The following is a 113,022-nucleotide window of genomic DNA, read 5'->3' on the forward strand; positions in this document are numbered from 1 at the left end:
TCGAGCAGCCCGAGCACGTACGGGCCGTTCGCCGCGTCCAGCTTGCCCGCCTGCACCGGCACGGCGAGCGCGTGATGCGCGACCGACACCGGCCCGCTGCCGGCGAGCGTCGCCCGGTCGGCGCCGACGGCCGCCGCGCGTGCGTCGAGCAACGCCGCATCGCCGAGCACGGTGAAATGCGCGTCGGGCCAGCGCTGCGCGGCATCACACAGCGCCTGCACGGTCAGCTCCGGGCCGACCCCCGCGGGTTCGCCGGTCGTGATCGCGATCTGCAGCGCGGGCGTGGTCATCTGAAGCTCGCTCAGTTCGCCGGGCCGACGCCGCCGATCTTGTACTGCACGTACGACGAATCGCGCAGCTCGCGCAGCCAGTCGGCATACGCCTGCTCGGCCTTGCGCTGGCCAATCGCCTGACGCGCGATGTCCATCTGCTGCTGCACCGAGCCTTCCGCTTCGCGGCGGCTCAGCACCTGGATCAGGTGGTAACCGTATTCGGTACGGATCGGCTGGCTGATCTGGCCGTCCTGCAGGTTGTTCATCGCGCGCTCGAATTCCGGCACGGTCTCGCCCGGGCTGATCCAGCCGAGATCGCCACCTTGCGACGCCGAACCGTCCTGCGAGTAGGTGCGCGCGAACTTCGCGAAATCGCCGCCGGCCTCGACCTGGTTGCGGATGTCGGCCAGTTGCTGGCGCGCCTGGCCTTCCGACTTGCCTTCACCCACGCGCAGCAGGATGTGACGCACGTGCGTCTGGACGATCTTCGGTGCTGCGGCGCTCGCGCCCTGGCTCTGGCGACGATCGACGAGACGCACGATCTCGAAGCCGTCCGGCACGCGGATCAGCGTCGGGTTGACCTGGCCCGGGCGCAGCTTCGATGCGGCGTCGACCACCTCGGCCGGCAGCGCGCTCGGTGCCTTGAAGCCGAGGTCACCGCCCTTCTTCGCGTCGTTCGCTTCCGAATTGTTCTTCGCGAGTTTCTCGAAATCGGCACCCGACTTCGCCTGCTGCAGCAACGCGTCGGCCTTCTTCTGCGCGGCTTCGATGTCGGCCTGCGGCGCGTTGGTCGGTGCCTTGATGAAGATGTGCTGGAAGCGCAGGTCCTGCTGCTGCGACGCGCTCGGCCCGCGCTGGCTCGCGATGTAGTTCGCGACCTCGGCGTCCGACACGGTGATCTTGCCGTCGACTTCGCGCTCGCGAAGCTTCGACAGCATCAGTTCGGTGCGCGCGTCGCTCGTGAAGATGCTCCAGGGCACGCCTTGCGCCTCGAGACGCGAGCGGTACTGGTCGAGCGTCATGCCGTTCGCCTGCGCGAGACGCTGCAGCGTGGACTGCACGGTCGCGTCGTCGATGCGGATCCCGTCGTCCTTGGCCTTCTGCACCTGGATACGCTCGAGCACCATCTGGTTCAGCACTTGCGCGCGCAACTGGTCGTCCGGCGGCACGGGTGCGTTCTGCTGCTGCAGCCGGCGTGCGATCAGGCCGGCGCGCTGGTCGAGTTCGCGGCCCGTGATCACGTCGTTGTTGACGACCGCGACGACTTCGTCGGCGAGCTTCGCACCTTGCGAACCGAGCGCCTGTGCCGCGGCCGGCGCGGCGGCGAGCAGCGCGGAGGCCGCAGCGAGGCTGGACACGACTGCCGCGAAACGAAGGGTTTTCTTCATTGCCACTGGAACTCCATTGAAATCGTGCTGACCGGTGCAGACAAGCCGGCGTTACTCGTAGTTGCTGAAGCGGGACATCGGCGGCGGCGGCGGCGGCAGCGGCGTGTAGCCCGGCACCCCGGCACGGAACGCGGACACGAGGCCGTTGTCGACCGTCGACAGGCCCTTGAGCGTCAGCTGCATCATGAATCGCGTCGCCGAGTTCTGCTGTCCCGACGAATTGATGCCGTTCGCAGCCCGCTGCAGCCCGACCCCGAGCGCCCAGCAATCCGCGTCGTATTGTAAGCCGACCAGACCGTCGACCACGCGATCTCCGGCGAGGTCGTAATTGAAGCGGCCAATCGCATACAGGCGGCGCGTGAGCGGCCATTGCGCGGACACCAGGAACTGGTTGATCGGCTGGTTGTCGAGCGTCGTGTTCGAGCGCGTATAGCGGTAGCCGACGTTGATCACGCGGCGCTCGCCCGGGCTGTAGCCGAAACCGACGCTCGACTTCACGAGCTGGTTGTTGTTCTGGTTGTACTGGAACGCCGTCTCCGACATGAAGCCCGAGCCGAGCTTCAGCGCGGCGCCCACGATCAGGTCCGAGTGGCGCGCCAGCACGGCGCTCTGCCCGGAATTCAGCGTGACGCGCTGATCGGCGAAGTAGTACTGCTGCGCGATCACGAAACGCGCGCGCTCGTCGCCGGTACGCGGATCGATGAAGCGCGATGTCAGGCCGGCCGTGATCCGGTTCGCATCGGCGATCCGGTCGTTGCCGACGAACGTGTTCGGCTGGTAGATCTCCGCGAGGCCGAAGTCCGACTCCGCGGTGTCGAACAGCGGTGCGTTCGACTGGTCGCGATACGGCGTGTACACGTAGTACAGGCGCGGCTCGAGGGTCTGGATGAAGTCCTGGCCGAACAGGCGCACCGAACGGTCGAAGATCAGCCCCGAATCGAAGCTCACGGTCGGAATCGACTCGGTGAAGCGCTTCGGGTTGTTCGGCGTGCTCGACGACAGGTAGTTCAGGTCGTACGACGCAAAGTGGTACTGGACCTTCGGCACGGCGAAGTAGCCGGGGCCGTATACGCCGTACGAGATGTACGGGTTGAAGACGATCCGGTCACCCTGGGTCGCATCGGCCGTCGTGATGCGGAACCGCGAATAGTCGGCTTCCGCGCCGAAGTCGAAGCCGCCGACGTTGTACTTCGTGTACTTCACGTTCAACTGCGGCTCGCGGCTGTAAGGCGCGATCGACGGCGGCAGCGTCTGCCAGTGCTGGTAGCGCGCGAGCACCGACCACGGGCCGTTGTTGTACGTGAGACCGGCCTCCTGCTGGTACAACGTCTGCGTCCCGTTGATGAACTGGTTCATCGAACCCAGTTGTTCGGGATAGGTGTTGTCCGAGACCTTGTTGTAATAGACGTAGCCGCCGAAGCCGCCGCCGAAGTTCTGCTGGTGCTGCCAGTAGATCGCGTAGCGGTTGCGGTGCTCGAGCCGGTCACTCGGCAGGTAATTCGCCGTAAACGTGCCCGAGTACGTCGGCGACAGGTAGCGGAACGTCCCCTCCATCATCACGCCGCGCCGCGAGATGATGCGCGGCGTGAGCGTCAGGTCGCGGTTCGGCGCGATGTTGAAGTAGTACGGCAGCGTCAGCTCGAAGCCGTTGCTCGAGTTCACCGCGAACGTCGGCGGCAGCAGGCCGCTGCGCCGCTCACCCGACAGCGGGAACGTCATCCACGGGCTCGCGAAGATCGGCACGCCCTGGAAGAACAGCACGCCGTTGCGCGCGGTGCCTTCGTCGGCGCCCGTATCGAAGTCGAAGCGGCTGCCCTTGATGTACCACGCGGGGTTCGTCGAGCACTGGCACGCGGTGTAGGTGCCGTTGACGAACACCGAGCGCTCGTTGTCGACCATGTCGACACGTTCCGCGCTGCCCGAGCCGCCCGTCATGTTGAAGTGATACTTCGGCGCCGTCATGAAGCCCTGGTTCGCCTCGATCTTCAGGTGCGCCTCGGGGCCCACGAACGACGTGCCGGAATTGTTGATCCTGACCTGGCCGTATGCATCGGCCATGTCGGTATCCTGATCGTAGTGGATCGCGTCGGCCTTCACGACGGCGTCACCGCGTCGCAGCTCGGCCGAACCCTTCGCGGCGAGATCCTGCTCGGCCGTGCCGCTCGTGTGGTCGGCGATCACGAAGGCGGCCGGCTTCGCGCCGTCCTTCAGCGGACGATCCTCGAGCTGGGGCGCGAGACGCAGATCCCACGGCGAGTCGAGCGGCTGCGGCTGCGCGGCCGCGCCCGACAGCTGCGCGTACGACACGGCCGGCACGAGGCCGGGCACGGCCAGGAGCGCGAGCGCGAGCCGCCGTTTGCGCGGCGCCCCGTCACCGGGGAAAACATTCGGGAATAGCGGTTTGGGCGGCATCTATCGTTTGGCGAATCGCCCCTTGTCAACCGCGCCGTCGCGGCACATTCGCGCGCGGCGGGCCGCACCGTCGCACCGCGACTGCGGCTGAGCGCAAACCGGGGAGGCGATCGGGTGACGGCGCGACAGGCGGCGGGCCTGCACGGCGGAAAGCTGACGCGGGGCGCGTCAAAAAAGTCGTGGGGTATTATATGGCAAGACGTTCCCCCCTCCTCCGAGTTTCATGACGCCCCCATCCGCCGCATCCCAGCCCGACGCCCGCCTCGAAGCGCTCACCGCGTGGCTGCACCCGCTCGCCGAGCGCTATGCGCTCGATCTGTCGACCCTCGCGCCCGCATCGTCGGACGCCAGTTTCCGCCGCTATTTCCGTGTCGCATCGGCCACGAGCGCCGGCGGCACGCTGATCGCCGTCGACGCGCCGCCGCCCGAGAAGTGCCGTGAATTCGTCCAGGTCGCGCAGCTGCTCGCCGCGGCCGGCGACCACGTGCCGGACGTGCTGGCCCACGATTTCGACGCGGGCTTCATGCTCGTGACCGATCTCGGCCACACGTCGTACATCTCGGTGCTCGATCCGGCGGACCCGGCCGCCGCAAAGCCGCTGATGCGCGCGGCGCTCGACGCGCTGATCCGCTTCCAGCTCACGTCGAAGCCCGACGTGCTGCCGCCGTTCGACGAGGCATTCCTGCGCCGCGAGATGGAGCTGATGCCCGAATGGTTCGTCGGCCGCCACCTCGGCAAGCCCGTCACCGACGCGATGCGCGGCACGCTCGACCGCACCTTCGCGCTTCTGGTCGCCAGCGCGCACGCGCAGCCGCAGGGCTTCATGCTGCGCGATTTCATGCCGCGCAACCTGATGGTCTGTGAGCCGAACCCGGGCATCCTCGATTTCCAGGACGCCGTCTACGGGCCGCTGACGTACGACGTCGTGTCGCTGCTGCGCGACGCCTTCATCAGTTGGGACGAGGAGTTCGAGCTCGACTGCTTCGCGTACTACTGGGAAAAGGCAAAAAAGGCCGGCCTGCCGGTCGACCCCGATTTCGGCGAGTTCTACCGCCAGCTCGAATGGATGGGGCTGCAGCGCCATATCAAGGTGCTCGGCCTGTTCGCGCGCATCAATTACCGCGACGGCAAGCCGCACTACCTGAACGACCTGCCGCGCTTCATCTCGTATGCGCGCAAGGTCGCGCTGCGCTACCGCCCGCTCGTGCCGTTCGCGAAGCTGCTCGACGAACTCGAAGGCAGCGCGCCGGCCGACGTGGGCTACACGTTCTGATCGTTCCGACTCTCCTGACACCCGGCCGAACATGAGCAACACCCTGACCACGGCGATGATCTTCGCCGCCGGGCGCGGCGAACGGATGCGCCCGCTCACCGACACCCGCCCGAAGCCGCTGCTCGAAGCGGGCGGCAAGCCGCTGATCGTGTGGCAGATCGAGGCGCTTGCGCGCGCGGGCATCGAGACGATCGTGATCAACCACGCGTGGCTCGGCGAACAGATCGAGGCCGCGCTCGGCGACGGTTCGCGCTGGGACGTGCGGCTCGCGTATTCGGCCGAGGGCGAAGCGCTGGAAACCGCGGGCGGTATCGCGCAGGCGCTGCCGCTGCTCGAGCGAAACGGGCAGCCGGCCGTGTTCGCGGCCGTCAGCGGCGACGTGTACTGCGCGTACGACTACCGGACGCTCGCGCCGCGCGCCGCCCGGATGGCCACGCTCGAAGCACCTGCGATGCATCTCGTGATGGTGCCTAATCCGCCGTTCCACCCGGCCGGCGACTTCGCGCTCGACAGCGACGGCCGCCTTGCGCTCGACGGCGCCGCGCGCTTCACGTTCGGCAACATCGGCCTGTACGACACGCGGATGTTCAGCGATCTCGCGCCGGGAACGCGGCGCGCGCTGACACCGTACTATCGCGCCGCAATCGAAGCCGGCCACGCGAGCGGCGAACTGTATGAAGGAATCTGGGAGAACGTCGGCACGCCCGCGCAGCTGGGCGAGCTGGATGCGCGGCTGCGCGCCGCCGAATGACCGGCTGACGGGCCGTCGGGGTGATTGATCACCTGGCCGGTTAGCTGAATGGCCGGCTAGTTGGCTGGCCGGCGAACCGGCCGGGTTGGCTTGGCTGATCGCTTGACTGATCAACAGGTCCCACGCCTGCCGGACCATCATGCCGGCCCGGCTCCCGCCCATCCGGCACGCCCCTTCCCGCTGCACGCCCCTCGCGCGCAGCCCCGCCGCTCACGCGGCCTCGGCCTCTTCCCCGCCCGCCGCCGCGCGCTGCTGCTGCAGCGCCCACATCTGCGCATACAACCCGCCGGCGCGCACGAGTTCATCGTGCGTACCACGCTCGACGATCCGCCCGTGGTCCATCACGAGGATCTGCTGCGCATGCACGACCGTCGACAGCCGGTGCGCGATCACGAGCGTCGTGCGATGCCGCGCGATCTGGTCGAGCTCGTGCTGGATCGCTCGCTCCGAGCGCGAATCGAGCGCCGACGTCGCCTCGTCGAACAACAGCACCGGCGGATCCTTCAACAGCGTGCGCGCGATCGCGACGCGCTGCTTCTCGCCGCCCGACAGCTTCAGCCCGCGCTCGCCGACCGGCGTGTCATACCCCTTCGGCAAGCTTTCGATGAAATCGTGGATGTGCGCGGCGCGCGCGGCCGCGATCACCTCGTCGCGGGTCGCGGCCGGCCGGCCGTACGCGATGTTGTAGTAGATCGAGTCGTTGAACAGCACGGTGTCCTGCGGCACGATCCCGATCGACGCGCGCAGCGAGTCCTGCTTGACGTCGCGGATGTCCTGGCCGTCGATCCGGATCGCACCACCCGCCTGCCGGTCGAGGTCGTAGAAGCGGAACAGCAGCCGCGACAGCGTCGATTTCCCGGAGCCGCTGTGGCCGACCACCGCGGTCGTCGTGCCCGCGTCGATCGCGAACGACACGTCGTGCAGGATCGGCCGCTCCGGCTCGTACGCGAAATTCACGTGCTCGAAGCGCACCTGCGCGCCGGCGACCGCGAGCGGCCGCGCATCGGGCAGGTCGGCCACTTCCTTCGCGGCCGACAGCAGCCCGAACATCCGGTCCATGTCGGTGAGGCTCTGCTTCAGCTCGCGATAGACGACACCGAGAAAGTTCAGCGGAATGTACAGCTGCAGCATGAACGTGTTGATCAGCACCAGATCGCCGAGCGTCAGCTTGCCGGCGAGCACGCCCTGCGTTGCGCGCCACAGGATGAACACGAGCCCCGTGCCGATGATCGCCTGCTGGCCGAAGTTCAGCACCGACAGCGAATTCTGCGAACGGATCGCGGCCTTCCGGTAGCGCTTCAGGTTCTCGTCGTAGCGCTGCGCTTCCCATTCCTCGTTGCCGAAATACTTGACCGTCTCGTAGTTGATCAGCGAATCGATCGCCCGCGAGTTCGCGCGCGAATCGAGTTCGTTCATCGTGCGGCGAAAATGCGTGCGCCAGTTGGTGACCTTCACCGTGAACACGATGTACGTGACCAGCGCCGCGAACGTCACGTACGCGTAATAGGCCTCGTACTTGACCACGAAGAAGCCGAGCACGAGCCCGACCTCGACGAGCGTCGGCAGGATGCTGTACAGCGAATACGAAATCAGCTGCTGGATGCCGCGCGTGCCGCGCTCGATGTCACGCGACATGCCGCCCGTCTGGCGCTCCAGGTGAAACCGCAGCGACAGCCCGTGCAGGTGCCGGAACACCTGCAGCGCGAGCTGGCGCACCGCGCTCTCCGTAACCTTCGAGAACAGGATCTCGCGCAGCTCGGTGAACAGCGAAGTAGACAGCCGCACGAACGCATACGCGACGACCAGCAGCCCCACGCCGCCCGCGAGCACGATGCCGGCCGACTGCTCGGCGCGGCCGAGCGCGGTGATCTGCTGGACGTAGGACAGGTGGTCGACGATGCGCTTCATCACGACCGGTACACCGAGGTTCGCGACTTTCGCGCCGATCAGGCAGACGAGCGCGAGCGCGACGCGCCATTTGTAGGTGGTCAGGTACGGCAGCAACGACCGGATGGTCTGCCAGTCGTTGCGGGGCCCGGTCGAAGCCGGCGCGGGCTCGCCGGAAGCAGGAAATCGGCGCATGGGGGGAAGGATCGGCGGCGGTGCCGGACGCGTGTATCGGCGGCCGGCTCGCTCACTTTCTCGTACAATTTGCGAACGTTGTATTGTCGCAGAAGCCGCTTCGCGCCGCTGCCGGCGCCCTCGCCGGCCGGGCTGCGCGCGGCGGTGTATTTATTACAGGATGAAAGCCCCCGCCATGACCGATTCGACCCTCGAACTCCCGCAAAAGCAGCCCGCGCTGCGCGTCGTCCCGCAACCGCACGACGCGAACGTCCACGGCGACGTGTTCGGCGGCTGGATCATGTCGCAGGTCGACATCGCCGGCTCGATCCCCGCGAGCCAGCGCGCAAACGGCCGCGTCGCGACGGTCGCGGTCAACTCGTTCATATTCAAGCAGCCGGTGTTCGTCGGCGATCTGCTGAGCTTCTACGCGACCATCACGCGCACCGGCAACACGTCGATCACGGTCGACGTCGAGGTGTACGCGCAGCGCATGCGCCTGATGGGTGAAGTCGTGAAGGTCACCGAAGCGACGCTCACCTACGTCGCGACCGGCACCGACCGCAAGCCGCGGCAACTGCCGCCGCTCTGACGGGCGAGCGCCGCCCGACGGCGCCCTCCGCCTGCCTGCGGCCCGTCACGTCAGTGCGTGGCCGTCAGCCCGAACTCCCGCATCGCGGGCAGGAAATCGTGGTTCAGCTTCGGCTTTCGCGACAGCTTCACCAGCACGTAGCGCTGGAACGGCGCGAGCCGCTGCCACTGTGCGAGCTCGGGCGCCATCAGCCCGGCCAGTGCGCTCTGCTGCACGAGCGACTCCGGCACGATGTCGGTGGAGCGCCAGGTCGGCCGCTCGTCCGGCTGGAACCACGATGGTTCCAGATCCGCGTGCGTGCGCAGCATTTCGAACAGCGCGTGATCGAAGTTGGGCTCGATCGCGGTGTCGTCGTCGGCCGGAAAGCGCGCGAGCAGCTTGCGGTCCTCGAGCGGCAGCAACTGCCACTGCTCCAGCGAAATCCGCAGACCGAAACGGTCGAGATTGAAACGCACGATCATCGGGATGTACGTGAAGTTTTCCGACGAATCGTGTTCGAAGGCGAATAGCAGTGGAGCGTCGCTGAGTCCCATGATCGTTACCTGATGTGGCGGATACCGGCGCGGCCGGCTTGCCTGAGGTATTTTAGAACCTCTGCGCGCGGGCGGCGGACACGATTGCCGCCGCCCGCGCGCCGAATCAACGGGAGTGCTCGTGAATCCGACCGAATCCGGTGAAATGCGCGACGAACCGCGCGGCGCGATCGAACTGTCCGTGCGCCGCACGCGCAACGGCGCCGTCGAAACCGCACACGACTACGTGGGCCAGGAATGGCCCGTCGCGCTCGTCTTCAACGGCATCTCGCACGCGGTGATGATGTGTACGCCGTGCGACCTCGAAGCGTTCGCGGTCGGGTTCGCGATCTCGGAAGGGATCGTCGCGCGCGGCAGCGACATCAAGGACATCGAGGTGATCCTGCACGCCGACGCACCGCTGCCGCATGCGGAAGTCCACCTGGAGGTCGTCCAGCAGGCATTCGCCGCGCTGAAGGACCGGCGCCGCGCGCTCGCCGGGCGCACCGGCTGCGGCGTCTGCGGGATCGAAAGCATCGACCTGCTCGACCTCGCGCCCGAGCGCGTGCCCGATACAGGCTTTCTCGCGCGCCTCGCCCCCGACGCGCTGACGCGCGCGGCGCAGGCGCTGCCGGCCCACCAGGCGCTCACGCGGCTCACGGGCGGCCTGCATGCGGCCGCGTGGTGCGACGCAACAGGTGCGATCCGGATGGCGTTCGAGGACGTCGGCCGCCACAACGCGCTCGACAAGCTGATCGGCTCGCTCGTGCTGTCGCGCGCCGACGCGACCGACGGCTTCGTGTTCCTGTCGAGCCGCGCGAGCTACGAGCTCGTGCGCAAGGCCGCACGGGTCGGCATCCCGCTGGTGGCAACGATCTCCGCGCCGTCGTCGCTCGCGATCGAGATCGCGAAAGCGGCCGGCTTGCGGCTCGTCAGCTTCTGCCGCGAAACCGGCCACGTCGATTACGGCACCGCCTGATCGCGATCGCGGGCGCGCGCCGGCGGTCGATCGCCGGCGCGGCCTGCTCCGTCAGTCGAACTGACGGAAATCCGGCTTGCGCTTCTCGAAGAATGCCGTCATCGCCTCGCGCGCTTCCGGTGCGCGCAGCATCGCGGCGAAGTGGCCCGCTTCCTCGGCCATCCGCGCCTGCGTCGCCACGCCGCCCGTATCCTTCAACAGCGCCTTCGTCACACGCAGCGATGCCGCCGGCAGCGCCGCGAGCTTCGCCGCCTGCTTCGCCGCGAACGCGTCGAGCTCGGCCGCCGGCAGCACGCGGTTGACGATGCCGATCCGGTGCGCCTCCAGCGCGTCGAACGCCTCGCCGAGCAGCAGCTTCTCGGCTGCGACCTGATGGCCGGCCAGACGCGGCAGCAGCACGCTCGACGCGGCTTCCGGGCACAGCCCGAGCTGCGTGAACGGCAGCGAGAACGTCGCGGTATCGGCCGCGTACACGAGATCGCAATGCAGCAGCATCGTCACGCCGACGCCGATCGCCAGGCCCGGCACCGCGGCCACGATCGGCTTGCTCGCGCTGCTGATCCGCGCAAGAAACTGGAACACCGGCGCGGTGTCGTCCTTCGGCGGCGACTTCAGGAAATCCTCGAGATCGTTCCCCGAGGTGAAGTTGCCGTCGCCACCGCGCAGCAGGATCACGCGAATCGCCTTGTCTTCCTGGGCTTCGGCGAGTGCGTCGGCCATCGTCTGGTACATCGCCGCCGTCAGCGCGTTCTTCTTCGCCGGGCGCGCGATCGTGATCGTCATCACGCCATCGGCGCGTTCCACTTGAATTTCGGCCACAACCGTCTCCTTTGACTTTCCTCTATCGGAATGAAAAAACGGTGCGCGAGCTCGTGGCCCGCGCACCGTCGTCGCTCTTGTCGCGCTCCGCTTACAGGCGTTCGATGATGCCCGCGGCGCCCATGCCGGTGCCGACGCACATCGTGACCATCCCGTACTTCAGGTTGCGGCGGCGCAGGCCGTGCACGACGGTCGCCGCGCGGATCGCGCCGGTCGCGCCGAGCGGGTGGCCGAGTGCGATCGCGCCGCCCATCGGGTTGACCTTCGACGGGTCGAGGCCGAGATCGCGCATCACCGCCAGCGATTGCGCGGCGAACGCTTCGTTCAGCTCGATCCAGTCGAGATCGTCCTGCTTCAGGCCGGCGGCCTTCAGCGCGGCCGGAATCGCTTCCTTCGGACCGATGCCCATGATTTCCGGCGGCACGCCACGCACCGCGAAGCTCACGAAGCGCGCAAGCGGCGTCAGGTTGAATTCCTTGAGCACCTTCTCCGACACGACGAGCAGCGCGCCCGCGCCGTCCGACGTCTGCGAGCTGTTGCCGGCCGTGACCGAGCCCTTGTTCGCGAACACCGTGCGCAGCTTCGCGAGGCCCTCGATCGACGTATCCGCACGCGGACCTTCGTCGAGCGCGATCTCGCGCGTCTTCACGTCGACTTCACCCGTCGCGAGGTTCGGGAAACGCTCGGTGAGCGTGTACGCGGCGATCTCGTCGTTGAACTCGCCGGCCTGCTGCGCGGCAAGCGCCTTGCGGTGCGACTCGACCGAGAACGCGTCCTGGTCTTCGCGGCTCACCTTCCACTGCTCGGCGACGCGCTCGGCCGTCAGGCCCATCCCGTACGCGATGCCGAAGTCTTCATTGCGATCGAAGATGTGCGGCGACATCGACGGCTTGTTGCCCATCATCGGCACCATGCTCATCGATTCGCAGCCGCCCGCGAAGATCGCGTCCGATTCGCCGACGCGGATGCGGTCGGCCGCCATTGCCAGCGCCGTGATGCCCGACGCGCAGAAGCGGTTGACCGTCACGCCGCCGACCGTCTGCGGCAGGCCCGCGAGCAGCGCGCCCATCCGCGCGACGTTCAGGCCCTGCTCGGCTTCCGGAATCGCACAGCCGATGATCGCGTCTTCGATCAGCTTCGTGTCGAAGCCGGGCACCTGCGCAACCGCCGACTTGATCGCGTGGACCAGCAGCTCGTCCGGGCGCGTGTTCTTGAAGACACCGCGCGGGGCCTTGCCGATCGGCGTGCGGCTGGCGGCGACGATGTATGCGTCTTGCAATTGTTTGCTCATTTGAGACTCCTTGCCTTATCCGCTCGCTCAGTTACGCACCGGCTTGCCGGTCTGCAACATGCCCATGATCCGTTCCTGCGTCTTCTGCGTGCCGAGCAGCTCGACGAACGCACGGCGCTCCAGCGCGAGCAGCCACTGCTCGTCGACGAGGCTGCCGGCTTCGACGTCGCCGCCGCACACGGCTTCGGCGATACGGCTCGCGATCAGGTAGTCGTGGTCGCTGATGAAGCGGCCGTCACGCATGTTGACGAGCGATGCCTTGATCGTCGCGATCGCCGAACGGCCTGCGACCGGCACATCCTTCGCGCGCAGCGGTGCGCGGTAGCCGGTGGCGGCCAGCGCGCGCGCTTCCTTCTTCGCGGTGTCGAGCAGTTCGAACACGTTGAAGATGATCGTGTCGGACGGCTTCACGTAGCCCATCGCACGGGCATCGTGCGCGGACGCCGAGACCTTCGCCATCGCCGCGTTCTCGAACGACTTCGTGACGAACTTCAGGATGTCGGTGGTCGCGTTCGCGGCCGTGGCGGCATCCGCTGCGCGCAGCGCCGCTTCCTTCAGGCCGCCGCCCGCCGGCACGAGGCCGACGCCCACTTCGACGAGACCGATGTAGCTCTCGACGTGCACGACGCGCTTCGCGCTGTGCAGCATCAGCTCGCACCCGCCGCCGAGCGCGATGCCCGACACGGCTGCGACGACCGGCACGTTCGCGTACTTCACGCGCAGCATGCCTTCCTGGAACTTCTTCACGAACGGCTCGATACCCTTCGCGCCGCCCATCATGAACGCGGGCATCGCCTCTTCGAGGTTCGCGCCGGCCGAGAACGGGCCGCCCGGCGTGCCGAGCTTCAGCGACGTCGGCTGCCAGATCACCACGCCCTTGTAGTCCTTCTCCGCGAGTTCGATCGCCTGCACGAGGCCGTCGATCACGCTCGGTCCGATCGTGTTCATCTTCGACTTGAACGACACGATCACGACGTCGTCTTCACCCGCACGGTCGTCGACCCAGGCACGCACCGCGTCGGTTTCGAACAGCGTCTTGCCGTACGTCTTCGGATCGGCGCCGGCTTCGCCGAGCAGCGGCGCGCGGAATACCTGCTTGTCGTAGACCGCGAGGTCCGAACGCGGCACGAAGCGCTGCGCTGCCGGCGCCCACGAGCCTTCGGCCGTGTGCACGCCGCCCTTCTCGGCGACTGCGCCTTCGAGCACCCACGACGGCAGCGGCACGTTCGCGAGCGCCTTGCCGGCCGCGATGTCTTCCTGCACCCACTCGGCGACCTGCTTCCAGCCGGCAGCCTGCCAGCCTTCGAACGGGCCTTCGTTCCAGCCGAAGCCCCAGCGGATCGCGAGGTCGACGTCGCGCGCGTTGTCGGCGATCGATTCGAGATGCACGCCGATGTAGTGGAACACGTCGCGGAAGATCGACCACAGGAACTGCGCGTGCGGATGGTCCGTTTCACGCAGCAGCTTCAGGCGTTCTGCCGGCGGACGCTTCAGGATGCGGCCGACGGTTTCGTCCGCCTTCGCGCCCGAATCCACGTAGGTGCCCGTCTTCGCGTCGAGCACCTTGATCGCCTTGCCTTCCTTCTTGTAGAAACCGCCGCCCGTCTTCTGGCCGAGCGCACCCTGCTTCACCAGTTCGGCGAGCACGGCAGGCGTCTGGTAGACCGGGAAGAACGGATCGTCGGCGAGGTTGTCCTGCATCGTCTTGATCACGTGCGCCATCGTGTCGAGGCCGACCACGTCTGCGGTGCGGAACGTTGCCGACTTCGCGCGGCCGAGGCGGCTGCCCGTCAGGTCGTCGACTTCGTCGAAACGCAGGCCGAACTTCGCGGCCTCGGTGATCACGGCCAGGATCGAGAAGATGCCGACGCGGTTCGCGATGAAGTTCGGCGTGTCCTTCGCGCGCACGACGCCCTTGCCGACGATGCTCGTCAGGAAGGTTTCGAGCTGGTCGAGGATCTCCGGACGCGTATGCGCGGTCGGGATCAGTTCGACGAGGTGCATGTAGCGCGGCGGGTTGAAGAAGTGCACGCCGCAGAAGCGCGACTTCAGCTCATCCGAGAAACCTTCGGACAGCTTCGTGATCGACAGGCCCGACGTGTTGGTCGCGAAGATCGCGTTCGGCGCGATGTGCGGCGCGACCTTCTTGTACAGGTCGTGCTTCCAGTCCATCCGCTCGGCGATCGCTTCGATCACGACGTCGCACTCGGCGAGCTTCGCGATGTCGTCTTCGTAGTTCGCTGCTTCGAGGTACTTCGCGTCGTCCTTCACGCCGAACGGCGCGGGCGACAGCTTCTTCAGGTTCTCGATCGCCTTCAGCGCGATCGCGTTTTTCGGGCCTTCCTTGGCCGGCAGGTCGAACAGCAGCACCGGCACGCGCGCGTTGATGAGGTGCGCGGCGATCTGCGCGCCCATCACGCCGGCGCCCAGCACGGCGACCTTGCGAATCAGGAAATTGCTCACGGGATGTCTCCGGATAGTGTCGTGCAGCGCGGGAGGTGTGGGCTGCACGGCGAAGTGAGTACCAGGAACCGTTGCGTTCGGGCGGCGCGCATCGCGCCCCGCCCGGAATCGCGTCAGAACAGCGATTCGTCGACTTCCATCATCGTCTTCGAACCGGCGCGTGCGGCGCGGATCGTCGACGCCGTCTCGGGCAGCAGGCGCGCGAAGTAGAAGCGTGCCGTCGCGAGCTTCGACTTGTAGAACGGATCGCCCGACGCTTCCTTGTCGAGTGCGAGGCGCGCCATGCGCGCCCAGAAGTACGAGAACACCAGGTGGCCGACGGTACGCAGGTACGGCACGGCGGCAGCGCCGACTTCGTCCGGGTTCTGCATCGCCTTCATGCCGATTTCCATCGTCAGCTTCTGCACCTTGTCGCCGATGTCGGCGAGCGGGTTGATGAACTCGGCCATTTCCGGCTTCACGCCTTCGGCTTCCGCGAATTCCGTGACGAGCTTGCCGAACTTCTTCAGCTTCGCGCCCATGTCGCCGAGCACCTTGCGGCCCAGCAGGTCGAGCGACTGGATCGAGTTCGTGCCTTCGTAGATCATGTTGATCCTCGCGTCGCGCACGTACTGCTCCATGCCCCACTCGGAGATGAAGCCGTGGCCGCCGTAGATCTGCATCGCGTGGTTGGTCGACTCGAACGCGTTGTCGGTCAGGAACGCCTTGATGATCGGCGTGAGCAGCGCGACGAGATCGGCTGCTTCCTTGCGCACCGCTTCGTCACCGTGCGACAGTTCCTTGTCGATCTGCAGCGCGGACCAGTACGTGAACGCGCGCGCGCCTTCGGCGTAGGCCTTCTGCGTGAGCAGCATGCGGCGCACGTCCGGGTGCACGATGATCGGGTCGGCCGGCTTGTCCGGTGCCTTCGGGCCCGTCAGCGAGCGCATCTGCAGGCGCTCCTTCGCATACGTGAGCGAGTTCTGGTACGCGACTTCCGTGAGGCCGAGGCCCTGCATGCCGACGCCGAGGCGCGCGGCATTCATCATCACGAACATTGCGTTCAAGCCCTTGTTCGGCTCGCCGACCAGCCAGCCCTTCGCGCCGTCGAGGTTCATCACGCACGTCGAGTTGCCGTGGATGCCCATCTTGTGCTCGATCGAGCCGCACTTGATGCCGTTGCGCTCGCCCGGCTCGCCCGCTGCGTCGGGGATGAACTTCGGCACGATGAACAGCGAGATCCCCTTGGTGCCCTGCGGCGCGTCCGGCAGGCGCGCGAGCACGAGGTGGACGATGTTCTTCGACATGTCGTGCTCGCCGCTCGAGATGAAGATCTTCGTGCCGCTGATCGAGTACGAGCCGTCGCCGTTGGGTTCGGCCTTGGTGCGCAGGATGCCGAGGTCGGTGCCGCAGTGCGGCTCGGTCAGGCACATCGTGCCCGTCCATTCGCCCGACACGAGCTTCGGCAGGTAGCGCTGCTGCAGTTCCGGCGCGCCGTGCGCGTGCAGGCACTCGTAGGCGCCGTGCGACAGGCCCGGATACATCGTCCATGCCTGGTTCGCCGAGTTCAGCATTTCGTAGAGCGCGTTGTTCACGAACGCGGGCAGGCCCTGGCCGCCGTAGTCCGGATCGCAGCCGAGTGCCGGCCAGCCGGCCTCGACGTATTGCTGATAGGCTTCCTTGAAGCCGGTCGGGGTCTTCACGACGCCGTCGCCTTCATACGTGCAGCCTTCGCGGTCGCCGACCTGGTTCAGCGGGAACAGTACCTCGGAGCAGAACTTGCCCGCTTCCTCGAGGACCTGGTTGATCGTGTCGGCGTCGAGGTCCGCATGCTTGGGCATTTGCTTGACTTCGGCTTCGACGTTCAGAAGCTCGTGCAACACGAATTGCATGTCGCGCAGCGGCGCGGCGTACTGTCCCATGACTCTCTCCAAAGGTGGGCAAAACGGCTCGAGCTCCTGGCGGGCGGGTCACGCTCCGCTAACGGCTCTCGCTCTGATACGAAACAATCGTCTTTTCCAGCGCGGCCCACGTGAGGCGCACGGCGTCCGGCGAATGCAGGAAGCGTGCGTCGTGATGCAGGCCGAGCGTGAAGCTGTACAACTCGAAGAGCATCAGCTCCGGATCCGTATCCGCACGCAGATGGCCTTCTTCCTTCGCCTGCGAAATGGCACGCAGCATCGCGGCACGCCAGGCCGTCACGCTTGCGATCAACTGCTCGCGCACGGGGCTGTCAGGCCGGTCGTCGTACTCGACGGCACCGCTGATGTAGATGCATCCGGTCGTCACCTCCTGGATGCGCTTCTCCGTCCAGCGGGCCAGCATCGCCCGAAGGCGCGGCAAGCCTCGCGGCTCGCGCAGGCTCGGAAAGAACACCTCGTTTTCGAAACGATGGTGATACTCGCGGACGACCTCGACCTGCAGGTCTTCACGCGATCCGAAGTGCGCGAACACACCGCTCTTGCTCATCTGCATGCGCTCGGCCAGCAGGCCGATCGTCAGCCCCTCCAGCCCGTCCCGGCTGGCGAGGTCCAAAGCAGCTTCAAGTATCGCGGCACGCGTCTGTTCGCCTTTTCGCATAGCTATTTCTGTAACCGTTCGGGGGTTCGAATAAAATCGAACGGCCGTACTATTATTGAGTGCGGCCGCTCGCGAAACAAGGAAATTATTAGAAACCGGTGTCTAACCGAGCCGCTATTTTGCGCGATTCCGGCGGGACCGGAGCGGCTTTTCCGCACGAACGTGCGGACAGATTTTTGAAGCGAACGCTTAGTCTTCGTCAGTCGTAACCGCCGACCGTCAGCGCCTTCATCACGACGCGATACGCCGTATAGGCGAGCCAGTTCAGCATGCGCTCGATGCGCGGGCGCGCGGCGAACCGGGCGGGGTCGATTTCCCGGCCGTCGGCGAACGCGGCCGCGATCGCGTCGCGCAGTTCGTTCGTGACAGCATCGTAGCGCACCAGCACGACATTCGCCTCATTGTTCAACATCAGGCTCAGCGCGTCCAGGTTCGATGAGCCGACCGTCGCCCAGTTGTCGTCGATCACGGCCACCTTGCCGTGCAGCATCGTCCTGTCGTACTCGGCCACGCGCACGCCCGCGCGCAGCAGCGCGTGATAGAGGAACGGCACGGCCGTGTCGAGCGCCGCGAATTCCTTGCGGCCGATCAGGATCCGCACGTCGACGCCGCGTCGCGCGGCGCCCGTCAGCGCACGGCGCAGCTTGCGCCCCGGCATGAAATACGGATTGGCGAGCAGGATCCGCTGGCGCGCCTGGCCGATCGCCGCGAGATACGCCTTCTCGATCGCGCGGCGGTTCACGACGTTGTCGCGCGCGACGAACGCGACGCTCGGCTCCGTCACGACCCGCAGCGCGCCGGCCTTGACCCACCGGTGGCTGCGCATCCAGCGCCGGAACATGTCGGGGAACGCTTCGCCGCCGTGCAGCCCGGCCGCGTATTGCGCATACGGCTTGTGGCCGAACATGATGCGGTGCCACTGCAGTTCGAACGCGGCGCGCACGTCGGACACAGCAGGCCCGGCCATCTCGACCGCGAAATCCCAGCGCGGAAACGGCAGCGTCGTGCCGCCCTGCGCGTAGTCGTCGATGATGTTGATGCCGCCGCAGAACGCGACCGCGTGATCGATCACCGCGAGCTTGCGATGCGTGCGCGAGAAGCCGAAGCGGCCGAACAGGAAACGGTTGTAGATGCAGTGCTCGACGCCGGCCGCCACCCACGTGTCGAACAACGGCAGGCGTGCGGTGCCGATGCCGTCGGTGATCACGCGCACGCGCACGCCGCGCTGTGCCGCGCGGATCAGCGCGTCCGACACCGGCCGGCCGGCCGCGTCGTCGCAGAAGATGTAGGTTTCGAGCATCACCTGCTCGCGGGCGGCATCGATCCGCTCGATCAATGCCTGGAAGAATGCGCCGCCACCCTCGCACAGCCGCACGGTGTTGCCCGACGTGAAGGCGAGCCGCGACGCGGAACCGCGTTCCTGCAGGAACATCTGCCGCAATTGCGCGAAGCGCTTGCGGGCTTCCGCCGTCATGCGGACGAGCCGTGCGGCGCGCGCGACAGTGCCACGCGGGCGGGCAGTTGCAGGATCGCCTCGGCGTTCGACGGCGAGAAGCAACGTGCGGCCGCCTCGCGGAACGGCAGCCACGCATGGTCGACATGCTCGCGCGGCGACAGCGTCACGTCGACGCGATGCGGCACGCACAGGCCGAACCAGTGCTCGACGTTGCGCGTGACACCCGGTGCATAGCGGTGCAGGTATTGCGGATAGATCGTGTATTCGATCCGGTGGCGCCAGTCGACGAGCGCACTGGCGGGCACGTCCGGCGTGCCGGTCGCGATGCCGGTTTCCTCGGCCACTTCGCGCGCGGCGGTGACCGCGAGCGGCTCGTCGAGCGCGTCCTTCGAGCCGGTCACCGATTGCCAGAAATCGGGCTGGTCGGCACGCTTGATCACGAGCACATCGAGGTCGGGCGTGTAGATCACGACAAGAACGGATTCGGGGATTTTCGGCGGCTTCGTCATCTTTGTTTCATGCAGCACGGGGCCGCGCGCCGGGCAAGTGCTCCGAACGGGCGGCAAGTGCTGCGACTGTACCGCAAAAAATGAAAAAGGCGCATCGCTGCGCCTTTTTCATGTGCGGCGTGTGTGCGCGCGAACGCACACACGACCGGGTACGAAGTGCGTTACGCCTTCGGCTGTTCCGGCTGACGCAGACGGATGTGCAGTTCGCGCAGCTGACGCTCGTCGACCGGGCTCGGTGCTTGCGTGAGCAGATCCTGCGCACGCTGCGTCTTCGGGAACGCGATCACGTCGCGGATCGAATCGGCACCGGCCATCATCGTGACGATGCGGTCGAGGCCGAAGGCGATACCACCGTGCGGCGGCGCGCCGTACTGCAGTGCGTCCAGCAGGAAGCCGAACTTCAGCTGCGCTTCTTCCGCACCGATCTTCAGCGCGCGGAACACCTTGCTCTGCACTTCCTCGCGGTGAATACGCACCGAGCCGCCACCGATTTCCCAGCCGTTCAGCACCATGTCGTAGGCCTTCGCGAGGCAACGGCCCGGATCCGTCTCGAGGTACTCGAGGTGCTCGTCCTTCGGGCTCGTGAACGGGTGGTGCGCCGCGACGTAGCGCGCGTCTTCGTCGTCGTATTCGAACATCGGGAAGTCGACGACCCACAGCGGCTTCCAGCCGGCATGGACGAGGCCGTTCGCCTTGCCGAATTCCGAATGGCCGATCTTCAGGCGCAGTGCGCCGAGGCTGTCGTTGACGACCTTCGCGCGGTCGGCCGCGAAGAAGATGATGTCGCCGTCTTCCGCGCCGGTGCGCTCGAGGATCGCCGCGATCGATGCGTCGTGCAGGTTCTTGACGATCGGGCTCTGCAGGCCGTCACGGCCCTTCGCCTTCTCGTTGACCTTGATCCAGGCGAGACCCTTCGCGCCGTAGATGCGCACGAATTCGGTGTAGCCGTCGATATCGCCACGCGACAGCTCGCTGCCCTTCGGCACGCGCAGTGCCGCGACACGGCCGTCCTTCGCGTTGGCCGGCGTGCTGAACACCTTGAAGTCGACGTCCTTCATCGCGTCGGTCAGCTCGGTGAATTCGAGCTGCACGCGCAGGTCCGGCTTGTCCGAACCGAAACGCGCCATCGCTTCCGAGTACGGCATCACCGGGAAGGTCGCGTCGAGTTCGACGTCGATCGTCGTCTTGAAGATGTGACGGATCATGTCTTCGAACAGGTCACGGATTTCCTGCTCGCCGAGGAACGACGTTTCGCAGTCGATCTGCGTGAATTCCGGCTGACGGTCGGCACGGAGGTCTTCGTCGCGGAAGCACTTGGTGATCTGGTAGTAACGGTCGAAGTTCGCGACCATCAGCAGCTGCTTGAACAGCTGCGGCGACTGCGGCAGCGCGAAGAACTGGCCCGCGTTCGTACGCGACGGCACGAGGTAGTCGCGCGCGCCTTCCGGCGTGCTCTTCGTCAGCATCGGCGTTTCGATGTCGATGAAACCCTGCTCGTCGAGGTACTTGCGCGCTTCGATCGCGACGCGGTAGCGCAGGCGCAGGTTGTGCTGCATCTGCGGACGGCGCAGGTCGAGCACGCGGTGCGTGAGGCGCGTCGTTTCCGACAGGTTGTCGTCGTCGAGCTGGAACGGCGGCGTGACCGATGCGTTCAGCACGTTCAGTTCGTGGCACAGCACTTCGATCTTGCCGCTCTTCAGGCCGGCGTTGACCGTGCCTTCCGGACGGTTGCGCACGAGGCCCTTGATCTGCACGCAGAACTCGTTGCGCACGCCTTCGGCGGTCGCGAACATTTCCGCGCGATCCGGGTCGCACACCACCTGCACGAGGCCTTCACGATCGCGCAGGTCGATGAAGATCACACCGCCGTGATCGCGGCGGCGCTGCACCCAGCCGCACAGCGACACGGTTTGGCCCAGCAGGTGTTCGGTCACGAGACCGCAGTATTCAGTACGCATCGACATGATGTTTGCTTTCGTTCGGTTTGATCAACGGGCGCCGCAACGCGCGGCCCGGGCGATGATTCTTTACTTACAGCGGCGGCTCGACGGGGCGGCGTGCAGGCGCCGGAGCCGGCGCCGGGGGCGCCACCACGCCCATCGAGACGATGTACTTGAGCGCGGCATCGACCGACATGTCGAGTTCGATGACTTCGCTCTTCGGCAGCATCAGGAAGAAGCCCGACGTCGGGTTCGGCGTCGTCGGGATATAGACGCTCACGTATTCTTCCGTCAGATGATTGAGCACGTCGCCGCCCGGCGTGCCGGTCAGAAACGCGATCGTATACGAGCCGCGACGCGGGTATTCGATCAGCAGCGCCTTGCGGAACGCGTTGCCGCTGCTCGACAGCAGCGTGTCCGACACCTGCTTGACGCTCGTGTAGATCGGCCCGACGACAGGGATGTGACGCACCACGGCGTTCCACCACGTGACGAGCTTCTGGCCGATGAAGTTCCGCGTGGCCAGCCCGACGACGAAGATGAACGCGAGCGTCAGCACCGCGCCGATCCCCGGCAGGTGGAAGCCGAGCATCCGCTCGGGCTGCCACGATTCGGGCAGCAGGAGCAGCGTCTGGTCCATCGTGCCGATGATGAGGCCGAGCACCCACAGCGTGATCGCGAGCGGGACGAGAACCAGCAGGCCGGTCAGAAACACCGATTTCAGGGTCGTCTTTTTCATCATCTGCCGTCAATGAACCGCGCCGGCGGCGCGGGTTGGTCGCAGCCCGGCCGGGCTGCGACGGTCAACTGCTGGCGGCGGGCGCTGCAGCCGGGGCGGGCGCGGCGCTCGTCGTCGTGCTTTCGGAACTGCTCGCTGCAGCCGGCGTAGCCGCAGCGGGCGCGGCTTCCGTCGCTGCGGCCGGGGCTGCGTCGCCCGACGCCGTCGCCGGCGCGCTGGTGCCGCCCGAACCGCCACGGAAATCGGTGACATACCAACCCGAACCCTTCAACTGGAAGCCCGCGGCAGTGACCTGCTTGCGAAACGCATCCTTCCCGCATTCCGGGCACTGCGACAGCGGCGCGTCGCTCATCTTCTGGAGCACGTCCTTCGCGAAACCACACGCTTCGCATCGATAGGCGTAGATCGGCATGATATTTTTCCCGCGGAAACTGGAAACAGCTTGCAAAACCTTGAATTATAGCCGAAACCCTGCCGCGCTCCGGCAATGGCCGCGACACCCGCGCATCAGCGGCGGCGCCACGTGAGCCAGCGCTCGTGCCCTTCGAACACGGGCAGCGAATCGGTCACGGGCAAATCCTCGATCAATTCGAAGTGCGGCGTGAGCAGCGCATCGAGTTCGGCACGCTCGATTCCGAACGGCGGCCCCTTCGGTTTCGCCATCAGGAAGAAATAGCCGGCCAGCAATCCGTCCACCGGCAGCAGCTCGGCCATGCGCGCCGCATAGCCGGCACGCATGGCCGGCGGCAGCGCGCACAGGAACGCGCGCTCGTACACCCACTGCACGTCGAACGGCGGCCGGTACGTAAAGAAATCGGCCTGCTCGACGACGCCCGCATGCGCGCCGAGCTGCGCCTTCGCGGCAGCCACCGCCTGTGCGGCGAAGTCGATCGCACGCACGGGCCAGCCGGCTTCGGCCAGCCACCCGGCTTCCTGCGCACTGCCGCAGCCGGGAATCAGCACCGCGCACGGCTCGAGCCGGTGCGCGAACACGCTGAAACCATCGGGCACGCCACCGAATTCCCACGGCGTCACGCCACGCTCGAAACGCTCGTCCCAGAACGAAGCGTTACCGGGATCGCGCGTCGCGAAATCGGCGGCGGCCGGTGTGACGGGTTGCTTCGGATCGGACATCGCCCTGCTCCTTTCGGTCATGTGCCGTAGGCGAGCGCGAGCAGCACGCGCGCAACGAGCGCGCCGACGCCGACGGCAAGGCCGAAGATCAGCAGCGCCTGCAGCAGCCGGTTCGTCCGCTTCTGCTCGACGAGAACCTGACGCATCAGTTCCTCGCTCGCCGCGCGCGGCGCGTCATGGCGCGCCGCCATCGCGTGGTGGATCAGGCGCGGCAGTTGCGGCAGCGTCTTGCTCCACTGCGGCGCCTCGACCTTGAAGCGTTCGTACCAGCCGCGCAGGCCGATCTGCTCGGTCATCCAGCGTTCGAGGTACGGCTTCGCGGTCTTCCACAGGTCGAGCTCGGGGTCGAGCGAACGGCCGAGCCCCTCGACGTTCAGCATCGTCTTCTGCAGCAGCACGAGCTGCGGCTGGATCTCGACGTTGAAGCGGCGTGACGTCGAGAACAGGCGCATCAACACCTGGCCGAGCGAGATGTCCTTCAGCGCGCGGTCGAAATACGGCTCGCACACTGCGCGAATCGCGCTTTCGAGCTCCTCGACGCGCGTTTCCGGCGGCACCCAGCCCGATTCGAGGTGGAGCGTCGCGACGCGGTGATAGTCGCGCTTGAAGAACGCGAGGAAGTTCTGCGCGAGGTAGTTCTTGTCGAAATCGGACAGCGCGCCGACGATCCCGAAGTCGAGCGCGACGTAGCGGCCGAACGTGTTCGGATCGAGGCTCACCTGGATGTTGCCCGGGTGCATGTCCGCATGGAAGAAGCCGTCGCGGAACACCTGCGTGAAGAAGATCTCGACGCCTTCGCGTGCAAGCTTCTTGATGTCGACGCCGGCCGAACGCAGCGTCTCGACCTGGCTGATCGGCACGCCGGTCATGCGCTCCATCACGAGCACCTGCGACGTCGAGAAATCCCAGAACATCTCGGGCACGAGCAGCAGGTCGAGACCCGCGAAATTGCGGCGCAGCTGGCTGCCGTTGGCGGCCTCGCGCATCAGGTCGAGTTCGTCGTGCAGGTACTTGTCGAATTCGGCGACGACCTCGCGCGGCTTCAGGCGCCGGCCGTCGGCCCACATGCGCTCTGTCCAGATCGCGATATCGCGCATCAGCGCGAGGTCGGAATCGATCACGGACAGCATGTTCGGGCGCAGCACCTTGACGGCGACGGACTTGCCCGCGTGCTGGCCCTGCTTGAGCTTCGCGAAATGCACCTGCGCGATCGACGCGCTCGCAATCGGCTCGCGCTCGAATTCGTCGAACAGCTCGTCGACCGGCGCACCGAGCGACTTCTCGATGATCCCGATCGCGACCGCCGAATCAAACGGCGGCACCTGGTCCTGCAGTTTCGCGAGTTCGTTCGCGAAATCGACCGACAGCAGGTCGCGGCGCGTCGACAGCACCTGGCCGAACTTCACGAAGATCGGGCCGAGGCTTTCGAGCGCGTGACGCAGCCGCACGGCAGGCGGATCGGAATAGCGGCGGCCGATCGTCGTGATCCGCAACAGCAGCTTCACGCGCCGGTCGTCGATCCGGGACAGCATCACTTCGTCGAGACCAAAGCGGATGACGGTGTAGACAATCTTGATGAAACGGAAAATGCGCATGCCCTGCGGCCCCTCAGTGCGCGCCGCGCGGGCCGGAACCCGTGCGCGCGCCGATTTTTTGTTCGAGTCGCTCGACCCGCTTTTCGACCCGTGCGAGCGCATCGCGTGCGCGCGCCAGTTCGGCGTCGAAGCCGCCGAGCGACGCGCGCCGGACGACCTGCGGGTTCTCGTCGAGCCAATATTCGGCGACGGAATCGAGCACGTTGCGGCCGGTGCGTCGCGCGCGCGCACCGGCGTCGCGCACGACCGTCGCGATCCGGTATGCCGCCGCGTCGCCGACCAGCTTTGCGAGATCTTCTTCAGGTTCCCAGCGCAGGTGCTCGGCCAGCTTCGCGATCTGCGTCGCGAACTCTGCGTCGCCCTCGATCTTCACGTGCTTCATCACGGCCGCCTGGCCGCCCTGCAGGAATGCGGCGACGGTATCGCCGGCGAGCGCGATCGACACGTCGACCTGTTGCGCATCATGCGCTTCGACGGCTGACAGATAGCCGTCGGGCTGCACCAGCAGCGTGAGCGTAACGGGGGGCACGTCGATCCGGGCAGTCTTGCCCGCATACGGAATCAGGCGGTCGCGCGCCCACGATTCGCGGGCGAGCAGGTGATTGACGGCAGCAGCAAAAGGCTTGGCGGCAAAGGTCATCGGGCTGGGAAAGAAAAAACCCGCGCAGGCCGGGCGCCCACGCGGGTTTCTATTGTAACGTCGGATCGTCGGCAGACCGTGCCTGACCACACACCCGGGCGGCAAGCGGTCGCAGTGCGGCGGCCGTTGCCCGGGTGATCGGCGGCGTGGGCCGCCGGTCACGCTCAGTGCGTGTTGATCTGCTGGATGCCCGCGAGCAGCCAGCCCTGACTGCCCGACTTCGACAGGTTCCACACCTCGTCGAACGGCGCAGCCGACGCATTCGCCGATTCGCGGATCAGGCCGTGGAAGCGCACGCTCGCCGACTGCTCGATGCCGCGATCCTCGATCGCGACCAGTTCCGCGTCGAGCTGCACGACGTCGGTCTGGTTCGACTCGTTGCCGCGCGAATCGAGGTCGATCTTGATCTCGGCGAACATTTCGGGCGTCGTGAACTCGCGGATGTCGGCCAGGTTGCCCTGGTCCCACGCAGCCTGCAGGCGCACGAAATAAACCTTCGAGCTGCGCAGGAACGCTTCGGTGTCGAAGCCGGCCGGCACCTGCAGCGGTGCTGCCGCAGCAGCCGCTGCCGCGCCGGTGGCCGCGGCACCGCCGCCGAACACGCCTTGCGCTTCGTTCGCGTAGCTGCTGCCGCTACCCGCATAGTTGCTGCCCGTGCTGCCCTGCTGGAACGACGGGCTTTGCGAGTAGCCGCCCGACGACGACGCCGAGCCGCCGACCGAGTATGCCGGCTCCTGCGGACGACGGCGGTTCATGAACTTGCGGATCAGCCAGATGCCGACCGCCGCGAGCAGCGCGATCACGATGACGTTCGCCATCATGCTCGCGAATGCGCCGCCCATGCCGAAGTGCGACAGCAGCGCCGCGATGCCGAGACCGGCCGCAAGACCGGCGATCGGCCCCAGCCAGCGCGAGCGGTTGGGCTGCGCAGCCGGCGCGGGCGCAGCCGGATTCGCACGCTGCGCCTGCGACGGCGCGGCCTGCTGCATCGGCTGCTGCGCGGGCGGCGTGGCCTGGCGCTGCGTGACGGTGGAATTCTGGCGGCCGATGCTGCGCCCGCCGCCCATGCGCTTGGCTTCGGCGTCGAGCGATGCGAACGTGCCGGCCGTGAGCAGGCCGACCATCAGCAGCGTGCCGACCCGTCGAGCCCACGGCTTCGACGGCTTGCTACGGTTGAACAACGAACGCGATTGAAACATCAGTTTCTCCGGATGTAAGACAAATGTATGGAAAGAGCCCCTTAGTACTTGGCTCCCATGTGTAAAGCTACCACGCCACCTGACAAATTGTAATATTTGACGGCATCGAGGCCCGCTTGTTCCATCATCGTCTTCAGCGTGTCCTGATCGGGGTGCATCCGGATAGATTCAGCAAGATACCGGTAACTTTCAGCATCTTTCGCGAACTTGTCGCCAAGCCACGGTAATACTTTGAAAGAATACAGATCGTACGCTTTTTTCAGCGGATCCCAGACTTTCGAGAATTCCAGCACCATCACGCGGCCGCCGGGCTTCGTCACGCGGCGCATCTCGGCCAGCGCGGCATCCTTGTGCGTCATGTTGCGCAGTCCGAACGCGACCGTGACCACATCGAAGTAGTTGTCCGGAAAGGGAGTTTTCTCCGCGTCGCACAGCAGCGACGGCGTCACGATGCCCTTGTCGAGCAGTCGGTCGCGGCCGACGCGCAGCATCGATTCGTTGATGTCCGTGTGCCAGACCTCGCCCGTCGGCCCGGCCGCCTTCGCGAACGACTTGGTCAGGTCGCCGGTGCCGGCCGCGATGTCGAGCACCTTGAAGCCGGGGCGCACGTTCGCCTGCGCGATCGTGAACGCCTTCCACGCGCGGTGCATGCCCGCCGACATCAGGTCGTTCATCAGATCGTAGTTGCTCGCGACCGAATGGAACACGCCCGCCACTTTCTTCGCTTTTTCGTTTTCCTCGACGCTTTCGAAGCCGAAGTGGGTTTTGCTCATCGCGTTGATCCTCAGTAAATGGCAAGACGGCGCCGAGCGGGCGCCGTCGAATTTCAGTGGCAGTGGCCGTGCGACGCGCTGGCCGCCGGCATCGGGGCGTCGCGCTCGACGCCCGCCGCCTTCAGTTTGTCGAAATAGTCGCGCCACAGCGCGTCCTGCTGCGTCGCCAGTTCGTACAACAGGTCCCACGAGTAGATGCCGGTCGAATGACCGTCGGAAAACGTCGGCTGCAGCGCGTAGTTGCCGACGCCCTCGAGCGCGGTGATCGTCACTTCGCGCTTGCCCGTCTGCAGCGTCTCCTGGCCGGGCCCGTGGCCACGCACCTCGGCCGACGGCGAATACACGCGCATCAGCTCGAACGGAATCCGGAAACTGTCGCCGTTCGGGTACTGCAATTCGAGCACGCGCGATACCGCGTGCACGACGACGCCGGACGGAATCGGCGTCGTGGAAGTCAAACCGCTCATGGCTGCCTCGAATCGGTCATGCGTTGAATTTCCTCGCGCACCGCATTGTGCAGCAGCGAGGCCTGCGCGGCGCGCAAGCGCAGCAGCGCCTCGGACACGCTGCGCTGGCGCGGCGCCCATACGGGCTGCGGGAAGTGTGCGTCGTTCGAAAAGCGCGGGATCACGTGCCAGTGCACATGCGGCACCATGTTGCCGAGGCTCGCGAGATTCACCTTGTTCGGCTGCATCACGCGACGCACGGCCCGCTCGACCGCGTAGACCACGCGCATCAGGTGGGCCCGGTCGGGCTCGCCGAGATCGGAGAATTCGGCCACGTGCGCGCCCCAGATCACCCGGCAGAAGCCCGGGTAGTCGTGCTCGCCCGTTGCGAGAACGACGCGCAGCGCATCGTCCTGCCAGAGCAGCTCGCCGCCGTCTTCACGGCAAAACACGCATTCCATCGTCGCTCCCATGTGGACGGGCGCCGGCATTGCTGCGCCGGCGCCCGCTCATTCCTGGCCCGGTCGGGCGGTCGTCATGCCCGCATTAGACCAGCACGCGCTCGATCCCGCCATTGTTCGCGCGTGCGACATAATCGGCCATCCAGTTCTCGCCGAGCACCTGGCGCGCGATTTCGACCACGATGTAGTCGGCTTCGAGGTTCGCATCCTCGCCGTAGCGCGACAGGCCCTGCAGGCACGACGGGCAGCTCGTCAGGATCTTCACGTCCGGGCCGTTCGCGGCCGCGGCGGCCGGCGCCGGCGCGTTGCCGGCCACGACCGGGATGCTGCGCAGCTTCGCGGCACCCTTGCGGATCTCCTCTTCCTTGCGGAAACGGACCTGCGTCGAAATGTCCGGGCGCGTGACCGCGAGCGTGCCCGACTCACCGCAGCAGCGCTCGTTCTTCTCGATCTTGTAGCCGTCCTTCTCCGCGCCCATCAGCTCGTTGACGAGCTTTACCGGGTCCATCGTCTTGATCGGCGTGTGGCACGGGTCGTGATACATGTAGCGCGTGCCCGTCACGCCGTCGAGCTTCATCCCCTTCTCGAGCAGGAACTCGTGGATATCGATGATCCGGCAGCCCGGGAAGATCTTGTCGAATTCGTAGCCGGCGAGCTGGTCGTAGCAGGTACCGCACGACACGACCACCGTCTTGATGTCGAGGTAGTTCAGCGTGTTCGCGACCCGGTGGAACAGCACACGGTTGTCGGTGACGATCTTCTCGGCCTTGTCGTACTGGCCCGAGCCGCGCTGCGGGTAGCCGCAGCACAGGTAGCCCGGCGGCAGCACCGTTTGCACGCCGGCTTCCCACAGCATCGCCTGCGTCGCGAGACCGACCTGCGAGAACAGGCGCTCGGAGCCGCAGCCCGGGAAATAGAACACCGCTTCCGAATCGACGGTGGTCGACTTCGGGTTGCGGATGATCGGCACGATCTTGTTGTCCTCGATGTCGAGCAGCGCGCGCGCCGTCTTCTTCGGCAGGTTGCCCGGCATCTTCTTGTTGACGAAGTGGATCACCTGCTCGACCACGGGCGGCTTGCCGACCGTCGCCGGCGGGTGCTGCGTCTGCTTCGTCACGACCTTCTTCAGCATGTCGTTCGCGAAGCGCTGCACCTTGTAGCCGGCGCCCATCATCACGCTGCGCGCGACGTTGATCGTCTGCGGGTTGGTCGCGTTCAGGAAGAACATGCCCGCCGCATTGCCGGCGTTGAACTTCTTCTTGCCCATCTTGCGCAACAGGTTGCGCATGTTCATCGTGACGTCGCCGAAGTCGATCTTCACCGGGCACGGCGTCGCGCACTTGTGGCACACCGTGCAGTGGTCGGCCACGTCGTTGAACTCGTCCCAGTGCTTGATCGACACGCCGCGGCGCGTCTGTTCTTCGTACAGGAACGCCTCGACCAGCAGCGACGTCGCGAGGATCTTGTTGCGCGGGCTGTACAGCAGGTTCGCGCGCGGCACGTGGGTCGCGCACACCGGCTTGCACTTGCCGCAGCGCAAGCAGTCCTTCACCGAATCGGCGATCGCGCCGATGTCGGACTGCTTCATGATCAGCGACTCGTACCCCATCAGCCCGAAGCTCGGCGTATACGCGTTGCGCAGATCGGCGCCTTCGAGCAGCTTGCCCTTGTTGAAGCGGCCGTTCGGGTCGACGCGCTGCTTGTACGCGCGGAATTCGGCGATCTCGTCGTCGGTGAGGAACTCGAGCTTCGTGATGCCGATGCCGTGCTCACCGGAAATCACGCCGTCGAGCGAACGCGCAAGCGTCATGATGCGTGCGACCGCCGCGTGGGCGTCCTGCAGCATCTCGTAGTTGTCGGAGTTGACCGGCAGGTTGGTGTGGACGTTGCCGTCGCCCGCGTGCATGTGCAGCGCGACGAACACGCGGCCGCGCAGCACCTGCTTGTGGATCGCCTGCGCCTCGTCGAGGATCTGCTTGAACGCGCCGCCGTTGAAGATCGCGCGCAGCTCCGCGCGGATCTCCTGCTTCCACGAGATGCGCACCGTGCGGTCCTGCGTGATGTGGAACACGGTCGCGCCCGGCTGCTCGTCCGCACGGTCGGCGAACTTCTCGGCGAGCGCCTCGTAACCGAGCTGCACGAGATAGTGCTGCGCCTCGCGCAACGGCTGGTCGAGCCGGTCGCGCACGAATTCCCAGCGCGCGCGCACGCGCTTGAGCAACTCCAGCGCCTGCTGCACGCGATCTTCGAGCAGTTCGGCGCTCGGGATCTCGTTTGCATCGTCGGTCTTGCCGAGCGGCAGGTTGCCGGCGCGGAAGAACGCTTCCAGCGCGTCGACGAGTTGCAGCTTGTTCTTCAGCGACAGCTCGATGTTGATCCGCTCGATGCCGTCGGTGTACTCGCCCATCCGGTTCAGCGGGATGACGACGTCTTCGTTGATCTTGAACGCGTTCGTGTGCTTCGCGATCGCGGCCGTGCGGCTGCGGTCGAGCCAGAAGCGCTTGCGCGCCTCCGCGCTGACCGCGACGAAGCCTTCGCCGCTCTTGCCGTTCGCCATCCGGATCACTTCGGACGTGGCGTGCGCGACCGCATCGGCATCGTCGCCGACGATGTCGCCGATCAGTACCATCTTGGGGAATGAATTGCGCTTGCTCTTGGTCGCGTAGCCGACCGCGCGCAGGTAGCGCTCGTCGAGGTGCTCTAGGCCCGCGAGGATCGCGCCGCCCTGCTTCGACGTTTCGAACAGGTAGTCCTTGATCTCGACGATGCTCGGGATCGCCTCGCGCGCCTGGCCGAAGAATTCGAGGCAGACGGTGCGCGTGTGCGCGGGCATCTTGTGCAGCACCCAGCGCGCGGACGTGATGAGCCCGTCGCAGCCTTCCTTCTGTACGCCCGGCAGGCCGGCGAGGAACTTGTCGGTCACGTCCTTGCCGAGCCCTTCCTTGCGGAACCGGCGGCCTTCGATCTCGAGCATCTCGCTCTTCAGCAGCTTCTCGCCCGGCGCATACGCGCCGTCGAACCACTTCAGCTCGAAACGCGCGACCGCGATGTCGTGGATCTTGCCCTGGTTGTGCTCGTGGCGCGTGACTTCGAGCCAGTTGCCGTCCGGGTCGACCATCCGCCACCAGGCCAGGTTGTCGAGCGCGGTGCCCCACAGCACGGCCTTCTTGCCGCCCGCGTTCATCGCGACGTTGCCGCCGATGCACGATGCGTCGAGCGAGGTCGGATCGACCGCGAACACGTAGCCGGCCGCTTCCGCCGCCTCGGTCACGCGGCGTGTGACGACGCCCGCGCCGGAGAAGATCGTCGGCACCTTGTGCGCGACGCCCGGCAGCTCGGTCAGCTCGACCGCGCCGAGTTGTTCGAGCTTCTCGGTGTTGATCACTGCGGAGAACGGCGTGAGCGGCACCGCGCCGCCCGTGTAGCCGGTGCCGCCGCCGCGCGGGATCACGGTCAAGCCGAGCTCGAAGCAGGCCTTGATGAGGCCGGCGATCTCGGCTTCGCTATCGGGCGTCAGCACGACGAACGGGTATTCGACGCGCCAGTCGGTCGCGTCGGTCACGTGCGACACGCGCGACAGCCCGTCGAAACGGATGTTGTCCTTTTGCGTGCAGCGGCCGAGCGCCTTGGTTGCGCGGCGGCGCAGGTCGGCCATCTTCTCGAATTCGTCGGCGAACTCGTTGACCGCGCGCTGCGCGGCGGTTTCGAGCATCTCGACGCGCGATGCGCGCTCGCGGCCCGCGTCGTCGCGGTGCTCGGTGAGATCCGCGCTGCGGCGCTTGCCGATTTCGGTCAGGCGGTGGTTCAGCGCCTCGATCAGCAGCGCGCGGCGCTTCGGGTTGTCGAGCAGGTCGTCCTGCAGGTACGGGTTGCGGCGCACGACCCAGATGTCGCCGAGCACTTCGTACAGCATCCGTGCCGAGCGGCCCGTGCGGCGCTCGGCGCGCAATTCGTCGAGCACCGACCACGCCTCTTCGCCGAGCAGGCGGATCACGATCTCGCGATCCGAGAAGGACGTGTAGTTATAGGGAATCTCGCGCAAGCGGGGCGCGGGGTCGGAGGCGACGGCGGCGGCCGCGCCATGCGGATCGAAAACTTGTGGTGCGTTCATGTTCGGACGACTCGGAGGGCCGATACACCGTGCACGGGCGTCGGCAAGCGCGTGGGCGCAATCTTGGGGAAATCTGTTCTGTTACCAGGCGCGCGGCTGTCCTTCATGGGGCCGGAGCGGGCGACTCGCCCCTCCTGGCCGGCGACAGGGCCTGGCGGCACTCGGAACCATCAGCACGATCGCGCGCGGCGCGCATGCCGTTCCGCCGCGGGGGTAGCTGCGCGCGGCGTCGGCTTCAACGGTGCGATCCGAGGGTGCCTCTGCATCTTCCGATCCTTGATTCAAAACGGAATTCTAACCCATGATCGGGCCATGCGTGACACGTCGGACAGGTCGTGGGGCTATCGCCGCGAGCCGCGCCAGGCCTGGCTCGGCGCGATTTCGTGTGACCATTCGCCGTCCGTCCGGTCGGTAACCACGCGGTTAAACCGGTAAAAAAGGCGCCGCGAGCGCGCCGACGCCCCGCCCGCGCGGCCCCGCGAAGGTGCGCTCGGCATGCCGCTTGCATGCGGGCGGACCCTTGGCGCTATCATTGATCCTTTACCGTCTGCTTCCGCACTGCACGCGAGCGCCCATGGCATCCCACGATTACCTGAAGAAAATCCTCACCGCGCGCGTCTATGACGTCGCGATCGAGACGGAACTCGAACCCGCCCGCAACCTGTCGGCCCGGCTGCGCAATGCGGTCTACCTGAAGCGCGAGGACAACCAGCCGGTGTTCTCGTTCAAGCTGCGCGGCGCGTACAACAAGATGGCGCACATTCCGACGGACGCGCTCGCCCGCGGCGTGATTACGGCGTCGGCCGGCAACCACGCGCAGGGTGTCGCATTCTCGGCGGCCCGGATGGGCGTGAAGGCCGTGATCGTCGTGCCGGTCACGACGCCGCAGGTGAAGGTCGACGCCGTGCGTACGCACGGCGGCCCGAGCGTCGAGGTGATCCAGGCCGGGGAGTCGTACAGCGACGCGTATGCACACGCGGTCAAGGTGCAGGAAGAGCGCGGCCTCACGTTCGTCCACCCGTTCGACGATCCGTACGTGATCGCCGGCCAGGGCACGATCGCGATGGAAATCCTGCGTCAGCACCAGGGCCCGATCCATGCGATCTTCGTGCCGATCGGCGGCGGCGGGCTCGCGTCCGGCGTCGCGGCCTACGTGAAGGCGGTGCGGCCGGAGATCAAGGTGATCGGCGTGCAGGCCGAGGATTCGTGCGCGATGGCGCAGTCGCTGGAAGCCGGCAAGCGCGTCGAGCTGAGCGAAGTCGGCCTGTTCGCGGACGGCACCGCCGTGAAGCTGGTCGGCGAGGAAACCTTCCGCCTCTGCAGCGAATACCTCGACGGCGTCGTGACGGTGAACACCGACGCACTGTGCGCGGCGATCAAGGACGTGTTCCAGGACACGCGCAGCGTGCTCGAGCCGTCCGGCGCGCTCGCGGTCGCGGGCGCGAAGCTCTACGCGGAACGCGAAGGCATCGAGAACCAGACGCTCGTCGCGGTCACGTCCGGTGCGAACATGAACTTCGACCGGATGCGCTTCGTCGCCGAGCGCGCGGAAGTGGGTGAAGCGCGCGAAGCCGTGTTCGCGGTCACGATCCCCGAGGAGCGCGGCAGCTTCAAGCGCTTCTGCTCGCTCGTCGGCGACCGCAACGTCACCGAGTTCAACTACCGGATCGCCGATGCGCAGGCCGCGCACATCTTCGTCGGCGTGCAGATCAAGCGCCGCGGCGAATCGGCCGAGATCGCCGCGAACTTCGAATCGCACGGGTTCAAGTCCGTCGACCTGACGCACGACGAACTGTCGAAGGAACACATCCGCTACATGGTGGGCGGCCGTTCGCCGCTCGCGCTCGACGAGCGCCTGTTCCGCTTCGAATTCCCGGAACGGCCGGGCGCGCTGATGAAGTTCCTGTCGTCGATGGCGCCGGACTGGAACATCAGCCTGTTCCACTACCGCAACCAGGGCGCGGACTACAGCTCGATCCTCGTCGGGCTGCAGGTGCCGCAGGCCGATCGCGCCGAATTCGAACGCTTCCTCGCGGCACTCGGCTATCCGTATGTCGAGGAGAGCGCCAACCCGGCTTACCGCCTCTTCCTGTCGTAAAGGCGTCACGCATGAATCCCGAACATTCCCCGCTCGGCAAGGCCACCGTCTACGCCGCGCAGTACGACGCGTCGCTGCTGTTCCCGATCCCGCGCGCCGGCGCGCGCGAGCAGCTCGGCATCACGTCGGCGCTGCCGTTCTTCGGCACCGACATCTGGAACGCCTACGAGCTGTCGTGGCTCAACGCGCGCGGCAAGCCGCAGATCGCGGTTGCGACGTTCTATGTGCCGGCCGAATCGCCGAACATCGTCGAATCGAAGTCGTTCAAGCTGTATCTCGGCTCGTTCGCGCAGACGAAGCTCGACTCGATCGACGCGGTGCGCGACACGCTGAAGCGCGACGTGTCGGCCGCGTGCGGCGCGACCGTTTCCGTGCAGCTGGTGTCGCCGCACGATTTCGGCAAGCTCGAGATGGACGAACTCGACGGGCTGTCGCTCGACCGGCTCGACCTCGACACCGACGTGTACGAACCCGATCCGTCACTGCTGTCGGCCGCCGAGGACGAAGCACCGGTCGAGGAGACGCTCGTGTCCGACCTGCTGCGCTCGAACTGCCCGGTCACGGGCCAGCCCGACTGGGGCAGCGTGCAGATCCACTACGTCGGACCGCAGATCGATCACGCAGGCCTGCTGCGCTACATCATCTCGTTCCGCAATCACACGGGCTTTCACGAGCAGTGCGTCGAGCGGATCTTCCTCGACATCCTGCATGCGTGCAAACCGGTGAAGCTCGCTGTATATGCGCGCTATACGCGCCGCGGCGGGCTCGACATCAACCCGTTCCGCACCAACTACAACCAGCCGATGCCGGACAACGCGCGTAATGCGCGGCAGTGACGGCGGCGGGCCGCCGCGGTTCGCAGTTGGCAAAGCGCGCGGTACCCCCTGATAAAACAGCCCGGCCGGGTTCAACCGGCCGGGCTGTTTTTCATTGCGCGGAAAAGCGCGAACGCCCCTCACCCGCTCACCGGCCGCTCCGGGAGAATCTCAACCAGGCGCAACAGGTAGCCGTCGGGATCCTGCACCAGCATCTCGACCTGGCCATGCTCGATATCATCCTCCCGATACCAGGACGTGCGCGGCTCGACGAATAGCGCCACGCCAGCGGCGCGGATCCTGTCCAGGATGGGGTCGAGCGTATCGACCTCGATCTGAAGATTGATCCCGCGCCCGAACGGCGGCTCCAGCGGGCCGGTCAGCCAGCCCTCCGGGCTGCACTGCTCGAGCATCAGTTGGGCCCGCCCGATTTCAAGATAGGCGAACCCGTCTTCCGGACGCTCGAAGCGAATCCGGAATCCCAGCACGTCGCGATAGAAGCGAATGCTTCCGGCAAGATCCGAGCAGATCAGCTCCGGCACCAGTGCGGCCCATTCCATGCATGTCCTCTCCGTATGGTCATGCGGCACATTACATGAACGGGAGGGATGCGTTGCGGCGGTTGCTGCCGTGGGAGCCCTTCATCCGTCGCCCCGGCACGACAGATGACGAAACGAGCCCAGCACACGTGAATGTGCCGGCCCATAACGAGATGGTCAGCCCGATCCCGGCTTGGCGGACTATGCCAGCCAGAATTTTGCAGCCCACCCGCACCGACCGCTTGCGGAAGTAGCGCATTCGCGGAAGTCGCTCCCAATCGCGTGCGTTGAAATCCGGATCGATATGCGCGGAAACCCGCCTTTTCACTGAAGTGCGACCAATCGCGTAGCGTCCCATCTTCTTTCAACGGCTGCACGATGCAGCATCGCGAGCGTAATCGGTTCCCGCTTGAAGTCGTGCGGCTTTCGAAGCACCCATCGCCGAAATAGCGAATAAAGCAGCCCCTCGCCTTCCATCAGAAAATATCGATGGAAGTCGAAATCGCCCGTGTCGACAGCAAACCGTTCAAAAAAATGCCCCATGAAATCGTTTGCTTCGTCGCCGGTTTGGCCCAGATCCTCCCAGAGTCGAGTGCCGGCGGAGAGCGGCTTCGACGGACCGAGCCCCACCTCTGACCGGACAAAGGCTTCGATCTCGTCCCAGCACACGTCTTCCATCAGAACACCTTGTCCTCAGGTTTGACGAGGTTGTTGTACCTGGAGACCGTACTGTGGACGATCTCGAATACGTCGCGCGCAAGCAGCGCCCAACCGACGCCCGGAACGGCTCGCCCGATGAATACACTCAGCTTCCGGGTCAGAATGATCCGAAGCGACTTGATGCTTTGAAGCGTCACTGTTGGCAAAACCTTCCTGTTGAGCTGGTATCGAAAAATCGAGCGAGCCATCACGGATGCGACGGACGTTCCTTTCGTCGCGCCGCCGAATTTTTGCCGTGTCGGCAAAACGAGCCATCCGGCCAAAATCAGGATCACGGCTTCGACATCGTCGATCCCGATCCGTGTGCACGTCTCTTCTACAGCAACAAAAAAGAAAAGCTCCGCGGGTGTGAGATCCGAATGAATGCCGTAGCGGTATGTACTGCTCATAATGGTCCGACTTCACGAAATCGTTGATCAGAATGGCGACCATACACACCAATCCATTCAATTCGCCCTATCGCGTTTCGTCGACACCACTTGCGCATTATCCGTCCATCACCGCAACCGCCCGCCAGACGGACATATCGTGTCACGCCCCCCGCCTGAAGAATTTCATTAAAAGTGTGAAAATTTGACGCCGTCCGGCAATACATCGACTCCGTCATAACGCAACGAGGCCGGCGCATGCAACTGCGCCGGCCTCGTTACACAACAATTCGCCCTCGAACCTTACTTCACCGGCGCCTTGTACGCGATGCAGTCGACCTCGACCTTGCAGTCGATGACCATGCTCGACTGCACGCACGCGCGTGCCGGCGGATGCTCGCCGAAGTACGACACGAACACCTTGTTGAACGACGCGAAATCGCGCGCGTCGTCGAGCCACACGCCGCAGCGCACGACGTGCTCGAGGCCGTAGCCGGCTTCCTTCAGGATCGCGATCACGTTCTCGATCGTCTGCTTCGACTGCGTGACGATGCCGCCTTCGACGACCTCGCCGTTCACCATCGGCGTCTGGCCCGACACGTACAGCCAGCCGTCGGCCTCGACCGCGCGTGCGAACGGCATCACCTGGCCGCCGGTTCCCTTCGCTTCGCCTACGCCATATCGCTTCATCGTTTCACTCCTTGTTTCGGTTACGGATGCGCGCACCGACGACGGCGCGCGCGGCAGATCGGAACATCAACCGCGTTCAGAACGCGGCGTCGGCACTCGCCGGCACGCGCTCGCCGCGTGCGACGAAGCCGCCGGCGCGCTCGCCGGTCGGCTGGCCGTTTTCATAAGTGAGCACGCCGTTCACCCACACGGCGTCGATCCCGTGCGCGGGCTGCTGCGGCTTCTCGAACGTCGCGGCGTCGATCACGCTCGCCGGGTCGAACAGCACGAGATCCGCGTGGTAGCCCACATGCACCTCGCCGCGCCGCGCGATCCCGTAGCGGCGCGCGGACAGCGACGTCATCTTGCGGATCGCTTCCTCGAGCGGCAGCAGGTTCGTGTCGCGCACGTAGTGGCCGAGCACACGCGGGAACGCGCCCCACAGCCGCGGGTGCGGCAGCGGGTCGTTCGGCAGGCCGTCGGAGCCGACCATCGTCGCGGGATGCGACAGGATCCGGCGCACGTCGTCCTCGGACATGTTGTGGTACACGGCGCCAGCCGGGCGGATGCGCTGCGCGGCTTCCTGCTCGGTCACGCCCCACTCGGCCGCGATCGCCTTCAGCAGCTTGCCTGCCACTTCCGGGTGCGGCTCCGACCACGTGATCGTGATGTCGATGTCGCCCGTCACCTGCTTCAGGTCGAGCGTCGACGAGCTGCGGCTGTACGGATAGCAGTCGCAGCCGACCGGCTGGTAGCGGCGCGCGCCTTCGAGCGATGCAAGCACTTCGGTGCTGCGCCCCCAGTTCGACGGGCCCGCGCACTTCAGGTGCGAGATCACGACCGGCACGCGTGCATGGCGGCCGACCTGGTACGCCTCTTCCATCGCATCGAGAATCGCGTCGAACTCGGTGCGCATGTGCGTCGTGTACAGCGCGCCCGCGTTCGCGAGCGGCTCGGCGAGCGCCATCACCTCTTCGGTGGGCGCCGCGAACGCGGAGCCGTACGCGAGGCCCGACGACAGGCCGAGCGCGCCGTTCGCGAGCGCTTCCTCGAGCTGCGCGCGCATGCCGGCGATCTCGCCGTCGGTCGCCGCGCGATCGAGGCGGTCCATCTGGTTGTTGCGCAGCGCCGTGTGGCCGACGAGCGCCGCGACGTTCACGGCCGGACGCGCATCGTTCACGGCCGCGACGTAATCGGCGAAGGTCGGGTACTGGAACGCACCGCGCTCGCCGAGCAGGTTCATCGGATCGGGCGGATCGCCCGCGAGCGTCACCGGCGACGCGCTGATCCCGCAGTTGCCGACGATCACGGTCGTCACGCCCTGCGAGATCTTCGGGATCATCTCCGGTGCGCGGATCACGTGCGTGTCGTCGTGCGTGTGCACGTCGACGAAGCCCGGCGCGAGCGCGCGGCCGTTCGCATCGACGACAGTTTCGGCAAGCCAGTTCGACAGGTTGCCGATCGCCGCGATCACGCCGTTGCGGATCGCGACGTCGCGCGTGACGGGCGGCGCGCCGGTACCGTCGTAAAGCTGCGCGCCGACGATCAGCGTATCGGCGGCTTCGGGATGCGAATGCATGGTCAGTCTCCTACCGGTTGACGGTCTCCGCCGCCGCGATGCGCATCGAGCGCGTGCTTGATGCGACGCAGCGATTCTCGGCCCGCATCACCGAGCCGCAATGCGACTCCGGTGACGAGCACGTCGATCGCCATCATCATCGCGTAGCGCGATGTCGACGGCTTGTAAATGAAATCGGTTTCGAACGCGACGACCGGAATCAGGTGGTCGGCCAGCTTCGCGAGCGGCGAAGCCGGCGCGGTGATCGCGATCAGCTTCGCGCCGTAGCGCTTCGCGAGCCGGCAGCTCTCGAGCAGCTCGGGCACGCGCCCGCTCACCGACAGCGCGACGACAACGGTATCGCGCGACAGCGTCGCGGCCACCATCCGCTGCAGCATGCTGTCCTGGTAGCTTGCGACCGGCCGGCCAAAACGCACGAGCCGGAAGCGCAGCTCGTCGGCGAGCGCGGTCGAGCCGCCGCCCTGCCCGTACACGTAGGTCATCTTCGCGGCGGCGAGCAGGTCGGCCGCTTCCTCGAACGACGTATTGCGCAGCAACTGATGGTTGTGCGCGAGCGCGACGCGAATTTCGTCGTAGACCATCGACGCGGGGCTCGTGTCGTCGGCCGGTGCGTCATCGGACGGCACCAGGAAGCGCTGCCCGACGGCCGCCGCCTGCGCGACCAGCACCTTCAGTTCGCGCACGTCGCGGCAGCCGACGGCCTTCGCGAAACGCGTGACCGTCGCGACGCTGACCTCCGCGTCGCGCGCGAGCGCGCCGATGCTCGCATGCGCGGCGCGCGCCAAGTCGGCGAGGATGAACGCGGCGACCTTGCGCTCGGCTTCGCGTAGCTCGGGCGCGCATTCGGCGATCCGCGCGACGATGTCGAGCACCGGCGGAGCGGCAGGCGCCGGATGGAGTTCGGCCGCGAGCGGAACGGACGGGGTGACGGGCGTATTCATCTGCGGAAAAGGGTGCGAAGCTCGATGTTACTAAATAACATCACCGCGCCGATGCTACTTTCTGTACCATCGGCGTGTCAACTTCAGTGCAATGCATAGTGATGATGGAGCGGGATGACATGAAAGTTACAAACTATCAGGAAGCAACGATCGATCCATTCGGCAAGGGTCTCGGCAATCTGCCGAGCGCGAGCGTGCCGCTCGGCGACGCAGGCCGCCTCGAGTGGAACCTGCTTGCGGAAGACGTCAGCCTGCCAGCGGCCGTGCTTTACGAGGACCGCATCGAACACAACCTGAACTGGATGCAGGCATTCGTCCAGAAGTACGGCGTCAAGTTTGCGCCGCACGGCAAGACGACGATGGCGCCGCAACTGTTCCGCCGCCAGCTCGACGCCGGCGCGTGGGGCATCACGCTCGCGACCGCGCACCAGACGCAGGCCGCGTATCACGGCGGCGTGCGGCGCGTGCTGCTCGCGAACCAGCTGGTCGGCCGCCAGAACATGACGATCATCGCCGGGCTGCTGTCCGATCCCGACTTCGAATTCTTCTGTCTCGTCGATTCGGCGGAGAGCGTCGACCAGCTCGGCCGCTTCTTCGGCGCACTGAAGAAGCCGCTGAACGTGCTGCTCGAGCTCGGCGTGCCGGGCGGCCGCGCGGGCGTGCGCGATGCCGCGCAGCGCGAGGCCGTGCTGGCCGCGATCGCGCGCTATCCCGACACGCTGAAGCTGGCCGGCATCGAACTCTACGAAGGCGTGCTGAAGGAGGAAGGCGAGATCCGCACGTTCCTGCAGGAAGCGGTCGCGCTCACGCGCGAGCTGGCCGAGGCAGGCCGCTTCGCGCGTACGCCGGCGATCCTGTCCGGCGCCGGTTCGGCGTGGTACGACGTGGTCGCGGAAGAATTCGCGAAGGCGTCCAACGCCGGCTTCGCGGAAGTCGTGCTGCGTCCGGGCTGCTACCTGACGCACGATGTCGGCATCTACAAGAAGGCGCAGACCGACGTGTTCGCGCGCAACCCGATCGCCCGCACGATGGGCGAAGGGCTGCTGCCCGCGTTGCAGCTGTGGGCCTACGTGCAGTCGGTGCCGGAGGCTGACCGCGCGATCGTCGCGCTCGGCAAGCGCGACGCGGCGTTCGACGCGGGGCTGCCGGAGCCGGCGCGCCACTTCCGCCCGGGCCGCGACACCGCGCCGCGCGACGTCGCCGCCGCCGAAGGCTGGGCCGTCACCGGAATGATGGACCAGCACGCGTACTTGCAGATCCCGCCGGGCGCGGACGTAAAGGTCGGTGACATGGTCGCGTTCGACATCTCGCACCCGTGCCTGACGTTCGACAAGTGGCGCCAGGTGCTCGTGCTCGATCCGCAGTTCAGCGTGACGGAAGTCGTCGAAACCTTCTTCTGACCCACCTCGCGCGCACCGCCCCGCCGCTCGCGCGGGGCGGCCGTCACGCGCGCTTCAAGCGGCCGGAGTACACTGCGCTTTCGTCCTCGGGGCCCCAGGCGGGCGTTGCACGCGCCTGCCACGCGGGCCCTCAACGCAGCTCCACTGGAGAAAGCCATGGCCGCGAAGAAGATCCTGTTCCTGACCGGCGATTTCGCCGAAGACTACGAAACGATGGTGCCGTTCCAGGCGCTGCAGGCCGTCGGCCACCACGTCGATGCAGTCTGCCCGGGCAAGCGCGCGGGCGACAAGATCAAGACCGCGATCCACGATTTCGAGGGCGACCAGACCTACACCGAGAAGCCCGGCCACCAGTTCACGCTGAACGCGGCGTTCGACGACGTCGACGCATCGCGCTACGACGCGCTCGCGATCGCGGGCGGCCGCGCCCCCGAATACCTGCGACTCGATCCGAAGGTGATCTCGCTCGTGCGCGAGTTCGCCGAAGCCGGCAAGCCGATCGCCGCGATCTGCCACGCTGCGCAACTGCTCGCGGCCGCAGACGTGATCCGCGGCAAGCGCATCTCGGCCTACCCGGCCTGCGCGCCCGAGGTGAAGCTCGCGGGCGGCGAATACGCGGACATCCCGGTCGACGCCGCCGTGACCGACGCGCCGTTCGTCACCGCGCCCGCCTGGCCCGCGCATCCGGCCTGGCTCGCGCAGTTCCTCGCGCTGCTGGGAACGCGCATCGAGCTTTGAACCTGACGTGAATTGAGATGAGATGAAGGCCGGGGCCGGCGGCGTATTCGCGCTGCCCTGCCCGGCGCTTCAGCGCGCGGCCGGCGTCGAGCCTACGTCCGCGATCCGCGACTCCAGCATCGCCAGCGCGCCCGACAGCGCATTCAGCACGTCGTCCGGCAATTGCGCCATCGTCTGTTCGAGAAACGCCTTGCGGCGCGGCAGGCATGCGTCGAACGCGGCGCGGCCATCGTCCGTCAGCGTCACGTTGGTCACGCGATTGTCGCGTGCGTCGGATTCACGCTGGATCCAGCCGAGCGCGTCGAGCGACTTCAACTGGCGCGTGAGCGCGCCCGGATCGACGCGCAGCACTTCGACGAGCTTCTTCTGCGACGAATGCCCGCCCATCGTGTGCAACGCAACCATGATGCGCCAGCGCGGCATCGGTTGCCCGACGTGCGCCTCGAACGCGGTCATGAACGCGCGATACGTGCGTCCGAATTGCTGCAAGATCGCGACGCGGTCCTGTTCTTCCATGCGCTCAGTTCTACTCGTTCAATCGTTCAGTCGGCCGCGACATGCGGTTCGATCTTGTGCCGCAGCTCGATCGGCGGCACGCGGCGGCACTGCCACACCGATACCACGGCGACGACAGCCGCCATTGCGACGCCCAGGTGAATCGCGCCAACGAGCGATTCGCGGGCCGCTTCCAGCAGCAGCGCGCCATTATGCCCGGCACGGGTCAGCTCCGCGACCAGACCGCCCTGCGCGGCGCGATCGATCAGGATCTGCGGATCGGCGAGCTGCGCATGCCACTGCATCGCGTGGTCGGCCGACAGCGCATCGCGCACGCCGCCCGAGTACATCTGGTTGACGAGCGTGCCGGTCAGCGCGGTGCCGACCATCCCGCCGACCATCCGCAGCGATTGCAGCAGCGCCGTCGCGATGCCGAGATGCTCGCGGCCGGCCGTCTGCTGCGCGAATACGGTGAGGTTCGGCAGCACGAAGCCGAGCCCGATGCCGCCCGCGACCATCAACGCCATCAGCACCCACTTCGGCGTCGTGTGGGTCGACACGACGATACCCGCGCAGGTGATCGCGAACAGTACGAAGCCGACGTGCAGCATCGCGTTCGGATTGCGGATGCGCGTGACGACCCGGCCGTTCATGATGCTGCCGATCGTGATGAACACGACGAGCGGCGTGATCACGAGCCCCGCCTCCTTCGGCGACATCCCGAACCCGCCCTGGAACAGCAGCGGCGCGTAGAACAGCAGCGAGAACATCGAGAAGCCGGCGAGGATCGCCAGCACGAAGAGCGCCGACAGCGCGCGGTTGCCGAACATGTCGAACGGTAAAATCGGCTGCGCGCAGCGCCGCTCCCAGTGCCACAGGCCGAAACCGGCCGCGACCGCGACGACGAGCAGCAGCGACGCCCAGCTCGCGACGCCGTACTTCGGCAGCCATTCGACGAACAGCTGCAGCGCGCCGAGCGACAGCGCGATCAGCAGCGCGCCCGGCCAGTCGAGCCGCATCTTGCGATCGTGCGCGACGTGGCGCAGGTGCGGCAGGTAACGCCACACGAACAGCAGCGACAGCAGGCCGACCGGCAGGTTCACGTAGAACACCGAGCGCCAGCCGAACGACTGGGTCAGCACGCCGCCGAGCGACGGGCCGACCGCGTTCGCAATGCCGAACGCGGAGCTCATCAGCACCTGCCAGCGCAGCCGCACGACGGAATCGGGGAACAGGTCGGGAATACACGCGAACGCGGTGCCGACCAGCATCCCGCCGCCGATCCCCTGCAGCCCGCGCGCGAGCACGAGCATCAGCATGTCGTTCGCCATCCCGCACAGCACGGACGCGCCGGTGAACACGACGATCGACGCGATGACGAACGGCTTGCGGCCGTAATAGTCGCCGAGGCGGCCGAAGATCGGCACCGTGATCACGGAACTGAGCAGGTACGAGGTCGCGACCCACGCGTACAGGTCGAAACCGCGGAGCTCGGCGACGATGGTCGGCAGCGCGGTGCCGACGACGGTCTGGTCGAGCGCGACGAGCATGGTGACAAATGAGATCCCGATCATCGCCAGCAGCGATTCGCGGAACGGCAGGACTTGCCCGCTCGAATGGTGGGCGGCAGTATGGACGGCCATTTTTTGTTGGCGCAACTTTTGACGAGTCAAACAATCTCAAAATTCTAGCACGCCGGAGTAATCTAGGCTGGCGACGGTTTAGGGCCTGTTCGCGCCAATAACGGGCTTGCGAACGTGTCTTGCCGGTCGCACTGCAAGGAGTGAGGAGCGCCGTTTGGCCGCACCAAACAAGTGACGATCGACGCCGCAGTGCGGCCGGCAAGGCACGTTCCCCTATTTTTGGAAAATTCATTCGCGGGGCTCGGCCCTTCTGGTGGCCAGCGCAAGCCCGTTATTAGCGCGAACAGGCCCTAACCGAACCAGACCGCCAAGGAGAAAGATGGAACCGATTTCAATCACCCCCGCGATCACACTGTCGCCGGACGATCGGGACGCGCTGTGGCGCGCGAAGCAGGTGCTGGAAAGCCCGTCGCTGACGATGAAGCTGACGGGCATGCTGGGCGCGCCGGTCGAGAAAATGATCGCCCGGCTGCCCGATTTCGCGACCGGCAAGATCAACGATGCGACGCAGCTCGCGCTGCGCAAATGCCTGAACATCGCGCTGCGCACGCTCGGCAAGCCGCCCGCGCCGGACGCCGAGCCCGACAAGCCGAGCAACCTGCTGCACAAGCTCGCGGTCGCAACCACCGGCGCGGCGGGCGGCGCGTTCGGCTTTCTCGCGCTGCCGGTCGAGCTGCCGGTGACGACGACGCTGATCTTCCGCTCGGTATGCGACATCGCGCGCAGCGAGGGCGAAGACCTGAGTTCGGTCGATACGCAGCTGCAATGCCTGGCCGTGCTCGGCATGGGCGGCAACCCGGACAAGCAGGAAGAGGACGCCGATCTCGGCTATTTCGTGCTGCGCGGCGCACTCGCGCAGGCGATCTCGAAGGCATCGTCCGACATCACGACGAAGGGCATTGCCGCGCACAGCTCGGCCGCCGTGTTCAAGCTCGTGCAGACGGTGGCGTCGCGCTTCTCGGTGCAGGTGACCGAGCAGATGGCCGCGAAGTCGATTCCGGCGATCGGCGCCGTGCTCGGCGCGACCGTCAATACGCTGTTCATCGACCACTTCCAGCAGATGGCGCACGGCCACTTCACCGTGCGCCGGCTCGAGCGCAAGTACGGCTCGGTGGCCGTCAAGGCCGCCTATCAGGCGATCGACGCCTCGCCGGCGCGCTGAACCGCACGCTCGACCGCGACGCGGCGCAGGAACGCGGCCGCGCGGTCGAGCGCATCGCGCGCTTCCGGCACCATCGGCGCGTACAGCTGCCACACGTGCGGCATGTCCGGCCACACCTCGATCTCCACCGCTACCCCGGCGGCCTTCGCCTTCTCGGCGACGCGGCGCGAATCGTCGAGCAGCACCTCGGTGCTGCCGACCTGGATATACAGCGGCGGCAGGCCCGCGAAATCCGCATAGAGCGGCGATGCGTACGGATTCGTGCCCGGCTCGTCGCCCAGGTACAGCTTCGCGGCCTTCGGCAACGCCGCGCCCGCGAACATCGGATCGGCGCCGTCGTTCGTGCGCAGCGTCGCGCCGGTAGCGGCCAGGTCGGTCCACGGCGAGAACAGGATCGCGCCGGCCGGCAGCGGCTCGCCGCGGTCGCGCAACGCGACGAGCGTCGCGAGCGCGAGGCCGCCGCCCGCCGAATCGCCGCCGAGCACGATCGACTCGGGCGGCGTGCCGAGCGCCAGCAGTTGCCGGTACGCGGCCAGCGCATCGTCGAGCGCGGCCGGGAAACGGTTTTCGGGCGCCAGCCGGTAGTCGAGCGAGAACGAGCGCACGCCCGCGCGCTTCGTCAGGCCGAACACGAGCGGCCGGTGGGTCTTCGTCGAACAGAAGTAATAGCCGCCGCCGTGGAAGTACAGCAGCGTGCGGCCGGACCCGCGCCCCGCACCCGCGTCGGTGCGCTCGAGCCATTCGCCGCGCAGCGGCGCATCGCCCGCGCCGTAGCACTGGCGCAGCCGGTAGCCCGACGGTGCGCGGCGCGGCACAACCATCCGCAGGTCGGTAAAGCGCCGCGCGCGGGCGGGATCGAGCACCTCGCGCGTGGTCTCGGGACGGAACTGCCAGCGCAGCAGCCAGCAGGCGAACTTGCTTTGCCAACTCATCGGACGCACTCCGTAATCGCAGTGTGACGATGGTACGTGCGAACGTTCCCCCACCGCTCGACAGGTGCCTCTATTTGACATCCTCCCGCGCCTGAAGCCTCGGGATTCCTACTGCGTTTGAAACGATGTTGCTTGTCTCAGATCGCCTCGGCGGGTTCCTGCTTCACGGAGCGGCCCGACTGCACCGGCTCTCCACAGGCTGCAACGCGGTGCCCCCGCGCCAGTATGTTGATCGCACCGACCACATCGGCATGGCCCTCATGACCGCACGCGACACAGCGGAATGCCGCCTGCGTCTGCCGGTTTTCGGCGCTCACGGCTCAAGCGCCGGCACTCAGTTCGCCGGCATCACCTGGCCGCGGACCTCGCCGGCCGGGTGGTCCTTCGTATGGACGTTGAAGTACCACTTGCCGCCCATCAGGTCGGTGACCTGCGCGTCGGTGAGCTCCTTCGAGCCCTTGATCGGGCTTGCCAGCTCATCCTTCGGAATCGGCACCTGCACACCCGCGTTCTGGCCGACCGGCGCGGGCCCGTGGAAGTGCGCGGCAGTGGCCGGCCCCGTGAGGTGTTCGTAAGTGACCTTCCACTGCAGCATGTGCGTGGCCGTGTCGTAGGTGGCCTCGACATCGCCCGAGCCCTTGGTCGCCGTCGGCGGCACTTCGCTCGACGGCTGGAGATTGGCGGACAGGCGCACCGTTTCGGCAGCGGCGCTGCCGGCGGCCAGCACGCCCGCGAGTAACGCGACCTGGAGCAAACGCAGCTTGAGCATGGACTCTCCTTGTACGACGTTGTACGCCGCCCGAACGGGGGCGCCAGACATGATGGTAGTCGATCGCCGTTGATCCGGGAGCCCACCGAACGGCCATGCTGCGAATCGCCGCACCGCGCGCGGCCGGCCCTCTCGCGCGGCGCGCGATGCGTCAGTTTGCGTCAACCTGGAATGGACCTTTGCAGCCAGATGGCTGAATCGGCGCGCGGCCTTTCGCTACACTTCGTCTCACAGTTGCTTGTTTCCTTCGTCCGAAGGAGTCTGCGAGTATTCACGCGGCCGTCCGGCCGCGTTTTTTTTGCGCGTGCCGCCGGACCCGGTTCACGCCGTATCAAGCATGACGAAACGATATCGCCGTATCACGTCACGCGCGATAGCCGGGATCGATGCGATCGACGATACGCTGCAGCGCATCGAATGCGTCCTGCCCCGCGCCATGCTTCGGGTCGAAATTCAGCGAATCGCGCACGCACGCTTCGAGCACCGGCGGCGCGATCGGCAGCGCGTCGCCGATCGCATGCGTGGCAATCTGTACCTCACATGCGCGATTGAGCAGCCACATCAGCGAGAACGTCTGCGCGAGCGTCGCGCCGATCGTCACGGGCCCATGGTTGCGCAACAGCAGCACGGGCCGCCCGCCTGCACTCTCGACGATGCGCCGCCCCTCCTCGAGATGCACGGTGATGCCCTCGAAGTCGTGATACGCGATCTTCCCGTACAGCTGAGCCGAATAGAAATTGGAGAACGACAGCCCGTCGCGCGAACAGCACACGGCCATCGTCGGCGTCGTGTGCACGTGCATCACGCAGTGCGCATCGGGCAGCGCCGCATGGATCGCGCTGTGGAACGTGAAGCCGGCCGGGTTGATCGGCCAGTCGGAATGACCGATCACGTTGCCGTCGATGTCGATCTTCACGAGGTTCGACGCGCACACCTCGCGGTAATGGAGCCCGAACGGGTTGATCAGGAAATGCCCGTCCTCGCCCGGCACACGCAGCGAGATATGGTTGTAGATGAGCTCGGTCCAGCCGAGATGATCGAAGATGCGGTAAGCCGCCGCGAGCTGTACGCGCGCCTGCCATTCGGCTTCGGAGAAACGGGCGGGACGCGTGAACGGCTGGTTCGGGACACGTTGCATGGGGGAACTCCGGTTGCGGGTGTGCGCGGCACGCGTGGTGCAGGGCGTCTTGCGGCACTATCTTGCGCGCCGTATTAGTTGCGCACACAACCATATCACCTTTCCCCGCGCACCGGAAACGCGGGTTTAGCCGGAGCGCTTCCGTCCCCTTAAAGCTGGTCGTCGACCGGCAGCAGCATGAACATGCCGGTCATCAGGTTGCGCAGCAGCCCCGCGTGCGGATCGACGTGATAGGTGGTCGGCCGGCCGTTGTCGATGCCCGTCCATTCGAGTTCGGGCGCCCCGCCGCCTGCCGGCGTCACGAGGCTCACACGGTAGCTGTCATCCGGCTGCGTCACGCGCGCAAAGATCGTCGCGACCTGCTGCGCGAGCGTCGGACTGTGGATCACGAGCGCCAGTTCGGTATTCAGGTGCGCGGAGCGCGGATCGAGATTCATCGAGCCGATCACGAGGATCTTCCGGTCGATCACGTACGCCTTCGCATGCAGGCTCGCCCGAGAGCGCGACCCGAACAGGCGCGCGCGCTGCCGGCCCGGCTGCGCCTTGAACTCGTACAGCTCGACGCCCTGCTGCAGCAGCGGCACGCGATACGGACCGTAGCCGGCCTGCACGGCAACCGCGTCGGTCGCCGCGAGCGAATTGGTCAGGATCGCGACGCGCACGCCGCGCGCGGTCGCGTCGCCGAGGATCTTCACGCCCGCGTCGTGCGGCACGAAGTACGGCGAGAACGCGAGGAATTCCTGCTGCGCGCCGCGCGTGAGCTCGACCAGGCGCTGCATCGGCGGGCTCACGTACGCGTCGGTCGGCCGCGCGATCTTGTCGGGCGCATCGACCTTGAACTCGGCCGGCGCCCACACGAGCGCAAGCTCGTCGCGCGTGATCTGCTGCGCGAGCGGCGTCGCGTTCAGCGGCTTCGCGTTGTACGGGTCGGCGTTCTGGCGCCAGTGGGCGCGCAGCTCGTCGCGCGTCGCGTCGAGGTCCTTCGGATCGAACGACTGGTGATTCAGCACACGCAGCGGATAGCTGCTCGCGCTCGACCAGTACGTGTCGAAGCTCGCCGAGACGTCGTTCGTCACGGAGCCGGCGGCCAGCACGTCGAGATCGCGGAACTGGAGCGTCGGGCTCGCGTTGAAGTATTCGTCGCCGAGATTGCGGCCGCCGACGATCGCGATCTGGTTGTCCGCGATCATCGCCTTGTTGTGCATCCGGCGCGTGAAGCTGTCGATGCGCGTGAAGAAGTTGGCCGTGCGCTCGACCATGCCGTGCTGCGACGCGCCGAACGGGTTGAACACGCGGATCTCGATGTTCTGGTGCGTGTTCAGCGCGGCCATGATGCGATCGATGTCGCGGAAGTTCAGGTCGTCGACCAGCATCCGCACGCGCACGCCGCGATCGGCCGCGTACAGCGCCGCGGCGAGCAGCAGCTTGCCGGTCGTGTCCTCGGTCGCGATGTAGTACTGCATGTCGAGCGTTTTCGTCGCGGCGCGTGCGAGCGCGATGCGCATCTGCAGCGCCTCGGCGCCTTCCGGCAGCAGCCGGAAGCCGGACTGGCCCGGATGCGCGGCCTCGGGCGCGGCCAGCGCGTCGCGCAGCGGCGTCGCGGCATCGGGCGGCAACGCGTGGGAGACCGGGCGATCGAGCGTGGTGGCGGGCGGATGCGTCGCGCAGGCGGCAACGAGCGACAGCAGTATGCCGGCGGCCAGCGCGCGGGCCGGGCGGCATGCGGCGCGCCACGACAGCGCGGCCGGTGCGCGCCGGATCAAAAAGGTGAACACGGAAACTTCCTCGACTGGCGGAACAAAGGGCCCGCATGCGCCGCGGCGCGCGGCTGGCGCGCGGTTCCGGCCGATTCTAGTGGGCGCCCGATGAACCGGTCAATCGCGCGGGCGGCACCGGCAACTTCGAACCGCAGGCGTGCACCTGCCTGCCGGGCGTCGACGCCCCGCCGCGCCGGAGGTGGCTGCGGGACAGGCCACACGTCGAAGCGGTCCAACCAATATCAGGCTCCGTCGCCGCTGCGCTCGAAATGGCTGCGCACGTAGTCGATATGCGTCTGCATCGCGGTGCGCGCCTCTTCGGGCCGTTGCGCGCAGATTGCTTCGCACACGACGCGGTGCTGCAGCAACAGCAGTTCGGAAGCCTGCTCGTCGTGCGTCGTCATGCCCGCCACGTTGATCGAGATGTGCTCGCGCAGCATCCCGATCACGCTCGTATGCAGGTGCAGGAACATCGTGTTGTGCGACGCGAGCGCGATCGCCTCGTGCAGCTTCGCGTCGGTCGCGGCCTCGACGGCCGCGGCGCCGTTCGCGTGCGCCGTTTCGAGTTCGCGCAGCAGCGCGCGGATCCGGCGCCGGTCGTTCGCATCGGCGCGCAGCGCGGCGAAATAGGCGGTCGCGCCTTCGAGCACGCGCCGGAACTCGAGGATGTCGTCGCGCAGCGCCGGATGATCCGCGACCAGCTGGCCCCACGGCGACGCGATGCCGGCACGCAACTGGTCCGTCACGTAGACGCCCGCGCCGCGCCGGCTCTGCAGCAGCCCGCGCGCGACGAGCCGCTGGGTCGCCTCGCGCACCGTATTGCGCGCGACGCCGTATTCCTGCGCGAGCACGCGCTCGGCCGGCAGGCGCACGCCGGCCGGCCATGTGCCGTCGAGCAGCGCCGTCTCGATCTTGCGCATCACCACTTCGGTCCGGCCCCGTGCCGTCATCGCTGCCATCGTCGCGTCTCCCTGCGGAATACCTGCCACGCCGATTGGCCCAACCAATTTGAGCTCCGGCGCCGTCGCGGGAATTATGCAGCGAAATTGTCGTCCCGCATCCGCATGCCGGGCCGGCGCCTCTGGAGCGAGACATGAACGAAAGGCAGTACCCCGCCACCGCCGCCGCGCACGTCTACCTGTTCGCGACCTGCCTGGTCGACCTGTTCGTCCCCGAAGCCGGGCTCGACGCGGTCCGCCTGCTGGAACGCGAGGGCCTGACCGTCCACTATCCGCGCGGCCAGAGCTGCTGCGGGCAACCGGCCTACAGCAGCGGCAATCCCGACGAAGCGCGCCGCGTCGCGGCCGCGCAGCTCGACCTGTTCGCCGAACCGTGGCCCGTGATCGTGCCGTCCGGCTCGTGCGCGGGCATGATCCGCCACCATTGGCCGGCGCTGTTCGCCGACGATCCGGTCCACGGCCCGACAGCCCGCGCGATCGCGGAGCGAACCTACGAACTCGCCGAATTCCTCGTCCATGTGCTCGACGTGCAACTCGACGCGGCCACGGCCAACGCCGGGCCCGACGAGCGCGTGGTGCTGCACACGTCGTGCGCGGCCCGCCGCGAGATGGGCACGCGCGTCCACGGCGTCGCACTCGTCGACGCGCTGCCGGGCGTGACGCGCATCGAACACGAACGCGAATCCGAATGCTGCGGCTTCGGCGGCACGTTCTCGCTGAAACATCCGGACATTTCCGGCGCGATGGTGCGCGACAAGGTCGCGTCGGCCTGCGCGACGGGCTGCGACCGGCTCGTGTCCGCCGACTGCGGCTGCCTGCTGAACATCGGCCATGCTGCGACCAAGGCCGGCGCGCCGCTGCCGGTCGAGCACCTCGCCAGCTTCCTGTGGCGGCGCACGGCAGGCGCCGCGTCGCTGCGCGGAGACAAGCAATGAGTGCGCGCGACGCGATCCTCAAGCGGTTGCGCGCCGCCGCGCCGGGTGTCGCCGCCGAGGCCGCCCCCGCGCTCGACGCACGCATCGACACGCATTACGACGCGCACCGCTCGCCGATCGAGACCGCACGCGATCCGCACGCGCTAGCCCACGCGATGCAGGCAGCGCTCGCCGCGTCGCACGCGGACGTCTGGTGCGCGACCGGCGACGAATGGCCCGCGCAGCTCGCCGCGCGGCTCGCCGATGCCGGTGTGCGCCGCCTGCTGCTCGACCCGGCCCGCGCCGAATCCGCGGCGCTCGCCCGCGTACTGCCCGGCACGATCGCGCCCGTGCCGTTCGACCGGCCGATCGATGCGTGGAAGGCCGAACTGTTCGACACGATCGACGCGGGCTTCACCGTCGCCCGCTCGGGCATCGCGGCCACCGGCACCGTCGTGCTCGCGCCCGATGCCGGCACGCCGCGCACGGTATCGCTGGTGCCGCCGCTGCATGTCGCGCTCGTCCACGCGAGCACGCTGCATCCTGACCTTCACGCGGCGGTACACGCTGAGCGCTGGCACGCCGGCATGCCGACGAACCTCGTGCTGGTGTCGGGTCCGTCGAAGACGTCCGACATCCAGCAGACGCTCGCCTACGGCGCGCACGGCCCGCGCCGCCTGTGGGTCGTGATCGTCACCGATACGGCGGCCGCACACCCGCCCGCCACCGCCAGCGAGGACCTTCCGCAATGAGCGACCACACGCTGCAATTCGTCGCCCCCGGCGACTTCAAGGCCCGTGCGCGCGCCGCGCTCGACGATCCCGCGCTGCGCAAGAGCTTTCGCGGCGCGATGGACTTCCTGCAAGGCAAGCGCGCGACGCAGTTCCCCGACGACACCGAGCTGCAGCAGCTGCGCGACCTCGGCGAAGCCGTGCGGCAGCACGCGCTCGCGCAGTTGCCCGCGCTGCTCGAACGGCTCGAAACGAAGCTCACCGAAGCCGGCGTGCACGTGCACTGGGCCGAGACAGCCGCCGACGCGAATGCGATCGTGCTCGGCATCGCGCAGGCGAGGAAAGCGCGCCGCGTGATCAAGGGCAAGTCGATGGCAAGCGAGGAAATCGAGCTGAACCATTACCTCGCGGAGCACGGCGTCGACTGCATCGAATCCGACATGGGCGAATTCATCGTGCAGCTCGCGGGCGAGAAACCGTCGCATATCGTGATGCCGGCGATCCACAAGACGCGTGGCGACATCGCCGCGCTGTTCGAGGAACACATCCCCGGCACGCGCTACACGGAGGACGTCGACGAGCTGATCCAGACCGGCCGGCGCGCGCTACGCCGCGCGTTCGCCGACGCGGACATCGGTCTGTCGGGCGTGAACTTCGCGGCGGCCGACACGGGCACGCTGTGGCTCGTCGAGAACGAAGGCAACGGCCGCCTGTCGACGACGGTGCCCGACACGCACGTCGCGATCATGGGGATCGAGAAGGTCGTCGAGAAGCTCGAGCACATCGTGCCGTTGTCGAGCCTGCTCACGCGCTCGGCCACCGGGCAGGCGATCACGACCTACTTCAACCTGATCTCGGGCCCGCGCCGCGACGGCGAACGCGACGGCCCGCGCGAGCTGCATCTCGTGCTGCTCGACAACGGCCGCACGCAGGCCTACGCGGACGAGCAGCTGCGCGCAACGCTGCAGTGCATCCGCTGCGGCGCGTGCATGAACCACTGCCCCGTCTATACGCGCATCGGCGGCCACGCCTACGGCACGACCTACCCGGGCCCGATCGGCAAGATCATCTCGCCGCACCTGCTCGGCCTCGACGCGACGGCCGACCTGCCGACCGCGTCGACGCTGTGCGGCGCCTGCGGCGAGGTGTGCCCGGTGCGGATCCCGATCCCGCAACTGCTCGTGCGGCTGCGCACCGAAGCGAACCGCAAGCCCGACGAACCCGTCGCGCATCCGCTGCGCGGCCAGGGCGCGAACTACACCCGCGCGGAAGACCTCGTGTGGCGCTTCTGGTCGGGTGCGTTCGCGCATCCGCGCGCGTACCGCGCGTTCCGCTGGACCGCGACGCGGCTGCGTGCGCTGACGCCCGCGAAGCAGATGGGCTGGACGCAGCACCGCACGCCGCTCGAACCGGCACCGCGCAGCCTGTCGGACCTGCTGCGCGCACGCGGCCAGCCCGAGTAGCCGTTTCGATTTTCAAGCCGTACCGACAAAAACCTATGGAGGAGACATCCATGCAGGCCTGGCATCAGATCTACACCCCGCTCGGCAGCCTCGGGCTGTCGGCGTTCGTCGCCGCAATCCCGATCATCTTCTTTTTCGTTGCGCTGGCCGCGCTGCGGCTCAAGGGCCACGTCGCCGCGGCGATCACGCTGCTGCTGTCGCTCGGCGTCGCGATCCTCGCGTACGGGATGCCCGTGCCGCAGGCGCTCGCGGCGGCCGGCTTCGGCTTCGCGTACGGCCAGTGGCCGATCGCGTGGATCATCGTCGCGGCCGTGTTCCTCTACAAGATCGTCGTGAAGACCGGCCAGTTCGACATCATTCGCGCGTCCGTGCTGTCGATCACCGACGACCAGCGCCTGCAGATGCTGCTGATCGGCTTCTCGTTCGGCGCGTTCCTCGAAGGCGCGGCCGGCTTCGGCGCACCCGTCGCGATCACGGCCGCGCTGCTCGTCGGCCTCGGCTTCAAGCCGCTGCACGCGGCCGGACTGTGTCTGATTGCAAATACCGCGCCGGTCGCATTCGGTGCGATGGGCATTCCGATCATCGTCGCCGGACAGGTGACGGGCATCGACCCGTTCCATATCGGCGCGATGGCCGGCCGCCAGCTGCCGCTGCTGTCGCTCGCGGTGCCGTTCTGGCTCGTGTTCATGATGGACGGGCTGCGCGGCGTGCGGCAGACCTGGCCGGCCGCGCTCGTCGCGGGCGGCAGCTTCGCGGTGACGCAATACTTCACGTCGAACCACATCGGGCCCGAGCTGCCGGACATCACGTCGTCGCTCGTCAGCCTCGTCGCGCTCGCCGCGTTCCTGAAGGTCTGGCAGCCGCGCACCGCGAAGCAGGCGGCAGGCGGCCTCGTCGCGTCGGGCGGCGGCGCCGCGCTCGCGGGCTTCGGAAGCGCGGGCTCGCGCAACGGTTTCGGCACCGGCACGCGCCGGCAGGCGTCGCCGTACACGCTCGCGCAGACCGTGCGCGCGTGGTCGCCGTTCCTGATCCTGACGGCCGTCGTCACCGTATGGAGCATCGCGCCGTTCAAGGCGCTGTTCGCCGCGCACGGTGCACTCGCGTCGACCGTGCTGAAGTTCCATGTGGCGGGGCTCGACCAGCTCGTCATGAAAACCGCGCCGATCGCCGCGACACCGAAGGCGCTCGACGCCGTGCTGAAGATCGATCTCGTGTCGGCAGTGGGCAGCGCGATCCTCGTGACCGCGCTGATCTCGATGGCGCTGCTGCGGATGAAGCCGCGCGACGCGCTCGTCACGTTCGGCGAGACGCTGAAGGAGTTGACGCGCCCGATCCTGTCGATCGGCCTCGTGCTGGCATTCGCGTTCGTCGCGAACTATTCGGGGATGTCGTCGACGCTCGCGCTGATGCTGGCCGCGACCGGCGCGGCGTTCCCGTTCTTCTCGCCGTTCCTCGGCTGGCTCGGCGTGTTCCTGACGGGCTCGGACACGTCGTCGAATGCGCTGTTCTGCTCGCTGCAGCAGGCCACCGCCCATCAGCTCGGCGTGCCCGAGACGCTCGTGGTGGCCGCGAACACGACGGGCGGCGTGACCGCGAAGATGATCTCGCCGCAGTCGATCGCGGTTGCGTGCGCGGCGACGGGCCTCGTCGGCAAGGAGTCGGAGCTGTTCCGCTTCACGGTGCGGCACAGCCTGCTGTTCGCGGTGATCGTCGGGTTGATCACGCTCGCGCAGGCGTACGTGCTGCCGGGCATGGTGCCGTAAGCGGCGCACGCCCCAAAAAAACAAAACCCCACGCCCGGATGAGCGTGGGGTTTTTCGTTTCGCCGGTCGATCGCCCGCGTCGGCGGGCGATCGGCTGCGCGATCAGCTGCCCTTCGCGATGCGATCCTGGATGTGCTGCGCACGGCTCGCCGACGACGGGTGCGAGCTCATCATCGAGCTCGCGCCGCCGTCCATCTGCGCGAGCTTCTGGAAGCCGGTGACGAGGCCCTTCTGGGTCATGCCCTTCTGCTTCATCAGGTCGAACGAGTAGTCGTCCGCCGCGCTTTCCTGCGTCTGCGAGAACTGCGCGTTGATGAACTTCTCGGTGATGTCGCCGAGCTGCGAGCTCGACAGGGCCGCCACGCCCGGCGATGCCGCGCCGGCCGCGCTACGCGCCGCGCTCACCGCGTAGGCCGTCTGCATCGCCTTCTTCGAGTGACCCAGTGCAACGTGGCCCATTTCATGACCGATCACGCCGCGCAGCTCGTCGTCGTTCATCAGGTCCATCAGGCCGCTGTACACGCGCACGCAGCCGTTGCCCATCGCCCACGCGTTGACGTCCTTGGTCATGTAGACCTTGTAGTTGATCTTCTGGCCGTTCAGCGTCATGTCGCCGAAGCCCTTCATCACCTTCGTCAGGCGCTTCGCGTATGCGCTGTTCGCCGGCGCGATCTTCGACTCGGCGTCGCTGGACTTGCACGACTCGTTCGACAGTGCGGCGATGTCGCTGTCCGACAGCGTCGCCGCCTTGTACAGGTTCGTCCCCGCCGACGTCAGGCTGTTCGCGTCAAGGCTCTGTACCCCGCCGCACGCGCTCAACAGAAACGCCACGCCACACGCTGCCACCGCTTTCTTGAGTTGCATCCCGGAATCCCTCGATAGTTGTATTTGGGAGCGGCGATTTTGCATAATCCGGCAGAAAATTACCAGATGTTTACATCCGATGACACGTTGATTACTCAGCGGACAGGAATGAAGCGGTGCGCCGGCGCGGGATTGACGACGAAAAGCGGAGCAATCGCCGCAGCCGGGCGACGATCGGAAGGGGAAACGAGCCGGCTCAGGCCGTCTGGTCGCGGCGTCGCGTCAGCCGCCGCGCGACCAGCAGCGGCAGCCGCACCGCGAAGCCGGTGAACAGGCGCAGGTGCATCCACGCGAGCAGCGCGTTGTCGCGGCCGTAATGGAAATGCGAGACGCCGCCCTCGTGCCGGCCGAAATAGCGCACCGGCGCGTCGATGCGGATCGGCCGCACGCCGGCCCAGCACAGCCGCACGGCCGCCTCGGGATCGAAGTCGAAGCCGCGCATCCACGGCTGGCGGCGCATGATCGCGGCCAGCGGCGCGACCGGATACACGCGAAACCCGTACAGCGAATCGCCAATCCCGGCCCACAGCGTCTCGAGGTCGGCCCATGCGTTCGACAGCCGGCGGCCCTGCACGCGCAACTGCGGCGCGCTCGCGTCGAACTTCGGCACGCCCAGCACCATCGCGCCGGGCGCGGCCTGCGACGCGGCCATGAATGCGGGAATCAGGTCGGCCGGATGCTGGCCGTCGGAATCCATCGTCAACACATGCGTGAAGCCGCTCGCGGCGGCCGCGTCGAGCCCGGCGAGCACCGCGGCGCCCTTGCCGCGGTTCTCCGGCAGCACGATCACGCGCAACCCCGGGTCGCGCTCGGCCATCGCCTGCAGCCGTTCGGCGCTGCCGTCGGTGCTGCCGTCGACGACGACCCACACCGGATTCCACTGCGCCCGGGCGTTGCGCACGGTCGTGTCGACCTTGACGCCCGGGTTGTAGCTCGGAATCAGGACGAGATGGGTGGACGAGGCGTGCAGCTTAGACATGGAAACGGCCGATTGCGAAGACGGGGATCCTGACAAAAGTTTATGACTTGCCGGCGACCGTCGGCAGGCTTCGTCGACGTCGCCCGCGTGCGGGGCCGGTTGCCCGATCGTGAGGCTTTCTCGCTTCATGACAGCCACGCCTCCTCATGACCCGCACTGGCCTCGATTTCGACCAGCAGGTCGTCGCGGCACACGTCCGCATGAACGACGAGCGGCCGCACGTCGGGGCCGGCCGCCTCGCGCAGCACGCACTCGATCGCGGCCAGCGCCGCGGTATCGCCGGCGTCGCGCACGTAGACGCGATAGCTCAGGTCGGCGAGCGAGAACGGGCCGTACCCCTGGCGCGCGGCCTGCTCGAGCACGGCCGCGAGGTTCGCGACCGTCTCGCGCGTTTGCGCGACGACGTCGCCGTGATGCACGGTGCGGTGCCCGACGATGCTCGCGGTGCCCGACACGAACAGCACCGGCGCGGCATCGCCTTCCGACCATGCGGCCGCGCGCGCGAACGTCGGCGCACGCGGGCCGTACTCCGCCGGATAGTGATAAGCGCTGACCTGGCGCGGGTTCTCGACCGGATCGGCCGGCGTGCGGCTCGCGAGGAAATGGATCGCGAGCGGCGCGGCCGGCGATGCATCGCCCGCGACCGGCACGACCGAACCGAGCGCGCATGCGGCCGGCACGCCGCCCGTCAGCGCACGGCGGCACGCGTCGAACGCGTGCTGGCGGCCGATATTGAACTGACGATAGCGCTCGATCCCAAGCTGCACCGCATTGATCGCCGGCACGGTATTCCAGATGCGCAGCGGATGCGGCATGCCGAGCGAATCGAGCACGTCGAACAGCGCGCGGTACGCATCGTGCGTCGCACGTTCGAGCGGCGTACCGCCGTCGTGCGTTTCGCTCGTCTCGTGCACGACGATGCTGCCGAACACGAGGCCCGCCGTTTCGCTGTACCGATAGTGCAGCGCGCCGCGCCGTTCGCTGCGCAGGTCGCGCGCATGGCATTGCCAGATTTCGCAGACGGCGTCGTCCGGCGCGATGCCGGCACCGAGCAGCGTCATCGGCACCGGCGCGACCGGCAGGTCGGGCACGACATCGGCCAGCATCCGTGCCGCCGCGTCCGCGTACGATGCGTCCTGCAGGCCGGCCGCGCCAATGCACACCGCACCCAATGCGCCAGGAAACGCGCGCTCGAATCCGTCGCCATGACTGCGCGCATCGTCCAGCAACGCGGCGAGCCGCGCATGGCTCATCCGGACGAGCCGCAGTGCGCGGCCGCCGTCGTGCGCGAGCGGCGTGCGCGATGCGGCCGGCCCGGCCGCCGTCTGCCCGCGCGCGACGGGCGCGGCGGAGGACGACAGGGAACACGGGCGCCGTTCGGCGTCGACTGGATGCACTGACACTTCGATTTCCTCACTGTGCGGCGCAGGCCGCGCAACATCGCGGCTTGCGCCGCGTTGCGTTACGTCACGCCGACGCTGCGCCTCGTCATGCAAGCCCGCCGTTGACGGACAGCACCTGCCCCGTCACATAGGCCGCGGCGTCGGACACCAGGTACGCGACCATCGCCGCGACTTCGTCGGGCCGGCCCGCGCGCTGCGCGGGCACGAGCTGCTTGATGCGTTCGGCGGGAAACGCGTGTTCGGCCATCGGCGATTCGATGATGCCGGGCGCGACTGCATTCACGGTGATGCCGCGCGACGCGAGCTCGAGCGACAGCGACTTCGTCGCGCCGATCAGCCCCGCCTTCGCGGCCGCATAGTTGACCTGCCCGCGATTGCCGGTCACGCCGGCCACCGACGCGATGTTGACGATCCGACCGCGCCGCGTGCGGATCATCGGCAACAACAGCGGCTGCGTGACGTTGAAGAAGCCGTTGAGCGTCACGTCGATCACGCTGTGCCACTGCCGGCGCGACATGCCGGCCATCGGCGCGTCGTCGTGAATGCCCGCGTTGTTGACGAGGATCTGCACCGGCGCATCGTCGATGAACGGCTTCAGCGCGGCGAGCGTCGCATCGCCATCGGTCACGTCGAACGCGATCGCATGCGCGGTGCCGCCGGCCGCGACGATCTGCTGCGCGACTGCCTCCGCCTGCGCGAGATGGCGGTTCGCGTGCACCCACACTTCATGGCCGGCCTGCGCGAGCGCCGTGCAGATCGCCTGCCCGAGTGCACCGCTGCCGCCCGTCACGAGCGCCCGCATCGAATTGCTCCGTTCATCGCGTTCCACCTCGATCGACGCGGCCGCGTATCGTCTGCCGATCGCTGCCGCGTGCCGTCATCATCTGCGCGCCGCGCCCGTGCGCGACGCGCTCACTTCGTGCGGTGCGCGGCGACGTACGCAGCCAGTGCACCGAGCGTCGCAAAGATCTTCTGGTTGTCCGGATTGTCCGAACGCAGCTCGAAGCCGTATTTCTTCGAGATCAGCAGTGCGATTTCCAGGATGTCGATGGAGTCGAGCCCGAAACCCTCGCCATACAGCGGGGTGTCGGCCGTCACTGTTTCGAGCGGGACGTCTTCGAGATTCAGTTCGCCGATGATCAGCGTGGCGAGCTCTTGTTCCAGTGCGTTCATCATGCGTGCGGGCAGGCGGTCCATGGCAGCGGAAGGCGCCCGGAAACGGCTATCGCCATGCACGCCCGGCGCGTGCGAATCTCCGTCCCTCCGGCGTCTGCCGGCTTCCCCGCCTGCGTTATTTGGGGATCGTTTGTAAAAGTTACGCGGATTCTAGACGAACGGGTATCGGGCCGTATACCGCCAATGGTTACAGACTGGCGAGCCGGCGCCGCGGCCCGTTTCGGGACCCGAATGCACCAGACGCTTGAGCCGCTTCGGATGGAAATGGACCGACCCCACGAAACCGTTCGTCCGACGCCATACAATCGGTTACAAAACCCGTTCACGCCCGCCCCGAACACGCGGTGCCGCGGCCCTAAAATGAGCGTGCCCGACCACCGGCCCGGACCCGCGTCCCGGCCGCCATTCATATGATGTTTGACGGCCCGACCACCGCGTCCGGCCACGATCTTCCCGATGTCGCCAGTCATGCCGCGCCCGTCCTTCCGCTCCGTTCCGGTTCGCCCGTCCGTCCGCTGCCGCCCGGCCGCCGGTGACGGGTATCCGCGCCGCGCTCGAGGAGGCCGTCGATGAGCCGGCTGCTGCCCGCCGCCCGCGGCATCGCCGCAGTCGGCGCCGTCGCGGCGTACCAGGCCGGCGCGCACTACGCGGCCGCGACGCCCGGCGCACACGGCTTCGGCCTCGCAATGGCGCTCGTGCCGCCGCTGCTGCTCGCGCTCGGCGCGGCACTGCGCTCGCCGCATCGCGCGTGGCTCGTGCCGGCGTGGCTGCTTGCCGCCGCCGCGCTGTGGGCCGCGCGCGTGCCGCTCGCCCGGCATTTCGAATGGGGCCTGTATCTGGAACACGCGAGTTTCAACCTCGCGATGGCGCTGCTGTTCGGCCGTACGCTCGCGGCCGGCCAGGTGCCGCTGTGCACGCGCTTCGCGACGATGATCCACGGCGCGATCACGCCGGCCGTCGCGCGCTACACGCGGCAGATCACGCTCGCGTGGACGCTGTTCTTCGTCGCGATCGCCGCCGTGTCGACTTTGCTGTTCGCGACCGCGCCGATCGTCACGTGGTCGACGTTCGCGAACTACCTGTCGCTGCCGCTCGTCGCCGTGATGTTCGCCGCCGAGCATGCGTGCCGGCGCTTCGCACTGCCGCACGAACCGCGGCCGCGCATGGTCGATGCGGTGCGCGCGTATCGCGCGACGACCCACGCATCGCAGGCGTCACGATGAATTCCCGGCCGGCGCGGCGCGCCGGCCTTCGCTCCCGTTTTGACCGATTTATGCCGACTCACCCGCTGGTTTTCCATTCATCGCCGGACCAGACGATCGCCTGGCGCGACGGCGCACCCGTCACCGTGCGCGCATTCGTCGCCGACGTCGCGCGCGTGGCCGCCGCGCTGCCCGACGGCGGCCACGTGTTCAACGTGTGCCGCGACCGCTACCGCTTCGCGGTCAGCCTGTGCGCCGCACTCGTTGCCGGCAAGATCAGCCTGCTGCCGTCGACGCACACGCCGGAAATGGTCCGCCAGCTCGCATCGTTCGCACCCGACGCGTTCTGCCTGCACGACGCACCCGACTGCACGATCGACCTGCCGCGCTTCGCCTACCCCGATGCCGCCTCCGGCGGGCTCGCGAGCGATGCGCCGTTCGCCGTCCCGCAGATCGATGCGGCACGGATCATGGCCTACGTGTTCACGTCCGGCTCGACCGGCGCGCCGGTGCCGCACCGCAAGACCTGGGGCTTCCTGGTCGGCTGCGTGCGCGCGGCGGCCGACCGCCTCGGGCTGCTCGACGGCCGCGCGGCCACGCTGATCGGCACGGTGCCCGCGCAGCACATGTACGGCTTCGAGTCGACGGTGCTGCTCGCGCTGATCGGCGGCCTCGCGTTCAGCAATCGCCAGCCGTTCTACCCGGTCGACATTCGCGACGAACTCGACGCGATTCCGCAGCCGCGCGTACTCGTCACGTCGCCGATCCACCTGCGTGCGCTGCTGGCGGCCGGCCATGCGCTGCCGCCCGCGACGCTCGTGCTGTCGGCCACCGCGCCGCTGTCGGAAAAGCTCGCGTGCGAAGCCGAGGCCGCGCTCGACGCGCCGCTCGTCGAGATCTACGGCAGCACCGAGACCGGCCAGATCGCCACCCGCCGCACGTCGCAAGGCGCGACGTGGGCGTTGTTCCCGGGCATCCGGCTCGACGCGCGCGACGAACCGGAAAGCGACGACGGCGAACCGACGATCTGGGTATCGGGCGGGCACGTCGAGGCACCCGTGCCGATGGGCGATGCGCTCGAACTGCTCGGCGACGGCCGGTTCCTGCTGCACGGCCGCAAGGCCGACCTCGTCAACATCGCCGGCAAGCGCACGTCGCTCGCTTACCTGAACCATCAGCTCAATGCGATTCCGGACGTGATCGACGGCGTGTTCTTCATGCCCGACGAAGCCGCGCCGGCGCACGCCGATGCGGGCCTCGAACCGGTCACGCGCCTCGTCGCGCTGGTCGTCGCGCCGACGCTCGCGGCAGCCGATCTGCAGCGCGCGTTGCGCGAGCGGATCGATCCCGCGTTCATGCCGCGCCCGCTCGTATTCGTCGACGCGCTGCCGCGCAACGAAACGGGCAAGCTGCCGCGCGACGTGCTCGCCGCACTCGTTGCGCAACATGCGCGCACCGCGGCCGTGCCGACGCCCGTACGCGACCCGGCCGGCACGCCCGCGCCCGCGCTCGGGTTCACGATCCCGGCCGATCACCCGGCGCTGCCCGGCCACTTCCCCGGCCATCCGGTCGTGCCGGGCGTCGTGCTGCTCGATCACGCGATCCATGCGATCGGCACGGCGCTGAACCGCCCGTTGCATACGTGGCGGCTCGGTTCCGCGAAATTCCTGAGCCCGGTCGCGCCCGGCGAACCGCTCGATCTCGCGTACGACGCCGCGGCCAGCGGCGCGATCCGCTTCACGCTGCGCGCCGGCGCGCGCGAGGTCGCGAGCGGCGTGCTGTCCGCGCCGCCGGCCGCGCAGGATGGCGCGCAGCCATGAAGCGCACCACGTGGGCCGAACGCCAGGAGCGCAGCAACGCAGGCCTGCTGCGCGCGATGACGTGGATCTCGCTGCGCTTCGGCCGGCAGCGCGCGCGCGTCGTACTGCACCTGATCGCGACGTATTTCGTGCTGTTCTCGCCGGTCGCGTGCGCGGCGTCGCGCGACTACCTGCGCCGCGTGCTCGGCCGCCCCGCGCGCTGGCGCGACGTGTACCGGCACGTGTTCACGTTCGCGGCGACGATCCACGACCGCGTCTACCTGATGAACGGGCGCTTCGACCTGTTCGACATCCGGCTGCACGGTGAAACGCTCGTCGACGAGGCGCTCGCGGGCGGACGCGGTGCGTTCCTGATGGGCGCGCACCTCGGCAGCTTCGAGGTCGTGCGCGCGATCGGCCGCACGCACCCGGACCTGCGCGTCGTCGTCACGATGTACGAGAAGAATGCGCGCAAGATCAACGCGACGCTCGCGGCCGTGAATCCCGCCGCGCAGCCGGAAGTGATTCCGCTCGGGCAGGTCGACTCGATGCTGAAGGTGCGCGAGCGCCTCGACGCGAACTGCATGGTCGGCATGCTCGCCGACCGCACACTGCTCGACGACGCGGCCGCGTCGCTGCGCCGGCTGCCGCTGCTCGGCGCGCCGGCCGCGTTCCCGCTCGGGCCGCTCTACATGGCCGCGATGCTGAAACGCCCGGTGATCTTCATGACGGGCCTCTATCGCGACGGCAACCGCTACGATGTGCACTTCGAGACGCTCGCCGATTTCTCCGACGTGCGGCGCGACGCACGCGCGGCGGCCGTCGACGCGGCGCTCGCGCGCTACGTCGCGCTGCTCGACAAGTACTGCCGCGCGGCACCGTACAACTGGTTCAACTATTTCGATTTCTGGCAAGGCGGCGATGCCGCGGCTGCGCGCAGCGACGCGGCGCGCGCCGGTGCCGGCCTGTCCGCCACGAGGGATTCCGACGCATGACCGCCGTTCGCCGCTGCCTGCCCACGCTCCCGTCCGCGCTGCGTCGTGCCGCCCGCACGCTGGCCGTCACCGTCGCTGCAACCACCGCCGCGATCGCGCTGACGGCCGTGCCGGCGCAGGCGGCCGACACGGCGCCGGCGTGGACCCTCGACCGGCTGATGTCGACGCTTGCGCAGCACAAATCGGGACGGGCGACGTTCACCGAGACGAAATACCTGTCGATCGCGACGCAGCCGGTCGAGTCGTCCGGCGAACTCGTGTTCGTCGCGCCCGACCATCTCGAGAAGCACACGCTGAGCCCGAAGCCCGAACACCTCGTCGTCGACGGCGACATGCTCACCGTCGAGCGCAACAACCGCAAGTACACGCTCGCGCTCGCACGCTATCCGGAACTCGGCGCGTTCATCGACAGCATCCGCGCGACGCTCGCCGGCAACCGCTTCGCGCTCGAACAGGTGTACAAGGTCGCGCTCGCCGGGCGCGGCGACGACTGGACGCTGACGCTCACGCCGCTCGACTCGCGGATGCTGAAGGTCGTCAGCACGATCACGCTCGACGGCACGCGCGACGCGTTGCGCAGCGTCGCGATCCGGCAGGCCGACGGCGACCGTTCGGTGATGCGCCTGCAACCCGTTCCGGCGAACCCGAACTGATGGACGAACGCACCCGGCCCCCGTCGTCACCGGTCGCCCGCCGCCTGCATGCGCTGCGGCAGCGCGCGGTGCTCGTGTGGCTGCTCGTGCTTCTCGCGTGCGGCGTCGCGATCGGGCGCGCGCACTTCACGGCCGACCTGTCCGCGTTCCTGCCGAGCTCGCCGAGCGCCGGGCAGCGCGTGCTCGTCGACCAGTTGCACGACGGCATCGTGTCGCGGCTGATCCTCGTCGCGATCGACGGCGGCGATGCCACGACGCGCGCCGCGCAGTCGCGGCGCGTCGCCGGTGCGCTGCGCGCCGATCCGCAGTTCGCGGCCGTTCACAACGGCGAAGCCGCGAACGACGCACGCGACCGCCAGTTCATCTTCGATCACCGCTACCTGCTGAGCCCGGCCGTCACGCCGCAGCGCTTCAGCGCCGCCGGCCTGCATCAGGCGCTCGGCGACAGCCTCGACCTGCTGAGTTCGTCGGCCGGCCTCGTGGCCAAGGCGATGCTGCCGCGCGATCCGACCGGTGAAGTCGCCACGCTCGTCGACCAGCTCGACAGCGCGGCGGAACCGGCGAACCGCGACGGTGTGTGGGCGTCGCGCGACGGCACGCGTGCGGTGCTCGTCGTGCAGACGGCCGCGGCCGGTTCCGATACCGACGCTCAGGCCCGCGCGATCGACACCGTGCATCGCGCGTTCGCCGCCGCGAAGCAGGCCGTGCCGAACGCCGCCGCGACCACGCTCGCGATGACGGGCCCCGGCGTGTTCTCGGTCGACACGCGCGACACGATCCGGCACGACGTCGAACGGCTGTCGACGGCGAGCGTCGTGCTGATCGTCGCGCTGCTGCTGACGCTGTACCGTTCGCCGCGCACGCTCGCGCTCGGCTTGCTGCCGGTGCTGACGGGCGTCGCGGCGGGAATCGCGGCGGTCAGCCTCGCGTTCGGTACGGTCCACGGGCTGACGCTCGGCTTCGGTACGACCCTGATCGGCGAAGCCGTCGACTATTCGATCTACCTGTTCGTGCAGTCGGCGAAGGCCGGCACGCGCGGCGCGGCGCGCCCGGCCGACGCGATGCGCGCATGGGTCGCCGCGTACTGGCCGACGATCCGGCTCGGTGTGCTGACGTCCGTATGCGGTTTCGCGTCGATGCTGTTCTCCGGATTCCCGGGCCTCGTGCAACTCGGGCTGTATTCGATCGTCGGGCTGACGTCCGCCGCGCTCGTCACGCGCTTCGTGCTGCCGCACCTGCGCGGCGAGCATGTCGCGATCCGCGACGTGTCGCGCGTCGGTGCCGTGCTCGCGCGCGCGGCCGACGCCGCCCCGCAGCTACGCTGGCCGCTCGCCGTGCTGGTGATCGCCGCGGGCGCGACGCTCGTGCTGCATCGCGACGGCCTGTGGAGCCGCGAACTCGCCGCGCTGAGCCCCGTGCCGGCGAAAGCGCAGGCACTCGACGCACGGCTGCGCGCCGATGTCGGCGCACCCGACGTGCGCTATCTCGTCGTGATTTCCGCATCGACCGAACAGGCCGCGCTCGAAGGCGTCGAAAAAGTGGCCGCGCAATTGCAGCCGCTCGTCGACCAGGGCGCGCTCGCCGGTTTCGAAAGCCCCGCGCGCTACCTGCCGAGCGACGCCGCGCAGCGCGCGCGCCAGGCGAGCCTGCCCGATGCCGGCGTGCTCGCCGCGCGGATGCACGACGCCGTCGCGAACCAGCCGATCGCGGTCAAGCCCGACCTGTTCGCACCGTTCATCACCGACGTCGACGCCGCACGCCGCGCGCCGCTGCTGACGCGCGCCGACCTGCGCGGCACATCGATGGCGCTCGCCGTCGATGCGCTGCTGACCGAACGTGACGGCCGCTGGAGCGCGATGCTGCCGCTGCGCGCGCCGGATGCCGCCCGCACTGCGCACCCGGCATCGAGTCTCGATGCGACGCCGATTCGCGCGGCTGTCGCGCGCGCGGGCGTGCCCGATGCGCTGTTCGTCGACATGAAGGCCGAAGCCGATCGCCTGTACGTGAGCTACGTGCATGAAGACATCCGGCTGTCGCTCGCGGGTTTTGCCGCCATCGCCGTGCTGCTGCTGATCGCACTGCGCTCGCCGCGCCGCGTCGTGCGTGCGCTCGCGCCGCTCGTCGCGGCCGTGCTGGTCGTGACGGCCGGCTTCGCGCTCGCCGGCGTGCAACTGACGATCCTGCATCTCGTCGGGATGCTGCTGATCGTCGCGGTCGGCTCGAACTATGCGCTGTTCTTCTGCAAGCGCGACGACGCGCAGCCCGTCACGCCCTACACGCTCGTGTCGCTGCTGATCGCGAACCTCGCGACGGTCGCCGGCTTCGGGTTGCTGGCGCTGTCGCGCGTGCCGCTGCTCGAGACCTTCGGGCTGACCGTCGGCCCGGGCGCGATGCTCGCGCTCGCGTTCGCGGCGATTCTCGCGCCGCGCGCGGCCGCGTCCGCGGTCGTCGACCGTCATCGAGGAGGCCGCGCATGAACGCGCCGTCGTCCGTTCCGTCGCGACAGCCCGGCGACACGCGCCGCTGGAAGCCGACGCCGCTGATCGCGGGCACCGCCGCGCTGCACGCGGGCGCGGCCGCCGCCGTCATCGCGCAACCGGCCACGTGGCCGTGGGCCGTCGGCGGCGTGGTCGCGTCGCATCTCGCGCTGACCGCCGCCGGCCTGTGGCCGCGCAGCACGCTGCTCGGCCCGAACTGGACACGCCTGCCGCCCGGTGCCGGCCGCCGCATCGCGCTGACGATCGACGACGGCCCGGACCCGGACGTCACGCCACGCGTGCTCGACCTGCTCGATCGTTACGACGCGCGCGCGACGTTCTTCTGCATCGGCGATCTCGCGCGTCGTCATCCGCGGTGGATCGAAGCAATCGTCGCGCGTGGCCACGCGATCGAGAACCACAGCCAGCGGCATGTGCATACGTTCTCGCTGTCGGGGCCCGCCGCGCTGCGGCGCGAGATCACGGCCGCGCAGCAGACGCTGACCGAGATCGCCGGTACGCGCCCGCTGTTCTTCCGCGCGCCGGCCGGCCTGCGCAATCCGTTTCTCGAGCCGGTGCTGTGCGAACTCGGCCTGCAGCTGGCGAGCTGGACGCGGCGCGGTTTCGATACGCGTGCACGCGATGCTGCAACCGTCACGCGCCGCCTGCTGCACGGTCTCGCCGCACGCGACATCCTGCTCGTGCACGACGGCCACGCGGCGCGCGATGCACGCGGCGAACCGGTCGTGCTCGACGTGCTGCAAGCGGTGCTGCGCGCGGCCGCCGACGCGCAGTTGCACTGGACCACGCTGCGCGCGGCGCTCGCGCCCGAACCGCCCGGCGGGCCGGGCGGGCCGGCCGGTTCGGCCTCCCCGTTTGATAAAATCTGACCTCGAACGGCGCGCGTGCCAGCCCTGCTGCGGCGCCCGTTCCGGCCACCGGATGCGACCCTCGTGAAACCTCTCCTGCTCTCGCACTTCACCGCCACCAGCTGCATCGGCCGCGGCCTCGATGCGACCCTCGATGCGCTGCGCGACGCACGCGGCGGGCTCCAGCCCTGCGACTTCGAGCGTGCGGATCTCGACACGTGGATTGGCGCGGTGGATAGCGTCGATGCGCAGCCCGTGCGCGCCGACCTCGCCGACTTCGACTGCCGCAACAACCGCCTCGCGCAACTCGGCCTCACGCAGGACGGCTTCGACGCACGCGTCGCGGCAGCCGTGGCGCGCTACGGTGCCGCGCGCGTCGGCGTATTCATCGGCACGAGCACCGCAGGCATCCTCGAGACCGAGCACGCGTACCAGCGCCGCGATCCGGCAAGCGGCGCACTGCCCGCCGACTTCCGCTACGCGCACACGCACAACCCGTATTCGCCGGCCGCATTCGTGCGCGCGTTTTTCGCACTGCGCGGCCCCGCGATGGCGATCTCGTCCGCCTGCTCGTCCGGCGCGAAAGTGTTCGGCTCCGCGCGCCGCATGATCGAGGCGGGCTTGATCGACGCGGCTGTCGTCGGCGGCGTCGATTCGCTGTGCCTGACGACGCTGTACGGCTTCAATTCGCTCGAACTGCTGTCGCGCCAGCCGTGCCGTCCGTTCGACGTCGCGCGCGACGGCATCTCGATCGGCGAGGCCGCCGCGTTCGCGCTCGTCGAACGCGTGCCGGACCCGCCCGCCGCACTCGACACCGATGCGATCCTGCTGCTCGGCATCGGCGAATCGAGCGACGCGCATCACATGTCGTCGCCGCATCCGGACGGGCTCGGCGCACGCGTCGCGATCGAGCAGGCGCTCGCATCCGCCAGCCTGGGTGCGATCGACATCGACTACGTGAACCTGCACGGCACCGCGACGCCGAGCAACGATGCGGCCGAAAGCCGCGCGATCGGCGCGCTGTTCGCCAGCACGCCATGCAGCTCGACGAAGGGCGCAACCGGCCATACGCTCGGTGCGGCGGGGGCGCTCGAAGCCGTCGTCGCCGCGCTCGCGCTGCGCGAGCAGTTCGTGCCGGCCGGCGTGAACACGACGCAACCCGATCCGGCACTCGCCGCCGACTACGTGCTCGCGAGCCGCGATGCGCGCGTGCGCGCCGTCCTCTCCAATTCGTTCGGCTTCGGCGGCACGAATTGCAGCCTGATCCTCGGCCGCGCCGACCACGCCCGCCGTTGAGGCCCGTCATGACACTCACCGCCTTCATCGAAAGCATCGGCCTCATCGGGCCCGGATTGAACGACTGGCCGCACGCGGCCGACGTGCTCGCGGGCCGCGCGCCGTATGCACCCGTCCGCACCGAACTGCCGCCGCCGGCCGGCCTGCCGTCCGCTGAACGGCGCCGCACCGGCCCCGTCGTGCGCGTGGCGCTCGCGGCCGGCCACGAAGCGGTGGCCGCGAGCGGACGCAACGCCGCGACGCTCGCAACCGTGTTCAGCGCATCGGGCGGCGACGGCCAGAATTGCCACGCGATCTGCGAGACGCTTGCCGGCGACGATTGCCAGCTGTCGCCGACGCGCTTCCACAACTCCGTGCACAACGCGCCGGCCGGCTACTGGAGCATCGCGACGCGCGCGATGGCGACGTCGAACGTGCTGTGCGCGCACGACGGCAGCTTTGCCGCGGGCCTGCTCGAGAGCCTGTGCCAGGTCGCGGTCGATCGCGTGCCGACCCTGCTGATCGCGTACGACACCGACTACCCGGAACCGCTGCGCGCGGTGCGGCCGATCGGCGACGCGTTCGGCGTGGCACTCGTGCTCGCGCCCGAAGCAAGCGAACGCGCGCTCGCGCGCATCGACGTGCAACTGACGGACGCCCCCGCCACGACGCTCGCGCATGCCGGGCTCGACGCACTGCGCGCCGGCAATCCGGCCGCGCGCGTGCTGCCGCTGCTCGATGCGCTCGCCCTGCGGCGTTCGACGCGCGTCGTGCTCGACTACCTCGCCGACACACGTGTGCAGGTCGACGTCGCGATGCCCGATACGTTCGCGGAGCGCGCGTGATGACCGCGACGATCCCGCTCGCGCCGCCGCTCGACCACGCGTGGATCGCCGCGCACATTCCGCACGACGGCGCGATGTGCGTGCTCGATACGGTCGATGCATGGGATGTCCACCGCATCCGCTGCAGCGCGACGAGCCACCGCGATCCGCACAACCCGCTGCGTTCGCACGGCCGGCTCGCAGCTGTCTGCGGAATCGAATACGCGGCACAGGCGATGGCCGTTCACGGCGCGCTGCTCGGCGCGCACGAAGCGCGCCCGCGGGTCGGTTATCTGGCGAGCGTGCGCAACGTCGACGCATTCGTCGACCGGCTCGACACGTTCGCGCAGCCGCTCGCCGTCGAAGCTGAGCGCGTGAGCGGTGACGCCCGCTCGGTGCTGTACGCCTTTGCATTGCGCTGCGGCGATCGCCTGCTGCTGTCCGGCCGTGCCGCGGTGATGCTCGACGCGTCGACGGCCGGCGCGTTTCGTTCGGCGCCAGCCGGCGATGCGAATCCTCGATGAAGCCGCTTACTCAACGGAAGGAAACCAGGTCGTGAAAGTTCGTCAGTTCATTGGCACCGCGCTCGTTCTGGCGCTGATCAGCCCGATCGCGCAAGCGGACATGTCGGAAGTGAAGCAGGACATCAAGCGCGATTCGAAGGAAGCCGCGCACAAGACCGGCGAGGCGGCCCGCAGCTTCGGCCACGCAACCGCGAGCGCCGCGAAGGCGGTCGGGCACGGGGTCGCACATGCGTCGCGCGAAGGCTGGGATGCCACCAAGCGCACGACGAAGCGGATCTTCCACAAGAACGACTCGGGCGAGTCGGGTGGAAAAAGCGAAAAGAGCGATTGACCACGGGCATCGCGCGCATCGCCCGTGGCGTGCGCGCGATGCGTGACCGTTCGTCAGCTGTGACGCGTCACTACCGCGCTGCCGCTGCCGCCACCGTCAACGCGCGCCGCGCATGCGGCGTGCCGGCCTGGCCCGCACGCGCGCGAAGCACTTGCCGTATGCGACGAGCCAGCAATCGCGATGATCGAAGTTCCGCAGCAGCCGCGCACGGCGCCGCTCGAGCCAGTAGAGCGAGACCGCCATCGTCAGCGCGACGGCCAGTGCCGTGCCGCCGATCGCGAGTCCCATCCAGGTGTCGCCCATGCGTTCTCCGGATTGCGAGGCCGAAGCGGCGCGCCTGCCGCCGCCCTGGCACTGGATATTGCGGAACACGGCCCGGCACGTGCGCGCAGGCCGTCCGGGTCGCCGGACCGCCGGGCCGCCACGCGTCAGTGCATGTGCTGGCCGCCGTTGATCGCGATGTTGGAGCCCGTCACGAAGCCGGCCTCCTCCGAGCACAGGTAAGCGACCAGCGCCGCGACTTCCTCGGGCTTGCCGAGCCGGCCCGCCGGAATCTGCGGGAGGATCTTCGAGTCGAGGATGTCCTGCGGGATCGCCGTGACCATCTTCGTCGCGAGGTAGCCCGGCGACACCGTGTTCACCGTCACGCCCTTGCGCGCGATTTCGAGCGCGAGCGATTTCGTGAAACCGTGCATGCCGGCCTTCGCGGCCGCGTAGTTGGTCTGGCCGACCGAACCCTTCGAGCCGTTCACCGACGAGATGTTGACGATGCGGCCCCAACCGCGCTCGACCATGCTTTCGCAGACCGGCTTCGTCATGTTGAACACGGAATCGAGGTTCGTGCGGATCACCGCATCCCAGTTGACCTTGTCGAGCTTGCGCAGCGTCATGTCGCGCGTGATGCCCGCGTTGTTCACGAGAATGTCGACCGGGCCGACGTCCCGCGCGATCTTCTCGATGCATTGCTGGCACGAATCGTGATCGGCCACGTCCACCGGGTACGCGTGGAACTCGCGGCCGGCCGCATGCATCTCGGTCAGCCAGCGGTCCGCACCGGTGTTGTTCGGCGAATACGTGACGACTACCCGGTGTCCCGCGTCGTTCAACCTGATGCTGACCGCTTCGCCAAGACCGCCCATTCCACCAGTCACAACTGCAATTCGCTTAGTCATCCTATAAATTACCGACAAAAAAGTAATCGATGAAGGCGGAGCGACGGCATCGCACATGCTGCCGCCCCACCGCTTCGATGCGCAGCCGCCCGCGTCACGGGCGCGGCACGCACCGGCACCTCGCGCTTGTTGTTCACTGCCTGTCGTGCGCGAAAACCGCTTCACCCGCGTGCGGCGCTGGCCGGCGCCGCACGCGGGACGTGTGTCAGACCCCGCTCAGGCGCGTTCGACCGCGAGCGCGACGCCCATCCCGCCGCCGATGCACAGCGACGCCAGCCCGCGCTTCGCATCGCGCTTGGCCATCTCGTGCAGCAGCGTCACCAGGATCCGGCAGCCCGACGCGCCGATCGGGTGGCCGATCGCGATCGCCCCGCCGTTCACGTTCACCTTCGACGTGTCCCAGCCCATCTGCTTGTGCACCGCCAGCGCCTGCGCCGCGAACGCCTCGTTGATCTCCATCAGATCCAGGTCGCCCGGCGTCCAGCCCGCGCGCTCCAGGCACCGGCGCGATGCCGGCACCGGGCCCATGCCCATCACGCTCGGATCCACGCCCGCGTTCGCGTACGCCTTGATCCGCGCCAGCGGCGTCAGGCCGAGTGCCGCCGCCTTCTGCGCCGACATCACCAGCACCGCCGCCGCGCCGTCGTTCAGCCCCGACGCGTTCGCCGCCGTCACCGAGCCGTCCTTCGAGAACGCCGGCTTCAGCCCCGCCAGCGATTCCGCCGTCACGCCGTGACGCACGAATTCGTCCGTCGCGAACTGCAGCGGCTCGCCCTTGCGTTGCGGAATCGCCACCGGCACGATTTCATCGTTGAAGCGGCCGGCCTTCTGCGCAGCTTCCGCCTTGTTCTGCGACAGCGCCGCGAACGCGTCCTGCTCTTCGCGCGTGATCCCGTATTCCTTCGCGACGTTCTCCGCCGTGATGCCCATGTGGTACTGGTTGTACACGTCCCACAGGCCGTCGACGATCATCGTGTCGACCAGCTTCGCGTCGCCCATCCGGAACCCGTCGCGCGAACCCGGCAGCACGTGCGGCGATGCGCTCATGTTCTCCTGGCCGCCCGCGATCACGATCTCCGCGTCGCCCGCGACGATCGCGTTCGCCGCCAGCATCACGGCCTTCAGGCCCGAGCCGCACACCTTGTTGATCGTCATCCCCGGCACTGCGCTCGGCAGCCCGGCCTTGATCAGCGACTGCCGCGCCGGGTTCTGCCCGGAACCGGCCGTCAGCACCTGGCCCATGATCACTTCGCTGACCTGATCGGGCTTCACGCCCGCACGCTCCAGCACCGCGCGGATCACCGTCGCGCCCAGCTCGGGCGCCGCAATCTTCGCAAGCGAACCGCCGAATTTGCCGACCGCGGTCCGCGCGGCCGATACGATCACTACATCCGTCATTTCCAGTTCCTGCATCGAAATCAGTTCGTCGTTCTGACGCCGGCGCGAGCCGGCCTCGGCTGGCGATCGCGCATCTCGGGCCGTCGGGCGCGAGAGCGGTCGCACGCCGCCATACGGCGCGCGGCACCCGTTCGAACGGGCGGCACACCGGTACGGCTCGCCGGTTCACCGGCGTCTTGCGGCAACCGGACATTTGCCGGACACCACGCGGCACACGCGGCGTCCGGCGCCATCCGGCGCCGATCAATCGTGTCGCGCTCGTGCGCGACACGTGCTTGCATGGCTACGGATTACGCAGCCGATTCGCGTGCGGCCGCTGCGTCCTTGCGTGCGGCTGCAGCCGTTTGCTTCGCGCCACGCGTTGCCGTTTCGCTGACCGCATCGAAACCGCTCTGTGCGGCTTCGATCGCCTGGCCCGTCGCTGCGCGCACGGAGTCAGCCGCGGCGGTCGCAGCCGACAGCGCCGAGTTCAGCGCAGCCACCACCGGTGCCGAGCCGGCCGGTGCATGCTTCGACAGTTCGCCGAGCACGTCCTTCAGGCGCTTGTCGTTCTGTTCGTATTGCGCTTGCGCGACCTTCGCCCATTCGGACTGCGTCGACACCGCGATGTCGAACAGATGGCGGCCGTACGACACGGCCTTGCCGGCGGCTTCCTGCGGCGCGGCGACCTGCTGCGCGAAGCCCACGGCCGGATTGCTGCTGTTGAACGCGTTCTTCAGCTTGTCCTCGTATTCCTCGAGCGCCGTCCGGGCCGCTTGCAGGTTGAGTTCGACAACAGCCTCGAAACCTTGGATCGCCGGACGAGCGATCGCAAACCACGCGGCGATACCGGATTGATATTCGGCGTTGAGTTTTTCGGGGGCAAATACGGACATCGGGCACGCTCCTGTTAGCAATGCGAGAGACGACGTAAGGAAAATTGGAAGCCGGATCGACAGCAGACTTCCTTATTGACAACCCGTCACTTATTTGAGCACGGGAAGTTGAAGGAGCCCATTCTAGATCGATTAATTGTCAATTAAATGGCATTAATACTAAGTGTAAACCCTTATTTTGATCCAAGGCAACCGCTGGAGCCCTTGATGCGCCGACATCGCAGATGAAACTGCGCATCACTCTGTCCCGCAATGAATTTTTACCTTTTTACAGCATAGCGGATCATGACGTCGCGCAACATTTACCAATTCATTATTCCTTTTATTAGAAAACCGGGACGTATTGAAAATTAAGCGGTCGCTTATGTAATCGTTTTTTCTGGATTTATTATGAAATCGTTTTCGGGATTATTAATGACGGAATCAATGATCGGATGAATTGCGGGTCGCAATAAAAAAAACGGCCGCATGATGCGGCCGCGGGTTCGTCAGGCAGGCGCGAGATCAGCCGGCCAGTTCGCGATGCAGCGCGAGGAACTCCTGCGTGAGCTTGTGCCCGGGTTCCAGATGGATCACCGGCTTGGACTGCTGATGCGACTCGCGGATCTTCACCGACGCCGACAGCTTCGACACGAGCACCGGCAACCCTTCTTCGACGAGTTCATCGACCAGCCGCTGCGGGAGGCTCGCCCGCGGCTGGAACTGGTTGATCACGATCCCTTCCACCTCGAGCGCCGCGTTGTGGTCCTGCTGGATTTCCTTCACGTTCTCGAGCAGCGTGTACAGCGCACGGCGCGAGAAATCGTCGCAGTCGAACGGGATCAGGCAGCGCTCGACCGCGATCAGCGCCGAGCGCGTATAGAAATTCAGCGCGGGCGGCGTGTCGATGTACACGGCGTCGTAGGTGTCGAGCTCGTTCAGCGCGTCGCGCAGCTTGTAGATCTTGTAGCGCGACTCGAGCTTGCCGTGCAGTGTGTCGAGATCCGGATGCGCGGGCATCACATCGAGCCCTTCGAACGGGGTCGGATGGATGAACGACGCGACGTCGACCGGACGGAAATTGAAAGTCAGCGCGGTTTCGAAGAAATCGGCGACGCCCGGCTGCGCGTCGGCCGCGGCGTCGCCGAGCAGGTAGCGCGTCGAGTTCGCCTGCGCATCGAGGTCGATGACGAGCGTGCGCAGCCCTTCGCTCGCGCTGATCGCCGCCAGGTTGCAGACGATCGTCGATTTGCCCACGCCGCCCTTCTGGTTGAATACGACCCGCCGCATTGTGTCTCCTCGATCGAAACGTCGAAAAGACAAGCTTAGCCGGTCAATAATGGCGGTCGCGTGACGCAGGTCGAATTGCTTGCAATTGTGTACCGCACGCATCAGGTGCGCGGCTGTGGCCCCGATACATACCGGTTGCCCGGCACGCTCCACCGCCACGGCAGATCCGTGCCGACACGAATGCCGATGCGCGGCCCGCCCGCCAGACCGGCGGGCGGCGCGATGCCGTCGTCGACGATCGCGAACCCTTCGTGCGCGCCGATCAGGTCGACACCATCCTGCGCGCCGCCGATTCCCATCGCCTGGGTCAGCCGTGCCGGCCCCCGGCACAGGTCACGATCGCGCGTCTGCGGCGGCCGTGCCGCACGCATGCGTTCGAGCCCCAGCAGCGGCTCGAGCGCACGAATCAACACACCCGTTCCCGTGCCATCCGGGCCGCACACGCAGTTGCAGCACCAGTGCATGCCATAGGTGAAATAGACATACAGGTGCCCCGGCGGCCCGAACATCGTCGCATTGCGCGGCGTCTTGCCGCGATAGGTATGCGCGGCCGGATCGATCGCGCCGGCATAGGCTTCCACTTCGACGATCCGCCCTGCCCGGCCGTCCGCGGCCGCGAGAATCTTGTTGAGCAGTTGCGGCGCGACGTCGGTGGCGACGCGGTCGAAGAATGCGCGCGGCAGCACGACGCCCGGCCACTGGGGCGCGGGTTCACCGCGCCGCATCGTGCCCCTCCGGTTGACGACCGGAAACGGCCGTCACCTGCACACGAAGCTGACGGTATGCGTCGACCAGTTCGTCGAGACTGAACGCGAGGTTTCTCCCACTGGGATTGGGCAGCACCCAGACGCTCGCGCCCTGCATGCGGGCAGGTTGCAATCCCCATTCGATTTCGCGCTGCCCGGAAAGCGCCGAGTACGCGGCCTTGCCGAGAAAAGCAACGAAGCGCGGCCCGTAATGCGCCAGCTTCTGGTCGAACGCCGCGGCCGCGGCAATGAATTCCGCGCGCGAAAGCTGATCGGCGCTCGCGGTCGGCCGCTTCACCACCGCCGTCAGGCCGCAGCCATACCGGAGTATCGCGTGATCGTCCTGCGGCGAAATTTCCGCCGGCGTGAAGCCCGCGAGATGGATCGCACGCCAGAAGCGGTTGCTTCTCCCAGCGAAGTGATGCCCGGTCGCGGCCGCGGTCAGGCCGGGGTTGATCCCGCAAAACAGCACGTCGAGATGCGGAGCGATGAGGTCGGAAAGTTCGTCAGCCACGTTTTGCCTGGCGCGCAAGGAACATCGACGTAAACGAAAGAAGGCCCGAAGACCCGGGCCAAGCAGTTGGCTTGACTCGGACATTCGGGCCCGTCGTGATGCTGGATGCCGGCTTGCCGATCAGAACGGGATATCGTCGTCCATCTCGTCGAAGCCGCCACCTGCCGGTGTGCTCGGACGGCTCTGCGCGCCGCCTGCACCGCCACGCGCTGCACCGCCGGCACGACCGCCGCCGCCACCGCCGCGTTCCATCTGCTCGCCGCGGCCGCCGCCGCCACCACCACCGTAGCCGCCGCCGTAACCGCCTTCATCACCGCCGCCACCGCCGCCGCCCGCAGCACCGCGGCCGCCGAGCATCTGCATCTGGTCGGCGACGATTTCGGTCGAGTAACGATCCTGGCCGTCCTGGCCCTGCCACTTGCGCGTGCGGATGCGGCCTTCGATATAGACCGACGAACCCTTCTTCAGGTATTCGCTGACGATTTCCGCCAGACGGCCGAAGAACGCGACGCGATGCCACTCGGTCATTTCCTTGAAATCGCCGCTTGCCTTGTCCTTGTAGCGGTCGGTCGTCGCGAGACGGATGTTCGCAACCGCGTCGCCGCTCGGCAGGTAACGGACTTCAGGATCGGCGCCGAGATTGCCGACGAGGATGACCTTGTTGACGGATGCCATGTGTTTCTCCAGTAAATTCGATGCCGGGCCGCCCGCTCATGCTGTCGGGGCGGCCCGCCGGGCAAGCCGGCGAACGCCGCCGGTACCTGCCAAAATTGAGTTCAGGCCTTGCGCGGCGGCGCTTTCATGCTGGCCGCGATTATAAGCCACGCGGCCACGAGCCCAGAACACGTGTAGAACACGGTGTTCGCGCCGCCGTGCTTCAGCAGCCAGCCGCCCACGATGCCGCCGAGCGCGAGCCCGATCGACTGCGTGGTGTTGTAGACGCCCGTGGCCGCGCCCTTGCGCGAACCCGGCGCGAGCTTCGACACGAGCGACGGCTGCGACGCTTCCAGGATGTTGAACCCGAGGAAATAGACGAACAGCACCGCTGCCACAATCAGGATGGTATGCGGCGCGCTGCCCAGCAGCAATTGGCCGATCAGGATAGCCAGGATGCCGCCGAGCAGCACCGGCTTCATCTTGCCCCGTTTTTCCGCGACGATGATCGCCGGGACCATCATCACGAACGCGAGCCCCATCACCGGCAGGTAGACCTTCCAGTGCGCGGCGACCGGCAGGCCGCCGTCGACGAGCAGGCGCGGCACGACGAGGAACAGTGCCGTCTGCGTCGCATGCAGCACCAGCACGCCGAAGTTCAGGCGCAGGAGCTCGACGTTGTGCAGCACCTCGGCGAACGGCGCGGGCACGTGCACGGGCTTCGCCGCATCGGGCACGATCCACACCACGACGCCGATCGCGAGGATCGACAGCACGCCGACGATCGCGAACAGCCCGCTCATCCCGACCCAGTGGAACACGATCGGTGCGCCGACGATCGCGACCGCGAACGACACGCCGATCGAGCCGCCGACCATCGCCATCGCCTTCGTGCGGTTCTGCTCGGAGGTCAGGTCGGCGATGAACGCGAGCACCGCGGACGACACCGCGCCCATCCCCTGGATCACGCGGCCGACGATGATCCACGTGATGTCGTGCGCGGACGCGGCGACGAAGCTGCCGATCGCGAAGATCACGAGGCCCGTGGCGATCACCGGCTTGCGGCCGAACTTGTCGGACGCCCAGCCGTAGAAGATATAGAACAGCGATTGCGTGACGCCGTAGGCCCCGAGCGCGATGCCGACGAGCAGCACGTTGTCGCCGCCCGGGATGGTTTTCGCGTAGACCGAGAACACCGGCATGATCATGAACAGGCCGAGCATGCGCAGCGCGAAGATCGCCGCGAGCGACGTGGTCGCGCGCAATTCGGGCGCGGTCATGCGGGAAGACGTGGCAGACGGATTGGACATCGGGAATGAATTTCGAATGATCGGAATGTCCGCCCGACACCGGGCGGCGGAAGATCAGGACCAGCGGCCCGGGAGGCTTGGCGGGCGACACGTCGGGGCAGGATTCAGGCAGCCCGCAGGACACCCGGAACCGCGCGGCGCGGCCGCTTGCCCGGCGCAGGCGCCGCCTTGCTGCCACCTGCTGCTAAGGCTGGGGGCCCCAAACGACGGCCTCGAAAAGCCGTTATAGTAGCAGGTTTGGTTCCCTCCATTTTCGCCAGGTTCATGGAACAGATCCGTATCCGTGGGGCGCGTACCCACAACCTGAAAAACGTCAATCTCGACCTGCCGCGCCACAAGCTGGTCGTGATTACCGGGCTGTCCGGGTCGGGGAAATCGTCGCTCGCGTTCGATACCCTTTATGCCGAGGGCCAGCGCCGCTACGTCGAGAGCCTGTCGGCGTATGCCCGCCAGTTCCTGCAGCTGATGGAGAAACCCGACGTCGACCTGATCGAAGGCCTGTCGCCGGCGATCTCGATCGAGCAGAAGGCGACGTCCCACAACCCGCGTTCGACCGTCGGCACGGTCACGGAAATCCACGACTACCTGCGACTTTTGTTCGCACGTGTCGGCACGCCGTACTGCCCCGACCACGACATCCCGCTGGAAGCGCAGAGCGTGTCGCAGATGGTCGACGCGGCGCTCGCGCTGCCCGAGGAAACCAAGCTGATGATCCTCGCGCCCGTCGTCGCGAACCGCAAGGGTGAGCACGCCGAGCTGTTCGAGGACATGCAGGCGCAGGGTTTCGTGCGCTTTCGCGTGTGCTCCGGCGGCGGCACCGCGAACGAAGGCGTCGCGAAGATCTACGAGGTCGAGTCGCTGCCGAAGCTCAAGAAGAACGACAAGCACACGATCGACGTCGTCGTCGACCGCCTGAAGGTGCGCCCGGACATGAAGCAGCGCCTCGCCGAGTCGTTCGAGACGGCGCTGCGCCTCGCCGACGGCCGCGCGATCGCACTCGAGATGGATACCGACCGCGAGCACCTGTTCAGCTCGAAGTTCGCGTGCCCGATCTGCTCGTACTCGCTGCAGGAGCTCGAGCCGCGCCTGTTCTCGTTCAACAACCCGATGGGCGCGTGCCCGGAATGCGACGGCCTCGGCCAGATCACGTTCTTCGACCCGAAGCGGGTCGTCGCGCACCCGTCGCTGTCGCTCGCCGCCGGCGCCGTGAAAGGCTGGGACCGCCGCAACCAGTTCTACTTCCAGATGCTGCAGAGTCTCGCGGCGTTCTACGAATTCGACATCGACGCCGCATTCGAGGACCTGCCGGAAAAAATCCGGAAGGTGCTGCTGTTCGGCTCGGGCAAGCAGACGATCCCGTTCTCGTATATCAACGAGCGCGGCCGCACGACGATTCGCGAGCACGTGTTCGAGGGGATCATCCCGAACCTCGAGCGCCGCTACCGCGAGACCGATTCGGTCGCGGTGCGCGAAGAACTGTCGAAGTACCAGAACAACCAGCCGTGCCCGTCGTGCGACGGCACGCGCCTGCGCCGCGAAGCGCGCCACGTGCGGGTCGGCACCGGCGACTACGCGCGCGGCATCTATGAAATCAGCGGCTGGCCGCTGCGCGACGCGCTCGGCTATTTCGACGGCCTGACGCTCGAAGGCGCGAAGGGCGAGATCGCCGACAAGGTGATCAAGGAAATCGTCGCGCGCCTCACCTTCCTGAACAACGTCGGCCTCGACTACCTGTCGCTCGAGCGCAGCGCCGAAACCTTGTCGGGCGGCGAGGCGCAGCGCATCCGGCTCGCGTCGCAGATCGGCTCGGGCCTCACGGGCGTGATGTACGTGCTCGACGAGCCGTCGATCGGCCTGCACCAGCGCGACAACGACCGCCTGATCTCGACCCTCAAGCACCTGCGCGACCTCGGCAACTCGGTGATCGTCGTCGAGCACGACGAGGACATGATCCGCACGGCCGACTACGTCGTCGACATGGGCCCGGGCGCCGGCGAGCACGGCGGCGTGATCGTGGCCGAAGGCACGCCGAAACAGGTGCAGTCGAACCCGCAGTCGCTCACCGGCCAGTACCTGGTCGGCAAGCGCACGATCGAATACCCGGACGAGCGGCTGGCACCCGACCCCGAGCGGATGCTGCGCATCGTCGACGCGCACGGCAACAACCTGAAACATGTCGATCTCGAGCTGCCGGTCGGCCTCTTGACCTGCATCACCGGCGTGTCGGGTTCCGGCAAGTCGACGCTGATCAACGACACGCTATATCACGCGGTCGCGCGCCACCTGTACGGCTCGTCGGCCGAGCCGGCGCCGCACGAAGCGATCGAGGGCCTCGAGCACTTCGACAAGGTGATCAACGTCGACCAGTCGCCGATCGGCCGCACGCCGCGTTCGAACCCGGCCACCTACACGGGCCTGTTCACGCCGATCCGCGAGCTGTTCTCGGGCGTGCCGACGTCGAAGGAGCGCGGCTACGATCCGGGCCGCTTCTCGTTCAACGTGAAGGGCGGCCGCTGCGAATCGTGCCAGGGCGACGGCGTGCTGAAGGTCGAGATGCACTTCCTGCCGGACGTCTACGTGCCGTGCGACGTGTGCCACGGCAAGCGCTACAACCGCGAAACGCTCGAAGTGCAGTACAAGGGCAAGAACATCAGCGAAGTGCTCGACATGACCGTCGAGCACGCGTACCAGTTCTTCAGCGCGGTGCCGGTCATCGCGCGCAAGCTGAAGACGCTGCTCGACGTCGGCCTCGGTTACATCCGCCTCGGCCAGTCGGCCACGACGCTGTCGGGCGGCGAGGCGCAGCGCGTGAAGCTGTCGCTCGAACTCTCGAAGCGCGACACCGGCCGCACGCTGTACATCCTCGACGAGCCGACCACCGGCCTGCACTTCCACGACATCGCACTGCTGCTGGAAGTGATCCACCGGCTGCGCGACCAGGGCAACACGGTCGTGATCATCGAGCACAACCTCGACGTGATCAAGACGGCCGACTGGGTGATCGACCTCGGCCCCGAAGGCGGTGCCGGCGGCGGCCAGATCATCGCGCAGGGCACGCCCGAGCAGGTCGCGAAGACGAAGGCGAGCTTTACCGGCAAGTACCTCGCGCCGCTGCTCAAGCGCACGGCCCGCAAGGTCGCGGCCGGCTGACGCTTCCCGCCCCCTCCTCCCGCGCGCGGCCGCCCGGCCGCGCGCGCCGCTGCGCACCGCGCAACCGGCCTCCTCTCGTTTTCCCTTCTGCGTTTACACCATGCGCCAAACGGCCCCGTTGCGGACCATAATGGCGGCTATACTTTACGGTCGTAAGGTTCGCCGTACGCACCAATCCGGTGCGGCGCCGGGCGAACACGGCTCTGCCGCGCATTCCGCGGCATGACACACGAACGACAGGAATCCACGATGGAGAAGCAACCAGACTCGTCGCGCGATGCGCAGAATCGCGAACCGCACCTGCGCAGCGTGCGGCTGACGAGCGACTTCAGCCTGCCGAAGCTGTCGGCGCTCGAAATCGGCAGCTATGTGTTCGCGATCCTAGCGATGTGGCTCGTGATCGAGCTCAAGCTGCTTGGCGGGCTGCTGGCCGGCCTGCTCGTCTACCAGCTGATCCACACGATCGCCCCCGTGATCGAACGCCACACCACGAGCATGCGCGCGCGCTGGGTTGCCGTCGTGCTGCTGGCGATCGTGATCGTCGGCGCGCTGACGGGCCTGACGATCGGCATCATCGAACACTTCGAGCGCACGGTGCCGAACCTGCAAAGCCTGCTCGACCAGCTGATGCAGATCGTCGAGCAGACCCGCGCACGCACGCCGGCCTGGATCGCGAACCTGCTGCCCGTCGACGTCGAGCAGATGAAGACCAAGGCCGCGGTGCTGATGCACTCGCACATGGACCAGCTCCAGCAAAGCGGCAAGAGCGTCGCGCGCGGCTTCGGCCACGTGCTGTTCGGGATGATCATCGGCGCGATGATCGCGATCGGCGTCGAGCACGGCAAGGTGCGCCGCCCGCTGTCCACTGCGCTCGTCACGCGCGTGTCGCGCTTCGCCGACGCGTTCCGCCGGATCGTGTTCGCGCAGATCAAGATCTCGGCGATCAACGCGGTGTTCACGGGCATCTACCTGCTCGTCGCCCTGCCGATCTTCCACCAGCGGCTGCCGCTGTCGAAAACGCTCGTGCTCGTCACGTTCATCGTCGGCCTGCTGCCCGTGATCGGCAACCTGATCTCGAACACGCTGATCGTCGCCGTGTCGCTGTCGGTCAGCATGGGCACCGCGATCGCGTCGCTCGCGTTCCTCGTGATCATCCACAAGCTCGAATACTTCCTGAATGCGAAGATCATCGGCGGCCAGATCGAGTCGCGCGCGTGGGAGCTGCTGCTCGCGATGCTGATCATGGAAGCCGCGTTCGGGCTGCCGGGCGTGATCGCCGCGCCGATCTTCTATGCGTACCTGAAGCGCGAGCTGTACCTGCTGCGGCTGATCTGAAGCAGCCGGCACGTCGGAAGCGATAAAAAAACGCCGCGCCCCGTGAAGGGCGCGGCGTTTTTGCTTGTGGGGGCCGGCCATCCGGCGGCCGGCGATACGGGGGCCGGCTGTCCGGCGCCCGACGAATCAGCGGAACACGACCGTCTTCGTCCCGTTCAGCACGATCCGGTGCTCGACGTGCCACTTCACCGCGCGCGCAAGCGTCACGCACTCGACGTCGCGGCCGATCGCGGTCAACTGGTCGGGCGTCATGCTGTGGTCGACGCGCTCGACTTCCTGCTCGATGATCGGGCCTTCGTCGAGATCGGTCGTCACGTAGTGCGCGGTCGCGCCGATCAGCTTCACGCCGCGGTCGAATGCCTGGTAGTACGGCTTCGCGCCCTTGAAGCTCGGCAGGAACGAATGGTGGATGTTGATCGCGCGGCCGGCGAGCTGCTTGCACAGGTTCGGCGACAGGATCTGCATGTAGCGCGCGAGCACGACGAGATCGGCCTGGTGCTCGTCGATCACTTCCAGCACACGCGCTTCCTGCGCGGCCTTCGCGGCATCGGACGAGCCGCCGATCAGCGGGAAGTGATGGAACGGGATGTTGTAGCTCGCGGCGAGCTGGTAGAACTCCTTGTGGTTCGACACGATCGCCGGGATCTCGATCGGCAGCTGGCCGGTGCGATAGCGGAACAGCAGGTCGTTCAGGCAGTGGCCGATCTTCGACACCATGATCACGACGCGCGGCTTCACGGCCGCGTCGTGCATTTCCCAGCGCATCGAGAACTGCTCGGCGAGCGGCGCGAATTCCTTGCGCAGCGTGTCGAGCGCCGTCGCGGCATCCGCGCCGCCGCCGTCCTGCTCGAAGTGCACGCGCATGAAGAATTCGCTGGTGCGGCTGTCGCCGAACTGCGCCGAATCGAGGATGTTGTTGCTGCGCTCGAACAGGAAGCCCGAGACCGCATGGACGATGCCGTGCCGGTCGGGGCACGACAGTTTCAAGATAAAGCTGTGATCGGTCGGCATGACCGCTACTCCCTTCGTTTCCGTATTCGTCAAATTGCCCGTTCGCGCCGCCAGGCTGTGTGCGCGGCACGCGTCATGCGGCCGGTGCGAACAGTGCGTCGATGCCCGCCGCGTCGGCCGCGGAGATCCAGCGGTGGCGCAGCAGCGTGTCGAGCGTCGCGAGGCTCGCATCCATCGTCGCGCGGCCGGCGCGCAGCCAGCCGATCACCTCGGGCACGCCGGCCAGCAGGTGCTCGGCCACTTCGCCGTCCTGGTTGCGCGGCGCGAAATCGCGCGGCAGCGGCAGGTCGTACACGAAGATCAGTTCGGACTGCGTGCCCTCCGGCAGCGAGCACAGCACCTGCACCGCACGGCCCGCGATCGCGCGCGCGGCCAGTTCGGCCGGAATGCCGGCTTCTTCCCAGCATTCCTTCGCGAGCGTCTCGTGAACGCCCAGGCCCCAGCCGATCCCGCCCGCGACGACGTTGTCGAGCATGCCCGGGTCGGTAGCCTTGGTCTCGCTGCGGCGGCCGAGCCACATCTGCGGGACGGCCGCGGCGGACGGCTCGCCCGGCGCAACCGCATATTCTACGATGCCGTTCAGATGCACCGCGTAAGTCTGCGTGCCGAAGAAGCGCGACGCGGCGCGCTCGATGTACGCGAGCGGCGGATCGTCGAAGCGGTTGCGGATCGCGTAGATCTCGTCGCGCCAGCCGGGAATCGCGCCTTCGGCCGCGAGCGCGCCGATCGCGCTCGCCAGCGCCATGCTGCGTGCGTCGACCGAGTCGTAGCGCGCCGACAGCACGACGCGCTCACCGGTCAGCTCGAACACGTCGGGCCAGCGGGCGAGCATCTCGACGTCCTGGCGGCGCACCCAGCCGACCGCCTGGCCGGCGATCTCGAAACGCAGGTGCGCGGCCGGATCGAAGCGGCGCGCGTCAGCAATGCACGGAAACGTCATCGTGATCAGTCCTTCAGCGCGACGCGGATGCCGAGCGCGATGAACGTCGCGCCGGCGATCCGGTCGAGCCACACGCCGGCCTTCGGGCGGCGCTTCAGCCACGCGCCGATCATCCCCGCGCCGACGCCGAACAGCGAGAACACCACGGCCGTCTGCAGCATGAACAGCGCGCCGAGTTCGAACATCTGCAGCGTTACGCTCTGCCCGCCGTGCGGATCGACGAACTGCGGCAGGAACACGACGAAGAACAGCGTGACCTTCGGGTTCATCAGGTTGCCGATCACGCTCTGCCGGAAGATCGTGCCGAGCGGCTGCGGCGGACGCTCATGCGCATTCGCGAGGCCCTGGCTGCGCAGCGCCTTGATGCCGATCCACACGAGGTACGCGGCGCCCGCGAGCTTCAGGATCTCGAACGCGACCGGCGACGAACGCAGCACGGCCGCGACGCCGAGCGCCGCGAGCGTCGTGTGGAACAGGATCCCGGCCGTGAAGCCAAGCGCGGCGACGAAGCCGGCCGCACGGCCTTGCGAGATGCCGCGTGCGAGCACCTGCAGGTTGTCGGGACCCGGCGCGAACGTGATCGCGATCGACGTGGCAAGAAACAGCATGAAGTTGGGCATCGTGACCTCGCTGCTAATGTGAATTCAGGTGGATTCAGGCGTGGATTCAGGCAGGCCGGCGTTCAGTGGCCGGAGAATTCGGTAACGGTATAGACGGGCAGCCCCGCGTTGCGCAGCAGCGCCGAGCCGCCGAGATCGGGCAGGTCGATGATCGCCGCGCCTTCGACCACTTCCGCGCCGAGCCGCTGCAGCAGGTTGCGCCCCGCCATCATCGTGCCGCCGGTCGCGATCAGGTCGTCCATGATGATCACGCGGTCGCCGGGGCGGCACGCATCTTCATGGATCTCGACCGTCGCGCTGCCGTATTCGAGGTCGTACGATTCCGAGCGCGTCTTGTACGGCAGCTTGCCGACCTTGCGGATCGGCACGAAGCCGACGCTCAGTTCGTACGCGACGATCGGCGCGATGATGAAGCCGCGCGCGTCGAGGCCCGCGACGTAGTCGAGCTTCGCATCGACATAGCGCTCGACGAACAGGTCGACGAGGATGCGCAGTGCCTTCGGGCTCTGCAGCAGCGTCGTAATGTCGCGGAACATCACGCCCGGCTGCGGCCAGTCGGGCACCGTGCGGATCTGGCTGTGGATGAAGGCGACCGGATCGAGCGGTGCGCCCGACGACGAATGCGGCATGAAACTCTCCGAAAAAAACGGTGCGCGAAGATCGGGCACCGTTTCGAATAAATACGGGTCAGGTTATGAAACCAAGCGCGGCTCAAGCGGCCGCGGCCGGCGGATCGCGCCGATGGCGCGACAGCCGCTCCTCCGCGAGCGCGAGCGCCTCGGGCAGCCCGCGCAGCACGACGATGTCGCTCGCGCGCAGCTTGGTCTGCGGATCGGGTTCGACGCCGCGGATGCCGTGCCGACGGATCGCCGTGACTTCGAGCCCGAGTGCATACAGCCCCAGTTCTTCCAGCGAACGCCCGACCGCGTCCGCGCGCGCATCGACCGGCACCGATTGTAGCCGCACCTGCTCGTGGTCGTCGTCGTCCGCGTCGTCCGCGCCGCGGAAATAGCCGCGCAGCAGGCTGTAGCGTTCGTCGCGCATTTCCTCGACGCGCCGCACGACCTTGCGCATCGGCACGCCGACCAGCACCAGCGTGTGCGACGCGAGCATCAGGCTGCCCTCGACGATCTCCGGGATCACCTCGGTCGCGCCGGCCGCGAGCAGCTTCTCGAGATCGGCATCGTCGACGGTGCGCACGATCGCGGGCAGCGTCGGCTCGAGTTCGTGCACGTGATGCAGCACGCGCAGCGCGGACGGCGTGTTCGCATAGGTGATCGCCACGGCCGCCGCACGGTGGATACCGGCCGCGAGCAGCGATTCGCGGCGCGCCGCGTCGCCGAACACGACCGATTCGCCGGCCGTCGCAGCCGCGCTCACGCGATCGGGGTCGAGGTCGAGCGCCACGTACGAAATGCCTTCCTGTTCGAGCATCCGCGCCAGGTTCTGGCCCGCGCGGCCGTAGCCGCAGATGATCACGTGGCCGCGCTGCTTCAGGCTTTGCGTCGCGATCCGCGTCATCTGCAGCGACTGCTGCATCCATTCGGTCGACGACAGCCGCATCACGATCCGGTCGGCGTTCTGGATCAGGAACGGCGCGGCGAGCATCGACAGCAGCATCGACGCGAGGATTGCCTGCAGCAGCGTCGAATCGACGAGATGCCGGTCGAGGATCAGGTTCAGCAGCACGAAGCCGAATTCGCCGGCCTGCGCGAGCCCGATACCGGTGCGCATCGCGACACCCGGTGTCGCGCCGAACAGCCGCGCGAGCCCGGCGATCATCGTTCCCTTGAACAGGATCTGGCCGACGAAGAAACCGAGCACGAGGAACGGGTGCTCCCAGATCACGCGCGGATCGAGCAGCATCCCCGTCGTCACGAAGAACAGGCCGAGCAGCACGTCGCGGAACGGCTTGATGTCCTCCTCCACCTGATGGCGGAACGGCGTCTCGGAGATCAGCATCCCCGCGATGAACGCGCCGAGCGCGAGCGACAGGCCGAAGCGGTCGGTGATGAACGCGGCGCCGAGCGTGACGAGCAGCAGGTTCAGCACGAACAGTTCCTGCGAACGGCGCCGCGCGACGACGTTGAGCCAGCGCGTCATGAAGCGCTGGCCGACGATCAGCAGCAGCGCGAGCGCGATCACGATCTTGACGGCCGCGAAGCCGAGTGTGATCGCGAGATCCTTCGACGACTCGGCGCCGAACGCGGCGATCACGATCAGCAGCGGCACCACCGCGAGATCCTGGAACAGCAGCACGCCGAAGATGTTGCGGCCGTGCTCGGTCTCGATCTCGAGCCGCTCGGCGAGCATCTTCGACACGATCGCCGTCGACGACATCGCGAGCGCGCCGCCGAGCGCAATGCTGCCTTGCCACGTGATGTGCACCCAGTGCTCGAACAGTGCGCCCAGCACGAGCGCCAGCACGAGCGTCGCGACGACCTGCAGCAGCCCGAGCCCGAACACGAGCCGCTGCATCGACCTCAGCTTCGCCAGCGAGAACTCGAGGCCGATCGAAAACATCAGGAACACCACGCCGAATTCCGCGAGATGCTCGGCCCGTTCGAGATCCGCCGCGATGCCGAACGCGTGCGGGCCGACCAGGATGCCGACGGTCAGGTAGCCGAGCATCGGCGGCAGGTTCAACGAGCGGAATACGACGACGCCCACCACTGAAGCCAGCAGCAGCAGCAGGGTCATTTCGAGCGGGGAAATCACAGGCGAAGCGTCCTCGTTCGTCGGGGCCACGGCAATGCGGGCGCGGGTGGTGGCGGTGGACAGGCGACTTCGGACGAGTCTGAAGGCCCGGCGCGGCGAACAAACGCCTTTGCTATACTCCGCGCATGATAGCGAAAATCAATGATGACCGGGCGCTCGCGCTCGCCCGCGACGTGCTCGACATCGAGGCGGACGCCGTGCGCGCGCTGCGCGACCAGCTCAACGGCGGCTTCGTCCAGGCCGTTGCGCTGCTGCTCGGCTGCCGCGGCCGCGTGGTGGTGTCCGGTATCGGCAAATCGGGGCATATCGCCCGCAAGATCGCGGCCACGCTCGCCAGCACCGGCACGCCGGCCTTCTTCGTCCACCCGGCCGAGGCCAGCCACGGCGACCTCGGGATGGTCACCTCGGACGACGTCTTCATCGGCATCTCCTATTCAGGCGAATCGGAAGAACTCGTCGCGATCCTGCCGCTCGTGAAGCGGATCGGCGCGAAGCTGATCGCGATCACGGGCCGCGCGGAATCGAGCCTCGGCACGCTCGCCGACGTGAACCTGAACGCCGCGGTCTCGAAAGAGGCCTGCCCGATGAACCTCGCGCCCACCGCGAGCACGACCGCCGCGCTCGCGCTCGGCGACGCGCTCGCCGTTGCCGTGCTCGACGCGCGCGGCTTCGGCTCGGAAGATTTCGCGCGCTCGCACCCGGGCGGCGCACTCGGCCGGCGCCTGCTCACCTACGTGCGCGACGTAATGCGCTCGGGCGACGACGTCCCGTCCGTCGGGCTCGACGCGACGCTGTCGGACGCGCTGTTCCAGATCACCGCGAAGCGCCTCGGCATGACCGCCGTGGTCGACGCCGGTGGCAAGGTCGCCGGCATCTTCACCGATGGCGACCTGCGCCGCGTGCTCGCGCGCGACGGCGACTTCCGCACGCTGCCGATCACCGACGTGATGACGCGCGACCCGCGCACGGTTGCACCGGATCACCTGGCGGTCGAGGCCGTGGAACTGATGGAGCGCCACCGGATCAACCAGATGCTGGTGGTCGATGCCGACGGCGTGCTGATCGGCGCGCTGAACATGCACGACCTGTTTTCGAAGAAGGTGATCTGATGAGCGCAGCGCTGACTGCGGCCGAACGCGCGAGCCGCGTGAAGCTGATGATTTTCGACGTCGACGGTGTGCTGACCGACGGCGGCCTGCTGTTTACGGCAGCCGGCGACGCGATGAAGTCGTTCAATTCGCTCGACGGCCACGGCGTGAAGCTGCTCGGCGAAGCCGGCATCGCAACCGCGATCATCACGGGCCGCCGCTCGGAAATCGTCGCGGCACGCGCGAAGGAAATGAAGATCGCGCACCTGTTCCAGGGCGTCGAGAACAAGCTCACCGTGTTCGCCGACCTGATCGCATCGCTCGGCCTCACCTCCGACCAGTGCGGTTACATGGGCGACGACTGGCCCGACCTGCCCGTGATGCTGCGCTGCGGCTTCGCGACCGCCCCCGCGAATGCGCACCCCGAGGTGATCGCCCGCGCGCACTGGGTGGCCGAGGCCCGCGGCGGCCACGGCGCCGTCCGCGAAGTCTGCGACGCGATCCTGCGCGCCCAGCGCCGCTACGACGCGCTGCTCGCGGCCGCCTGCGGAGCCTGACGGATGAACACGCATTTCCGCTGGACCCAGCTGCTGCCGCTCGTCGCGGTCGCCGCGCTCGCGGGCATCACCTGGTGGCTGCTGCAGGCCACGCTGCCGCCGCCCGGCGAGGGCACCGTGCAGCCGAAGCGCCATACGCCCGACTATTTCGCGGACAACTTCTCGGTCACCGAACTCGACCAGTCCGGCTCGACCCAGTACCGGCTGACGGCCGCGAAGCTGATCCATTACGAAGACACTGAAGACAGCGACCTGACCGATCCGGCCATGCGCGCATTCCAGCCCGGCAAGCCGGTCGTGACGACCACCTCGAAGCGCGGCACCGTCAATGGCGACGTGTCGATCGTCGACTTGTACGACGACGCACGCATCCTGCGCGCGGCCGGCGGCGGCGATCCGCAGATGCAGGCCGATTCCCAGCATTTCCGGATCTTCGTCAATGACGATGTGATCCAGACCGAAAAGCCGGTTAAACTTCAGCGCGGCCTGTCGCTCGTCAACGCGACCGACGGCATGAAGTACAACAACGTCACCCGGGTCATCGAGCTTTACGGCAACGTGCGCGGCACGATCGCCGCGGCGGACACGTCCGGCGGCTCGAAAGGTCAACCCAAGTGACGCATCCCTCACGTGACTGCATGAACGAACCGTTCCCTCGACTGATTTCCGGCGGCGCTGCGCGCGCCGTCCGCGCCGCGCTTGCCGCGACGCTCGTGGCGCTCCCGCTGGTCGGGCTGGCGCCGCTCGCCCATGCCGAGAAGGCCGACCAGAGCAAGCCGATCAACGTCGAGGCCGACAACCTGACCTATGACGACTTGAAGCAGGTCACGGTCGCAACCGGCAACGTCGTGATCACGAAGGGCACGATCATCATCAAGGGTGATCGCGTCGAAGTGCGCCAGGACCCGGAAGGCTATCAGTACGCAACCTCGTTCGGCAGCGGCAAGAAGCACGCGACGTTCCGCCAGAAGCGCGAAGGCCTCGACGAGTACATCGACGGCGACGCCGAGCGCATCGACTACGACGGCAAGCAGGACCTGACCACGCTGACCACCGCCGCGACCGTGCGCCGCCTGCAGGGCTCGTCGACCGTCGCCGATACCGTGCACGGCAGCGTGATCACGTACGACGGCCAGCGCGACTTCTACACCGCGAAGGGCGGCAAGGACGTCGCCGCGCCGGGTAACCCGAACGGCCGCGTGCGCGCGATGCTGTCGCCGAAGAACGGCGGCCCCGCGCCGCTGAACGGCGCGCCGGCAAAGCTGTCGCCGTCGACCACGATCCAGGGGGCGCCGGGCCAATGAACGCGTTACCGAACCGCCAGCCGGCCGGCACCACGAGCTCGCTCGTCGTCCGCAACCTGAAGAAGCGCTACGGCTCGCGCACGGTCGTCAAGGACGTATCGCTCGACGTGAAGAGCGGCGAAGTCGTCGGCCTGCTCGGCCCGAACGGCGCCGGCAAGACCACGTCGTTCTACATGATCGTCGGCCTCGTGCCGCTCGACGCAGGCGAGATCTCGCTGAACGGCAGCTCGATCAGCCTGCTGCCGATCCACAAGCGCGCGTCGCTCGGCCTGTCGTACCTGCCGCAGGAAGCGTCCGTGTTCCGCAAGCTGACCGTCGAGGAGAACATCCGCGCGGTGCTCGAGCTGCAGTACGGCGAAGACGGCAAGCGGCTGTCGAAGGACGCGATCTCGTCGCGCGCCGAAGCGCTGCTCGACGAGCTGCAGATCGGCCACCTGCGCGAGAATCCCGCGCTGTCGCTGTCGGGCGGCGAGCGGCGCCGGGTCGAAATCGCGCGCGCGCTGGCGACCAACCCGAACTTCATCCTGCTCGACGAACCGTTCGCCGGCGTCGACCCGATCGCGGTGCTCGAGATCCAGAAGATCGTCAAGTTCCTGAAGCAGCGCAACATCGGCGTGCTGATTACCGATCACAACGTCCGCGAAACGCTCGGCATCTGCGACCACGCTTACATCATCAGCGACGGCTCGGTGCTCGCCGCCGGTGCGCCGAGCGAAATCATCGAAAACGAGAGCGTGCGCCGCGTGTACCTCGGCGAACACTTCCGGATGTAACTCTCCCTCGTGGCTGGCTGCACCCCGCCCGGCGCCGCCGCGCGGGGCCGCGCCCTGCTTCGCGGCCATGCCCGCGGCCGGGCGGCGCGCCGCGCGTAATCGCGGATGGCTCAACGCGCCTGGGTCGTGGCAAACTGCCGGTATGACTCCCTCCTCGCCATGAAAGCCAGCCTTCAACTCCGCCTGTCGCAACATCTGGCGCTGACGCCCCAGCTACAGCAGTCGATCCGGCTCCTGCAGTTGTCGACGCTCGAATTGCAGCAGGAAGTCGCGATGGCCGTCGCGCAGAACCCGCTGCTCGAGAACGACGACGAATGGATCGCGAGCCCGCTGCGTGTCGCAGCGGACGGATCGTTGATCGCGCAGACGCCTCCCGCACAGAACACCGAGCCCGCTTCGACGAACAGCGGCAGTTCGTCGAGCGATCGCGCCGAGCGCGACGAGCCGGCCGGCGCGGATGAATACGACAGCTACGCGTCCGGCGACGGCAACGACGGCCCGCAGTGGAACCTCGACGAATTCGGCCGCTCGAGCGGCGCGTCCGACGACGACGACCTCCCGCCGCTGCAGGTGCAGGAAGCGGCGACGTCGCTGCGCGACCACCTGTCCGCGCAGCTGCGCGTCACGCAGGCCGGCCCGCGCGATCGTGCGCTCGTGATGTTCCTGATCGAATCGCTCGACGACGACGGCTACCTGACCGCCACGCTCGACGAAGTGCTCGCCGACCTGCCGTCCGAGCTGGAGATCGACTGCGACGAACTGAACGCCGCGCTCGCGCTGCTGCACAGCTTCGACCCGGCCGGGGTCGGTGCCCGTTCGGCATCCGAGTGCCTGAGGCTGCAGTTGCTGCGCCTCGATCCGTCCCCGACACGCACGCTCGCGCTCGAGATCGTGTCGCAGCATCTCGAACTGCTCGCCGCACGCGACTTCACGCGGCTTCGCAAGCACCTGAAGGCGAGCGACGACGCGCTGCGCGACGCGCACACGCTGATCCGCTCGCTGGAGCCGTTCCCCGGCGCCGCATACGGCAAGGCCGAGGCCGACTACGTCGTGCCCGACATCATCGTGAAGAAGGCCGGCCAGGGATGGCTCGCGGAGCTCAATCCGGAGGTCGTGCCGCGCCTGCGGATCAACAACCTCTACGCGAACATCCTGCGCAACAGCCGAGGCGATCCGTCGGCCGGTTCGCTCAAACAGCAGCTCCAGGAAGCACGCTGGCTGATCAAGAACATCCAGCAGCGATTCGACACGATCCTGCGTGTCGCGCAGGCGATTGTCGAGCGTCAAAAGAACTTCTTTGCGCACGGTGAAATTGCCATGCGCCCCTTGGTTTTGCGGGAAATAGCTGATACGCTGGGCCTACACGAGTCGACTGTCAGCCGTGTGACAACCGGGAAGTACATGCTGACCCCGTTCGGGACGCTTGAATTTAAGTACTTCTTCGGATCTCACGTTTCGACCGACACCGGTGGCGCCGCTTCGTCGACAGCCATCCGAGCCCTCATCAAGCAACTGATAGGAGCTGAAGACCCTAAATCGCCACTTTCGGACAGCCGCATTGCCGAGCTGCTGGCAGAACAAGGATTCGTGGTCGCGCGCCGCACGGTTGCGAAGTATCGCGAAGCCCTCAAGATCCCGGCAGTGAATCTGCGCAAGTCTCTTTAAGCCTGCTGCCTGCCCGGCGGCAGGCGTGTTCCGGCCACCGCGCATACGGGGAACAGGCCGGGCGACCTGTCCGCGATACACCGCCTCGTGCGGCACGGGCAAGTCGACCGGAGCGCCGCCTCGATGCGGCCGCGTGGTCACTCGCTTGGAGAAGCACTATGAACCTGAAGATCAGTGGACATCATCTCGAAGTCACGCCTGCAATTCGCGAATACGTGATCACCAAGCTGGACCGGGTGCTACGGCATAGCGATCAGGTGATCGATGGCACTGTGATCCTCTCGGTCGACAACCACAAGGAAAAGGACAAGCAGCAGCGCGCGGAAATCAATCTGCACCTGAAGGGCAAGGACATCTTCGTCGAAAGTGCGAACGGCAACCTGTACGCAGCGATCGACTTGCTGATCGACAAGCTGGACCGCCAGGTCGTCAAGCACATGGAGCGCCTGCAAACGCATGCGCACGACCCGATCAAGCTTCAGCCGTCGATCGACCAGATCGAACTGCCGCCGCAGTAACCTTCACCGCAACACACACGTCGCCCGGTTCGCCGGGCGTTTTTTTTGCGACTCCGCGCAGTGGTGCAACCGGTCCGTCCGCGCTGCGCCACGCACGCGGCTGTGCTCTATAATGTTCCGGTTATCGCCGGGGGGCGCGGGATGCGGTAGCTGCCTTGCAGGTTGCCGATGCCGAACGCCTTGATATCGCCGAACATGGATAATCAGTCTGCCGCCGCAAGGAGACCCCAGGCCGCCCAATCGCCTGCCAACATGAATCGCCTAGCCAAAATCCTGCCCATAGAGAACGTCGTCATCGACCTCTCAGTCACCAGCAAGAAACGCGTGTTCGAACAAGCCGGGCTGATGTTCGAGAATCAGAACGGCATCGCCCGCAGCACCGTCACGGACAACCTGTTCGCGCGCGAGCGCCTCGGCTCGACCGGACTCGGCGAAGGCGTCGCGATTCCGCACGGGCGCATCAAGGGTCTCAAGCACCCGCTCGCCGCGTTCGTCCGGCTCGCCGATGCGATCCCGTTCGAAGCACCCGACGGCCAGCCGGTCGGCCTCCTGATTTTCCTGCTCGTGCCCGAGCAAGCCACCCAGCAGCACCTCGAGATCCTGTCGGAAATCGCGCAACTGCTGTCCGATCGCGACGCACGCGAGCGTCTGCACAACGAAACGGATATCGCCGAGTTGCATCGCCTGCTCACTCAGTGGCAACCTTGAGTTGATCCGGGCGGAATATTTCCCCGTACGCGGCGGCACACGCCGCCGTTCAGGGCCGCCCGGCGCCGGCCCGGCATGGCGACGCCCGTCGCCGCGCGCACGCACCGGCCCATTGGAGTGACGAGAGTCATGGATACGTCCAGCATCAACGCCCAGAGCATCTTCGACGACAACGCGGCCACGCTGAAATTGAGCTGGCTGACGGGGCATGAAGGCTGGGAGCGCGGCTTTTCGGCCGACACCGTCGGCAATGCAACCTCGAGCGCCGACCTCGTCGGCCACCTGAACCTGATCCACCCGAACCGGATCCAGGTGCTCGGCGAAGCCGAAATCGACTACTACCAGCGGCAGACCGACGAAGACCGCTCGCGCCACATGGCCGAGCTGATCGCGCTCGAACCGCCGTTCCTCGTCGTCGCCGGCGGCGCCGCGGCGCCGCCCGAGCTCGTGCTGCGGTGCACGCGCTCGTCGACCCCGCTGTTCACGACGCCGATGTCGGCCGCCGCGGTGATCGACAGCCTGCGGCTCTACATGTCGCGCATCCTCGCACCGCGCGCGACGCTGCACGGCGTGTTCATCGATATCCTCGGGATGGGCGTGCTGCTGACCGGCGATTCGGGCCTCGGCAAGAGCGAACTCGGCCTCGAGCTGATCAGCCGCGGCCACGGCCTCGTCGCCGACGACGCGGTCGATTTCGTCCGACTTGGCCCCGATTTCGTCGAAGGGCGCTGCCCGCCGCTGCTGCAGAACCTGCTCGAAGTGCGCGGCCTCGGCCTGCTCGACATCAAGACGATCTTCGGCGAAACCGCCGTGCGGCGGAAAATGAAGCTGAAGCTGATCGTCCAGCTCGTGCGGCGCCCCGACGGCGAATTCCAGCGCCTGCCGCTCGAAAGCCAGACCGTCGACGTGCTCGGCTTGCCGATCAGCAAGGTCACGATCCAGGTCGCGGCCGGCCGCAACCTCGCGGTGCTCGTCGAGGCGGCCGTCCGGAACACGATCCTGCAGTTGCGCGGAATCGACACGTTGCGCGATTTCATGGATCGGCAACGACTCGCGATGCAAGATCCCGACAGTCAGTTCCCCGGCAAATTGGTGTAACCCGCACGCGCCGGCCACGCAACGCCGACGCGTCTGGCCGGTGCTATGATGAAACGTCAGGATTCACTGCTTCCCATGCGCATCGTCCTCATCACCGGCATCTCCGGCTCAGGCAAGTCCGTCGCGCTGAACGCGCTCGAAGACGCAGGCTATTACTGCGTCGACAACCTGCCGCCGCACGTGCTCCCCGAACTCGCCCTCTACCTCGCCGGAGAGGGCCAGCACCGGCTCGCGGTCGCGATCGACGCGCGCTCGAGCGCGTCGCTCGACGAGATGCCCGGCCTGATCCGCGATCTGTCGCGCGAGCACGACGTGCGCGTGCTGTTCCTCAATGCAAGCACCCAGGCACTGATCCAGCGCTTCTCCGAAACGCGCCGCCGCCATCCGCTGTCGGGCTCGCTGTCGCACGATGCGGACGTCGGCCTGCTGTCGTCGCTCGAGGAAGCGATCGAGCGCGAGCGCCATCTCGTCGCGCCGCTCGCCGAATTCGGCCACCAGATCGACACGAGCACGCTGCGCGCGAACGCGCTGCGTACATGGGTCAAGCGCTTCATCGAGCAGAAGAACAACGACCTGATGGTGATGTTCGAATCGTTCGGCTTCAAGCGCGGCGTGCCGCTCGACGCCGACCTGATGTTCGACGTGCGCGCGCTGCCGAATCCGTACTACGACCACGAGTTGCGCCCGCTCACCGGGCTCGACCAACCGGTCATCGCCTTTCTCGACGCACTGCCGATCGTCCACCAGATGATCGACGACATCCATGCGTTCCTGTTGAAATGGCTGCCGCACTTCCGCGATGACAACCGCAGCTACCTGACCGTCGCCATCGGCTGCACGGGCGGGCAGCATCGTTCGGTGTTCATCGCGGAAACGCTCGCCGCGCGCCTTGCGCACGACGCGAACGTGATCGTGCGGCATCGTGACGCGCCAGTGGATGTCGACGCGTCGTCGCGGCTCGTCTCCGAGGTCAACCGACCCTAGCGACGCACGCCCCAACGCCCGCGCGCCATGTCCTCCCTATCGACCACCCTGATCGACCTGCCGCTGTTTCCGCTGCACACGGTGCTGTTTCCGGGGGGGCTGCTCCCGCTCAAGGTGTTCGAGGCACGCTACCTCGACATGTCCCGCGCGTGCCTGCGCGACGATGCGCCGTTCGGCGTGTGCCTGCTGAAGAGCGGGCCCGAGGTCGCGCAGGACGGCGCCGTGTCGGTGCCCGAGACCATCGGCTGCATGGCGCGCATCACCGAGTGCGATACCGGCGAATTCGGCATGCTTTACCTGCAGGCGGTCGGCACGCAGCGTTTCGAGTTGCTCTCGTATCGCGTCGAAGGCAACGGGCTGCTGGTCGGCATCGCGGAGCCGCTGCCCGACGACATCCCGCTCGAAGGCGAGCAGACGCTCGCGCAGTTCGGCTCGTGCGCCGAAGTGCTCGAGCGCATCATCGACGCACTGAAGAAATCCGAACCGGGCAAAATGCCGTTCGGCGAACCGTTCCGCCTCGACGATCCGAGCTGGGTGTCGAACCGCCTCGCGGAACTGCTGCCGCTCGACCTGCGCGCGCGGCAGAAGCTGATGGAGTTTCCGGACGTCGGCGCGCGCATCGACGCCGTGCACCACGTGCTCGACCGGCACGGGTGGTTATAAAGGGCCCCTCGCGCCAGACCCCCGAGGGGGTCAGGAAAACGTGGGACGGCCCGGCGTTTTCTTGAGCGCCCGCCCCTCCCCTTTCGTTACAACAGCGGCCCGCTCAGTGCATCGAGCAGCTTACGCACGGGCGCCGGCACGCCATATGCGTCGAGCCGGCTCAGCGGCACCCAGGCGGTATCCGCATCCCGCGCGCCCGAAGGCAGGCCGCCACCGTCAGCCATGTCGCTCAGCCGCGGCTCGATCTCGAGCCGGAAATGCGTAAACGTGTGCATGAGCGGCGCGAGCGGCACCGTGCCGCCGCCGCCGAAGCCGCGCGCGAGTTCTGCGAGCGCGGCATCACCGTCCGCTTGCGGCAGGCTCCACAGCCCGCCCCAGATGCCGGTCGGCGGCCGCCGCTCGAGCAGCACGGCATCGCCGTTGCGCAGCACGAGCATCCAGGTCTTGCGTGTCGGCACGGCCTTCTTCGGCCGCGCGGCCGGCAGCTCGCGCTGGCGGCCCGTCGATTGCGCGACGCAGTCGCCCGCGAACGGGCAGCGTGCGCAATCGGGCTTGCCGCGCATGCACAGCGTCGCGCCGAGATCCATCAGCCCCTGCGTATACGCGCTCACGTCGGCCGGGTTCGCGGCGTCCGGCAACAGCGATTCGGCGAGCGCCCACATGTCGTTCTCGACGCGCTTCTCGCCCGGAAAGCCCTCGACGCCGAACACCCGTGCAAGCACGCGCTTCACGTTGCCGTCGAGGATCGTCGCGCGCGCGCCGTACGCGAACGACGCGATCGCCGCGGCCGTCGAACGGCCGATGCCCGGCAGTTCGGCCAGCGCGTCGGGCGTCGCCGGAAACGCACCACCATGCTCGGCGACGACGACCTGCGCGCAGCGATGCAGGTTGCGCGCGCGCGAGTAGTAGCCGAGCCCCGCCCACAGCGCCATCACGTCGTCGGTCGGCGCAGCCGCGAGCGCGGCGACGTCGGGGTAGCGTTCGAGAAAGCGCGTGTAATACGGGATGACGGTCGATACCTGCGTCTGCTGCAGCATGATTTCCGACAGCCAGATCCGGTACGGATCACGGGTGTTCTGCCACGGCAGGTCGTGGCGGCCATGCTCGCGCTGCCATGCGACCAGGCGCGTGGCGAACGTACGATGCAGCGGCGTGACGGGGAACGGAGCGGGGGCGATGCGGGGCGGCTTCAAGTTATCTGATCGTGAAAAAAGGTTTCAACGCTGGCACGTCGGGCAGAAATAGGTCGACCGCTGGCCCTGCACGATCTGGCGGATCGGCGTGCCGCATACGCGGCAGGGCTGGCCCGCACGGTCGTAGACGAAGCAGTCGAGCTGGAAATAACCGCTTTCGCCGTTGCTGCCGACGAAATCGCGCAACGTGCTGCCGCCGCGCTCGATCGCGTCGGCGAGCGTCGCGCGCACCGCGTCGGCCAGCCGCTCGTAGCGCGGCAGCGAGACCTTGCCGGCGGCCGTCGTCGGCCGGATGCCGGCGCGAAACAGGCTCTCCGACGCATAGATGTTGCCGACGCCGACGACCATGTCGCCCGCAAGCAGCGCCTGCTTGACCGACACTGTGCGGCTGCGCGTGCGCGCGTGCAGCAGCGCGCCGGTAAACGCCGGCGAGAACGGCTCGACGCCGAGGCTCGCGAGGAGCGGGTGCGCATGCACGTCGCCGGCTTCGCGCGGGTGCCACAGCACCGCGCCGAAGCGGCGCGGATCGCGGAACCGCAGCACGAATTCGTCGAAGATCCAGTCGATGTGGTCATGCTTCGCGGCGACCGGCACGCCGTCCGCGGGCAGCACGCGCAGCGTGCCCGTCATGCCGAGGTGGACGATGAACCAGCCCGCGTCGACCTCGAACAGCAGGTACTTGCCGCGACGCTCGACGGCGAGCACTTCGCGCGCGCGCAACTGCTCGGCGAGCCCGGCCGGCACGGGCCAGCGCAGCATCGCGGTACGGACGTCGACACGCTCGACGCGACGGCCCGCGACAAAGGGCTCGATGCCCCGGCGCGTGACTTCAACTTCTGGCAACTCTGGCATTGTTTGCGGGTCTGAGACTCGATTTACGATCGTGCGTGTATTGTAGCGAGCGCGTTACAATCGGTTGAAACATCGAACGGATTTCCATGACCCTGCCCTCGAAGCTGCTTCAGAAGCGCCCCGCCGCCGAGCGCGGCGTGCGTGCCTTCCCGGTCCGCCGTGCACTCGGCGCCGCGCTGTTTGCCGCCTGGACCCTTACCGCCTTCCCGGCTCACGCGCAGGATCCGGCATCGGACGACGCGGAGTCGCAGGGCGCGTTCGAGCATGTGATGCCGGACGAGCAGAAGAATCTTCCCGGCGTGCCGCTGACGAGCCAGATCGTCTACCAGGTGCTCGCCGCCGAGGTCGCGCTGCAGCGCAACCAGCCCGCGCCGGCCTACCAGACCTATCTCGCGCTCGCCCGCGACACGCGCGATCCGCGCATGGCGCAGCGTGCGACCGAGATCGCGCTCGGCGCGCAGAGCCCGGCCGACGCGCTGTCCGCCGCGAACCTGTGGCGCCAGTACGCACCGGATTCGAATCGCGCATCGCAGGTCGACGCCGCGCTGCTGGTGCTCGCCGGCAAGCCGGCCGATGCGCAGCCGATGCTCGCGCGCGAACTGGCACGGGCGACCGGCGAGACGCGCGGCCCGGCGATCCTCGCGCTGCAGGCGCTGCTCGTGCGCGGCCCCGACCGCGTCGGCGGCCTCGCGGTACTGAAGGACATGCTGAAGAGCGACCTGAACCGGCCCGAGGCCCAGCTCGCGATCGCGCGCCAGCAGCTCGCGGTCGACGACAAGGACGGCGCCGCGCAGTCGCTGAAGCAGGCGCTGCAAATCCGCCCCGACTACCTGCCGGCGGCCCTGATGCTGTCGCAGATGGGCCCCGCGGAACGCGCGGCGGGCATCGCATCGTTCGAGAAGTACGTTCAGCAGAATCCGAAGTCGCGCGATGCGCGGCTCGCGCTGTCGCAACTCTATCTCGCCGACGATCGCCTCGACGACGCGCAGAAACAGTTCGAGACGATGCGCAAGCTCGACTCGAAGGATCCGACACCGCTGATGGCGCTCGCGCTGATCAAGATCCAGCAGAAGAAGCTCGACGAAGCGACCGGCTACCTGAAGCAGTACGTACAGCTCGGCGACAAGCAGCCGAACCTCGACGTCGGCCAGGGCTACATCTACCTGGCGCAGATCGCGATCGACCAGAACAACGACGCGCAGGCGTCGCAGTGGCTCGACAAGGTCGATCAGACGAGCCAGCACTACCTCCCCGCGCAGATCACCCGCGCGCAACTGCTGCAGAAACAGGGCAAGACCGACGAGGCGCGCAAGGTGCTCGACGACCTGCCGATCACGGATCCGCGCGATGCGGCCGTGGTCGCACGCACCGACGCGTCGATCCTGTTCACCGCGAAGCGTTATCCGGAAGCCGAGGCGCGGCTCGGGCAGGCGGTTCAGGACTTCCCCGACGATCCCGACCTGCGCTACGACTACGCGATGGCGGCCGAAAAAACCGGCCACTACACGACGATGGAGAAGCAGCTGCGCGAGCTGATCCGCACGCAGCCCGACAATCCGCAGGCGTACAACGCGCTCGGCTATTCGCTCGCCGACCGCAACCAGCGGCTGCCCGAAGCCAGCAAGCTGATCGACAAGGCCATGACGCTCGCGCCGAACGACGCGTACATCATGGACAGCCTCGGCTGGGTGAAGTACCGGATGGGCGATTCGGCGGGCGCCACGAAGGTGCTGCGGCGCGCGTACGAACTGCAGCCGAACGCCGAAATCGGTGCGCATCTCGGCGAAGTGCTGTGGAAGAGCGGCGCGCAGGACGACGCGCGTTCCGCATGGCGTGCCGCGCAGAAGCTCGAGCCGGACAACGATACGCTCGTACAGACGCTGAAACGCCTCCAGATCAACGGTCTCTGATGCAGATGTTCCCGACGTTTTCCCTGTCCTCCCGCGCGCAGCGCACGCTGGCCGCGGCCGGCGCGACGCTCGCGCTGGCCGGCTGCGCGAGCACGCCGCCGTCGGCCAGCGCGCCGGCGGGCGCCGCGCTGCAGACCGCCGCAACGCACGCTTACCATGGCCGCTTCGCGGTGCAATACGACGACCGTCTCGGCAAGCAGCAGAACGTGTACGGCAACTTCGACTGGCAGGAGCACGGCGACGACGTGTCGCTCGAGCTGCGCAGCCCGCTCGGCCAGACGCTGGCGGTCGTGAAGTCGACGCCGCAGGCGGCATCGCTCGAATTGCCGAACCGTCCGACGCAATATGCGCCGGACGTCGGCGACCTGATGCAGAAAACGCTCGGCTTCGAACTGCCGCTCGCGGGCCTGCGCTACTGGCTGCTGCCGACAGCCGCGCCCGCCACGCCCGCGGAGACGGTACGCGATCCGGCCGACGGCACGCGCGTCAAGCAGATCCGCCAGGATGGCTGGACAATCGACTACCTCGCCTACGCGGATGCCCCGGCCACGGGCGTCAAACGCGTCAACCTCGTGCGCGCGACTCCGCCGCTCGACATCAAGCTCGTGCTCGATCAGTGAGCACCGGCCTAGCCCAGACATACGCATGACCGATTCGACCCGCTCGCTGCGCAACTGCCTTGCGCCCGCGAAACTCAACCTGTTCCTGCACATCACCGGCCGCCGTCCGAACGGCTATCACGATCTGCAGAGCGTGTTCCAGTTGCTGAACTGGGGCGACACGCTGCACTTCACGCTGCGCGACGACGGTCGCGTCGCGCGCGTCACCGACGTGCCCGGCGTGCCCGAGGAAAGCGACCTCGTCGTGCGCGCGGCCAACCTGCTGAAAGCGCATACGGGCACCGCGCACGGTGTCGACATCGAAATCGACAAGTGCCTGCCGATGGGGGCCGGCCTCGGCGGCGGCAGCTCCGACGCGGCGACGACGCTGCTCGCGCTGAACCGCCTGTGGCAACTCGACCTGCCGCGCGCCGAGCTCCAGTCGCTCGCGGTAAAACTCGGCGCAGACGTCCCGTTTTTTATTTTTGGAAAAAATGCGTTCGCAGAGGGTATCGGAGAAGAATTAGCTGAGGTACAATTGCCGACTCGCTGGTTCTTGGTTGTAACGCCTCGCGTTCACGTCCCAACCGCTGAAATATTTTCAGATAAGTTGTTGACAAGAGATTCGAAGCGCGTCACAATTACGGACTTTCTTGCACAGCAAAGCAGCGACGCGGGATGGCCAGATAGTTTCGGTCGGAACGATATGCAGCAAGTTGTGACAAGTAAGTACGCGGAAGTTGCGCAGGTGGTCAAATGGTTGTATGATGTGACCCCCGCGAGGATGACCGGCTCCGGAGCAAGTGTGTTTGCAGCGTTTCGCAGCAAGCATGAGGCAGAAGCGGCGCAAGCCAAGCTGCCCACCGGTTGGAACGGTGCAGTTGCCGAGAGCCTGAACGAGCATCCGCTCTTCGCTTTCGCGTCATGAAGTTTTACTTTGCCGGATGGCCTACACGAGTCCGGTGAAGTTATCAGTTAAGTGTAGGGGAGTCGCCAAGTTGGTCAAGGCACCGGATTTTGATTCCGGCATGCGAGGGTTCGAGTCCTTCCTCCCCTGCCAAAAATTTTCCCGCATTTCCCGCCCAAGCCTGAAGCAGGTGCACGATGAGCAGCCACAGCCATGATGGCCTGATGGTCTTTACTGGCAACGCGAATCCCGCGCTCGCCCAGGAAGTCGTCAATATCCTTGGAATCCCCCTCGGCAAAGCAATGGTCAGCCGTTTCTCCGACGGCGAGATCCAGGTCGAGATCCAGGAAAACGTGCGCGGCAAGGACGTCTTCGTCCTGCAATCCACGTGCGCGCCGACGAACGACAACCTGATGGAACTGATGATCATGGTCGATGCGCTCAAGCGCGCATCCGCTGGCCGGATCACTGCTGCCATCCCCTACTTCGGCTACGCCCGTCAGGATCGCCGCCCGCGTTCGGCGCGTGTCGCGATCTCGGCGAAGGTCGTCGCGAACATGCTGGAAATCGCCGGCGTCGAGCGGATCATCACGATGGATCTGCACGCCGACCAGATTCAGGGCTTCTTCGACATCCCGGTCGACAACATCTACGCAACGCCGATCCTGCTGGGTGACCTGCGCAAGCAGAACTACTCGGATCTGCTCGTCGTGTCGCCGGACGTCGGTGGCGTGGTGCGTGCCCGGGCACTCGCGAAGCAGCTCAACTGCGATCTCGCGATCATCGACAAGCGTCGCCCGAAGGCAAACGTCTCCGAAGTGATGAACATCATCGGTGAAGTCGAAGGCCGCACCTGCGTGATCATGGACGACATGGTCGATACGGCAGGCACACTCTGCAAGGCTGCACAAGTGCTGAAGGAGCGCGGCGCGAAGCAGGTATTCGCGTACGCGACGCACCCGGTGCTGTCGGGCGGCGCAGGCGATCGCATCGCCGCATCGGCACTCGACGAGCTGGTCGTCACCGACACGATCCCGCTGTCCGCCGAATCGCTCGGCTGCTCGAAGATCCGTGCACTGACGAGCGCGAGCCTGCTGGCCGAAACGTTCTCGCGAATCCGCCGCGGCGATTCGGTGATGTCGCTGTTCGCGGAATCCTGATCGCGAATCGACTGAACAAAGCATGCGCAGAAAGCGAAGCGGCAACGCTTCGCTTTTTGCACAATCGGACGGGATAGACGAAACCCCGGCCGTTTTATCGGGGGCCGCCGTTTGACGGCCCCGTTTTACTGCCTGGTCGCGGGCAGCTATTGGAGAATTACATGAAAGTCGTCGCTTTCGAGCGCCAAGAGCAAGGTACGGGTGCGAGCCGCCGCCTGCGCAACGCTGGCAAGACCACGGGTATCGTTTACGGTGGCGAAGCAGCCCCGCAAAAGATCGAACTCGATCACAACGCCCTGTGGCACGCCCTGAAGAAGGAAGCTTTCCACTCGTCGATCCTCGACCTCGAAGTGGCTGGCCAGTCGCAACAGGTTCTGCTGCGCGACGTGCAATACCACCCGTTCAAGCAACTGGTGCTGCACGTGGACTTCCAACGCGTTGACGCGAAGAAGAAGCTGCACACGAAGGCACCGCTGCACTTCCTGAACGCTGAAATCAGCCCGGCCGTGAAGCTGTCGAGCGCGATCGTTTCGCACGTCGCGACGGAAATCGAAATCGAGTGCCTGCCGGCTGACCTGCCGGAGTTCCTCGAAGTCGACCTGTCGAAGATCGAAGCCGGTCAATCGCTGCACGCGAAGGACATCACGCTGCCGAAGGGCGTCGCGCTGGTCGCGCACGTCGACGCGGAAAACCCGGTTGTCGCATCGGCGACGGTCCCGGCTGGTGCCGTGTCGGACGCAGCAGAAGGCGAAACGCCGGCTGCCTAAGCGGGCTGCCTGCACCCATCGATCCGTTTCACGAAACGGTCGACGCAACCCGCCGCGGCTTGCCCGGCGGGTTTTTCTTTTTCTGCGCCCAGGCGGCTGTTGCCGCCCTCGAAACGTCATGATCAAACTGATCGTCGGCCTCGGCAATCCCGGGGCGGAATACACCGCGACGCGCCACAACGCCGGCTTCTGGCTGATCGACCAGCTCGCCCGCGAAGCCGGCGCGACGCTGCGCGACGAACGCCGCTTCCACGGCTTCTACGCGAAAGCGCGCCTGCACGGCGAGGAAGTCCATCTGCTCGAGCCGCAAACCTACATGAACCGCTCCGGCCAGTCGGTCGTCGCGCTCGCGCAATTCTTCAAGATCCTGCCCGACCAGATCCTCGTCGCGCACGACGAGCTCGACCTGCCGCCCGGCACCGTGAAGCTGAAGCTCGGCGGCGGCAGCGGCGGCCACAACGGCCTGAAGGACATCACCGCGCACCTGTCGTCGCAGCAGTACTGGCGGCTGCGGATCGGCATCGGCCATCCGCGCGACCTGATTCCGGAAAGCGCGCGCGCCGGCGCGAAGCCCGACGTTGCGAACTTCGTGCTGAAGCCGCCGCGCCGCGAGGAACAGGACGTGATCGACGCGTCGATCGAACGCGCGCTCGCCGTGATGCCGATGGTCGTCAAGGGCGAACTCGACCGCGCGACGATGCAGTTGCATCGCAACTGACCGCATCGCACCGCTCCGGTGCATCGAGCCGTCCGGCGTGTCGCCGGGCGGCCCTACCCGCCCCACCCTGCGCGCACATGCGGTAATCTGGTCGCTTTGCCCGACAGGAGCCAAGCGGTGAGCCGTTACTGGAGCGACGTCGTTCAGCAACTCGTGCCTTACGTGCCGGGCGAGCAGCCCGCACTCGCACACCCCGTCAAGCTGAACACCAACGAGAATCCCTATCCGCCGTCGCCGCGCGTCGTCGCGGCGATCGCGCGCGAACTCGGCGAGACCGGCGACACGCTGCGCCGCTATCCCGACCCGGTCGCACGCGCGCTGCGCGAGACGGTCGCGGCCCATCACCGCATCAGGCCCGAGCAGGTGTTCGTCGGCAACGGCTCCGACGAGGTGCTCGCGCATGCGTTCCAGGCGCTGCTCAAGCACGACCGGCCGCTGCGCTTCCCCGACATCACATACAGCTTCTATCCGACCTATGCGCGCCTGTACGGCGTCCAGACGTCGATCGTACCGCTCGCGGACGATTTCTCGATCCGTATCGACGACTACCTCGACGATGCCGGTGGCGTGCTGTTTCCAAACCCGAATGCGCCGACCGGGCGCGCGCTGCCGCTTGCAGACATCGAGCGGATCGCGGCCGCGAACCCGTCGTCGGTCGTCGTGATCGACGAGGCGTATGTCGACTTCGGCGCGGAGTCGGCGATCACGCTGATCGATCGCTACCCGAACCTGCTCGTCGTCCACACGACGTCGAAGGCGCGTTCGCTCGCGGGCATGCGCGTCGGCTTCGCGTTCGGCGATGCGGCGCTGATCGACGCGCTGAACCGCGTGAAGGACAGCTTCAACTCGTACCCGCTCGACCGGCTCGCGCAAATTGCCGCGCAGGCCGCATATGAAGACACCGATTATTTCAACGCAGCCTGCCGGCGCGTGATCGACAGCCGGACGCGGCTCACGCATGCGCTCGATACGCTCGGCTTCGACATCGTGCCGTCGGCCGCGAATTTCGTGTTCGCGCGCCATCCCGCGCACGACGCGGGTGCGATTGCGGCAAAACTGAAGGAACGGGAAATTTTCGTGCGACACTTCCGGCTGCCGCGGATCGACCAGCACCTGCGCATCACCGTCGGCACCGATGCCGAATGCGATGCACTCGTCGCGGCGTTGTGCGAGCTGCTGGACTGAAACGAGAGAACCGGCGCCAGGCGGCGCCGATCCGGTTGCGTGACGTGCGTGCCGAAGGGCTCGAGCGCGCGCGTCACCGCGGGGTCACGACGCGTCGTCGCCCTTCGCGGCGGTCAACGCGTGATACTTCTCCATCAATTGCGCGTGCGATTCGTCATGCTGCGGATCGCGCGGAATACATTCGACCGGACACACCTGCTGGCACTGCGGTTCGTCGAAATGGCCGACGCACTCGGTGCACTTGTTCGGGTCGATCACGTAGATGTCCGTGCCCATCGAAATCGCGCCGTTCGGGCACTCGGGCTCGCACACGTCGCAATTGATGCACTCGTCGGTAATCATCAAAGCCATACTGATCTCACTTCTTCAGGCCGGCGGCCGGCTTCGCAACGAAACCGGCCGGCGCCGCATTACGCGGCAGGGCCTCCCATCGCAGCGACTTTCTCGGTCAGCCACTTCTCGACGGACGGGAACACGAACTTGCTGACATCGCCGCCCAACTGCGCGATTTCGCGCACGATCGTCCCCGAGATGAACTGGTACTGATCGGACGGCGTCATGAACATCGTCTCGACGTCGGGCAACAGGTAGCGGTTCATCCCCGCCATCTGGAACTCATATTCGAAATCGGACACGGCGCGCAGGCCGCGCACGATCACGCGCGCATTGTTGGTGCGGACGAAATCCTTCAGGAGGCCGGTGAAACTCATCACCTTCACGTTCGGATAATGGCCGAGCACCTCGTTCGCAATCGTCAGACGTTCTTCGAGCGAGAAAAACGGCTTTTTCGCGCGGCTGTCGGCAACACCGACCACCAGCGTATCAAAAATGCTCGACGCACGCCGCACGAGGTCTTCGTGCCCGCGCGTCAGCGGATCGAACGTACCGGGATACACGGCGACTACCATGTCGCTCCTCCTGTCATCACGCAAACGGGATGGCAGCCGTGCGATGCGCACGCCGCTGCCGAGATGGGCATGCGTCGCCTTTGCGGCGCGCCGCCTCGTATGGAACGCGCATTATTCATCATTTTCGCGCCGCAGCAAATGATAGTGAACCGCACCTGCCTTGCCGTGCTTCACGACCTGCCAGCCGGCGAGCGCCTCGTGCGCGGCCGGATCGAGTTCCGCCCCCGTCTCGACGTACAGCGCGCCGCCCGCCGCGACGAGCGGCGCCGCCAGCGCGATCGCGCGCTCGAGCACGGCCGCCTCGTCGAACGGCGGATCGAGAAACACGACGTCGAACGCGCCCGGCGTGAGCCCGGCCGCGAGCCGCAACGCGTCCGCCTCCGCGACCTCGACCGCACGTGCGCCGAGCTTGTCCTTGATCGCACGCAGCTGCTGCGCGGCGCGCGGATGGCGCTCGACCATCACGACGCTCGCCGCGCCGCGCGACGCGGCCTCGAAACCGAGCGCGCCGGTGCCCGCGAACAGGTCGAGGCAGCGCCAGCCTTCGAGATCCTGGCCGAGCCAGTTGAACAGTGTCTCGCGGACGCGATCGGGCGTCGGCCGCAGGCCGTCGAGATCGAGCACCGCGAGCGGCGTGCGTTTCCAGTCACCGCCGATGATGCGGATCGTGTGCGGCTTGCCGCGGCCAGAAGAGGCCGCCGGGCGGCCGGGAGAGGAACGGGACATACGGAATATCGACAACGGAGGGACCGGGCGCGCGCTAGGGCGCACCGCTAAACAGGCGCACGTTACCACAGCGGCGGCGCACACTGACGCGAGCGCCACGCCGCACTGATAAAATGCACGGTTTCGGCCGCCGTGCGCCGCGCCCGCGCGAACGCAGAACGGCCCGTCCGGTGCCCCGCCCCTGGCGGCGGCCCGCCCTCTTCCCGACGTCAGACCATGTTCAGCTTCTTCAAACGATTCAAGAAAACGCAGGAGCCCGATCCGGCGGAATCGCAATCGGCCGACGCGCAGCAAACGGACGAACCGTCCGATGCGCCCGTAGTCGAGGCCCCGCCTGCGGCCGACGTGCCGCAAGCGCCCGCGCAACCGGCCGCGCCGGCCGTCGTGATGACGGTCACGCCGACCAACGACGGCCGCGACGAAGTCGTCGAGACGGTCGAAATCGTCCCGCCGCCGCTGCAGGACGCCACCTCGAAGAAATCGTGGCTCGCGCGCCTGAAAACGGGGCTCGCCAAGACCGGCTCGAGCATCACCGGCGTCTTCGTCAACACGAAGATCGACGAGGATCTGTACGAGGAGCTCGAAACCGCGCTGCTGATGTCCGACGCGGGCGTCGACGCGACCGAGTACCTGCTCGGTGCGCTGCGCGAAAAGGTGCGCACGGGCCGCCTGACCGACCCGCAGCAGGTGAAATCGGCACTGCACGACCTGCTCGTCGAGTTGCTGACGCCGCTCGAGAAATCGCTGATGCTCGGCCGCGCGCAGCCGCTCGTGATGATGATCACCGGCGTGAACGGTGCAGGCAAGACGACCAGCATCGGCAAGCTCGCGAAGCATCTGCAGAGCTTCGACCAGTCGGTGCTGCTGGCCGCGGGCGACACGTTCCGCGCGGCCGCGCGCGAACAGCTGGCGGTCTGGGGCGAGCGCAACAACGTGACGGTCGTGCAGCAGGAAAGCGGCGATCCGGCCGCGGTGATCTTCGACGCGGTCAGCGCCGCGCGCGCGCGCAAGATCGACGTGATGATGGCCGACACGGCCGGCCGCCTGCCGACGCAGCTCCACCTGATGGAAGAGCTGAAGAAGGTGAAGCGCGTGATCTCGAAGGCGCACGACGGCGCGCCGCACGAAGTGCTGCTGGTGATCGACGCGAACACCGGCCAGAACGCGCTCACGCAGGTCAAGGCATTCGACGACGCGCTCGGCCTCACCGGCCTCATCGTCACGAAGCTCGACGGCACCGCGAAGGGCGGGATTCTCGCCGCGATCGCGCGGCAGCGCCCGGTGCCGGTCTACTTCATCGGCGTCGGCGAGAAGGTCGAGGATCTGCAGCCGTTCAGCGCGGTCGAATTCGCGGACGCGCTACTCGGCTGAACACCGCCGGCACGCATCGCACAGGGCGCCTTCGGGCGCCCTTTTTCATGCGCGCCCGGTCATGCATGCCGGGCGCACCGCGCTCATTCGGCGTCGGGCTGCGCGCCGGGCTCGGCGGCCTTGAATGCATCGAGCGTCGACGCATGGTCGACGATCCGCTGGATCGTCGGATAACGCGTCGTGTCGATCGAGAAGCGGTTCGCGTTGAACACCTGCGGCACGAGGCACACGTCGGCGAGCGTCGGCGTGTCGCCGAAACACAACTTGCCGGTGCGCGGATCGCTCGCGAGGCGCGTCTCGAGCGTGTCGAAGCCCGCCTCGATCCAGTGGCGGTACCACGCGTTCTTCGCGTCCTCGGGCACCTTCAGCGTGTGCTTCAGGTACTTCAGCACGCGCAGGTTGTTGAGCGGATGGATTTCGCACGCGATCTGCAGCGCGACCGCACGCACATACGCGCGATCGACCGGCTGCTTCGGCAGCAGCGCCGGCTCCGGATGGGTTTCCTCGAGATATTCGATGATCGCGAGCGACTGCTGCAGCGTCGCGTCGCCGTCGATCAGCGTCGGCACGACCGCATCCGGATTCAGCGCGCGGTACGCGTCCTTCAGCTGCTCGCCGCCGTCGCGCAGCATGTGCACGGGGACATAGTCGAACGGCAGCTGCTTCAGGTTCAGGGCGATCCGCACGCGGTACGACGCGGAACTGCGGAAATAGCTGTAAAGCTTCATGGGATGTCTCTCGTAGTCGTATTCGGCCGGCGACGGCACGGGCGCGGCGCAGCCGGCGCGCGCACCGCCGGGAACCAGAGTGTAGCGCGCCGCGCCGCGCGGCCTCGCTTGCGACGGCCGCACCCGTGCGATACTCGGGGCATTCCTCACCGCTCACAGCGCGGCCCGATGCCGGCCGCCCGCCCCACGCCCCGATGACCGCTTCCCACGATCCCGCCGCCGTTCCGTTCCCGTGCGCCCGCTTCATCAAGGAAATCGGCCGCGGCCCGCACGGCGCACGCGCGCTGTCCGCCGAGGACACGTTCGAGCTCTATCGCGCGATGCTCGACGCGCGCGTGTCCGACGTCGAACTCGGCGCGATCCTGATCGCCTACCGGCTGAAGGGCGAATCCGCCGACGAGCTGGCCGCGATGCTCGCCGCCGCGCAGGCGTCGTTCGAGCCGGTACACGTGCAGGACGCCGCGTTCCGCCCCGTGTCGATCCCGAGCTACAACGGCGCGCGCAAGCAGCCGAACCTCGTGCCGCTGCTCGCGCTGCTGCTCGCCCGCGAAGGCGTGCCGGTGCTCGTGCATGGTGTCGAGAAGGATCCGGGCCGTGTAACGAGCGCCGAGATCTTCTCGGCGCTGTCGCTCGCGCCGTCGACGTCGCACGATGCGATCGAGGACACGCTTGCCGAGCGCCGCGTCGCGTTCGCGTCGATCGAGGTGCTGGCGCCGCGCATCGCACACCTGCTGTCGATGCGCAGCGTGCTCGGCGTGCGCAACTCGACGCACACGCTCGTGAAGATCCTGCAGCCGTTTGCGCCGGCCGGCCTGCGGCTCGTCAACTACACGCACCCGCCGTACCGCGACAGCCTGGCTCAATTGTTCCGCGACCATCCGGACGCCGCGCTCGGCGGCGCGCTGCTGGCACGCGGCACCGAGGGCGAAGCCGTTGCCGATACGCGGCGCCAGGTGCAGGTCGACTGGCTGCACGACGGCGTGTGCGACACGCTGATCGAGGCCGAGCGCTCGTCGACCGATGCGCCCCCTGTCGCCCTGCCCGAATCGCGCGACGCGGCCACGACGGCCGCGTGGACGGACGCCGTATTGCGCGGCGAAGTGGCAGTGCCCGACACGGTCTCGCGGCAGGTCGCGACGATCGTGCAGATCGCCCGCATCGCGCGCTGACGGCACGCTCGCGAACCGGCCCCGCTTGCAGGGCATTTGACACGCGAGCGCATCCTGGCATAGAGTTGCCGTCATGCGTTCCTTTCCGAACACCCTCCGAATTACCTCCGGCCGCCTAGCGCGGCCGCTATCGCTACGACTAGCCTAAGGCTGTCGTAGCGCCGTGTGCTGTCCGCACGGTCCCTCCCAGCAGTTCCTCGCAGTACCCCTCTCGCAGTTTTTACAACCCGAAGTCGTCAGCATTCGTCCGTCTATCCGTCGGCCGACTCGCGAAGATCATCCGCATCCGCAGCGCGTTCACGTGCCGCGGAGCGAGGCAGCGCCAACCGTCGCCCATGCCGCCCGTCTTCGCTCGCGACTTGAGACCCGAGGTCCAGAAGATGCAGCGCAATCCGCAAGACAAGTACCGTCCGTTCGAGC

107 protein-coding genes, 1 tRNA gene and 1 pseudogene (2 of these 109 running past the window's edge) are annotated in these 113,022 nt (G+C 67.2%); 47 read left to right on the top strand and 62 right to left on the bottom strand.

Annotation, left to right across the window (positions count from 1 at the left end; all coding sequences use genetic code 11):
- The 3 genes in view from pdxA to BCO18175_RS29045 are tightly spaced (at most 51 nt apart) and all read right to left on the bottom strand, a layout consistent with a single transcriptional unit that may run on beyond the window.
- Positions 1-290 carry the beginning of a 4-hydroxythreonine-4-phosphate dehydrogenase PdxA gene (gene pdxA / locus BCO18175_RS29035; protein ID WP_174986108.1) on the bottom strand. 700 nt of this gene lie to the left of the window's left edge, so 290 of the gene's 990 nt are visible here — the first part of the coding sequence; its start codon is at positions 288-290; the stop codon falls past the left edge of the window.
- Between the two features lie 11 nt (positions 291-301).
- Positions 302-1,660 (bottom strand): peptidylprolyl isomerase, encoded by a 1,359-nt coding sequence (locus BCO18175_RS29040; RefSeq protein ID WP_174986110.1) that lies wholly within the window; start codon positions 1,658-1,660, stop codon positions 302-304.
- Between the two features lie 51 nt (positions 1,661-1,711).
- The gene (locus BCO18175_RS29045) at positions 1,712-4,072 is read right to left on the bottom strand and encodes an LPS-assembly protein LptD (RefSeq protein WP_174986112.1); all 2,361 of its coding nucleotides are present in this window, start codon (positions 4,070-4,072) and stop codon (positions 1,712-1,714) included.
- A gap of 223 nt (positions 4,073-4,295) precedes the next feature.
- Between BCO18175_RS29045 and BCO18175_RS29050 the strand changes: the two genes are divergently transcribed.
- Entirely contained in the window at positions 4,296-5,345 is a 1,050-nt protein-coding gene (locus tag BCO18175_RS29050; protein WP_174986114.1) for an aminoglycoside phosphotransferase family protein, read from the top strand.
- A 31-nt stretch (positions 5,346-5,376) separates the two neighbouring features.
- Entirely contained in the window at positions 5,377-6,096 is a 720-nt protein-coding gene (murU, locus tag BCO18175_RS29055) for an N-acetylmuramate alpha-1-phosphate uridylyltransferase MurU (RefSeq protein WP_174986116.1), read from the top strand.
- 210 nt (positions 6,097-6,306) lie between these two features.
- On the opposite strand, the gene BCO18175_RS29060 is transcribed toward murU, so the two are convergent.
- Entirely contained in the window at positions 6,307-8,178 is a 1,872-nt protein-coding gene (locus BCO18175_RS29060; protein ID WP_174986118.1) for an ABCB family ABC transporter ATP-binding protein/permease, read from the bottom strand.
- A gap of 175 nt (positions 8,179-8,353) precedes the next feature.
- Between BCO18175_RS29060 and BCO18175_RS29065 the strand changes: the two genes are divergently transcribed.
- On the top strand, positions 8,354-8,749 hold the full coding sequence (locus tag BCO18175_RS29065) for an acyl-CoA thioesterase (RefSeq protein ID WP_174915394.1): 396 nt from the start codon (positions 8,354-8,356) through the stop codon (positions 8,747-8,749).
- 50 nt (positions 8,750-8,799) lie between these two features.
- On the opposite strand, the gene BCO18175_RS29070 is transcribed toward BCO18175_RS29065, so the two are convergent.
- A complete protein-coding gene (locus BCO18175_RS29070) occupies positions 8,800-9,282 on the bottom strand; it encodes a nitrate reductase associated protein (protein WP_174915395.1) in 483 nt (160 codons plus the stop codon).
- Positions 9,283-9,397: 115 nt separating this feature from the next.
- Here BCO18175_RS29070 and fdhD point away from each other — a divergent pair, with 115 nt between their 5' ends.
- Positions 9,398-10,240, top strand: a complete 843-nt coding sequence (gene fdhD, locus BCO18175_RS29075; RefSeq protein WP_438820515.1) for a formate dehydrogenase accessory sulfurtransferase FdhD — start codon at positions 9,398-9,400, stop codon at positions 10,238-10,240.
- A gap of 51 nt (positions 10,241-10,291) precedes the next feature.
- On the opposite strand, the gene BCO18175_RS29080 is transcribed toward fdhD, so the two are convergent.
- From BCO18175_RS29080 to BCO18175_RS29165, 18 genes are all read right to left on the bottom strand, one after another.
- The gene (locus tag BCO18175_RS29080; RefSeq protein ID WP_174973297.1) at positions 10,292-11,059 is read right to left on the bottom strand and encodes an enoyl-CoA hydratase; all 768 of its coding nucleotides are present in this window, start codon (positions 11,057-11,059) and stop codon (positions 10,292-10,294) included.
- Positions 11,060-11,150: 91 nt separating this feature from the next.
- Positions 11,151-12,350, bottom strand: coding sequence for an acetyl-CoA C-acyltransferase (locus BCO18175_RS29085; RefSeq protein ID WP_085042369.1), 1,200 nt, complete (start codon positions 12,348-12,350; stop codon positions 11,151-11,153).
- A gap of 27 nt (positions 12,351-12,377) precedes the next feature.
- Entirely contained in the window at positions 12,378-14,813 is a 2,436-nt protein-coding gene (locus BCO18175_RS29090; protein ID WP_174915398.1) for a 3-hydroxyacyl-CoA dehydrogenase/enoyl-CoA hydratase family protein, read from the bottom strand.
- A 113-nt stretch (positions 14,814-14,926) separates the two neighbouring features.
- Entirely contained in the window at positions 14,927-16,714 is a 1,788-nt protein-coding gene (locus tag BCO18175_RS29095; protein WP_174973295.1) for an acyl-CoA dehydrogenase C-terminal domain-containing protein, read from the bottom strand.
- A gap of 58 nt (positions 16,715-16,772) precedes the next feature.
- The gene (locus BCO18175_RS29100; RefSeq protein WP_069257558.1) at positions 16,773-17,372 is read right to left on the bottom strand and encodes a TetR/AcrR family transcriptional regulator; all 600 of its coding nucleotides are present in this window, start codon (positions 17,370-17,372) and stop codon (positions 16,773-16,775) included.
- A gap of 199 nt (positions 17,373-17,571) precedes the next feature.
- A complete protein-coding gene (gene clsB / locus BCO18175_RS29105) occupies positions 17,572-18,846 on the bottom strand; it encodes a cardiolipin synthase ClsB (RefSeq protein ID WP_174986122.1) in 1,275 nt (424 codons plus the stop codon).
- The gene (gene nudB, locus BCO18175_RS29110) at positions 18,843-19,337 is read right to left on the bottom strand and encodes a dihydroneopterin triphosphate diphosphatase (RefSeq protein ID WP_174986124.1); all 495 of its coding nucleotides are present in this window, start codon (positions 19,335-19,337) and stop codon (positions 18,843-18,845) included. The genes clsB and nudB overlap by 4 nt, the downstream gene beginning before the upstream one ends.
- A gap of 161 nt (positions 19,338-19,498) precedes the next feature.
- The gene (gene aspS / locus BCO18175_RS29115; protein ID WP_011353156.1) at positions 19,499-21,301 is read right to left on the bottom strand and encodes an aspartate--tRNA ligase; all 1,803 of its coding nucleotides are present in this window, start codon (positions 21,299-21,301) and stop codon (positions 19,499-19,501) included.
- Positions 21,302-21,368: 67 nt separating this feature from the next.
- Positions 21,369-22,019, bottom strand: a complete 651-nt coding sequence (locus tag BCO18175_RS29120) for a DUF502 domain-containing protein (RefSeq protein ID WP_011353157.1) — start codon at positions 22,017-22,019, stop codon at positions 21,369-21,371.
- Between the two features lie 61 nt (positions 22,020-22,080).
- A complete protein-coding gene (locus tag BCO18175_RS29125) occupies positions 22,081-22,428 on the bottom strand; it encodes an FmdB family zinc ribbon protein (RefSeq protein ID WP_174986126.1) in 348 nt (115 codons plus the stop codon).
- A 95-nt stretch (positions 22,429-22,523) separates the two neighbouring features.
- Entirely contained in the window at positions 22,524-23,150 is a 627-nt protein-coding gene (locus BCO18175_RS29130; RefSeq protein WP_174986128.1) for an SAM-dependent methyltransferase, read from the bottom strand.
- A gap of 17 nt (positions 23,151-23,167) precedes the next feature.
- Positions 23,168-24,745, bottom strand: a complete 1,578-nt coding sequence (gene ubiB, locus BCO18175_RS29135) for a ubiquinone biosynthesis regulatory protein kinase UbiB (protein ID WP_174915404.1) — start codon at positions 24,743-24,745, stop codon at positions 23,168-23,170.
- Between the two features lie 13 nt (positions 24,746-24,758).
- Positions 24,759-25,385, bottom strand: a complete 627-nt coding sequence (locus BCO18175_RS29140) for a ubiquinone biosynthesis accessory factor UbiJ (protein ID WP_059589718.1) — start codon at positions 25,383-25,385, stop codon at positions 24,759-24,761.
- Positions 25,386-25,549: 164 nt separating this feature from the next.
- Positions 25,550-26,584, bottom strand: coding sequence for a Tim44 domain-containing protein (locus BCO18175_RS29145; protein WP_174986130.1), 1,035 nt, complete (start codon positions 26,582-26,584; stop codon positions 25,550-25,552).
- Positions 26,585-26,625: 41 nt separating this feature from the next.
- Positions 26,626-27,357 carry a bifunctional demethylmenaquinone methyltransferase/2-methoxy-6-polyprenyl-1,4-benzoquinol methylase UbiE gene (ubiE, locus tag BCO18175_RS29150; protein WP_174986248.1) on the bottom strand — a complete coding sequence of 244 codons (732 nt, stop codon included), beginning with the start codon at positions 27,355-27,357 and terminating at the stop codon, positions 26,626-26,628.
- A gap of 53 nt (positions 27,358-27,410) precedes the next feature.
- Positions 27,411-27,824, bottom strand: coding sequence for a gamma-butyrobetaine hydroxylase-like domain-containing protein (locus BCO18175_RS29155; protein WP_085042378.1), 414 nt, complete (start codon positions 27,822-27,824; stop codon positions 27,411-27,413).
- Entirely contained in the window at positions 27,821-28,264 is a 444-nt protein-coding gene (locus BCO18175_RS29160) for an HIT family protein (RefSeq protein ID WP_174986131.1), read from the bottom strand. The genes BCO18175_RS29155 and BCO18175_RS29160 overlap by 4 nt, the downstream gene beginning before the upstream one ends.
- 85 nt (positions 28,265-28,349) lie before the next feature.
- Positions 28,350-32,375 (bottom strand): DUF3683 domain-containing protein, encoded by a 4,026-nt coding sequence (locus tag BCO18175_RS29165; RefSeq protein ID WP_011353166.1) that lies wholly within the window; start codon positions 32,373-32,375, stop codon positions 28,350-28,352.
- Positions 32,376-32,949: 574 nt separating this feature from the next.
- On the opposite strand from BCO18175_RS29165, the gene ilvA reads away from it, so the two are divergent.
- Together ilvA and queF are read left to right on the top strand one after the other, a co-directional pair.
- Positions 32,950-34,473 carry a threonine ammonia-lyase, biosynthetic gene (gene ilvA, locus BCO18175_RS29170; protein WP_174986133.1) on the top strand — a complete coding sequence of 508 codons (1,524 nt, stop codon included), beginning with the start codon at positions 32,950-32,952 and terminating at the stop codon, positions 34,471-34,473.
- Positions 34,474-34,484: 11 nt separating this feature from the next.
- On the top strand, positions 34,485-35,309 hold the full coding sequence (gene queF, locus BCO18175_RS29175; RefSeq protein WP_174986135.1) for an NADPH-dependent 7-cyano-7-deazaguanine reductase QueF: 825 nt from the start codon (positions 34,485-34,487) through the stop codon (positions 35,307-35,309).
- 119 nt (positions 35,310-35,428) lie between these two features.
- Here queF and BCO18175_RS29180 read toward each other — a convergent pair whose 3' ends face one another.
- The 6 genes from BCO18175_RS29180 to BCO18175_RS29205 all read right to left on the bottom strand — a co-directional run bounded on the left by BCO18175_RS29180 (position 35,429) and on the right by BCO18175_RS29205 (position 40,104).
- Positions 35,429-35,848: a bleomycin resistance protein gene (locus tag BCO18175_RS29180; protein ID WP_174986137.1), complete on the bottom strand. Its 420-nt coding sequence runs from the start codon at positions 35,846-35,848 to the stop codon at positions 35,429-35,431.
- Positions 35,849-36,151: 303 nt separating this feature from the next.
- Positions 36,152-36,505, bottom strand: coding sequence for a DUF1493 family protein (locus BCO18175_RS29185; RefSeq protein WP_174986139.1), 354 nt, complete (start codon positions 36,503-36,505; stop codon positions 36,152-36,154).
- Entirely contained in the window at positions 36,505-36,936 is a 432-nt protein-coding gene (locus BCO18175_RS29190) for an STM2901 family protein (protein ID WP_174986141.1), read from the bottom strand. The genes BCO18175_RS29185 and BCO18175_RS29190 overlap by 1 nt, the downstream gene beginning before the upstream one ends.
- 282 nt (positions 36,937-37,218) lie before the next feature.
- A complete protein-coding gene (locus tag BCO18175_RS29195; protein ID WP_014896068.1) occupies positions 37,219-37,605 on the bottom strand; it encodes a RidA family protein in 387 nt (128 codons plus the stop codon).
- Positions 37,606-37,681: 76 nt separating this feature from the next.
- Positions 37,682-39,163: an N-acyl-D-amino-acid deacylase family protein gene (locus tag BCO18175_RS29200; protein WP_174986142.1), complete on the bottom strand. Its 1,482-nt coding sequence runs from the start codon at positions 39,161-39,163 to the stop codon at positions 37,682-37,684.
- 2 nt (positions 39,164-39,165) lie between these two features.
- Complete coding sequence (locus BCO18175_RS29205) at positions 39,166-40,104, bottom strand: MurR/RpiR family transcriptional regulator (RefSeq protein ID WP_174986144.1); 939 nt, start codon at positions 40,102-40,104, stop codon at positions 39,166-39,168.
- Between the two features lie 119 nt (positions 40,105-40,223).
- On the opposite strand from BCO18175_RS29205, the gene BCO18175_RS29210 reads away from it, so the two are divergent.
- Complete coding sequence (locus BCO18175_RS29210) at positions 40,224-41,504, top strand: amino acid deaminase (RefSeq protein WP_043190560.1); 1,281 nt, start codon at positions 40,224-40,226, stop codon at positions 41,502-41,504.
- 156 nt (positions 41,505-41,660) lie between these two features.
- Entirely contained in the window at positions 41,661-42,242 is a 582-nt protein-coding gene (locus tag BCO18175_RS29215; RefSeq protein ID WP_021161332.1) for a DJ-1/PfpI family protein, read from the top strand.
- Positions 42,243-42,311: 69 nt separating this feature from the next.
- Here the strand turns inward: BCO18175_RS29215 and BCO18175_RS29220 are convergent, their stop codons facing one another.
- Entirely contained in the window at positions 42,312-42,758 is a 447-nt protein-coding gene (locus tag BCO18175_RS29220; RefSeq protein WP_039360135.1) for a MarR family winged helix-turn-helix transcriptional regulator, read from the bottom strand.
- Positions 42,759-42,784: 26 nt separating this feature from the next.
- Positions 42,785-44,380 (bottom strand): MDR family MFS transporter, encoded by a 1,596-nt coding sequence (locus BCO18175_RS29225; protein ID WP_174986146.1) that lies wholly within the window; start codon positions 44,378-44,380, stop codon positions 42,785-42,787.
- 319 nt (positions 44,381-44,699) lie between these two features.
- On the opposite strand from BCO18175_RS29225, the gene BCO18175_RS29230 reads away from it, so the two are divergent.
- Positions 44,700-45,542, top strand: coding sequence for an EcsC family protein (locus tag BCO18175_RS29230; protein ID WP_174986148.1), 843 nt, complete (start codon positions 44,700-44,702; stop codon positions 45,540-45,542).
- Here the strand turns inward: BCO18175_RS29230 and BCO18175_RS29235 are convergent.
- From BCO18175_RS29235 to BCO18175_RS29260, 6 genes and pseudogenes are all read right to left on the bottom strand, one after another.
- Positions 45,512-46,474, bottom strand: a complete 963-nt coding sequence (locus BCO18175_RS29235) for an alpha/beta hydrolase (RefSeq protein WP_174986149.1) — start codon at positions 46,472-46,474, stop codon at positions 45,512-45,514. The two genes, BCO18175_RS29230 and BCO18175_RS29235, sit on opposite strands and share 31 nt — an antisense overlap.
- A 137-nt stretch (positions 46,475-46,611) precedes the next feature.
- Positions 46,612-46,791, bottom strand: a pseudogene (locus tag BCO18175_RS29240) (zinc ribbon domain-containing protein); the annotation flags it as partial.
- 17 nt (positions 46,792-46,808) lie between these two features.
- Positions 46,809-47,243 carry a CHRD domain-containing protein gene (locus BCO18175_RS29245; protein WP_174915418.1) on the bottom strand — a complete coding sequence of 145 codons (435 nt, stop codon included), beginning with the start codon at positions 47,241-47,243 and terminating at the stop codon, positions 46,809-46,811.
- 364 nt (positions 47,244-47,607) lie between these two features.
- The gene (locus BCO18175_RS29250; RefSeq protein WP_174973258.1) at positions 47,608-48,381 is read right to left on the bottom strand and encodes a class II aldolase/adducin family protein; all 774 of its coding nucleotides are present in this window, start codon (positions 48,379-48,381) and stop codon (positions 47,608-47,610) included.
- Between the two features lie 149 nt (positions 48,382-48,530).
- Entirely contained in the window at positions 48,531-50,156 is a 1,626-nt protein-coding gene (locus BCO18175_RS29255) for a phospholipase D family protein (protein WP_174986151.1), read from the bottom strand.
- Between the two features lie 224 nt (positions 50,157-50,380).
- Complete coding sequence (locus tag BCO18175_RS29260) at positions 50,381-51,097, bottom strand: FadR/GntR family transcriptional regulator (protein ID WP_174986153.1); 717 nt, start codon at positions 51,095-51,097, stop codon at positions 50,381-50,383.
- A gap of 134 nt (positions 51,098-51,231) precedes the next feature.
- Here BCO18175_RS29260 and BCO18175_RS29265 point away from each other — a divergent pair, with 134 nt between their 5' ends.
- From BCO18175_RS29265 to BCO18175_RS29280, 4 genes are read left to right on the top strand one after another with little or no spacing between them, the layout of a single operon-like run.
- Positions 51,232-52,032 (top strand): (Fe-S)-binding protein, encoded by an 801-nt coding sequence (locus tag BCO18175_RS29265; RefSeq protein ID WP_174986156.1) that lies wholly within the window; start codon positions 51,232-51,234, stop codon positions 52,030-52,032.
- Positions 52,029-52,763, top strand: a complete 735-nt coding sequence (locus BCO18175_RS29270) for a LutC/YkgG family protein (protein ID WP_174986158.1) — start codon at positions 52,029-52,031, stop codon at positions 52,761-52,763. Before BCO18175_RS29265 ends, BCO18175_RS29270 begins: the two co-directional genes overlap by 4 nt.
- Positions 52,760-54,205, top strand: a complete 1,446-nt coding sequence (locus tag BCO18175_RS29275; protein ID WP_174915424.1) for a LutB/LldF family L-lactate oxidation iron-sulfur protein — start codon at positions 52,760-52,762, stop codon at positions 54,203-54,205. The genes BCO18175_RS29270 and BCO18175_RS29275 overlap by 4 nt, the downstream gene beginning before the upstream one ends.
- 50 nt (positions 54,206-54,255) lie before the next feature.
- Positions 54,256-55,968, top strand: coding sequence for a lactate permease LctP family transporter (locus BCO18175_RS29280; protein WP_174986160.1), 1,713 nt, complete (start codon positions 54,256-54,258; stop codon positions 55,966-55,968).
- Between the two features lie 102 nt (positions 55,969-56,070).
- Here BCO18175_RS29280 and BCO18175_RS29285 read toward each other — a convergent pair whose 3' ends face one another.
- The 5 genes from BCO18175_RS29285 to BCO18175_RS29305 all read right to left on the bottom strand — a co-directional run bounded on the left by BCO18175_RS29285 (position 56,071) and on the right by BCO18175_RS29305 (position 60,411).
- Positions 56,071-56,832: a M48 family metalloprotease gene (locus BCO18175_RS29285; RefSeq protein WP_174915426.1), complete on the bottom strand. Its 762-nt coding sequence runs from the start codon at positions 56,830-56,832 to the stop codon at positions 56,071-56,073.
- Positions 56,833-57,028: 196 nt separating this feature from the next.
- Complete coding sequence (locus tag BCO18175_RS29290; RefSeq protein ID WP_174986162.1) at positions 57,029-57,811, bottom strand: glycosyltransferase family 2 protein; 783 nt, start codon at positions 57,809-57,811, stop codon at positions 57,029-57,031.
- A 125-nt stretch (positions 57,812-57,936) separates the two neighbouring features.
- Positions 57,937-59,214, bottom strand: coding sequence for an endoribonuclease L-PSP (locus BCO18175_RS29295; protein WP_174986164.1), 1,278 nt, complete (start codon positions 59,212-59,214; stop codon positions 57,937-57,939).
- An 85-nt stretch (positions 59,215-59,299) separates the two neighbouring features.
- On the bottom strand, positions 59,300-60,016 hold the full coding sequence (gene fabG, locus BCO18175_RS29300) for a 3-oxoacyl-ACP reductase FabG (protein WP_174986166.1): 717 nt from the start codon (positions 60,014-60,016) through the stop codon (positions 59,300-59,302).
- A 110-nt stretch (positions 60,017-60,126) separates the two neighbouring features.
- Complete coding sequence (locus tag BCO18175_RS29305) at positions 60,127-60,411, bottom strand: phosphopantetheine-binding protein (RefSeq protein ID WP_174973239.1); 285 nt, start codon at positions 60,409-60,411, stop codon at positions 60,127-60,129.
- Positions 60,412-60,959: 548 nt separating this feature from the next.
- Between BCO18175_RS29305 and BCO18175_RS29310 the strand changes: the two genes are divergently transcribed.
- From BCO18175_RS29310 to BCO18175_RS29355, 10 genes are all read left to right on the top strand, one after another.
- Positions 60,960-61,613 (top strand): hypothetical protein, encoded by a 654-nt coding sequence (locus tag BCO18175_RS29310; protein ID WP_174986168.1) that lies wholly within the window; start codon positions 60,960-60,962, stop codon positions 61,611-61,613.
- 50 nt (positions 61,614-61,663) lie between these two features.
- A complete protein-coding gene (locus BCO18175_RS29315; protein ID WP_174986171.1) occupies positions 61,664-63,412 on the top strand; it encodes an acyl-CoA synthetase family protein in 1,749 nt (582 codons plus the stop codon).
- Complete coding sequence (locus BCO18175_RS29320) at positions 63,409-64,386, top strand: LpxL/LpxP family acyltransferase (RefSeq protein WP_174986173.1); 978 nt, start codon at positions 63,409-63,411, stop codon at positions 64,384-64,386. Before BCO18175_RS29315 ends, BCO18175_RS29320 begins: the two co-directional genes overlap by 4 nt.
- Entirely contained in the window at positions 64,383-65,039 is a 657-nt protein-coding gene (locus BCO18175_RS29325; RefSeq protein WP_174986175.1) for an outer membrane lipoprotein carrier protein LolA, read from the top strand. The genes BCO18175_RS29320 and BCO18175_RS29325 overlap by 4 nt, the downstream gene beginning before the upstream one ends.
- Positions 65,039-67,516 (top strand): MMPL family transporter, encoded by a 2,478-nt coding sequence (locus BCO18175_RS29330; RefSeq protein ID WP_174986177.1) that lies wholly within the window; start codon positions 65,039-65,041, stop codon positions 67,514-67,516. Before BCO18175_RS29325 ends, BCO18175_RS29330 begins: the two co-directional genes overlap by 1 nt.
- Positions 67,513-68,406: a polysaccharide deacetylase family protein gene (locus BCO18175_RS29335; RefSeq protein ID WP_174986179.1), complete on the top strand. Its 894-nt coding sequence runs from the start codon at positions 67,513-67,515 to the stop codon at positions 68,404-68,406. The genes BCO18175_RS29330 and BCO18175_RS29335 overlap by 4 nt, the downstream gene beginning before the upstream one ends.
- Before the next feature lie 63 nt (positions 68,407-68,469).
- On the top strand, positions 68,470-69,681 hold the full coding sequence (locus tag BCO18175_RS29340) for a beta-ketoacyl-[acyl-carrier-protein] synthase family protein (RefSeq protein ID WP_174986181.1): 1,212 nt from the start codon (positions 68,470-68,472) through the stop codon (positions 69,679-69,681).
- A gap of 8 nt (positions 69,682-69,689) precedes the next feature.
- On the top strand, positions 69,690-70,505 hold the full coding sequence (locus tag BCO18175_RS29345) for a beta-ketoacyl synthase chain length factor (RefSeq protein ID WP_174986183.1): 816 nt from the start codon (positions 69,690-69,692) through the stop codon (positions 70,503-70,505).
- Positions 70,505-71,008 (top strand): hotdog family protein, encoded by a 504-nt coding sequence (locus tag BCO18175_RS29350; protein ID WP_174986185.1) that lies wholly within the window; start codon positions 70,505-70,507, stop codon positions 71,006-71,008. The genes BCO18175_RS29345 and BCO18175_RS29350 overlap by 1 nt, the downstream gene beginning before the upstream one ends.
- Positions 70,992-71,339 (top strand): hypothetical protein, encoded by a 348-nt coding sequence (locus BCO18175_RS29355; protein ID WP_174986187.1) that lies wholly within the window; start codon positions 70,992-70,994, stop codon positions 71,337-71,339. Before BCO18175_RS29350 ends, BCO18175_RS29355 begins: the two co-directional genes overlap by 17 nt.
- 96 nt (positions 71,340-71,435) lie before the next feature.
- On the opposite strand, the gene BCO18175_RS29360 is transcribed toward BCO18175_RS29355, so the two are convergent.
- The 9 genes from BCO18175_RS29360 to BCO18175_RS29400 form a co-directional block, all read right to left on the bottom strand.
- Positions 71,436-71,642, bottom strand: coding sequence for a hypothetical protein (locus BCO18175_RS29360; protein ID WP_011353204.1), 207 nt, complete (start codon positions 71,640-71,642; stop codon positions 71,436-71,438).
- Positions 71,643-71,767: 125 nt separating this feature from the next.
- Positions 71,768-72,511: an acetoacetyl-CoA reductase gene (gene phbB, locus BCO18175_RS29365; protein ID WP_041492959.1), complete on the bottom strand. Its 744-nt coding sequence runs from the start codon at positions 72,509-72,511 to the stop codon at positions 71,768-71,770.
- 216 nt (positions 72,512-72,727) lie between these two features.
- A complete protein-coding gene (locus BCO18175_RS29370; RefSeq protein WP_174986189.1) occupies positions 72,728-73,909 on the bottom strand; it encodes an acetyl-CoA C-acetyltransferase in 1,182 nt (393 codons plus the stop codon).
- A gap of 290 nt (positions 73,910-74,199) precedes the next feature.
- Positions 74,200-74,784 (bottom strand): TIGR01841 family phasin, encoded by a 585-nt coding sequence (phaP, locus tag BCO18175_RS29375; protein WP_124496675.1) that lies wholly within the window; start codon positions 74,782-74,784, stop codon positions 74,200-74,202.
- A gap of 504 nt (positions 74,785-75,288) precedes the next feature.
- Positions 75,289-76,053: a ParA family protein gene (locus BCO18175_RS29380; RefSeq protein ID WP_174916151.1), complete on the bottom strand. Its 765-nt coding sequence runs from the start codon at positions 76,051-76,053 to the stop codon at positions 75,289-75,291.
- A 101-nt stretch (positions 76,054-76,154) separates the two neighbouring features.
- Positions 76,155-76,778, bottom strand: a complete 624-nt coding sequence (locus BCO18175_RS29385; RefSeq protein ID WP_174986191.1) for a DNA-3-methyladenine glycosylase — start codon at positions 76,776-76,778, stop codon at positions 76,155-76,157.
- Positions 76,765-77,313, bottom strand: coding sequence for a G/U mismatch-specific DNA glycosylase (gene mug / locus BCO18175_RS29390; RefSeq protein ID WP_174986250.1), 549 nt, complete (start codon positions 77,311-77,313; stop codon positions 76,765-76,767). Before mug ends, BCO18175_RS29385 begins: the two co-directional genes overlap by 14 nt.
- Positions 77,314-77,433: 120 nt before the next feature.
- Complete coding sequence (locus BCO18175_RS29395) at positions 77,434-77,988, bottom strand: single-stranded DNA-binding protein (RefSeq protein ID WP_174986193.1); 555 nt, start codon at positions 77,986-77,988, stop codon at positions 77,434-77,436.
- A 101-nt stretch (positions 77,989-78,089) separates the two neighbouring features.
- Positions 78,090-79,277, bottom strand: coding sequence for an MFS transporter (locus tag BCO18175_RS29400; RefSeq protein ID WP_174916154.1), 1,188 nt, complete (start codon positions 79,275-79,277; stop codon positions 78,090-78,092).
- Positions 79,278-79,541: 264 nt separating this feature from the next.
- On the opposite strand from BCO18175_RS29400, the gene uvrA reads away from it, so the two are divergent.
- Positions 79,542-82,427 carry an excinuclease ABC subunit UvrA gene (gene uvrA, locus BCO18175_RS29405; protein WP_174986195.1) on the top strand — a complete coding sequence of 962 codons (2,886 nt, stop codon included), beginning with the start codon at positions 79,542-79,544 and terminating at the stop codon, positions 82,425-82,427.
- A gap of 249 nt (positions 82,428-82,676) precedes the next feature.
- The gene (locus BCO18175_RS29410) at positions 82,677-83,762 is read left to right on the top strand and encodes an AI-2E family transporter (RefSeq protein ID WP_174986197.1); all 1,086 of its coding nucleotides are present in this window, start codon (positions 82,677-82,679) and stop codon (positions 83,760-83,762) included.
- A gap of 126 nt (positions 83,763-83,888) precedes the next feature.
- Here BCO18175_RS29410 and purU read toward each other — a convergent pair whose 3' ends face one another.
- The 5 genes from purU to BCO18175_RS29435 form a co-directional block, all read right to left on the bottom strand.
- Positions 83,889-84,773, bottom strand: a complete 885-nt coding sequence (purU, locus tag BCO18175_RS29415) for a formyltetrahydrofolate deformylase (RefSeq protein WP_089426344.1) — start codon at positions 84,771-84,773, stop codon at positions 83,889-83,891.
- A 73-nt stretch (positions 84,774-84,846) separates the two neighbouring features.
- Positions 84,847-85,713, bottom strand: coding sequence for an NUDIX hydrolase (locus tag BCO18175_RS29420; RefSeq protein WP_174986199.1), 867 nt, complete (start codon positions 85,711-85,713; stop codon positions 84,847-84,849).
- A 5-nt stretch (positions 85,714-85,718) separates the two neighbouring features.
- On the bottom strand, positions 85,719-86,333 hold the full coding sequence (locus BCO18175_RS29425; RefSeq protein WP_174916158.1) for a LysE family translocator: 615 nt from the start codon (positions 86,331-86,333) through the stop codon (positions 85,719-85,721).
- 62 nt (positions 86,334-86,395) lie between these two features.
- Positions 86,396-86,962 carry an adenine phosphoribosyltransferase gene (locus BCO18175_RS29430; RefSeq protein ID WP_124619465.1) on the bottom strand — a complete coding sequence of 189 codons (567 nt, stop codon included), beginning with the start codon at positions 86,960-86,962 and terminating at the stop codon, positions 86,396-86,398.
- A gap of 82 nt (positions 86,963-87,044) precedes the next feature.
- Positions 87,045-89,051: a monovalent cation:proton antiporter family protein gene (locus BCO18175_RS29435; RefSeq protein ID WP_174916159.1), complete on the bottom strand. Its 2,007-nt coding sequence runs from the start codon at positions 89,049-89,051 to the stop codon at positions 87,045-87,047.
- A 125-nt stretch (positions 89,052-89,176) separates the two neighbouring features.
- Between BCO18175_RS29435 and kdsD the strand changes: the two genes are divergently transcribed.
- The 11 genes from kdsD to BCO18175_RS29490 all read left to right on the top strand — a co-directional run bounded on the left by kdsD (position 89,177) and on the right by BCO18175_RS29490 (position 98,409).
- Positions 89,177-90,160, top strand: a complete 984-nt coding sequence (kdsD, locus tag BCO18175_RS29440) for an arabinose 5-phosphate isomerase KdsD (RefSeq protein ID WP_174971615.1) — start codon at positions 89,177-89,179, stop codon at positions 90,158-90,160.
- Positions 90,160-90,696 carry a KdsC family phosphatase gene (locus BCO18175_RS29445; protein WP_174986201.1) on the top strand — a complete coding sequence of 179 codons (537 nt, stop codon included), beginning with the start codon at positions 90,160-90,162 and terminating at the stop codon, positions 90,694-90,696. The genes kdsD and BCO18175_RS29445 overlap by 1 nt, the downstream gene beginning before the upstream one ends.
- Before the next feature lie 3 nt (positions 90,697-90,699).
- Entirely contained in the window at positions 90,700-91,314 is a 615-nt protein-coding gene (gene lptC / locus BCO18175_RS29450; protein ID WP_174986203.1) for an LPS export ABC transporter periplasmic protein LptC, read from the top strand.
- A gap of 20 nt (positions 91,315-91,334) precedes the next feature.
- Positions 91,335-92,000: a lipopolysaccharide transport periplasmic protein LptA gene (lptA, locus tag BCO18175_RS29455; protein ID WP_174916162.1), complete on the top strand. Its 666-nt coding sequence runs from the start codon at positions 91,335-91,337 to the stop codon at positions 91,998-92,000.
- Entirely contained in the window at positions 91,997-92,773 is a 777-nt protein-coding gene (gene lptB, locus BCO18175_RS29460) for an LPS export ABC transporter ATP-binding protein (RefSeq protein ID WP_174916163.1), read from the top strand. Before lptA ends, lptB begins: the two co-directional genes overlap by 4 nt.
- A 159-nt stretch (positions 92,774-92,932) precedes the next feature.
- On the top strand, positions 92,933-94,438 hold the full coding sequence (locus BCO18175_RS29465; RefSeq protein WP_174986205.1) for an RNA polymerase factor sigma-54: 1,506 nt from the start codon (positions 92,933-92,935) through the stop codon (positions 94,436-94,438).
- A 158-nt stretch (positions 94,439-94,596) separates the two neighbouring features.
- A complete protein-coding gene (gene hpf / locus BCO18175_RS29470) occupies positions 94,597-94,956 on the top strand; it encodes a ribosome hibernation-promoting factor, HPF/YfiA family (protein ID WP_006477786.1) in 360 nt (119 codons plus the stop codon).
- 168 nt (positions 94,957-95,124) lie between these two features.
- Complete coding sequence (locus BCO18175_RS29475; protein WP_011353226.1) at positions 95,125-95,664, top strand: PTS sugar transporter subunit IIA; 540 nt, start codon at positions 95,125-95,127, stop codon at positions 95,662-95,664.
- A gap of 129 nt (positions 95,665-95,793) precedes the next feature.
- A complete protein-coding gene (gene hprK, locus BCO18175_RS29480; RefSeq protein WP_011353227.1) occupies positions 95,794-96,762 on the top strand; it encodes an HPr(Ser) kinase/phosphatase in 969 nt (322 codons plus the stop codon).
- Positions 96,763-96,837: 75 nt separating this feature from the next.
- On the top strand, positions 96,838-97,746 hold the full coding sequence (rapZ, locus tag BCO18175_RS29485; protein WP_174916166.1) for an RNase adapter RapZ: 909 nt from the start codon (positions 96,838-96,840) through the stop codon (positions 97,744-97,746).
- A 27-nt stretch (positions 97,747-97,773) separates the two neighbouring features.
- Positions 97,774-98,409 (top strand): LON peptidase substrate-binding domain-containing protein, encoded by a 636-nt coding sequence (locus BCO18175_RS29490; RefSeq protein WP_048246968.1) that lies wholly within the window; start codon positions 97,774-97,776, stop codon positions 98,407-98,409.
- A gap of 86 nt (positions 98,410-98,495) precedes the next feature.
- Here the strand turns inward: BCO18175_RS29490 and mutY are convergent, their stop codons facing one another.
- The gene (gene mutY, locus BCO18175_RS29495; protein WP_174986207.1) at positions 98,496-99,602 is read right to left on the bottom strand and encodes an A/G-specific adenine glycosylase; all 1,107 of its coding nucleotides are present in this window, start codon (positions 99,600-99,602) and stop codon (positions 98,496-98,498) included.
- Between the two features lie 24 nt (positions 99,603-99,626).
- Positions 99,627-100,454: a bifunctional DNA-formamidopyrimidine glycosylase/DNA-(apurinic or apyrimidinic site) lyase gene (gene mutM, locus BCO18175_RS29500; protein ID WP_174986209.1), complete on the bottom strand. Its 828-nt coding sequence runs from the start codon at positions 100,452-100,454 to the stop codon at positions 99,627-99,629.
- An 86-nt stretch (positions 100,455-100,540) separates the two neighbouring features.
- On the opposite strand from mutM, the gene BCO18175_RS29505 reads away from it, so the two are divergent.
- The 8 genes from BCO18175_RS29505 to hisC all read left to right on the top strand — a co-directional run bounded on the left by BCO18175_RS29505 (position 100,541) and on the right by hisC (position 107,700).
- Positions 100,541-102,364 (top strand): tetratricopeptide repeat protein, encoded by a 1,824-nt coding sequence (locus BCO18175_RS29505; RefSeq protein ID WP_174986212.1) that lies wholly within the window; start codon positions 100,541-100,543, stop codon positions 102,362-102,364.
- Entirely contained in the window at positions 102,364-102,984 is a 621-nt protein-coding gene (gene lolB, locus BCO18175_RS29510; RefSeq protein WP_174916170.1) for a lipoprotein insertase outer membrane protein LolB, read from the top strand. Before BCO18175_RS29505 ends, lolB begins: the two co-directional genes overlap by 1 nt.
- Positions 102,985-103,009: 25 nt before the next feature.
- Positions 103,010-103,891 carry a 4-(cytidine 5'-diphospho)-2-C-methyl-D-erythritol kinase gene (gene ispE, locus BCO18175_RS29515; protein ID WP_174986214.1) on the top strand — a complete coding sequence of 294 codons (882 nt, stop codon included), beginning with the start codon at positions 103,010-103,012 and terminating at the stop codon, positions 103,889-103,891.
- 55 nt (positions 103,892-103,946) lie between these two features.
- Positions 103,947-104,023, top strand: a tRNA-Gln gene (locus BCO18175_RS29520).
- Between the two features lie 44 nt (positions 104,024-104,067).
- On the top strand, positions 104,068-105,030 hold the full coding sequence (locus BCO18175_RS29525) for a ribose-phosphate pyrophosphokinase (protein ID WP_011353235.1): 963 nt from the start codon (positions 104,068-104,070) through the stop codon (positions 105,028-105,030).
- Positions 105,031-105,191: 161 nt separating this feature from the next.
- On the top strand, positions 105,192-105,797 hold the full coding sequence (locus BCO18175_RS29530) for a 50S ribosomal protein L25/general stress protein Ctc (protein ID WP_039346059.1): 606 nt from the start codon (positions 105,192-105,194) through the stop codon (positions 105,795-105,797).
- Positions 105,798-105,915: 118 nt separating this feature from the next.
- A complete protein-coding gene (gene pth, locus BCO18175_RS29535; protein WP_021163050.1) occupies positions 105,916-106,515 on the top strand; it encodes an aminoacyl-tRNA hydrolase in 600 nt (199 codons plus the stop codon).
- Between the two features lie 117 nt (positions 106,516-106,632).
- Positions 106,633-107,700 carry a histidinol-phosphate transaminase gene (hisC, locus tag BCO18175_RS29540; RefSeq protein WP_174986216.1) on the top strand — a complete coding sequence of 356 codons (1,068 nt, stop codon included), beginning with the start codon at positions 106,633-106,635 and terminating at the stop codon, positions 107,698-107,700.
- An 84-nt stretch (positions 107,701-107,784) separates the two neighbouring features.
- Here hisC and BCO18175_RS29545 read toward each other — a convergent pair whose 3' ends face one another.
- The 3 genes from BCO18175_RS29545 to rsmD form a co-directional block, all read right to left on the bottom strand.
- A complete protein-coding gene (locus BCO18175_RS29545) occupies positions 107,785-108,051 on the bottom strand; it encodes a YfhL family 4Fe-4S dicluster ferredoxin (RefSeq protein ID WP_174916173.1) in 267 nt (88 codons plus the stop codon).
- A gap of 59 nt (positions 108,052-108,110) precedes the next feature.
- Positions 108,111-108,608, bottom strand: a complete 498-nt coding sequence (gene coaD, locus BCO18175_RS29550; protein ID WP_031403077.1) for a pantetheine-phosphate adenylyltransferase — start codon at positions 108,606-108,608, stop codon at positions 108,111-108,113.
- Positions 108,609-108,719: 111 nt separating this feature from the next.
- A complete protein-coding gene (gene rsmD / locus BCO18175_RS29555) occupies positions 108,720-109,334 on the bottom strand; it encodes a 16S rRNA (guanine(966)-N(2))-methyltransferase RsmD (RefSeq protein WP_174986217.1) in 615 nt (204 codons plus the stop codon).
- A gap of 216 nt (positions 109,335-109,550) precedes the next feature.
- Here rsmD and ftsY point away from each other — a divergent pair, with 216 nt between their 5' ends.
- Positions 109,551-110,705 carry a signal recognition particle-docking protein FtsY gene (ftsY, locus tag BCO18175_RS29560; RefSeq protein WP_174986219.1) on the top strand — a complete coding sequence of 385 codons (1,155 nt, stop codon included), beginning with the start codon at positions 109,551-109,553 and terminating at the stop codon, positions 110,703-110,705.
- A gap of 83 nt (positions 110,706-110,788) precedes the next feature.
- Here ftsY and maiA read toward each other — a convergent pair whose 3' ends face one another.
- Entirely contained in the window at positions 110,789-111,433 is a 645-nt protein-coding gene (maiA, locus tag BCO18175_RS29565; RefSeq protein WP_174916176.1) for a maleylacetoacetate isomerase, read from the bottom strand.
- Positions 111,434-111,627: 194 nt separating this feature from the next.
- Between maiA and ybiB the strand changes: the two genes are divergently transcribed.
- Positions 111,628-112,602 carry a DNA-binding protein YbiB gene (gene ybiB, locus BCO18175_RS29570; protein ID WP_174986221.1) on the top strand — a complete coding sequence of 325 codons (975 nt, stop codon included), beginning with the start codon at positions 111,628-111,630 and terminating at the stop codon, positions 112,600-112,602.
- 380 nt (positions 112,603-112,982) lie between these two features.
- Positions 112,983-113,022 carry the 5' portion of a 2-isopropylmalate synthase gene (gene leuA, locus BCO18175_RS29575; RefSeq protein WP_174986252.1) on the top strand. It continues 1,607 nt past the right edge of the window, so 40 of the gene's 1,647 nt are visible here — the first part of the coding sequence; the start codon lies at positions 112,983-112,985; its stop codon lies beyond the right edge, outside the window.

The sequence above is a fragment of the Burkholderia lata genome (assembly GCF_902499335.1).
Taxonomy (GTDB): domain Bacteria; phylum Pseudomonadota; class Gammaproteobacteria; order Burkholderiales; family Burkholderiaceae; genus Burkholderia; species Burkholderia lata_B.

Coding starts and splice junctions, on each gene's coding strand:
- BCO18175_RS29040 (WP_174986110.1), bottom strand. CDS start 1,660: ATGAAGAAAACCCTTCGTTTCGCGGCAGTCGTGTCCAGCCTCGCTGCG.
- BCO18175_RS29045 (WP_174986112.1), bottom strand. CDS start 4,072: ATGCCGCCCAAACCGCTATTCCCGAATGTTTTCCCCGGTGACGGGGCG.
- BCO18175_RS29050 (WP_174986114.1), top strand. CDS start 4,296: ATGACGCCCCCATCCGCCGCATCCCAGCCCGACGCCCGCCTCGAAGCG.
- murU (WP_174986116.1), top strand. CDS start 5,377: ATGAGCAACACCCTGACCACGGCGATGATCTTCGCCGCCGGGCGCGGC.
- BCO18175_RS29060 (WP_174986118.1), bottom strand. CDS start 8,178: ATGCGCCGATTTCCTGCTTCCGGCGAGCCCGCGCCGGCTTCGACCGGG.
- BCO18175_RS29065 (WP_174915394.1), top strand. CDS start 8,354: ATGACCGATTCGACCCTCGAACTCCCGCAAAAGCAGCCCGCGCTGCGC.
- BCO18175_RS29070 (WP_174915395.1), bottom strand. CDS start 9,282: ATGGGACTCAGCGACGCTCCACTGCTATTCGCCTTCGAACACGATTCG.
- BCO18175_RS29085 (WP_085042369.1), bottom strand. CDS start 12,350: ATGAGCAAACAATTGCAAGACGCATACATCGTCGCCGCCAGCCGCACG.
- BCO18175_RS29095 (WP_174973295.1), bottom strand. CDS start 16,714: ATGGGACAGTACGCCGCGCCGCTGCGCGACATGCAATTCGTGTTGCAC.
- BCO18175_RS29100 (WP_069257558.1), bottom strand. CDS start 17,372: ATGCGAAAAGGCGAACAGACGCGTGCCGCGATACTTGAAGCTGCTTTG.
- clsB (WP_174986122.1), bottom strand. CDS start 18,846: ATGACGGCGGAAGCCCGCAAGCGCTTCGCGCAATTGCGGCAGATGTTC.
- nudB (WP_174986124.1), bottom strand. CDS start 19,337: ATGACGAAGCCGCCGAAAATCCCCGAATCCGTTCTTGTCGTGATCTAC.
- aspS (WP_011353156.1), bottom strand. CDS start 21,301: ATGTCGATGCGTACTGAATACTGCGGTCTCGTGACCGAACACCTGCTG.
- BCO18175_RS29120 (WP_011353157.1), bottom strand. CDS start 22,019: ATGATGAAAAAGACGACCCTGAAATCGGTGTTTCTGACCGGCCTGCTG.
- BCO18175_RS29125 (WP_174986126.1), bottom strand. CDS start 22,428: ATGCCGATCTACGCCTATCGATGCGAAGCGTGTGGTTTCGCGAAGGAC.
- BCO18175_RS29130 (WP_174986128.1), bottom strand. CDS start 23,150: ATGTCCGATCCGAAGCAACCCGTCACACCGGCCGCCGCCGATTTCGCG.
- ubiB (WP_174915404.1), bottom strand. CDS start 24,745: ATGCGCATTTTCCGTTTCATCAAGATTGTCTACACCGTCATCCGCTTT.
- BCO18175_RS29140 (WP_059589718.1), bottom strand. CDS start 25,385: ATGACCTTTGCCGCCAAGCCTTTTGCTGCTGCCGTCAATCACCTGCTC.
- BCO18175_RS29145 (WP_174986130.1), bottom strand. CDS start 26,584: ATGTTTCAATCGCGTTCGTTGTTCAACCGTAGCAAGCCGTCGAAGCCG.
- ubiE (WP_174986248.1), bottom strand. CDS start 27,357: ATGAGCAAAACCCACTTCGGCTTCGAAAGCGTCGAGGAAAACGAAAAA.
- BCO18175_RS29155 (WP_085042378.1), bottom strand. CDS start 27,824: ATGAGCGGTTTGACTTCCACGACGCCGATTCCGTCCGGCGTCGTCGTG.
- BCO18175_RS29160 (WP_174986131.1), bottom strand. CDS start 28,264: ATGGAATGCGTGTTTTGCCGTGAAGACGGCGGCGAGCTGCTCTGGCAG.
- BCO18175_RS29165 (WP_011353166.1), bottom strand. CDS start 32,375: ATGAACGCACCACAAGTTTTCGATCCGCATGGCGCGGCCGCCGCCGTC.
- ilvA (WP_174986133.1), top strand. CDS start 32,950: ATGGCATCCCACGATTACCTGAAGAAAATCCTCACCGCGCGCGTCTAT.
- queF (WP_174986135.1), top strand. CDS start 34,485: ATGAATCCCGAACATTCCCCGCTCGGCAAGGCCACCGTCTACGCCGCG.
- BCO18175_RS29180 (WP_174986137.1), bottom strand. CDS start 35,848: ATGGAATGGGCCGCACTGGTGCCGGAGCTGATCTGCTCGGATCTTGCC.
- BCO18175_RS29185 (WP_174986139.1), bottom strand. CDS start 36,505: ATGGAAGACGTGTGCTGGGACGAGATCGAAGCCTTTGTCCGGTCAGAG.
- BCO18175_RS29190 (WP_174986141.1), bottom strand. CDS start 36,936: ATGAGCAGTACATACCGCTACGGCATTCATTCGGATCTCACACCCGCG.
- BCO18175_RS29195 (WP_014896068.1), bottom strand. CDS start 37,605: ATGAAGCGATATGGCGTAGGCGAAGCGAAGGGAACCGGCGGCCAGGTG.
- BCO18175_RS29200 (WP_174986142.1), bottom strand. CDS start 39,163: ATGCATTCGCATCCCGAAGCCGCCGATACGCTGATCGTCGGCGCGCAG.
- BCO18175_RS29205 (WP_174986144.1), bottom strand. CDS start 40,104: ATGAATACGCCCGTCACCCCGTCCGTTCCGCTCGCGGCCGAACTCCAT.
- BCO18175_RS29210 (WP_043190560.1), top strand. CDS start 40,224: ATGAAAGTTACAAACTATCAGGAAGCAACGATCGATCCATTCGGCAAG.
- BCO18175_RS29215 (WP_021161332.1), top strand. CDS start 41,661: ATGGCCGCGAAGAAGATCCTGTTCCTGACCGGCGATTTCGCCGAAGAC.
- BCO18175_RS29220 (WP_039360135.1), bottom strand. CDS start 42,758: ATGGAAGAACAGGACCGCGTCGCGATCTTGCAGCAATTCGGACGCACG.
- BCO18175_RS29225 (WP_174986146.1), bottom strand. CDS start 44,380: ATGGCCGTCCATACTGCCGCCCACCATTCGAGCGGGCAAGTCCTGCCG.
- BCO18175_RS29230 (WP_174986148.1), top strand. CDS start 44,700: ATGGAACCGATTTCAATCACCCCCGCGATCACACTGTCGCCGGACGAT.
- BCO18175_RS29235 (WP_174986149.1), bottom strand. CDS start 46,474: ATGAGTTGGCAAAGCAAGTTCGCCTGCTGGCTGCTGCGCTGGCAGTTC.
- BCO18175_RS29245 (WP_174915418.1), bottom strand. CDS start 47,243: ATGCTCAAGCTGCGTTTGCTCCAGGTCGCGTTACTCGCGGGCGTGCTG.
- BCO18175_RS29250 (WP_174973258.1), bottom strand. CDS start 48,381: ATGCAACGTGTCCCGAACCAGCCGTTCACGCGTCCCGCCCGTTTCTCC.
- BCO18175_RS29260 (WP_174986153.1), bottom strand. CDS start 51,097: ATGGCAGCGATGACGGCACGGGGCCGGACCGAAGTGGTGATGCGCAAG.
- BCO18175_RS29265 (WP_174986156.1), top strand. CDS start 51,232: ATGAACGAAAGGCAGTACCCCGCCACCGCCGCCGCGCACGTCTACCTG.
- BCO18175_RS29270 (WP_174986158.1), top strand. CDS start 52,029: ATGAGTGCGCGCGACGCGATCCTCAAGCGGTTGCGCGCCGCCGCGCCG.
- BCO18175_RS29275 (WP_174915424.1), top strand. CDS start 52,760: ATGAGCGACCACACGCTGCAATTCGTCGCCCCCGGCGACTTCAAGGCC.
- BCO18175_RS29280 (WP_174986160.1), top strand. CDS start 54,256: ATGCAGGCCTGGCATCAGATCTACACCCCGCTCGGCAGCCTCGGGCTG.
- BCO18175_RS29285 (WP_174915426.1), bottom strand. CDS start 56,832: ATGCAACTCAAGAAAGCGGTGGCAGCGTGTGGCGTGGCGTTTCTGTTG.
- BCO18175_RS29290 (WP_174986162.1), bottom strand. CDS start 57,811: ATGTCTAAGCTGCACGCCTCGTCCACCCATCTCGTCCTGATTCCGAGC.
- fabG (WP_174986166.1), bottom strand. CDS start 60,016: ATGCGGGCGCTCGTGACGGGCGGCAGCGGTGCACTCGGGCAGGCGATC.
- BCO18175_RS29305 (WP_174973239.1), bottom strand. CDS start 60,411: ATGGACCGCCTGCCCGCACGCATGATGAACGCACTGGAACAAGAGCTC.
- BCO18175_RS29310 (WP_174986168.1), top strand. CDS start 60,960: ATGAGCCGGCTGCTGCCCGCCGCCCGCGGCATCGCCGCAGTCGGCGCC.
- BCO18175_RS29315 (WP_174986171.1), top strand. CDS start 61,664: ATGCCGACTCACCCGCTGGTTTTCCATTCATCGCCGGACCAGACGATC.
- BCO18175_RS29320 (WP_174986173.1), top strand. CDS start 63,409: ATGAAGCGCACCACGTGGGCCGAACGCCAGGAGCGCAGCAACGCAGGC.
- BCO18175_RS29325 (WP_174986175.1), top strand. CDS start 64,383: ATGACCGCCGTTCGCCGCTGCCTGCCCACGCTCCCGTCCGCGCTGCGT.
- BCO18175_RS29330 (WP_174986177.1), top strand. CDS start 65,039: ATGGACGAACGCACCCGGCCCCCGTCGTCACCGGTCGCCCGCCGCCTG.
- BCO18175_RS29335 (WP_174986179.1), top strand. CDS start 67,513: ATGAACGCGCCGTCGTCCGTTCCGTCGCGACAGCCCGGCGACACGCGC.
- BCO18175_RS29345 (WP_174986183.1), top strand. CDS start 69,690: ATGACACTCACCGCCTTCATCGAAAGCATCGGCCTCATCGGGCCCGGA.
- BCO18175_RS29350 (WP_174986185.1), top strand. CDS start 70,505: ATGACCGCGACGATCCCGCTCGCGCCGCCGCTCGACCACGCGTGGATC.
- BCO18175_RS29355 (WP_174986187.1), top strand. CDS start 70,992: ATGCGAATCCTCGATGAAGCCGCTTACTCAACGGAAGGAAACCAGGTC.
- BCO18175_RS29360 (WP_011353204.1), bottom strand. CDS start 71,642: ATGGGCGACACCTGGATGGGACTCGCGATCGGCGGCACGGCACTGGCC.
- phbB (WP_041492959.1), bottom strand. CDS start 72,511: ATGACTAAGCGAATTGCAGTTGTGACTGGTGGAATGGGCGGTCTTGGC.
- BCO18175_RS29370 (WP_174986189.1), bottom strand. CDS start 73,909: ATGACGGATGTAGTGATCGTATCGGCCGCGCGGACCGCGGTCGGCAAA.
- phaP (WP_124496675.1), bottom strand. CDS start 74,784: ATGTCCGTATTTGCCCCCGAAAAACTCAACGCCGAATATCAATCCGGT.
- BCO18175_RS29380 (WP_174916151.1), bottom strand. CDS start 76,053: ATGCGGCGGGTCGTATTCAACCAGAAGGGCGGCGTGGGCAAATCGACG.
- BCO18175_RS29385 (WP_174986191.1), bottom strand. CDS start 76,778: ATGCGGCGCGGTGAACCCGCGCCCCAGTGGCCGGGCGTCGTGCTGCCG.
- BCO18175_RS29395 (WP_174986193.1), bottom strand. CDS start 77,988: ATGGCATCCGTCAACAAGGTCATCCTCGTCGGCAATCTCGGCGCCGAT.
- BCO18175_RS29400 (WP_174916154.1), bottom strand. CDS start 79,277: ATGTCCAATCCGTCTGCCACGTCTTCCCGCATGACCGCGCCCGAATTG.
- uvrA (WP_174986195.1), top strand. CDS start 79,542: ATGGAACAGATCCGTATCCGTGGGGCGCGTACCCACAACCTGAAAAAC.
- BCO18175_RS29410 (WP_174986197.1), top strand. CDS start 82,677: ATGGAGAAGCAACCAGACTCGTCGCGCGATGCGCAGAATCGCGAACCG.
- purU (WP_089426344.1), bottom strand. CDS start 84,773: ATGCCGACCGATCACAGCTTTATCTTGAAACTGTCGTGCCCCGACCGG.
- BCO18175_RS29420 (WP_174986199.1), bottom strand. CDS start 85,713: ATGACGTTTCCGTGCATTGCTGACGCGCGCCGCTTCGATCCGGCCGCG.
- BCO18175_RS29425 (WP_174916158.1), bottom strand. CDS start 86,333: ATGCCCAACTTCATGCTGTTTCTTGCCACGTCGATCGCGATCACGTTC.
- BCO18175_RS29430 (WP_124619465.1), bottom strand. CDS start 86,962: ATGCCGCATTCGTCGTCGGGCGCACCGCTCGATCCGGTCGCCTTCATC.
- kdsD (WP_174971615.1), top strand. CDS start 89,177: ATGATAGCGAAAATCAATGATGACCGGGCGCTCGCGCTCGCCCGCGAC.
- BCO18175_RS29445 (WP_174986201.1), top strand. CDS start 90,160: ATGAGCGCAGCGCTGACTGCGGCCGAACGCGCGAGCCGCGTGAAGCTG.
- lptC (WP_174986203.1), top strand. CDS start 90,700: ATGAACACGCATTTCCGCTGGACCCAGCTGCTGCCGCTCGTCGCGGTC.
- lptA (WP_174916162.1), top strand. CDS start 91,335: ATGAACGAACCGTTCCCTCGACTGATTTCCGGCGGCGCTGCGCGCGCC.
- lptB (WP_174916163.1), top strand. CDS start 91,997: ATGAACGCGTTACCGAACCGCCAGCCGGCCGGCACCACGAGCTCGCTC.
- BCO18175_RS29465 (WP_174986205.1), top strand. CDS start 92,933: ATGAAAGCCAGCCTTCAACTCCGCCTGTCGCAACATCTGGCGCTGACG.
- hpf (WP_006477786.1), top strand. CDS start 94,597: ATGAACCTGAAGATCAGTGGACATCATCTCGAAGTCACGCCTGCAATT.
- BCO18175_RS29475 (WP_011353226.1), top strand. CDS start 95,125: ATGCCGAACGCCTTGATATCGCCGAACATGGATAATCAGTCTGCCGCC.
- hprK (WP_011353227.1), top strand. CDS start 95,794: ATGGATACGTCCAGCATCAACGCCCAGAGCATCTTCGACGACAACGCG.
- rapZ (WP_174916166.1), top strand. CDS start 96,838: ATGCGCATCGTCCTCATCACCGGCATCTCCGGCTCAGGCAAGTCCGTC.
- BCO18175_RS29490 (WP_048246968.1), top strand. CDS start 97,774: ATGTCCTCCCTATCGACCACCCTGATCGACCTGCCGCTGTTTCCGCTG.
- mutM (WP_174986209.1), bottom strand. CDS start 100,454: ATGCCAGAGTTGCCAGAAGTTGAAGTCACGCGCCGGGGCATCGAGCCC.
- BCO18175_RS29505 (WP_174986212.1), top strand. CDS start 100,541: ATGACCCTGCCCTCGAAGCTGCTTCAGAAGCGCCCCGCCGCCGAGCGC.
- lolB (WP_174916170.1), top strand. CDS start 102,364: ATGCAGATGTTCCCGACGTTTTCCCTGTCCTCCCGCGCGCAGCGCACG.
- ispE (WP_174986214.1), top strand. CDS start 103,010: ATGACCGATTCGACCCGCTCGCTGCGCAACTGCCTTGCGCCCGCGAAA.
- BCO18175_RS29525 (WP_011353235.1), top strand. CDS start 104,068: ATGAGCAGCCACAGCCATGATGGCCTGATGGTCTTTACTGGCAACGCG.
- BCO18175_RS29530 (WP_039346059.1), top strand. CDS start 105,192: ATGAAAGTCGTCGCTTTCGAGCGCCAAGAGCAAGGTACGGGTGCGAGC.
- pth (WP_021163050.1), top strand. CDS start 105,916: ATGATCAAACTGATCGTCGGCCTCGGCAATCCCGGGGCGGAATACACC.
- BCO18175_RS29545 (WP_174916173.1), bottom strand. CDS start 108,051: ATGGCTTTGATGATTACCGACGAGTGCATCAATTGCGACGTGTGCGAG.
- coaD (WP_031403077.1), bottom strand. CDS start 108,608: ATGGTAGTCGCCGTGTATCCCGGTACGTTCGATCCGCTGACGCGCGGG.
- rsmD (WP_174986217.1), bottom strand. CDS start 109,334: ATGTCCCGTTCCTCTCCCGGCCGCCCGGCGGCCTCTTCTGGCCGCGGC.
- ftsY (WP_174986219.1), top strand. CDS start 109,551: ATGTTCAGCTTCTTCAAACGATTCAAGAAAACGCAGGAGCCCGATCCG.
- maiA (WP_174916176.1), bottom strand. CDS start 111,433: ATGAAGCTTTACAGCTATTTCCGCAGTTCCGCGTCGTACCGCGTGCGG.
- ybiB (WP_174986221.1), top strand. CDS start 111,628: ATGACCGCTTCCCACGATCCCGCCGCCGTTCCGTTCCCGTGCGCCCGC.